The following is a 103,754-nucleotide window of genomic DNA, read 5'->3' as shown; positions in this document are numbered from 1 at the left end:
CCCCCCATGCCCCCCCCGCCAGCGGTACGGCGGAACCGCGCCAGAACAGCGCGCAGGATGGCGCCGCCCATTGGCAAGAGTGGCAAGCGTGGCAGGCCACCTGTCTGGCGCTCACGGACGCCGCCAGGCAAGCGCTGGCGGCTGCGCAGGCCGGCCACTGGGACGATTTCATCGCCCAGGGCCAGCGGTACGCCAATCTCGGCGCAAGGCTACGGCCCAGCGCCGCACTGGCCACCCTGCCTGCCGCCCTCCAGGCAGAATGCCAGCGGCAGCTGCAGGAAGCCCTGGCACTGGAACAGGCAGCCCGCCAGCTGTCGCAACAAGAACTGAATCAGCGGCAAACCGCCATCCACCACACGCGCCAATCGCAACGCCTGCATCGCAGCTACGGCGCCCTGCAAGCGGAATTCAAATGAACGGTCCGGCAGCACCCAATGCGCTGCTGCTGCAACGGCTGGATGCCGTGCTGGGCGTGCCGCTCTCGAAGTACGCCCGCCCGGCCGCGGCGCCCTTCCCTTTGCCTGAACGGCCTGGCCAGGAAACGGCCGCCCACCCTGGCGCGCCGGGCCGCACGGCGGAAGACGCCACCCAGGCCGCCCGGCACGCCTCACGGCGGACCGGGCCTGCCGACCCCTCGGCCAGCCAATCCGGCCCTGGCACCGTGGCTGGCAACCGGCACTACCCCTCATCTCCCACCACGCTCGGGCAAGCTGCCCGCACCATTCTCGCCCTGCTGCAGCAACTACCGCAGTCGCCGCCCGCCCTGACCCTGCGCCAGCCGCTCCTGCCGGCGGCGGACAGGCTCCTGCCCCAAGGCCTGCCGCATGCCACCCCCACCGGCCATCCGCCAGCCCCAACCCTGGCCGCCGGACAAAACGCAGGCATGCCTGCGGCGCCACTTTTGGCTGCACAGTCAGCCACACAATCGACGGCAAAATCGACGGCAAAATCGGCGGCAAAATCGGCGGCAAAATCGGCTGCGCTTCCGAATGGCCTGTCCGCCAGTTCGCCATTGGTGGCGCTGCTGGCGCAGCACCTGATGCGCCTCGTCAACCAAAGTGGCATGTTCTATGAAGCGCAACTGGGCCGCGTCGCCTTCGACGGCCAGCCGGCCGACACGCTGCGGCAGCAGCCTCAGGCAGAGGCCCATGCCAGCCATCCCTCCCACCCGGCATCATCCGGCCCAGCCGCCAGCGCCACGCAAGGCCTGGCGCCCAACAGCCCGGCCGCGCTGACACCGGAACACGCCATGCTGGTGCGCCAGCAGCTGGAAGTCCTGGCCAGCCAGACCTGGCAAGCCAAGGGGGAAGCCTGGCCTGGCGCCCCGATGCAATGGGACATCCAGCGTGCCGCCATCGCCAACTTGCCAGCAGCGCAGCCAGCCACGGAAGAAGACAGCCCGGCACCTGAAAACGAGGCACACGGCCAACAGGAAGAGACCACCACTGGCACCTGGAAAACCCGATTACGCCTGCAATTGCCCAGGCTGGGCGCGGTGGACGTCACCATCAGCCTGCATGGACAGCAATGCGCGCTGCATCTGGAAAGCGCGCTGCATGGCGACACCCTGCGCCAAGGCAGCCATGCCCTGCAACAGCAACTATCGGCCGCCGGCCTGGCGCTGCAAGCCATGCAAATCACCACGGCGGCAACGCCCGACCAGGATGACGCATGAGCACCCGCCACACGCCGCCCCCCGCCACACGCCGCGCCCGAGCGACTGTATTGCGCTACGACCAGCGGGACAACGCGCCGCGTGTAGTCGCCAAGGGCTATGGCGCCATGGCAGATACGCTCATCCGCACTGCCAGGGAACATGGCGTGCCGGTGCATGAATCCCCGGAACTGGTGGAACTTCTGATGCGCGTGGACATGGACGCAGAAATTCCGCCGGCCCTTTACCTGGCTGTCGCGGAGCTGCTGGCCTGGCTGTACCAGCTGGACGCAAACGCGGCGCTAGCAGAGCCGCAAGGCACGGAGGTACAGACCAAAGAGGTGCAGGCCAAAAATATCCGGGCCCAAGATGTGCGGACCACAGACGCACCGACAACAGATGTGCAGATAAATTTCCCACACGCACTAAATCCTGGCGGACAGCAGCCGTAAACCCGGATGTACAGGAAACACAGGGCCCGCCCGGCACCCGCTGGTGAAGGGCCGGGATTCCACCCCGGACGGGGTTTTCCTGGTCAACCGGCAGCAGGACATTGCTGCCTTATCCCTCACAGGAGTCATCTATGTCCGTCATTAATACCAACTACTTGGCTTTGGTGTCCCAGAACAACCTGAGCAAGTCGCAAAATGCCCTGGGCACGGCCATCGAACGCCTGTCGTCCGGCCTGCGCATCAACAGCGCCAAGGATGACGCGGCAGGCCAGGCCATTGCCAACCGCTTCACCGCCAACATCAAGGGCTTGAGCCAGGCGTCGCGCAATGCCAACGACGGCATCTCCATCGCCCAGACGACGGAAGGCGCCCTGAACGAAATCAATAACAACCTGCAACGCGTACGCGAACTGACGGTGCAGGCTTCGACGGGTTCGAATTCAGCCTCAGATCTAAAGTCGATCCAGGATGAAATCGGCCTGCGCCTGGAAGAAATCAATCGTGTCTCAGAACAAACCCAATTTAATGGCGTCAATGTTCTCGCGAAAGATAATGCGCTCACCGTACAAGTCGGCGCTCACGACGCTCAAACGATCACGATTAATCTGAAACAAATCAATAGCACCACATTGAACCTTGACGGCTTCAATGTCAGTGGCCTCTCCGGCCCGCTGAAAAATGTTACTGCCGTTGCTGCAGATGGATCCGTCGCACAGAGTGCATCTATAAACATCGCCATAACTAGTGACGGTGGCACTGGAATCACTGCAACGGCACCCGGCGAAGCATCCAATGCAACGGTTCACGGTTACGGAGCCTACAACTCAACAACCGGTTTGTACGCAAATTACGCAGTCAAAGATAAAGACGGCAACATGTACAAACTTGCTGACGCCCCCAATGCGACGACTGGTACAGTGACAATAAACTTCGCTGACGCTGAAGCAGCGGCAACTGCCAAAGCAGCCTATGAGGCCGATGCTAAAGCTGGTTTAACTTCTACAGCAAAACCATTGAAGGCATTGGATGATGCACTAGCAAAAGTTGATAGTCTGCGAGGCGAGCTTGGTGCAGTACAAAACCGCTTCCAGTCCACCATCGCCAACCTGAACAACACGCTAAACAATCTGTCGGCCGCCCGTTCGCGTATTGAAGACGCCGACTACGCCGTCGAGGTCTCCAACATGACGCGTGCGCAGATCCTGCAGCAAGCGGGTACTTCGGTGCTGGCACAAGCCAATCAGGTTCCGCAAACCGTGCTGTCGCTGCTGCGTTAATCCCTCAGCCGCGTTTCACCTGCCGCCAAGCGCCACGCGCACAGTGTTGCCCGTGGCGGCCCTGGCTGCCGCGCCTGTGCCTTCCCCTGGGTACAGGTGCGGCGCAAAACAGAAGGCCAGCCCTGTTGCCAGGGCTGGCCTTCTGTCATGGAACGGCAGCATGAGAACCGCCGCTGCGCACTCAACCGGCCACGGGGCGATGCGGCCGCATTCAGCGCTTGCGATCCAGCCGCGTTAATACCACCAACAGCCCTATCGCCAGACCTGCGGGCAGCAAAGTCACCAGAATGATCTCCCTGGCCGACCAGCCTAACGCCAGCAAGACACCACCTACACTGGGCCCGACGATGGAACCGATGCGGCCCATGGCTGCCGACCAACCCACCCCCGCCGTCCGCAAGTGTGCCGGATACAGCGATACTGCCAGCGCCGCCTGGCCGATGCAGCCCGTCACCAGCCCCGCCCCCAACCCAGCCACCAGAGGCAGGACATAGGCCATGGGGACAGTGGCGCGGCTGGCAATGGTGATGCAGATCATCGCGAACACGGTGCTGCACATCAACATGCGCTTGATGCCCAGTTTGGCGACGCAGATGATCATGACCAGATTACCCAGCAGCCCACCTACGCCGAAGGCGGCAATGCCCAGCGCTGTCCGCTCCGGCTCAAAGCCGAATTCCAGCAACAAGGTCGGCACCCAGAAGGTCAAGGCATAGTTGGCCACGAAGATCAGGAAAGCAAAGCCCCACAGCAGGCCCGTCCTGGCGCCCAGCCCTGCGCCGAACAGCTGCAGCACCGGGCTGGCTGACGCTGCCCGGGGCGCAACATCCTGCCTGGGCGGCGCAGCCACCCGGCCGGCCGACGCCGGTTTGAGCAAACATGCGAACCATGGCAGGAACAGCAAGGGCACGACACCGCCCAGAATGAAGATGGATTGCCAGCCATAGGCGCGCATCAAATGCCCGCNCAGGAGCCCGCCCATCACCGCCCCGGCCGACAGGCCGCCCGCCACCACCATGGTGCTGGCCTCACGGAAGCGCGCCGGCACCGCTTCGGTCGCTGCGGCCACGGCAATCGGCAAGGCACCGCCCAGCCCGATGGCGGAGATAAAGCGCAGCAGGCTCAGGGAGCCCAGGTCCCAGGCAGCAGCAGTCGCCAGCGTCCCCAGGCCGAACAACAGGACGCTGGCCACCCCGGCTGTTCGCTGGCCCAGGCGCTGTGCGACTGAACCGCACGCCATATAGCCCACCACCGCGCCCAGACTGGTTGCGACAAAAGCGGACGTAAAGGCGGGAATGGGAACGCCCCATTCCCGCGCCAGCCAGGGCACGACGAAGGAAATGGAGGTGGTATCCAGGCCGTCGAGCAAGACAATGATGAAACACACGACCAATGTCACCACCCCGCGACGGGTAGCGCCCGCTGTGGCAGCAGGCTTACCTGTGGATGCAGCAGTTGCAGCAGTTGCAGCAGTTGCAGCAGTTGCGGCACCAGCCGCCAGCGTCGTTTTCTTCATGCTGATACCTCCCCTGCTGCGGCGGGCACGCACGGCATCGCGACGGCCTCTATCCTGTGATCAAGCAACAACGTGATGTGCTGTTGCCCATACAGCGGCCAGTCTGCCAAGCCATCGGCCTTAGGCTGCCCGTGCCGTGCAAAGGCGGCAATGGCCGTTTGCACGGCACGACTCAGCGCACGCATCGCTTCCCTGCTGGCGCCAGCCAGCATGGGGGCCTGCGCCCATTGGGCCAGGTTGCCAAAGACAAACGGCAGTTCCAGGCAATGACATGCCCCGAAACCGGACTGCGGCGCCTGCCAGTCGAAACGATAGACATAGGCCCGTCCGCCATGCGCGCAGTGGCCTTCAGCCAGCACCTGCCCCAGGTGCGTAAAGGTCAGATCGCTCTGCAGCGCCGACAATAAATGCAGCGCATCGCCTGGCACCCGCTGCGCCCTCAGGTTCGCCTGAAGACGCGCCAGCGACGTCCCTGCCGGCTGGGCTGGCTGCTGCGCCAGCAAACGCTCCAGCAGCACCCCGGCTTGCGACTCGATCCGTTCGTTTCCAACGTAGAAGGCCAGCATTTCATCACGTGTGCTGCCGATCAGCAGATCAGTGTCACGCGCCGCGCCCCCCGCCAGCGCCTGTGCGGGCGAACCCGCAATGGTGTCGCCATCGGCCACTGGCATGAATATCGGCATGAGATCTGCGGACTGCGGCACGGTTTCCTGCATCATCTGCGCCTGGGCCCGCAGAATATCCGCCACGGGCAAGGCGCAAGCCGCTGCCCGATCGCCCTGCGCCACCCCCAGCAAAGACAGAAAGCGCTCGGCTTGCCTGGCCATGTCGGCACTGCTGCGCAGGCGATCACCAAAAGGCGCACTCAGCATGGCGGCGCGCCGGAACAGGCCGCGCGTGGCCGGATTGGCCAGCAAGGCGGCAATCGAATAAGCGCCTGCCGATTGCCCCAGCACCGTGATATTGGTCGGATCACCGCCGAAACTGGCCGCGATCAGGCCTATGCAGCGCAACGCCTGGGCCTGATCCCGCAAGCCCAGATTGGCCGGCGCAATACCGGGCAAAGGCAAGAAACCCAGCGCGCCCAGCCGATAGGTCACGTTGATCACCAGCAGACCTTGCTGTTCGGCCAGCCGCCTGCCGTCGTAGCAAGGTGTCGCGCCACCGCCAGACATGAAGCCACCGCCATGCAGGAACACCAGCACCGGTTTGCCAGGGATGCCATCCTCACGCGACCAGATATCCAGGTGCAGGCAATCCTCGTCCTGCGGCATCGGATAGTCGCCCATCACCTGCCGCAGACGCGAAGGCAGCTGGGGCGGAATCACCCCCGTCTGCGTGCAATCTTTCGTACCGTCCCAGGGCGATACGGCTTGCGGTGCGGCAAAGCGCCGCTCGCCCAGCGGCGGCTCGGCATAGGGTACCCGGTGAAAACTCGCCACCGCACCGCAACGGCTTCCCTGTATGGCGCCCAGTGGGGTATGCACCACCACGGGCTGAAATGTCTCCAGCGTATTCATGTCTCTTCCCTGGCCTCCTGAGCCTTGTTTTGTTCTATATTTTTTCCACTCTAACGCAAGGCAGCCGCGCTCAATCGTCCCAATTTCGGGACATAAATGTCCCACTATCAATATGAGAAATCACGACGAGCTTTATATTTTCAAAATGGTGGTGGATTGCGGCGGCATTTCCGCCGCCAGCCGGCGCATGAATCTACCCAAATCGACCTTGGCGCGACGGCTGCAAAGCCTGGAGCAAAGACTGGGCGTGGCATTGTTTCATCGCGGCCCGCGTGCCCTGTTGCTGACCAATATCGGGCGGGATTGTTATGAACAATGCGTCAAGGCCATCAACGAAACAGAGAAGTTTTTTGAAATGGCGGAAACGGCTGGCGGCTCCCCTTCCGGCCCGCTGCATGTCATTTGCCCGCCCTTTCTTGGCACCTGGGTCATAGAAAAACTGGCAGCAGAATTTTCCATGCAGGCCCCTGATGTGCGGCTGCATCTGGAAGCCGCCACCTCCATCATCGACCCGCGGCTGGTGGCAGCCGATCTGATCATCTACGGCTCCTTCCTGCCCTTGCCCAACCTGGATGTAGTCGCCCGGGCCATGTTCGATGTCCCGTATGTGCTGGCGGCTCACCCCAGGCTGGTGGAGCAATTGCCTGCCAAGATCGAACCCGGCATGCTCGCCAGTTTTGATTGCCTGGGTTTCGGCCCGAAAACCAGCCGCTGGATGTGGTCACTGCAGCGTGGCAAGGAGCGCTGCCAGGTCAAATTCACGCCCCGGTTTTCCACCAATCAGATATCCGCCGTGCTGGCCGCCTTGCGGGCAGGCCTGGGCATTGCCGCCGTCCCCACGGCCACCTGCGCGGCAGAAATCGCACGCGGCGACCTGGTCACTATCTGCCCGGACTGGCAAATGGACCCTGCCACCATTTATGCCATCTACCCCAACCGCCGCTCCCTGAGCGCCGCTGCCAGCCACTTCCTGGACATGATGGTCACCAAACTCCCTTCCATGACCAGCCATTACCATGATGCCTTTCATACCCCGGCCCGCGACTGACCGGATAGCCGCAGCCGTGCCTCCTGGCAAGAAAAAACCAGACAGCGCGTTGCACTTTTGGCAACGCGCTATCGTATTCCCCGATTGCTCTCGCGGCCCCCCCAGGCTATTCCTCCGGCATGCCCAAATGCGCCCGCAAGGTCATGCCTTCATAGCGCGTCCGGAACAATCCAGCCCGGGCCAGACCCGGCACCACTTCCTGCAGAAAAAGATCCAGGCTTTGCCAGGCACCGCCCGGCAAGGCGATGAAGCCATCGGCGGCCCCGGCCTGAAACCGTTCGCCAATGGCCGCTATCGCTCCCTGCGGGGTCCCGATGAATTGCCAGTGGGCCGAGCCTGACACTTCCGGCCGGCTCAGGAAATCCTGCACACTGGGCGTTTCCCGTTCGATCAGGCGCCGCATCAGCCGTGCATGCGTCTGGCCCTGGCCCGGCGCGTCATACCCGGCAGGCAGCATATCCAGCTGCAAGGCTTGGGCCGGGTCCAACTGGCTCAGGTCTATGCCCAACAGTTGCTGCACTCGCGCATATTTCCTGTGCATGTCCTGCGCCACATGGGTGTCTTCATACAACTCCCTGGCCTGACGCTCCGTGGGTGCCAGGAACAGGCTGAGCCCCGGCAGCACGCGGATGGCATCCGCCGGGCGGCCATACGCTGCGGCGCGCTCGCGCAGATCCTGGCGCAGTTCCTGGCCGGATGCGATATCAGGCGTGGCCGCAAATACCGCATCCGCAATACAGGCTGCGAAATCCCGTCCCCAGGGCGATGCGCCCGCCTGGAACAAAGGCATGCCGCCGCCGCCAGGATCCGGCACATTTAATGGCCCTTGTACCGAGAAGAACTCACCCTCGAAGTCCAGCGGGCGCACACAGGAAGCATCGGCATAGACCCCGCCCGCACGCTCACAGCGCAAGGCCGACTGCGGATAGCTGCGCCATAACCCACGTACCACCTGCACGAACTCCCGAGCCTTGCGATAGCGCTCGGCAGAAGATGGCATCGCCGCCGCGCCGAAGTTCCGGTTGCCATCCAGGGCCGTGACGACATTCCAGCCCACTCGTCCTCGCGTGACCCAATTCAACGATTGCAGCTGGCGCGCCACGACATAAGGCGGATTGAAGGTCGTGGCGGCCGTTGTCACCAGACCGATACGCTGCGTTGCACCAGCCAGCGCCGCCACCAGTACCGTCGGGTCCAGGCTGCTGAAACCCGGCGATTGCGCCAGGGCCTGCCCGTCCAGGAACAAGGCATCCGGACGGAACAGGAAGTCCAGGCCGGCGACTTCCGCCCGGCGTGCCAGCCCCGTATAGAAACCGATGTCATAAATATCTTCGACCCGGCTATCGGGACGGCGCCAGCCATTGCCCATGAGCCAGGTCACGGCCAGCGACAGGCCGATGCACAGCTGTTTTCTTTGTTCCACCTTGACACTCCCCGATGCCGGCCACCATCTGCAATCCGCGCAAGCGGTGGCAGACGCAGCCGGCCTCTTCATCCATTTATGCGCCCCGCTTACCAGCTATAACGCAGGTTGGCGATCACCGTGCGGCCTGTGCCGTAGTAGCACGACGTGGCCGCCGTGCAAGTCGCTACATAGCGCTTGTCCGCCAGGTTGCTGGCATTGAGGGACAGCCTCAGGTCGCCATTGCCGATATGGCCAATGTCATAGCGCAAGGCTGCATCAAACAGGGTGTACGACGGGATGTGCAGGATATTGGCCAGGTCGCCATAGGTATCGTCGATATAACGCAGGCCGCCACCCAGGCCCAGCCCCTTGAGCGCGCCGCGTTGCACGGTGTAATCCAGCCACAATGAGCCCATCCAATCCGGCACGCGGATCATCTCGTTGCCGACATTGCCGTCGTTGCTGCGCACCACCTTGGAATCCATGCGCGTCACTGCGCCGATCACGCTGAATCCGTCGAAAGGCGTGATGCGGCCTTCCAGTTCGATGCCGCGCACCCGTACCTTGCCTGTCTGAACCTGGAAAGAAGCGCCGGTCGTGACGTTGGTCGGATCGGCCGTGAGCACGTTTTCCTGCGTCAGCTCATAGGCCGACAACATCAGCATGCCGTCTATGTTCTTGGGTTCGTACTTGATCCCGGCCTCCCATTGCTTGCCCTTGAGCGGCTTGAAGGTATCGCCATTGCGCTGCACGCCACCGACCGGCTGGAACGACTGGGAAAAGCTCAGGTAAGGCGCCACGCCGTTATCCGCCAGATAGCTCACCCCCGCCCGCCCGGTGAAGGCGCGGTCGGAAGTCACCGTGCGCACGGCATTCATCTGATTGAGGGTGTCGATGCGGCTCCAGTCCTGGCGTCCGCCCAACGTGACGCGCCACTTGCCCCAAGCCAGCTGATCCTGCAAGTACAGCCCCATCTGGCGGTTCTTCTCGTCCGTGTCCATCTGCACAACGGTCAACGAGGGTTCGAAGTCGTAGTAGGTATAGACCGGATCATAGATATCAATGGCGATGGCGTCCGGCGAGGCATTGGACATCTTGCGCAGGAAATCCCACTTGTTTTCCCGCCAGTCAAAGCCGGCCAATACCGTATGCTCCAGGGCGCCGGTGGCAAACTTGCCCTCTACCCGGGTATCCACGGTTTTCGCATTTGAATCCCCCTCGCCCTGCACGGCCCGGCGCTTGAGGGTACGGCCGTTGGTCAGCGTGTTGAGATCCGTGACGGCAGCGCCACGCACACCGAAGCCTACGGTTGCGCGATAGAGCGAATCGACATGGGTATAGCGGGCGTTCTGGCTCAGCTTCCAGCTGTCGTTGAACTTGTGTTCAAACTGCCAGCCTGCATACCACTCTTTGCGGTCATAGACGTTCCAGTCCGGCTCGCCCAGGAAGGTCTTGTTCTTGATGAAACCTTCAGCCCCCGGCACGACCGTGCCCTGATAAGGCAGGAACTGGAAGGTGCTGCCACCGCTATCTTTCTGGTACATCCCCAGCAAGGTCAGCTTGGTATTGTCATCGTTGAATTTGAACGTCACGCTGGGCGCGACGAACCATTGCTTGTGGCGCACGTGATCCAGCTGCGTTTTACCGCTGCCATGCAGGCCAACCATCCGCCACAGCACGTTTTCATTGTCGTTGGCGCCGCCCAGGTCGAAGGCTTCGGTCGGCCGGCCATTGCTGTCTATCTGGGCCCAGACTGTCTGCAATTGTCCGGCCCGGGGAACCTTGGTGACCTGGTTCACCATGCCGCCAGGCGCCAACTGCCCATACAGCACGCTGGACGGCCCCTTGAGCACTTCTACCCGTTCCAGGTTCCAGGTGTTGAACGAGGCCCGGTTCCAGCTCAAGGTGCCGTCAGACGGCGCCCGCATGCCGTCGAGCATCAGGTTCGCCCCCCAGCTGCCGGCATCGAAACCACGGATATACATATCATCCACGCGGTTATCCATGCCCTGGCTTTCCGGCAGCACCCCTGCCGTGTAGCGCGTGGCTTCGTTCAGATTCTGCACGCCGCGCGCATCCATCTCGTCACGCTCGATCACGGTGACGGATTGCGGCGTTTCGATCAAGGGCGTTTCCGTCTTGGTGGCCGCCCCTATGGTTTCCGCCTGGCGGTAGGCGTTGACCGTGATGCTCTCAAGCAGGGCCGGGGCCTGCGATGCAGCTTCATCGTTTTGCGCGGGCCTTGCATCCTGGGCCGAGGCCTGCCCCCAGGCCGCCATCAAGAGCGCTGTCAGGACAGCGCAGGGAAATGCGGGACGAGCCGCAGCGCTGCGCTGGCCGGTCTGTAGGCCAGCATGCCGTTGCGGCAAGCGCACGGGAGAGGACATCTGCACGGAATTCTCCTTGGTGATAATAAGATTCCTTACCATTTGTGAAATGGTCGCATGTCCGCTCATGCCCGGCCTTCGCCGGACAGGCAAAAATCTTCGATAAAAATGCAATCGGCAAAACTGGCTGGTCAGCGTGCCCGCACCTGGCTGGGAGACAAGCCGAAGCAACGCCGGAACGCCGTGGCAAAGCCGGTCGCATTGGCGTACCCGGCCAGGGCCGCCGCCTGCTCCACACTAATGCCCTCATGCATCAGCGCCAGCCGGGCCTGCCCCAATCTTTCCTTTTGCAGGAAATCGAACACGGTGGTGCCGTAGGCCAGCCTGAAATGGCGCTGCAGCGTGCTGGGCGTGGTGTGCATTTGCCGGGCAATCTGCTCCAGGTTGAGCGGTTCGGCGGCATGCGCCTGCAGCCAGGCCTTGAGTTCGGCCATGCGCCGCAGCGCCAGGCCGGACAAACTTCCGCTTTGTGGCGGCAGGCTGCTCCGGCTGCCTGCCTGAAGGCCGCCATGCACATGGCCCAGCGCTTCGGCAATCAATTCGATGGTGCGGCTTTCCTGGTACAGGCCAAGCAGATAGGGTTGCAATCGCGGCGGATTGAGCAGCTGTTCCGCCAGGGCGCAGGTACGCGGCGATATCGCCCATTGCACGGTGTCCAGGTGGCGGGCCAGGCCGCCCGGTACCGGCTGGCCGCCCGCTTCGCCTTGCGCCTCCTGCAACCAGGTACGTGCCACGCCGATGCTGATGCGGCGGGAGGCATCGCCCCGGCGCACCACCCGGCGCAGATGCACAGGCTCCTGCATGGTAACGACCGCAGCGCTTCCTGTCCTGCCGCCGGCGCTGCTGCGCCCTGCCACCGCCTGCAGTTGCAGCTGGCGCGAGTCATAACGCAAATCCAGTGCGCCTTCGAGCACCAGCACGATCCGGATATGATCATCAATGATGGCTTCGCCCTCGCACGCCTCGGCGTGGGTATCCACGCCGCATTGCAAGGTCAGGCCGGGCCGCAGCTCGCGCCATCCGTGATGCGGCTGTTGCAACGCGAATGCGCTGCCGCCAATGCCGATGCTGCGCCTGTCCGTCATATCCACAGACCACCCTGGCTGTGCCGTGATGCCAATTAATGAGAACGATTATATTTAATCCTGGCGCAGCAGGGAACACGACATGCTGGCCGGCGCCATCGGCCCGGCGCGAGGCTTGCCGGCACCGGTTGGCGGCTGATACCGCGCCAGGCCGGGCAATACCGCAGCCTGCCGCGTCCGCTATCGCCTCCTAGCCCCCTCGCGCCCCCTCGCGCACGCCATGTCCAGGCACGGCAGGCAACCCATTGCCACCTGTGCGCCAACGCCCCTCAATCCCCCAGTACCAGGCCTTCCCGGCGCGGGTCTGTGCCGCCACTCAAACCGCGTTCATCCATGACAATGCCGTTGAGCCCGCTGGGAAACGGCAACAGATTGATTTCATGCCCCATCAGGCGCAAGGGTTCAGCGAGGTTTTCCAGCGCCGTACCGGCCTCCAGTTCGGTCTGGCGGTTCCGGCTGCCCATATTGGGCAATGAAATCGCCTGCTGGATGTCCAGCTTCCAATCCAGCACGCCCACCAATACCTTGGCCACATAGTTGATGATGGCGCTGCCGCCCGGCGACCCCAGCACCATGTATGGCTGATCATTGCGATAGACCACCATCGGCGACATGCTGCTGCGCGGCCGCTTGCCTGCTTCCAGCCGGTTGGCCACCGGCCGGCCATAGGCATCATCGGGCTGCAAAGAGAAATCCGTCAGCTGATTATTGAGCAAAAAACCGCGCACGAAAATCTTGCTGCCAAAGGCCTGCTCAATGCTGCTCGTCATGGAAAGCGCATTGCCTTGCGCATCCACCACCACGATATGGCTGGTAGATGGCAAGTCCGGCGCCTGATCCTGCCCCGGTTCGCGCCTCAGGCCGGGCGGCCGCCCCGGCTCTGCCATACCCATGGAATATTCCGGGTCTATCAAGGCGCTACGGTCATCCAGATACCCCGGATCCAGCAACCCGGCCAGCGGCACCTCGGCAAATGCCGGGTCAGCAACATAGAAGTCGCGGTCGGCATAGGCCAGCCGACCCGCTTCGGAAAAGAGATGCACGGCTTCCAGGCTCATCGGCGCCAGTTGCCTCATGCCATAGGGTTCCAGCACCTTGATCATTTGCAGGATGGCCAGTGTGCCGGAACTGGGCGGCGGCATTCCGCACAGCCGATAAATCCGGTACATGCCGCACAGCGGTTCACGCTCCACCACCTGATAGCTGGCCAGGTCATCAAACGCCAGATCACCCGGTATGGGGTGCTCCTGCACGGCGGCCACGATATCGCGCGCGATGCTGCCATGGTAGAAGGCATCGGCACCCTGGCTGGCCAGCAGGCGCAGCACCTGCGCCAGCCTTGGGTTCTTAAGAATATGCCCGACCGGCCAGGGCGTACCTTCGGGATCGAGGAAATAAGCGGCCGCCTCGGGCTGCGCCCGCAATGCCTGGTTTTCCGCAATCAAGGCATGCAAGCGGGGAGAAACGGCAAAGCCCTGCTCGGCCAGTTCAATTGCGGGCTCGAACAATTCCGCCCAGGGCAATTCACCATGCGCCTGGTGCATGGTTTCCAGCAAACGCACCAAGCCCGGCGTGCCGACTGACAGGCCGCTATTGACCGCCTGCGACATGGGCAAAGCTCGCTCGCCCGCCATGAAGCGCTCCGGCCGCGCTGCTGCTGGCGCCGTTTCCCGGCCATCATAGGCATGGAGCCGGCCTTGCCCGGCATCGTGATACATCAGGAACGCGCCGCCCCCCAGCCCGGACGACTGCGGTTCCACCAGCGTCAGCACCAATTGCGCGGCAATGGCGGCATCCGCAGCGCTACCGCCGCGCGCCAGAATGCGATAGGCCGCCTGCGTCGCCAAAGGATTGGCCGTGGCCGCCATGAAATGATCGGCCTGCACCAGCGTCTTGCTGACCTGTCCGGTCGCCGCTTCGGGATTCAGGTCGGGGGCTTCCAGCTTGGCAGCAGCCGGCCAGGCAAGCAATGCGCCGGCCAGCAGGCACCAACCCGGCAACAGACGCAAACGGAGGGTAGGAAATGTGAAACGCATGGCAGGGGTGAAACGCATGGCAGGGCCGCGCCGCGGACGGGCAGCAGTCGTGAGTCCAGAGCCTGCCACGATATCACGCATCCCCCAGACCGCGTTCTGCGAAAAAACACCAAAATGATGCATTAAGCTAAATTACGCAGCGAAAAATACAGATAAATAGGCCATTTCACCTGAGACCACCTGCTGCCACCGGCCCCCACCCGCGCCCTGAAGCCTGTCAGGCATCATCCGCATGGCCGTCAAATCCCTGTCATGCCACTGCGCCAGACTGTCGGCTCCGAACTTCCAAGGAACAGGGTGCCTTCGATGAATTTTCCTTTGCGCGCATCGGCATTGGCCATGATGCTGGCGGGCCTGCTCAGCGCCTGCGGCAGCGACAACAACGACTCCGATACGCAGGAACCGTCTGCGCCGCTGGCACTGACCATCCTGCATATCAATGACCATCACTCCCACCTGGACAGCGAAAGCCGTACCGTCAAACTGAAAAATCCTGACGGGACAGTGGTGGATGTCACTGTGCCTTCCGCCGGCTTCCCGCGAGTGACCACGGCCTTCCAGCAGCTCGCTGCCGGGCACGATAATGTCCTCAAGCTGCATGCTGGCGATGCCCTGACCGGCACCCTGTATTTCAACCGTGCCGGCAGCCTGGGCGCTGCCGACGCCGCGCTGATGAACACCGTGTGTTTCGATGCCATGGCCATCGGCAACCATGAATTCGACAAGGGCGATGCCGGCCTGGAAACCTTTATCGACGAACTGCACAGCGGCAGCTGCAAAACTCCGGTACTGTCCGCCAACGTCCAGTTCGGCAATAGCTCCCCGCTCAAGGGCAGCAACAAAGTCTCGCCGTCCACGGTCATCCAGCGCGACGGCCAGAGCATCGGCCTGGTCGGCCTGACGATCGCCAGCAAGACCAAGCAATCCTCTAGCCCGAACGCCGACACTGAATTCGAAGATGAAGTCGTCGCGGCCCAACGTGAAATCGACCGCCTGCAATCCCAGGGCGTGAACAAAATCGTCATGTTGAGCCACATCGGCTACACCTACGATCTGGAAGTCGCCAGCAAGCTCAAAGGCGTGGATGTCATCGTCGGCGGCGACTCGCACACGCTGCTGGGACCCAAGGACAAGCTGTCCCGCTATCTCGACGCCGATATCAGCCAGGGCTATGACTACCCGACCCGCGTCAAGGACAAGGATGGCAACACGGTTTGCGTGGTGCACGCCTGGGAATACTCGCAGGTCGTTGGCGAATTGACCGTGAACTTCGATGCCAACGGCAAGGTCGAGAACTGTGAGGGAACGCCGCGCGTGCTGATCGGCGACAGCTTCCAGGTGAAGGATGGCAGCAGCCAGCGCGCCGCCACCACGGCCGAAGCCAGTGCCTTCCAGGCCGACATCAAGGAAAGCGGCATCCTGTATGTCGCCGCCGAAGACCAGAAAGCCGTCTCTACCCTGGCGCCGTTCAAGGCCGAAGTGGACAAATTCAAGGCCAAGCAAGTCGCCATCGTTCCGCAGGAACTGTGCTCGCGCCGGGTACCCGGCGGCCCCGGCTCCATCGACTACTCGCGCTCAGCCTCCTGCGCCAACGGCCAGACCGCCGTCAGCGCCCGCGGCGGCGATATCCAGCAACTGGTGGCGCAAGCCTATTACGACATTGCCAACAGCAACTATGGCGGCGCTGATATCGCGCTGCAAAATGGCGGCGGCGTGCGTGTGCCGCTGAAGGGCAACGTCACAGCAGCGAACGTCATCGAAGTGCTGCCCTTTGCCAACATGCTATGGAAAATGACCGTCAGCGGCCAGGAGGTCAAGGACACGCTGGAAGACGCCATGGACATGGTGTTCAACGATAAGCCGTCCTCCGGCCCCTACCCGTATGCCGGCGGCCTGCGCTGGCATGTGGATGCCAAGCAGCCCAAGGGACAGCGGGTCAGCAAGCTGGAAGTGTTCAATCGCAGTACCCAGCAATGGCAGGCCCTGGATCTGCAACGCCAGGATTACACGCTGTTCCTGCTGAGCTTCGTCGCCCAAGGCGGCGACGGCTACGCCACCCTGGGCAATCTGCCGGATTCACGCCGCCTGGATGTTGGCGTACTGGATGCCGACGCCTTCCAGGAATGGATAGATACCCGCACCGAGAAAGACGGCGCGACCGGACTGCCCATCCTGCGCCCGGTAAACGACGCTTTCTACAGCACGCAAGGTTTCACCTCCCCGTAAACCCACTGTAAAACCGCTACATCAAGCAAGCTGAAAACAGCGCGCCATCAGCAAAGATGGCGCGCTGTTTCTTTTACGCTTTACAAACTTTATGGCCTGGCGGCCTCAGGGCAACAAGCCACGCGTGCGTGCCTCGTTCACGGCACGTACCCGGGAGGACACCGCCAGCTTGTGATAGATATTCTTGACGTGGCAATCAACGGTATAGCGGGAGATGCAGAGCATGTCTGCGATTTCCCGGTTCGTCAGGCCATCGGCCACCCGCGACAGGATTTCATGTTCGCGGGCGCTGAGCGCATCCATCGCCGCCACACCGGCCGCCTGCCCGGCCGCCGCCGGTGCAGGCTTGCCCCCCAGCTGATCAATCACGCGGCGGGCAATGAAAGGATCAATCGGCGCGCCGCCCCGCAGTACGCTGCGTATCGACAGCATGACTTCCAGGTCATCCCGCTCTTTCAGGACATAGCCTGTCGCCCCCGCGCGCAAGGCGGCCAAAATCGCATCTTCCGTGCTCCAGGCGGAAATCACGAGAATCCCCATGTCCGCGTCCCTGGTGCGCAACTCACCGATCAGGTCGATGCCATTGCCATCCGGCAGGCCCAGATCCACCAGCGCCAGCGCATAAGCGTACTGCTGCAACAAGCGACGGGCATCCGTCAGGGTAGCAGCGCCATGCACCGCCGCAGCGTCATAGCCCAGCTGCGCCAGGATGGAAGCCAGGCGGGTACGGATAAAAGGCTCGTCTTCAACGATCAGAACCGGTACAGGCAAAAGAGTATCGTGCATGAATTGAACGTTTGCGCCTATCGAACGATAAATGTTTGCAGAGGCCTGCAAAATCATGCCGTGACTGCCAGGCAAGGCCAGGGCAGCAGCCCCCTGTGAATCATCGGCCGCCTGACGGCAACACCAGGCAACACCAGGCAGTCTTCAAGCAGTACCAGGCATCACTGCCGCGAACGATCTGCAGCGTGTCACACTTATAGTACGCAAGCTCAAGCCTGGTCCGCATCGCCTGAACCGGTTAGTTCGCAGCCGGCTGCCCCACGCCTTCCACCGCTCCGGCGGCCTGCAAATGCAAACGCGCCTCCAGCAGCGTATGGCCACGCCTTGAATTGACCACCAGATTGCCCCCGATCCGCTCCATCCGGGCACACATCGAACGCATGCCCACGCTGAGCCCGGCACTTTGCACCGCCTCCACATCGAACCCCACCCCGTCGTCCTCAATGCGCAGGACCAACACATCCGGCTCAGGCAACTCCAGTGTAATCACCGCGCGGCGGGCACGGCTATGTTTGATCACATTGGCCAAGGCCTCTTCAAGCAGCCGGGTCAGCGCCAGGCACACCCGGGCGCTGGGTACTGTCCGCCATTCCGTCGGGATACGCCACTCCGACTCGATCCCCAGCTCTTCAAACAGGTTCACGAATCGGTGGCGCAGAGGGGCCATCAGGGCTTGCGGTGAGGCCACGCCCGCTGATTCAACATGCGCGCTGTTATCTATCACCTGCCTCAGATCATTGCGCAGCAACTTCAACATCGACAGGAAACGGGTATTGTCCACCGGGGCCCGGGCCTGTTCTACGACCGCGATCGAGCGCACCAGCGAGCCGCCCAGGCTATCGTGCAGATCGCGCGCAATCTGCAGGCGCTCCTGCAGCACCGAATTATCCAGCGCCAGCGCATGCTCACGCGCCAGCGTCGCGCTCAAATCGTCGCAAGCCTGGGTGACGGTACGGCCCAACTCCTCGTTAAACTGCGCAATGCGGCGCATATTGTCGGCAATCCGGCGCGCCAGCAAGGTTGCAATCGTCACCATCACCAGCAGGCTGGTATAGGCCAACAGAGACTGCGACTGGATACGCTCCGCCATCAACAGGAAATCATGGATACTGATCCCGATACATAGCAAGGTGCTGCCGGCCAGGATCACCGGTTCAATATCGCGCTTGAGCACGCCATGGACCAACAGAAACAAGGTGTTGAAACAGAAAATCATGGCCGCTGTCAGGAACGCCCAGGCTATCGCCGTTCCCAGCCAGGCGCTGGGCACCAGCAACATGGAAAAGGCCATCAGGGCCTGCCCTGCCATCAGCACCCAGCCCGTCCGCCGCATGTGCAGCCGGCAGAAACTCCAGCTGAACATGCAATAGCATGCCAGATACAGTATGCAGGCCATGACATTGATGCGCAGGGTCAATACTGTCCCCACGAACGGCCAAGGCTCGGTGAGCAGCATGTTGCTGGCGAACAGGATCCAGAAGAACGTTGTCAGCACGTACCAGCCGCTGGCATGCTGGGAGCGATCATGCAGCCATATGCAGAAGAACAGGCAGCCCAGCACGGCGGAAATGGTCAGGTTGATGACAAACATGGTGCGCTGGTGCCAGACCTTCGCTTGCTGCCAGCTTTCCCAGGTTTCAGGCTCGCCCAGATGGACCCGGCCCAACCCGCCGCCCTGTGAGGCCAGCCCGTGCGCGCCTATCCACAGCGTGTTGACGCCATCACGCAGACTGGATTCCGGCAGACGCCAGAAGCGCGGCATGTTCCAGCTGCGCGAATAAGGCTCGGAAAGGCTGCGGTCACGCCACAACAAGTCATCATTGATATACACGATGCCCGCCAGGCCGACCCAGTCCAGTGCCAACCCGACCGGCGCCGGTGGCACCACCTTGCCCTCACATCCGCGCACCCAGTCAATCCGGTACCAGACCGAACCCACATACTCCGGCCAGCGCTTGGCCCAGCGATCCGGCAAGACGGTTTCCTGCCAGCCGGTTTCGGGACGGCTGCCATCGGGAGATAGCGCCACCTGGACACCGACTATTTCCGGAGCGCAAACGTCCACAGGGGTATCTGCCCATGCCGGGACGCAGGCAAATACAGCGGCCAGCCAGAACCATGACAGCCAGGCCGCCAGCCTGCCCAGCTGGCTCCGGCATAGCCGCAGCCAGCTGGCAACCAGGCGGCACGGGAAGCACCCCGTCAGCATGCTACCCGCCAGCGGCGAGGGTCACAAACGTGTCTTGCGCGGCCAAGGCGGCAGATGCCGCAGGCGCCAGCACAGGGACACGCACCAAAAACAGGACAGAACATCAAGAAAAAACCGGAATGTCAGGAAATTGCGACCAATCATACCGGTCAATCGGCAATTTACGCATTGTTATGCCGTTCCCCCACGGGCCCGCAGCCTGCGCCCTTTTCCTGATGCCAGAGGCTCCACCAGGGAAACTGCTGAATTTATGCACAATTTACACAGCGGGTCTGCCAGGAAAACTACACTGGAGGCATCACATTTCTTATCAGAGATGGTCCAACCATCATGGACTCATTTGAATTTCCCCTGCTCCTGATCCTGGCCATGGCCTTCATGTACTCGCTCATCATGGCGGTTATCTGGATGGCTTCCCGCGCCTCGGGCGGTGCGGCCAGCACCCGCCTGCCTGACTCCTGTCACAGCGACAAGCGCCGCACGGCGCGCAGCGTCACATAAGGCATGCTCACCAAGGCCTGGGTCACACCAGGCCTTTGTCCCTGGACAGAAAACGCAGACCCACCCCCGGCTCGGTCACGATATAGCGCGGCGCAGAGGCGTCATCCCCCAGCTTGTGGCGCAGCTTTCCCACCAGAATCCGCAAATAGTGCGCATCTTCTTCGTGGGTCGGTCCCCACACTTCACGCAGCAACTGGGTTTGCGTGACCAGCCTGCCCGGCTGGCGCAACAACAACGATAGCAGGGTGAACTCCTTGCGCGTCAATGCGACCGGCTCGCCGGCCAGCGTGACTTCGCGCAAGGCCAGATCCACCCGCAACTGTCCGTCATCAAAGACCGGACTGGCTTCGCTGCGGCCGCCTGCCATGCGCAGCAGCACGCGAATACGCGCCATCAGCTCGTCCACGCCAAACGGCTTGGTCACATAATCGTTGGCGCCCAGATCCAGCAGATCGACTTTTTCCTGCTCCCCGGAACGTACGGTCAGCACGATGACCGGCACCTGCGACCATTGCCGCAAGTCTGCCAGCACCTCGCTGCCATCCATGTCCGGCAGGCCCAGATCCAGGATGATGATGTCCGCCCCCTGGCCAGCCAGCAGGCTCAGGCCCTGCTGGCCGGTTTCTGCCAGCAGGGTGGCATAGCCCTGGGAGCGCAGGCTGATATCTATGAACTTGCGGATCTGCGGCTCATCATCAATGATCAGCACCCTGGCCGCCTGCGTGGCGGCAGTCGTATCGGTTTGGCTTATCACGGCTGTCACTTATCCTCTTCGTCATTCTCCAGGACGGGCGCATCCCCCCAGGGCAGGGTCATGCGCACGCAGGTTCCCTTGCCATCCTCGCCCGGCAAGGCCACAACACTGCCCATGTGCGCACCCACGATGCCCTGGACGATAGTCAGGCCCAGACCGGTACCATGGCGGCCCCGGTCTCCCCGTTCCACACTGTAGAACATATCGAAAATCCGCCGCCGTTCCTCTTCGGGTATCCCGGGGCCGCGGTCGGAAACATCAATCTGCAACTGGCCGTCTTGGGCCGGACGCACCTTGACCAGAATCGGCTCGCCGGGCGGGGAAAATTTTGCCGCGTTTTCCATGACATTGAACAAGGCCTGCTCCACCAGCGCCGGATGCACGTGAATCGGCGCCAGATCCGCAGGAATGTCATGCGCCACCCGCACCTGCGGTTCATAGCGCTGCAACCGGCGCGATGCCGAGCCGACCAGTTCGTCTATGCCTATCCAGTCCCGCGTCAGCTTCAGGCCTTGCTGCCCCAGCCGCGTCATGTCCAGCAGATTCTGGATATAACGGTCCAGCCGTTCGCCTTCCACATGAATGGTCTCCAGCAAGCTGCGCTGGTCTTCTTCGCTCATATCCTTGCCATAGCGCGCCAGGCTGTCAGCCGAACCGATCATGGACGACAGCGGCGAGCGCAAATCATGGGAAACGGATGACAACAAGGCGGAACGCAGGCGCTCCGTCTCGCCCGTGACCCGCGCCGCCTCCAGTTCCGCCACCAGCCGGGTGCGCAGCGCCGCCTCGGCGATATCGTCCACCATGCTTTCCGCCAGCCGCCGCTGCTCAAAGGACAAGCGCCCCGTATCTGCCGGAAAGCGCAGACCGACCACGCCCAGCGTATCCTGATCCGACCGCACCGGCAGAAACCACCAGGAGGACCCCGACAAGGTATCCGTGAAACGGCCGCTGGCCTGGCCGTGCTGCTGCGTCCAATCGGCAGCCGCCAGCTCGCGACTGTTCACGCCGGCCGATGGCGGCAGCGGCGAGGCCGTCTCGCCCCCGATGCGCATCCAGGTTTCGGCACGCAGGGCCGCATGCAGGGCTGCCGCGCCGGCGCTCATCACCTGGCCCAGATCCGCCGCCTTGGACAATCGCCGCCCGAGATCCTGCATGGCCGCCGCATGGGTATTGGCCGCCCGCAAGGCGATGACCTGCATGCGCAGCCGGGACGCCAGGCGGCCCGCGATCAGCGCGGCAGCCAGAAACAGCAATACCGTCGCCACCCCGCGCGGCGCGCTGATCATGGGCGTAAAGCGCGGCTCGATAAAAAAGAAGTCGTAGGACAAAAAGCACAAGGCTGCCGTCATCACAGCGGCGACCATGCGTGTGCGCGATGCCACCAGCATGACCGCCACCAGATACACCATGGACAGATCCTGCAGGCCCAGCAGCATGTCGGCCAGTGCGGCCATGACGGTCGCCACCAGGCTCGCCTGCAGGACAAACATGGGTTCACCGCGCGCCAGCCACTCGCCCCCGACATCCGGCCAGCGTGGCAAACGCTTGCGCACCTCCGGCGTACTCACAATCGTCAGTTCATAATGCGCGCCGCGCCGCAGCAGCTGTTGCGTCAGGGTACGGTTGAACATGCGCGCAATCGGCCGCTCACGCGTGCGGCCGATCACAATGGATTTGGCTCCCCTGGCCGCACCGGCATCCAGCAGCGCCTGGGTGATGTCCGTGTTGTGCAGCACTTCCGTCTCACCGCCCAGCGCCCGCGCCAGCGCAAAAGCCCGGTCCAGCTCCATCTGCCGCCGCTGCTCCAGCCTGGCGGCGCGATCGGGCCGGAAACTGCGCAGACCGCTCCGGCGGGCCGGCCGGGTGGCCTCGGCCGAACTGCCGGTATCTACCGTCACCACCGACCACGGCGCGCCGCGCCGCTCGGCGATACGCGCACCGGCACGCACCAGGTACTCGGATTCACCCAGGCCATCAATGGCAATCATCACGTGGCGCTGGATCGGAATCCCCTGCAAGCCGCGCGCGGCACGGGCTTCGCGCAGGTCCGCATCCACATGCTCGGCGACGGTCTGCATCGCCAGCTCACGCAAGGCCGTCAGGTTAGAGGGCGAAAAAAAGGCGCGCAGCGTCTGACTGGCCTGCTCGGGCAGATACACCTTGCCTTGCTTCAAGCGCTCTATCAGTTCCCGTGCGGGCAAATCCACCAGGCGGATATCACGCAAGCGCTCGAACAGCGCATCGGGCACGGTTTCCGTGACGCGCACGCCCGTGATCTGGAACACCAGGTCATTGACGCTTTCCAGATGCTGGATATTCATGGTGGTATAGACATCTATCCCCGCATCCAGCAGCTCTTCGACATCCTGCCAGCGCCGCTCGTGCCGGCTGCCGGCCGCATTCCGGTGCGCCAGCTCATCGACCAGCACGATCGCAGGCTTGCGCGCCAGAATGCCATCCAGATCCATTTCTTCCGGCGCCGCACCGGGAAACTGCGGTTGGCGGCGCGGCATGCGCGGCACACCGACGGCCAAGGCCTGGGTTTCCTGCCGGCCGTGGGTCTGTACCACACCGATCACGACATCGACCCCCTGGCGCAGCAGCTCCTGCGCACGCGTCAACATGGCGTAGGTCTTACCGACGCCCGGCGCAGCCCCCAGGAAAACTGTCAAACGCCCCGCCTTCTGCTGCCGGACGTCGCCCAGAATGGCATCCGCCTGGCTAGACTGTCCGGCTCCCATCATGTCCTCATCCTCAAATGGCTTTGGCCTGCCTGGCCATCTCGCATTCCTGCCCATGCATTCCTGCCAACCGTCACCGTGCAGTATCCCTCATCTGCCTGCGGGCTTCATAAACTCTGCATAAATTCAGCATCTGCGCGTCTCCGCCAGACCGCATCCTGCCTGACGCGGCTGCCTCGCTGCACCAGAAGCCCCCCCTAAAGTGATCGTTTCAAGTTTTATATCTTGTTGATTTTCAATGATTTTTTCCATTACAGCTGCTTTCTAAGATTTGACAAAACGGCTGATTTCGTGCAAAAATTTGGCAGAAATTTGCCAAAGACCACTAATCTGCCCGGGAATTTCCTACCAACGGGAATTAGAGACGCTGGCCAGGGTTGTTAAATCATTGCTCAGGTTACCCACGAACTGCCGTGGGGTCAGGTAATTCAGGCTGGAATGGGGCCGAACCTCATTGTAGTGGCAGCGCCAGTCCTCGATGATTACCCTAGCTTCCAGCCGGTTTCTGAACCATTCCATGGACAAGCATTCGTCCCGGAACTTACCGTTGAAGCTTTCATTGGTGCCGTTCTGCCATGGCTTGCCAGGCTCGATCAGCACCGTTTCCAGATTCTCGTCCACAGCCCATTGCAGCAATTGCGTACTGACGAACTCAGGGCCATTATCACTGCGCAGGTAGCGTGGCGCACCACGCAGACTGACCAGACAGCTCAGTACCTCGATAACGCGCTGGGCCCGGATGCTGCCAGCGACGTCTATCGCCAGGCATTCTCGTGTGTACTCATCGACCACCGTCAGGCATTTCAGTGTCTGCCCATTGGCGCAAGCATCGAACACGAAGTCGTAGCACCAGACGCTGTTTCTGCTCGTCGGCAGGCACGGCCTGGGCTGTGAACTGGCCACTGCCTTGCGCCGTTTGCGCTTGGCAGGCACTTGCAGCCCTGCCTCACACCACAAACGAGCGCAGCGCTCCTTGCCTACCTGGATGCCTTCCCGACCCAGAAACACGCGAATACGCCGCGCCCCGAAACGCGGGTATTGTCCTGACAGCCGTTGCATGGCCTGAACCACTGGTTCATCCTTCGTCGGCATCCTCAGCGTGTAATACAAACCGGAACGGGAAACATCCATCAGCGCACAAGCCCGGCGCTGGCATACGCCACGGAAAATAGCGTACCGCGCTTGAGCTAATCGGGCCTGTGCGCCTACCATTTTTTTGCGTTGATCTCCTTCATGACCTCAATCTCAAGATCACGATCGACCAACAGCTTGCGCAGGCGCGCATTCTCAGCCTCCAGTCCCTTCAGGCGTTTGACCTCGTCGGTCTCCATGCTGCCGTATTTCTTGCGCCAGATGTAGATCGTCGCCTCACTCACGCCGTGGCGCTTGGCTACCTCGGCCACCGTGTCCTTGCCTGTTTCCCGCAGGATCCGGACGATCTGCTCATCGCTATATCGCGTCTTCTTCATATGCCTCTCGCTATCGTGGAGGCCATTGTCTCAAGTTACCTTGGATCGAAAAAGCCGGGACAGGTCAGTATGAATAACCTGCCGCCAGTAGCTTTGAAAGAATCTCCCAAGTCCAAGGGCTTAGACATTTGTGCTATTGGGCTCATTCGTTTGGCTGTTGTGGTAGCTTCTCACCTACTACCGTTCGGACTTACCTTATGCCGCATCGCTGTAATTTGCCAAACGACTCACTTTAATGAGCCATGCTATTTTCGTCACACAAATGACTGACTGAAGACTTTCAGGCGGTGGAGATTGCTTGTTGTGTGGGCCACATGGTTCTTCATGGTTGCTATTAATGCCCTAATCACTCAATTTCTGCATTTGTTCGTCGCTGTATGGTGCAACCATGAACAAGCATTCTTCTACCTTCCTGACTTCTTCCTAGATTGACCGATACTGAGGCACGGGGCTTTTTAGTCGCTTGATTACTCTTGCTACCCGTTGACATATAACACTTCAACCTATTTTTCCGGGGCATAAAAAATGCCCTTGTTCCACCAACAAGAGCAATCAATTGAATTCGGATTCTTGACAATTTCAAAAGATCAAATATGATTATTTTTGTAAATGGCAGTATACCTATATGAAAATCCGAAAGAATATCAAGAGGTATGCTGTTAGACACCGGGTGGTGCCGAATCTAACGAAAAGAAAAAAGGCTAGTCTCAATGACTAGCCTGCTTCTTTTTTACGAGATATAAAGACCTCGATTTATATCTGATTGTGCTGTTTTCTCTAGCTCGTCCACCATGCTCTTGCCTGTTTGGGCGTGGTAGTCACTTTCAATTTCTTTGCTGACTGAGTATGTGGGGCTGACTTGCTTGTCACCTTGATAGACCCTTACACAATGGTCATCACCGATGACCCCCTGCCTGATTTCAAATTCTTTGCCTTGATAAGTGAATTTCTTGCCCATTTTTTTCTCCTATGAGGTTCATTCGCAGTTCTCTATGTGAGGGTGCCTGCCAGTCTTTCAATGGCTACTCTGGACCGCTTCGTCGTGTCCTTCCAACCATGTGAGGCTAGCAGGGTCGGCAACAGCCAAGGGTGAAGCGGCAGGTCACAGGTTTGACAAAAATCTTCCAGAAAATTTTCTGCTAAAACATATGCAATTGATTTTTAAGGAAGTTTTTCAAATTCGTGATTCGAGGCACCAAACACCGCCACGCCAGGGTGGCGACAGAAAAACAGGCATGCGGGCAAGGCCGATACCCCGCTGCTCACCACCAGACAGGCACCCACAGCGACTGATGTAATGACCCAGTAAAAACCTGCTCAGGTCATAATCGAGGAAAGAAGACATGAGCAAGACGATGGAAGAAGACATCAAACGCTGGACGGCCAAGCGTAAAAGCGCGTTGGTATTGGACATCATCCAAGGAAAAACGACGGTTTCAGAAGCGAGCCGACAGTACGATCTGTCGCCGTCTGAGGTCGAACAGTGGGTCGATGATGCCAAGCGGGGGATGGAGAACGCCTTGCGTGCCAACCCGTTGGACATCAAGGAACAGTACGAGCGCCAGCTGAAAGATCTGCAGGAGGCGTACGGCGAAGCGATGTTGGAGTTGCGTGCCCGAAAAAAGCTGCAAGCCCTGTTGGACGAGGAAGGGAAATGATCCTTCGCGTGCAGCAGGGCCTGGCTGCTGAGGGTTTCGAGGTGTCGGTGTCAAAGCTCTGCCGCTGGTTTGGTGTGCCGCGTCGAACGGTGTATTACCGACCGGTGAAGTCGGCACCGAAGGTCGATCCCAAGTATGTCGAACCGATCAAAGCAATGATTGAGGAGTCGCCGTCGTTTGGGTACCGGACGGTGGCCTGGCTGCTGGGGTTCAACAAGAACACCGTCCAGCGCATCTTTCAGATCAAGGGCTGGCGGGTGCGCAAGCGTCCGATTGGCTTCAGGCCACGGATCCAGGCATTGCCTTCAGCGGCCACAACGCCGAACGAACGTTGGTCTACAGACCTGTGCCGTATCTGGGCAGGCCGGGACGGCTGGGCCACGTTGGCGCTGGTCATCGACTGCCATACCCGCGAGTTGCTGGGCTGGCATCTGTCGCGCAGCGGCAAGGCCTGCACGGCGGGCAGTGCCCTGGAACACGCCTTGCTCGCCCGGTTCGGTACGCTGGGACGAGTGCCGGTGCCGTTCCTGCTTCGGTCAGACAACGGGCTCGTTTTTACGTCTCGTGACTACACCGCGTTGGTGCGCAGCTATGGCCTGCGTCAGGAGTTCATCACGCCACACTGTCCACAGCAGAATGGCATGGTCGAACGCGTGATCCGTACGCTGAAAGAGCAATGTGCACATCGCCACCGCTTCGAAACCCTGCAGCATGCCAGCCGCGTGATTGGTGACTGGATACGCTTTTATAACCATCAACGGCCTCACCAGGCGCTGAAGATGAAAACCCCGGCTCAAGCCTACGCTTTAGCCGCATAAGTTGAGCAGGTTCTGCTGGGTCATTACACTGAAGCAGAGAGCAAGCATAGGGGAAAACCCCTATCAACCCTAGTCACAGCACAGGAATTTACGCCGAATTTACGACCCGGCCGAGAGGGAAAGGCTATCGTATGCCCGCCAGAAGCCCGTGGATTTCAGTCATGCCTCAAATACTTCAGGACATTACCTTTATTCTTATTGTTGCAGTGCTGTTCACTGCCCCTCTGTACTGGATCAATCGCCCTAAAAAGAAACGGGACGATGAGGCCAGCCGTCAGTCCCTGACTGACCTTGCAGGCCTGTCCGGCAGCAAGACACCCCGCGCGGACTAAGGATAAGAGCGGGACGCAGCTGGCGTCCCCACGCTCTGTCCTTGTGCCGCCCCCGCTCAGCTGTCCTTTTCCACGTACAGCGTTTGCGTCGGGAAGGCGAAGTCGGCACCATGCTGCTGCACGATATCAATGATCTTTAGATAGACGTCCTGCTGCGCGTCCAGCCAGGCGGCCCACTTCGTCGTCTTGGTAAAACAATAGACCATGATGTTCAGGGACGAATCGGCAAACGCATTGAAATAGACCAGCATGGTCTGGGTCTGGTCGATATTGGCATCCTGCATCAGCATTTTGCGGATGTCTTCCACGATCACACGTATTTTTCCCGCATCCTCATAGCGCAACCCGATTTCCACATTGATGCGCCGGTTCGTCATGCGCCCAGGGTTTTCCACGCTGATCGACGAGAACAAGGAATTGGGCACATACAGCGGCCGATTATCGAAGGTCATGATCTTGGTCAGGCGCCAGCCGATCTCGACCACCGTACCTTCGATACTCCTGTCCGGGGAGCTGATCCAGTCACCGATGTTGAATTGGCGGTCAAAGTACAGCATCGTGCCGGAAAAGACGTTGCTCAGGATATCCTTGCCGGCCATGCCGATGGCAATGCCGCCGATACCGCCAAACGCCAGCAAACCGGACATGCTCAACCCGAAGTGCTCGCCAAAGAACAGCAGGATCGCGAGAAACACAACGAATTTCATGACCCGGGCAATCATGCGTGCCGAGGTTGGATCACTGCCTTTGTTGACCTGGTTTCTCTCCAGCCGGTTGATCAGCAGCGACAACTGGCGCATCAGCACCCAGGCCACCACCAGCACGCATGCCAAATCCACCATGCGTGGCGTCAGCCAGGTGATCCGATAATCATCAATGGCCATGTAAGCGTACTGGCGTGCCACCGCCACTGCCGAGAACAGCACGATCACCTGTACCACATGCACAATGATGCTGTGTGACCAGTTCCGCTTCCGGCGTTCAACCATTGCAATAATGATGGCCGCCAGCAGACAGGCCGCCAGCACCCCTGCGCCGATCAGATACTTGATCAATAAATCGTGATCGTCCACACCTTCTCCTTGTTGCGCGGCCGCAATTGCATGCGGCCAGCCTTAAGCAGCAAAGATTATAAGAGTAGGCGGTATGGCGCAGGCGCGGTCTGTCGCAGACGTTCCGCCATCACTGGCGACACGCCCGGCCCGGGCCGGGCGGCCCGAGAGATTGAGGGGCGCAGGGGGCCTGGTCGGCATCCTGGCGCCCGGCGCGGGCAGCCAGGCCAGCCCCTCGGGCACTCAGCGGGTCTCGCCGCCGCTCAACCAGCGCAGGTACGCCGAGCGAGTCACGGGAGACACGGAATCCAGCACTTTCTGACGGTTCACCTGATGGCGCACCTGCAAACGCGCATCGGCGACCAGACGGGACTTGCAGAACCAATGACAACTATGCTGAAACAGATACAGTTCGGCTGACATATGGTAGGCGCGCTGCTTAGGCTCCCAGCCGGCGCTGTTTTCCACGACATAGCGGAACCCTGCCGCATGAATTTCCAGCAATGCGCGGAAATCCCGTGTCGCGCCAGGCAACAGGCGCTCCAGGTAAGGAACGCATACCGCGAAGGTGCCCATGGCTGTCGCCAGGCGGCTTTCCTGCTTCATGGACTGCGCCAGTGTCTGCGCCTGCGCGGCCACCGCACGTTCCGTTTGGGCGAACGTCTCGAGAATCTGCTGCTGACGGACTTCGGAAGCCTCGTGAATTGCGCGGGCATACCCTTGCGTCAGGGTTTCCATGTGCCGTTCCAGCTGCAAATTGGCCAGATGGCTGCCCAGCAACACAATATGCGCGCGCTGATAGCGCGCACGCAGCAGCTGCCCCACCAGGGCAACCACCAACAGGATCAATATGATGTCCATCGCGTCCTTTCACGATTGGGCCGGCACCTCGGCAAACAGGCCAGCGGCCGCCCCGGCAACCGTGGCTTCATGCTGCCTGGGTGACGACACACAAGCAAAAAGGCCCAAACCGAAGTTTGGGCCTTTTTATAATCTGGAGCGGGAGACGAGTCTCGAACTCGCGACCTCAACCTTGGCAAGGTTGCGCTCTACCAACTGAGCTACTCCCGCATTTCGTCTTGCTTGCGCTGCGACGAGAAATAAATAATAACCTGCCTTTTCGGATGTTGGCAAGCCTTTCTGAAATTTTCTGCTTAGCAGCACTATTTTCGTCACCGACCCCAGGCAAACCGTCACATAAAAACAACAAACCGTCATTGAGGGCCATAACCAGACCCCAGCTAAAACCCAACCTCAAGCTCAGGCGCGCCCCTCTGGCAGCACGGGGATGCCGCCCGGTGTTGCCGGCTGGGCGGCACAGCCACTGTATTACCCGCCGCTGTGCTGCCAGCCCCCCGCGCAAGCAATGCGCGGGGGCCCGCCCTGCCCGGCCTACTGGCAGAACAGATTGGCTTCGTTCACCCGGGAGACGCGCAACATATCCACCTGCCCGCTGAAGTGCTCGCTGGCCGGCACCGTCGGGCGCGCGCCCAGCATCAATTCGCTGGCTGCTCGTGCAAGCATCGGTGCGCCTGCCGTCTTGCCAAAGCCGGGGCCATTCTCGCAATTAAGCTGCAGGCTGACGTTCTGCCCGTCCGAAGCAACATACAACTCGTTCCAACGCTCCGGGCCGTCCAGCGGCAACAACAGGCGCTTGCCCTGCGCCGGGAACTGCACCACCACACTGGCACTGCCCGTTTCCACGTTGAACACGCCCGTTCCCAAGGACATGAGGGTTTGCAGGGCCTCGCCCGCCGCCGGCTTGAAGCGCAGGTGGATAGCGAAGACTTCGCCGATGGGGGTCGCGGCGAACAGCGAATCCTCGGGCGTGCGCAACTGCGCAGGCACGGCCTCGCCGTCGGCATTGATCTGGATGATCTTGCCGCCAATATCGCTGTTGCCGCGTTCCATATAGCGTTCGGCTACCGGCTGCAGGCTGGCGTCCTGCAACACCAGGTCATTGCTGTAGGGCGAGTTGTCGTTGATGCAGATGGCGGCGGCGCCATCCGTGCAGGTTTCCGTCTGCATGATCCAGAAACCCAGGGTATCGCCATTCACCGGCATGGTTTCAACCGAAACTTCCCGGTCCTCGACCACGGTATCCGTGCCGCCGCAGGCCGCCAGCGGCAGTGCTGCCGCAACGATCAGGCGCTTGATCCATTGATTGTTCATCATCTTCATTCCTTCAACGCGCCACCGTGGCGCGGGGTTGCAGGATGACGTCATCGACCACCTGCCCCGCCAGCGTCTTGGTCAGCACATGCATGCGGTCGCCACGGATGGACAGCGTGGTGTAGGTATTGACGTTGTCATCGAACAGCACGTCCGCCACGCGGGCAATGCCGTTGCCATCGTTGTCGTAGTACTTGGCCGAATCCGACCCTGCGATCAGATAGGTAGCCCCGCCCAGGCGCGGCACGCCGCCCGCGAGCGGCACCGAGCGCGAATACATGTGGTCATGGCCGCTGATCACCAGGTCTATCCCGGCCGCATCGACCACCGGCGGGATGTACCGGGCCGAGCGGCCATTACCCGATGCCGGGTTGCCGTTGTACGGCGGACGATGCAGCATCAGTATCTTCCAGGTCTTGGCGCTGGCCTTCATGTCGGCTTCCAGCCACTGCGTCATCTTGAGCCAATCCGCTTCGTCCAGCATTTCCGTACTGACCACGGCAATATGCGCATTGCCATAGTCAAAGCTGTAATTGGCGCTGTCGAAAGGTGCGGCACTGCTGCCTGCCGCCATCGGCAGCCGGAACATGGATGCGAACTTGCTTGCCCCTTCGTTGATGACTTCGTGGTTGCCCTGCGTTGGCACGAACACCTTGGACGCCAGCGCCCCTTCCCCTTCCAGCGCATCGAAGAACAGGCGAACCAGGCGATAGTCACTCAGGTCGTCGGTGAAATCACCGACATGCAGGATCAATTCGCTGCCGGGCAACTGGGCCATCATCTTCTTGTACAGGTCGCGCACCAGGCCATTGCCATCGAAAATATTTTCATTGGCCGCCGTTTGCGTATCGCCAAACAGCACGATGTCCACCTGGTCGTCGCCGTTATCCGTCAGCACGGTATAGACGGGGCTCATGCTGCCCACGCCGTCACCCACGCTGTAGTGATACGTCTTGCCCGGCTTGAGACCGGTCAGCTTCGCATGGTGCACGCGCACGGCGCCCGATTCCGTGCCGTAGAAGAACGGCAGGATCTCGGAGCTTCCGGTAGCGCTCTGCGACAGCGCTTCGGTATCGCCATAACGCACGACCGACGCCTGGCTGCCCAGCGCGGTGTACCAGGTCACGTTCAGTTCGGACGGGTTCGCGGCAGGCGTCAGATAGACATGGCGCGGCGTGGCATCCAGGCGTTCCACCAACGCCTGCACCTTGGTCATCAGCGAAGAACCCACACTGTCATAGACCCGGAAAATCAGGTCTTGCGATTTCGTGCCTGCTGGCAGTTGCACCCGCAGCATGCCATGCTCATCGGTAACACCGAGGACGCGTACTTCCGTGACCGTATCATTGGCGCTGTTGTAAACCAGCGATTCGATCGTCACGCCACGCGCCGGCTTGCCGTCGGCGCCCACCACCAGCAGTTCGGTCGCCTGCCCGCCCACGCCCCAATGGGTCATCAGCGTATAGCGCCCGCCCACCGGCTTGCGGATGACCGGGTGATACCAGGTCTTGCCATCGACTTCCGCGGCAGCCGTCACCGAAATATCCGTATTCTGGATATAGTCCTTGACCTTCAGGCGCAAGGTAGCGATGGTTTGCGTGTTTTCCTTGAAGCCATTGAACGTGGCGTTCAAGGTGCCGCTACCGGTGCTGACCTGGCTGGGCGCAAGGTCGGCAGGCAACAGCTCCAGGCTGGTTTTGGTGGCGTCGTAGCTCAGGTGCAGCACCATTTCGCTGAAATTCTTCCCGCCGACCACGCGGATAGGCAGGTCGAAGGTGCCGCCCGGATAGAACTCCACGTTGCTGCTTTCGATATGGATACGCGGCGCACCGGTCACGACATTGAACATCAGGTCGCCAGCGGACACGTTGCCATTGATGTCATGGACACGGTAGTCCAGGCGATGCCAGCCGTCGGACAGGCCGGAGGCCTGGTATTCCAGGCGGTCCGTGCCGTTGCTGCTGGTCTTGGCGCTGATGTCCTGACCGTCGAGCTTCAGTTCGAAGTTGTTGAAATCCACACCCGAAGCATCCGCCAGTTGCAGGCTGATCCTGGGCGAATGGCTGTCCACCGTTGCGCCGCTGGCCGGTGTGACCACCACGCCAGGGCCCTGCAGGTCGGTGTTATCGCTATAGACGGCGGTGAAATTATCCAGCAGCACATGGGAATCTATGCGCTCGGCCGTTTTCAGCACCAGGAAACGGAAAGGCTGGGAAAAACGCAGCGGTTCGCGGTAGCCCTCGGGAATTTCCGCCATCATGAAATTCCAGCCACGGTCGGGCAGCCCTTCGCCATCATTGTTGTAGTTGATGGTGATCTGCTTGTTGTCAGCGTCCACCAACAGGCCGCGCACCCACCAGACCTTGCCGGCCAGTTCATCCGGAATATAGACATTCACGCCCAGGTACTTGGGGTAGCCCGGCAGCGTCTTGACCTTGCCCGGATCGGTCACGTAGGCGCCAAAGGTGCCCGGCGACTTGGGATCGGTTTCCCAAGACAGGCGCATGGAATACTCGCCAGCGAACACCGGGTCGCTGACTCGCGCCAGTTTCACGGACTTGTGGCGCGCACCACTGCCGGCATACATGCTCACATCGCCTTCGAAGTCATCCACGATGACTGGCGGTACGCCGATATCGACCTTGACCGTGGTGGACTGATCGCCATAGCTGACCGTGACCTGGCAGCTGCGGCCCTGCACTGCGCCTGCCGTCAGGACGCCCGTCGAGGCATTGATGGCACAGTCCGCCGCATTGTCCACCGTGTATTTCAGCACTCCGCTTTCATAGCTGACGGCACGGCCGCCACTGGTCAGTACGGGCTTGAGCGCCAGCGTGGCGCCGCTATCCAGCGTATAGACGCTGCGCGGGAAAGCAATGCTGTCGATGCTGGACACCACATTGACGCGGGCGACGCCCTTCTTGTCGCCCGCACGCGCCACGACATAGCCTTCCGCCTGCTGGCCGCCGGCCTTGAATGCGCCAGTCACTTTGTCGATCAGGCCCAGATCCGCGTCGCTGATGCCGTACTCCACCTGAATCCCGTCGCGCTCCCATTGCCTGGCGTCGAAACCGACACCACGGAAACGCCGGAAGGTCGAGCCTGCCAGCAAGGTCAGCTCGCGCGGATGCAGCATCACGCTGTCCTCATAGCGAGCCTTGTCAGGGTCCAGCACCAGCGCCCATTTGGTCGCGACCGAACGTTCCGAGCCATCCGAAGGCTGATTCAGCAAGTGCGTGTAGCGGTCGCCGGGAAAGCGGCCCACCAGCGTGGAAGAGCCGCCGCCATCGAAATTGATGGCCTTGACCGCACCATAGGCACGCATCAGCTGTGCCAGCTTGGTACGGGTAATGCCGTCGCCGGTGGAACCCACCGGCTTGTCGGCCACCAGGAAAAAGGCGCTGCCGTCAGCCCGTATGCCAAACCCGGTACGGCTGCTGATCTCGCCTTCATCGGCATCGCCGGCCAGTTCACCGTTATCCACCAGCAAACCGCGGCCAAAGCCGGCACCGACGGCATAGCGCACCTTCGCCCAATCGGCATTATCGGTTTCGTAGCGAACTTCGACCGTGCTGCTGGCCGGAATCTCGGCCCCGACGATCAGCGCGTGGCCGGCGGGGATCACATAGGCCACTTCATCCTGCACGATGCTCACGGCCTGGCCTGAAAAGGGCACGAACTGGACGCTGCTGCTGCCGTCCGGCTGCGCCAGCACCGTCACGCCATTGGCCTGTGGGCGCACCAGCACGCCGGTTTTACCCTGAAGGTTGACCGGGCCCCGGTAGTTTTCCGCCACATACACCGCCACTTCCGAACTGCCGCGCACATAGGCGGCGTTCTTCTGTTGCGAGGCATCGTAGCGGTACACGCTGCCGACTTCACTGGCGAGCTTGCCGCCAACGTACAGGCGCAGCTTGAAATCCGGCACCTGGTTTGCCGCCAGGATATCGACACGGCCATCTTCATCGACCACCACGACTTCTTCGACACGGTCGCTGAAACCGGTATAGGTCACGCCGTCTATCTTGGTCAGGCCCATGTTCCAGCCATTGACCATATCGTAGGGGTCGGCATTGACCGCCAGAATGATATTGCGACCCCGGTCGATGGCCCTGTCGGCCGACTGGGTCGTGCGTTCCATCGAAAACTGGCCCCGCGACCGCTCCAGCGGCTCCAGCGACAGGCCGTCGCCCAGCTTGAAGTCGGCGACGATCAGCGCTTCGTTGTAGGTGTGATTCAGCTTGCCTTCGATGATACGCAGCGAATCATTGACTTTGTACTGCTGCAAATCGCTGATGACGGTAGGCACCTGCTCCTTGCTGGTAGTGCCTTCAACGAGGGGAGCCTCGGGCGCCTGGAACTGGCTGGCGGCATCGGCCGGCGGCTCGATGATATTGCTGGCGAACTGCTCGCCTGTCGAGCCATCGACGACATGTTCAACCGTCTTATCGTTATAGACGGTCTCCTTGTCGTTACCACAGCCGGCCAGCAATGCGCCAAGCAGCAGGGAGCCACAAGACATTCTTGTGACCGCTAGGGAACACCACGACATAGATCTGATCCTTGAAGGGGCAGGAAATGGAATGGGCAAGGCTGCCGGCCAGCGCACCGGCTTGGCCGATGCAAACGGCACAAGATGCACAACCGGCGCCATGGCCAGCCGCAAACGGCATGGCAACGAATGCCCAGGCAGGAAAAATGTGCAAAGGCTACCGACGCAAGATTGCAATTTTGTTGAGGAAGAATGACCGTTCTGGCCCGGTTGCCACGGGCCTGTCGCAACACCTCGGCAGCGGGCTTTCCCTTTCCGTTCTATTTCTTGTGATCGTGGGGTTCGTGCGCCATGACGCAGCTGGGTTTGCGGGCCGCCACCGCGCGGCGGCAGCCTGGCGTCAAGCCTGACGCCGCCTGAATCTCCAAGGACTCATGATAAAAAACGCACATCTAATAGGAAAATTAACTAGTTTCAGTGTTGGATTCGTCATATTTGGGATGCTACTTTAGTCAGTTCATCCGTGACGGCACACAGCACTTCAATGCTTGCGGCCCGCCTGACACGGCTTCATCCCTGTTATTTCCTCTTTCTATGGAGCTGTCGCAAATGAGCGTGGAAACAGAGCTGACCCGCCCAGGCCCCTGGCTGGAATCGCTGACGAAACTGCAACCGGCTCCATGGCATTGGGGTCGTTCCATTCGTGCCGCGCTGAGTGTCGGCCTGCCCTTTCTCATCGGTCTGCTGAGCAATGACCTCATGACCGGCATGTGGATCGCAATGGGCGCCCTGATGCAGACCACCGGGGAGCGGGACGGCACCTATGACTCGGTCTTCCGGAACATGCTGATTGCCGCCCCGATCGGCGCCCTGGGTTATCTGGCTGGCTATCTGGGCCTGCTGCCCTGGCCGCTCACAGTGGTCGCGATGGCCGTGCTGGCCTTCGTCGCCGGTATTGTCAGCAGCTATGGTGCCGCCCTCTCCGTGGGTTGCCTGCAGGCCTTGCTGGTCGCCGCCATCGCGATCGGTGTGCCCGGCATCACGCCATTCTGGCAACCGGCACTGCTCTATCTGGTCGGCACCCTGCTTTACGCAGCGCTCCTGGGAATCGAAGCCCTCTTTTTCCACCAGCGGCCACGCCGCAACATGCTGGCGGGCCTGTTCAATGCCCTGGCTTCATTGGCCATCAACCGCGCAGAGCAGCGTCCTATCGACGAACCGCGCCGCCTGGTCACGGCGCGCCTGGCGGCAGCCCATGCCGCCCTGTTGCATCAGCATCGGCGCATGGCCGGCCGCAGCCTGGAGCAGGAACGCAATGCCGCCATTCTGCAGCGCAGCGACGCCATCTTTACCGCCTTGCTGGCCAGTGACGATATCACTACGCTGCGCAACTCCGCCCAACGGCTGCACCAGATTTCCGGTGCGCTGGCGGCAACGTCGCGTTTTCCTGCCACCGCACTGGGCACGCCGGATTCCGATCTCGACCGCCACCTCCGCGCGCTCACGGCTCTGCTGAATGCGCAGGCTACTTTCGACCTGCCTTTGCAGACAGCAACGGAACCCGCGCTGTCTCCGTCGGCGCATCAGGTAAAGATAGATCTGTCGGATCGCCTGCTGCCCAGCCGCGACACCTTGCTGGCCGCCTCGGCCCTGGCGCTGTGCATTGCCATCGCCTATGCCATTCACTGGCTGGACAGCGATGCGCACTGGTTCTGGATTCCCCTGACCGTCGGGCTCATCATGAAACCCGATTTCGGTTCCGTTGTCGCCCGTTCGCTGTTGCGCAGCCTGGGGACGCTGATCGGCGTCGTGATCGGCGCCGCCATTCTCCTGTTCGTGTCCAAAAGCATCGCCTTTGTCCTGATCATGGCAGCCCTGGCCGCCTGCCTGCCGTGGGCCATGCAGCGCTCCTACGCCCTGCAGGCTGTCGTCCTGACCCCCTTGATCCTCATGCTGGTGGACATCATTCTGCCCGGCAGCCACGACACCGCTTTCGCCCTGCAGCGCCTGCTCGATACCGTGATTGGCGCAGTCATCGTCATCGTGTTCGGCTATCTGGTGTGGCCCAAGGGCCATCGCCCGGAAATTGCCACGCGCTTTCTGGCTGTCCGGCAGGCGCTGGCCGATTATCTGCAGGCCTGCCTGCCCGACCCGGCCGCCGCCTCCCCGGCAGCCCGACAGTCGCAGATTCGTCAATACCGCCGCAATGCCTACCGTCAATTGACAGGTTTACGTGCCCAGTTGCAACGGTTCATGTGCGACCCGCCCCCGGCAGGCAACACGACGGCAGCGTGGTTTCCATTGCTCGACAGCGCCGAGCGGATCTGCGACGACATTACGATTTATTCCGTGCAAGCAAGCCAGGCACCTGCAGATGAGATGCGCCAGGCTTTGCAACTGCAGGTGGAACACCTGGGCGGCAAGCAACTTGGCAGCGGCACCACGCAACACTGGCCAGGCCCGCGCCCCGGCACCCCGGAAGCCCGCCTGATTGAACGTATCGACAGCGAACTGCAGCATATGCAGACGCTGCGCACCCAGGCCTGAGCCATCCCCGCCCCCGGCCTGCCGCCGGGGCCTACACGGCAAGCGCAAACCTACATTCTGTCGAAGGCGGACCCGACATGGGGCAGGAACAGCCGATCGTAGGTTTTCAATAGGAAGGCGTCGGTCATGCCAGCCATGTGATCGCATATCACCCGCAAACGCTCGCCTTCCGGGGCAGCCTGCCAGCGCTGGTAAACATCCCTGGGCAGGAAGGCCCGGGGTTCGGAAGCCAAGGCCTCGAACACGGCAATGACCAGCCGCTGCCCCTTGAACTCCATCTGCTGCACGCCTGCACTCAGAATCACGGTTTCTTTCACCGCCGTCTTCAGGGTATCCAGGAACGCCATGGCGTCACGCGGCAGACTGGCGCGATAGCGCAGCAACGGCTCCTCAAAATCCGGGTCGGTATGCACACGGCAATGGCTGATGAAGTAATGCACCAGCCGACCGATGAAACGCTTGCGGCGCCCGCCGTCGCCAAACAGGCGATCGACCAGCCAATCATGAATTTCCGGCAGCGTCTTGCCGGCCATTTCTGCGGCATAGCGCTCGCGCAGGGATTCCAGGAAGCACACGCACTTTTCCCAAGGCGCATGCCGGCGGAAATCTTCCGGCTCGATCAGGTCCATGGCCAGGGCATCTTCCAGGTCATGTACGCCGAAGGCAATGTCATCGGCGATATCCATGATGCTGCAATCGAAGGATTTATGCCTGGCACGGCCATGTTGATCCGCAATGGGCGGGTCGAACGCCGTAAAGCGTTCCCGGTCTGCCGTGTTCAGCGGCGCCAGAATCCAGTCCACCACCTCCTGTTCGCTGTCCAGATAGCATTTGGGGGGCCGGGACACCTTGCGGTCGATGATGCGGATCGTGCTGGGCCCAGTCTCCAGCCGCGGGGCCAGATCCGGATTGAACACTTGCGAGTAAGGTACCGGGTACTTGAGCAGACTCAACATGGCACGCCGGGTCAGGTTCGCGCCCGCGTGCTCGGAAAATTTCTCCAGCCGCGACACGATCCTCAACGTCTGGCCATTGCCCTCAAAGCCCCCGGCCGCGCGCATGCAGTAGTTCAGCGCCACCTCTCCCCCGTGGCCAAACGGCGGATGGCCCAGGTCATGCGTCGCGCCAGCCACCTGAATCATGCTCAGGCTGGGCAGGTGCGGATGGATTTCCTGGTATGCCGGATTGCATTCGAACTGCCGCACGATACCAGCAGCAATTTGCGCAACCTCCAGGCTATGCGTCAGCCGGGTGCGGTAGAAATCGTTGTCCCCCGGACTCAGAATCTGTGTCTTGCCCTGCAAACGCCGGAATGAAGCACAATGAATAATGCGCGCGTAATCGACATCATACGGGGTGCGTACATCGGTGCCGACGGGCTCCCAGGGTTCGCGGCGCTGCTGCCAAAGCATGACTTACCTCCTTATCGGGCTAAATGCGGTACTACGGCCCGGCTGCGGCAATCCGGCTTCGACGCGGCAGGGGCCAGGCACGCGAAATCCCTGCCTGCGGTACGGTAACATGCACGAGAACAGGCCACACTCGCTCTACTTCCGCCACGGCCCCAGGAACAGACATGGCACAGGGTATGTCCCGCTACCATTCCTCCCCAGACCCTCTGCCATCCGACGCGATGGGCAGCATCGGTTTCATCGGTGCAGGCAGGCTTGCCCGAACCCTGGCCGGGCATTGCCATGCGCGCGGCCTGAACATCAAGGCAATTGCCAGCCGCACGCCCGCCAGTGCGCAACAACTAGCCGCCAGCCTCCCGGGCTGCACCGCCCTGGATCATGCCCAGGAAGTCGCCGACTGCTGCCACCTCGTTTTCATCACCACGCCCGATGCCGCCATCGCAGCTGCTGCGGCCGCTGTGCGCTGGCGTGCAGGCGCGCGAGTCGTGCATTGCAGCGGCGCCACCGATGTCTCGGCCCTGGACGCCGCAAAAGCTGCGGGTGCGCTGACTGGCGGGTTCCATCCCCTGCAAACCTTCGCCGACCCGGCTGCGGCCATCGAACACCTGCCAGGCTGCACAGTCACCATCGAGGCCGCGGCGCCGCTGGATGCCGAACTGGCCGCACTGGCCGCGCGCCTGGGCTGCAGAATCAATCACCTGCCCCCTGGCACCCGGCCGCTGTATCATGCCGCTGCGGGCTATGCCTCGCAATTCATCAATGCCTTGCTGCATGACGCGGTACGCATGTGGCAATCCTGGGGGGCCAGCGAAGAAGACGCCCTCCATGCCTTGCTGCCCCTGCTCCAGGGAACCCTGGCCTCGATTGCCGGCAGCGGGATTGCCGCCGGCATGCCCGGACCGGTTTCCCGTGGCGATGCGCCATCGGTCGCCGGCCATGTCGCAGCATTGCAATCCTTCGACCCGGCCAGCCTCCCACTTTATGTCGAACTTTGCCAGCGCACCGTCGATATCGCGTTGCAACAAGGCCGCATCGACTCTGCCTGTGCCAGCCATCTGCGCCATATCCTGACCGCAACGCAACATTGAGCGACGCGGCCGCCAACCGCTGTCGGCACTCCCCTGAAGACGCCCGGCAACCCTACAAGGAAATCAAGCGATATGCCGACCCAACGCGAGAACAACCTGCGCCAAGCCCATCAAGTCCTGGATTGGAATCGAAAATACCTGAACCACGGCTCCACGCTGACACCCGAACGAATCGGCGAGTGCTTCGCCCCGGCTTTCATCGTTGAAGCCAATGGCCGGCGCTACCAGGCCAACCACCAGAACTACCAGGCGTTTCTGGAAGACATAAAACGCTCGCTGTCCGGCATCGAATACACGATAGACCACACCGTTGCCGACGAACACTCGGCCGTTTTTGCCATGCGCGTGAGCATCTGCAAGCAAGACGGCAGCACCGAGCACTTCCATGCCGTCCTGCTGACCCAGTTCGATGTCCATGGCAAAGTCACGCTTTGGCACGAGGTGTACGTCCCCCGACCAGAACAAGCCTGACACACGGATAGACACACACCGGAAGTCATGATTCAGTCACAATGACTTGAGATACTGGGGTGCGGCGGAGAAAGCCCGGCAACGGCGCGGCTCCGCCATCGTTCGAACACGCCCCTGGCTCCCGAAAAGAATCGCTGGCCCTCACCGGAACTCTCTGCATGTCTTCGTCCCGTCCGACTTCCTGCCTTCCCGTCCTGACCCGTCACCTGCTGCCCGCCACGTTTGTGCTGGCCATACTGGCCGGGTGCGGCAGCAGCCATGACAAGAACGACACTGAACCGACACCGGAACCCACGCCGACGCCGACGCCCACCCCCAGTTCGCCCTATGTGGATGCCCGTGCCGGAGACGTCCTGAAGGTTCAGATCAAGGAGTTGCATCCGACCCAGCCGTCGGTTGGCTACGACCAGATCTATTACCACCTGGGTCGCAAACAGCCGGATCTGAACCGTTACCAGCCCACGGAAGCCGGCTACCTGGGCGACAGCGACGACGATAACTACTCACGCTATATCTATCGCACCGAGCGCAAGCGCATTGACGATTACTGTGCCGACAACGGACAAGGCGGTGTCGCCAGCTTCACACAGACCGGCACCCGCCTGATAGACAGCACGAGCTATACCTGCTCCCTGCCTGCGCCCACGCCCGACGCTGCCGCCGATATCCTGGCACAACTGAAAACCGTCGTGGTTGGCCCCGGCGGGACGCTGTACCTGACGGACGGCCACCATACCTTTACCACCCTCAAGGAACTGGCAGACGGCGGCGACGAATTGCCGGTATGGGTGCGTGTCGCGGCGAACTACAGCGGCGCGGAAACCCAGGCCAGCTTCTGGCAGCAAATGCAGGAAGCACGCTATGTCTGGCTGGAAGACCCGGATGGCAAGGCCATCACCCCTGAACAGTTGCCAAACCGCCTGGGCCTGGATACCTTGAGCGATGACAAATACCGCTCGCTGGTTTACCTGACGCGCGGCATGGGCTATGACAATAGCGACATGCCTGAATTCGCGGAGTTCTACTGGGGCAGCTGGCTGCGTGAAAACGGCCCGGATCTCTCGGCGTACAAGCTGAACGACCTGGCCCGTGCCCGCATCGAAGTCAAGAACGGTGTCGTCAGCGCCCGCAGCGGCGACAGCACCGACAGCTATGTGGCCGCCGTGCGCGATGCAGCGCTGGGCATGGTCGCGCTGGACGACAGCGCGCCGGTTTCTGGCGGTCGCCTGGCAGGTGATCTGGGCCGCATGAACCCGCCTGCTGCCGCCAAGGACTGGAACGATTTCATGGAAGAGGAAATCTGGCGCACGGACACCAACAACAGCGGCCGTTACCGTACGGCCGGCAAAGCCTGGTATGCCCTCAAGTACCGTGAATGCGGCGGCGCCGCCAACACCCAGCCGGAATGCTGGCTGAAACCCTGACACAGCGCCGCACCGCACGCACCTGGCCGAAGGACCGGGGCCGCAAGGCCCCACAGGGACCCCAAAAGCCCCCACAAGGGGCCCCAAGCCCGCAAGACCAGCAAGGCCTCGGGTTCAGGCCAGGTCGCCCAGCTGGCGGTGCAGATCCTCAATCTCCAGCAACCGCCCGCGCACCTCGGCAGGATAGACCGCTGCCATTTCCACCGCCAGAAAATGGATCAAGGCAAACGCTGCCAGGTGTGAATCGAACACGTGCAGCCTGGCGTTCGGGCAGCACAGTGTGATGGCCGCGCGGGGCACCAGATCTGACATGGCCGTATCGGTGATCAGCAACTGGCTGACTCGGCGCTTGGCCGCCGCCTCCATCAAGGGCAGCAATTGACTGGCACGCCGTCGGAAATCCACCACGACCAGCAGGTCTCCCGCCCGCAACTGGCTGAGTAACTCGCTGGGCCTGCCCGCGGCGTCGCCCAGCACAAACACATCCTGGCGCAGCTGCAGCCACAAGGCCTGCGCATAGCAGGCCAGCACATGACTGGCGCGCAAACCCAGCACAAACACCCTGGGCGCGCAAAAGAGCTGCTCAACCGCCTGAGCCAGCTGCCCAGGCAGCAGGCTATGCCGGAAGCTACCCAGCTGCTCCTGCTCCACCTCGATATAGCGATCCCAGGCGCGTTCGCGATACGAGTCCGGCCCCGCCTCCTGTGCACGTGCCGCTGCGGCGGCAGTACGGTCAAGCGGCGAATTGCCATCCTGGTCACGCGCCTGACGCCGGGCCTGCTGGAAGCCCTCATACCCAAGCTTCTGAAAAAAACGCGCTGCGCAAGCGCGTGACACTTGGGCCATTGCCGCCAGTTCCGCCGCCTGGAAACCCGCCATGGAAAAACCGGGTTGCATCAATACCCCCGCCAACCTGCGCTCGGACACCGACAGGCTGCGCCATTGATCCAGGATACGTCTGCGCAAGGATCCGGGCGCCCCGCCAGCTCCCCCATCCTGACCTGGCTGCCCACCTGTGCCCAGCCCTGTGTGATCCGTTATCTGCCCCATGCTTCTCTCCATTCCTGAAACGTGTTCATCATCCGAAAGCGCACCATGACAGTGCTTCGTCCCTATCAAGGCGGTGCGCAATGCACCGCCTTGGACCGCAACCCGGCAACCCCGCCCATGCTTTTTCTCCCTGTCTGGCAGGAAGGCGGCGCCTGCTGCTCTTGGAATTACCGTTTCACTCAATAGAGAAAATGGAAATTCCATTCCATTCATAAGCACGATGGATGCCAACTTTTTTCAGAAACTGGCACGATATTTGCTTTGGTACTGTCATCAGCGCTTCCTCCACACCGCTAACCGCAAGGAAATCTGCCATGACAGCCCGCCTCAAATCCCGGACCGCCGCCTTTCTCGCCACCTTGGCCGCCAGCTGCGCCATGCTCATGCCCTTGGGCAATGCCCATGCCGACGACTCCTTGAGCCGCGTGCTCGATAAGAAAAGCCTGGCCGTCGGCATCGCCGGGGACTTTCCTCCCTATGGCTTCATCGGCCCGGATTTCCAGCCTCAAGGCCTGGAAATCGACCTGGCCCGGTATATCGCCGACAAAATGGGGGTCCAAGCCGATCTGGTGACCGTGACCAACCCGAACCGGATCCCCTACCTGCAAACACGGAAAATCGACGTCATCATTTCCTCGCTGGGCAAAAATCCCGAGCGCGCCCAGGTGATAGATTTCGGTTCCTCCTATGCGCCCTTCTTCCAGGCGGTCTATGGCCCGGCCAACCTGAAGATCGAGACGATCGAGGATCTCGCCGACAAAAGCGCAGCCGTCACCCGCGGCACCATTCAGGACGATCTGATTACCCAGCTCGCGCCCAAGAGCCTGAAGATCCAGCGTTTCGAGGATGATGCCTCGACGGTGCAAGCGTTCGTTTCGGGCCAGAACCAATTGCTGGTCACTGGCGCCTCCATGGCCGATGTGGTGCTGAAGAAGAATCCGCAGCTCAATGCCGAATACAAGCTGCTGCTGAAAGATTCGCCATGTTTCATCGCCGTCCGCAAGGGTGAAGATGCCTTGCGCGAACAGCTCAATGCCATTCTGCTGGCGGCCAAGGAAGACGGCACGCTGGAAGCCCTGTCGCAAAAATGGCTGGGCCGCAGTACCGGCGAACTCCCGCTCTGATTCCCTCCTGCATGGCCGCTTTGCCACAGCGCCAGTCATGCCACCGGTCCCGGGCTGCCTGCAACGCAGGCAGCCCACTGCAAGGAAACCCGCACCATGCTTTCAGATTTCGTGCCCGTCCTCGCCCAATGGCCGCTACTGCTGAAGGGCCTGCTTCTCACCCTGATGCTGACCGCCATTGCCACGCCGCTGGGCGTGGCGACCGGCATCGCCTGCGGCTGGCTGCGCATCCATGGCAACGCACCGATACGGTTCTGTGTCGGCGCTTATCTGGAGTTGATGCGCAATACCCCTTTCATCATCCAGCTCTTCTTCATCTTTTTCGGCCTGCCGGCGCTGGGCCTGAAACTCGATACGACAACGGCATGTGTCCTGGCCATGAGCCTGAATCTTGGCGCCTACTGTACGGAAATCGTGCGTGCCGGCATTCAGGCCACCCCCAGAGGGCACATAGAGGCCGCAGAAAGCCTGGCGCTGAACCGCTGGCAGGTATTCATGCATGTCGTGCTGCCGCCGGCACTCAAACGGGTATGGCCCGCCCTGATCGGGCAGATCATCCTGGTCATGCTCGGCTCCGCTGTCTGCAGCCAGATTTCCATGGAAGAACTGACCTACAGCGCCAACCTGATCTCCAGCCGGACATTCCGCAACTTTGAAGCCTATATCCTGATCGCCGCGATCTACCTGCTGCTTGCCGTGCTGATGCGCCGCTTCCTGAACTGGCTGGGGCCGCGCTGGATCTTCGGCCGTTGACAAACAGAACTTCACAGGTGCCGCCATAATGATTGACTTCCCTTTCTCCGCCATTGCCTGGCAACTCCTGCTGGCATTGCGCTGGACGGTGCTGCTGTCGCTGCTTGCCTTTGTCGGCGGCGGTACGCTCGGCCTGCTGCTGCTTATCCTGCGGATCAGCGAACGTCCCTGGGCACGGCGCTGCATCCAGTTCTATGTGCAGATTTTCCAGGGCACCCCGCTACTGATGCAGCTGTTCCTGGTCTATTTCGGACTGCCGATGCTGGGGCTGGAGATGCCCGCCCTGCTGGCGGCAGGCATTTGCCTGACGCTCTACAGCAGCGCGTTCCTGTGTGAAATCTGGCGCGGTTGCGTGGAATCCATTCCGCGCGGCCAATGGGAGGCCTCCAGCAGCCTGGCCCTGAACCGTGGGGAACAGCTCCGCCACATCATCCTGCCGCAAGCCGCCCGCACCGCCATGGCACCCACTGCCGGCTTTCTGGTACAGGTCATCAAAGGCACCGCCCTGGCCTCTGTCATCGGGTTCGTTGAAATCACCAAGGCCGGGCAGATGATGGCCAATGTCACCCATCAACCCTTTCTGATCTACGGCTGCGTCGCCCTGCTCTACTTTGCCTTGTGCTACCCGATTTCGCTTTGGTCGCGCCACCTGGAAAACAGTATGCGCCGCCCTGCCACCCACCGCTGAAGCCCAGACCACAGGAGATGCTCATGCTTTCCACCGCCACGCCCCGTCCCGCCCCGGCTGCCATCGGTTCCTCCATCCCCCTGATCGCCATTAAAGACCTGCGCAAGCGTTATGGTGACAATGAGGTGCTGAAAGGCATAGATCTGGACATACACCGCCGCGAAGTGGTCACCATCATTGGCAAGAGCGGTTCGGGAAAAAGCACGCTGCTGCGCTGTATTAACGGCCTGGAGACCTTCCAGTCCGGCAGCCTGACCGTACACGGCCAGGCCTTGCGGCCACACGACGCCGCAGCCATGCGTGACATGCGCAAGAATGTGGGCATGATTTTCCAGAACTTCAACCTGTTCCCGCATCTGAGCATAGGCCGGAACATCATGCTGGCCCCCACCCTGGTGATGAACATGACACGCCAGGAAGCGCGCAGGCGCGCCGAAATCCTGCTGGAACGCGTCGGCCTGGCCGAGAAATTCGACCACATGCCCGAACAGCTCTCGGGTGGCCAGCAGCAGCGCGTGGCCATCGCTCGCGCGCTGGCAATGGAGCCGGAGGTGCTGCTCTGTGACGAAATCACATCGGCGCTGGACCCGGAGCTGGTGGGAGAAGTGCTGCGCGTCATTGAAAACCTGGCCGAGCAGGGCATGACCATCATCATGGTGACGCATGAAATGAACTTCGCCCGCAAGGTCAGCGACCGCATCATCTTCATGCATCAGGGGCGGGTTCACGAGGCTGGCGCACCGGAGCAGCTCTTCAACACCCCGCAGACGCCGGAACTGCACCAATTCCTCTTTGCCATGGCTTGACGCCTGGCCCCCGTCCCGCGCGCCAGGCACAGCTGGCATGCGGGACGGACTAACTACAGGAAGGCGCCAGCCTGATCCGCGCCATGGCGATCAGCTCTTCGATCACCGGCTCGGCCAGACGCTTGTCGATTGGCTTGCCGAGAATCACGAACTGCGTCGTCAGGAAACTGAGTACTGCATCAAACAATATGCCTGCCACCACCGCCTTGGGGGCGCCGGCGCGGATCTGTCCACGGCTTTCGTGAATATCGAACAGGCGCATGAACACGTCGAACCAGACCATCGGCCCGTGCTCATACCAGGTACGCCCGGCTTCGGGGAAACGCGTGGATCCGGCAATCACCAACCGGTAGAAAGCCACGTGGCGCGCATTGGCCACCACATTGACCAACTCCTGCAGGATCGTCCGCAAGCCATCTTCGAGGCTCACGCCCGACACATCAATGGCGCGCAGTTGGGCCAGGAATTCCGTACAGAGCTGTTCGATCACCGCGGAAAACAAGGCCTGCTTGCCGCCGAAATGATGATAGACCGAAGCCTTGGAACCGCCAGCCTGCTGCACGATGGCATCCAGGCTGGCGGCTGCATAGCCATGCTTGAGAAAATGTTCGCAGGCAGCCTGCAGCAATTGCTGCTGCCGTTGCCTGCCTCGCTCTGTCGCCGGCACTTTCTTATATTGGGAGGAGGCGGCGACAGAGGATTTCGGCATGGCTGGGTCAGATTCGCTTATGGCTTCTTGGGAAGCGCATAAGCTATCACGTAATCGCCGCGATCAGGCGATTGCCGCGCGCCGCCTGCTGCCACGACCACGAACTGGCGGCCGCTTTGGGGCGCAACGTAGCTGAGCGGCGTGGCCTGCCCACCTACCGGCATGCGGCCCTTCCACAGTTCCTCGCCGGTTGCGATATCCAGCGCACGCAGGTAGTAATCCTGGGTGCCGGCATAGAACACGAGCCCGGAAGCCGTGCTGACGCCGCCCCCCAGGGTCGGCATGCCCAGGGGCACGGGCAGACCGGCCTTGACGCCATTGACCACCACATCCTCGACCGTACCGGCCGGCGTCTGCCAGACCAGTTGACGGGTATTCAGATCCACGGCGGCAAATACGCCCCAAGGCGGCGCGTTGCAAGGAATGCCCAGCGGCGAGTTGAAGGCGGCATGGTCGATGACGAACGGCGTGCCGTGCATGGGATAGGTGCTGCCCACGCCATGGCCGGCCACCAGTTTGCTCTCATCAATCTCCGCATGCGGAATCAGCGTCACCACCTGGGGGATGCGGATGTCATTGAGGAACAGATAGCCACGGTCTTCGTCGATCGCTGCGCTGCCCCAGTTGAAGCCGCCGTAGTAACCGGGATACAGCAAGGTCGGCTTGGTCGAAGGTGCAGTGAACTCTCCTTCGTAGTTCAGCTCGCGGAAGGCAATACGGCATGCCAACTGGTCGAAGAAGGTTGCGCCCCACATATCGGCTTCGGTCAGCGGCTCGGTCCCTAGGGCCGGCATACCGACAGAATAGGGCTGGGTTGCAGCCACCCAGTCACCCGCCGCGACGGTCTGCGGCACCGGACGCTCTTCCACTTCTGCCAGCGGCGTGCCATCCCGGCGATCCAGCAGGAAAATCTGGCCGCGCTTGGTCAGCTGCACCAAGGCCGGCGTGACGCCCCCCTTGCCATCCGGAATGTCATACAAGGCCGGCTGCGCCGCAACGTCATAGTCCCAGATATCGTGATGCACCGTCTGGTATGTCCAGCGCTCGCGGCCAGTCAGGATATCCAGGGCCACCACGGCGGACGAGTGCTTCTCGGACGTTTCCGGGCGGTCGCCGCCCCAGAAATCCGGTTGCTGGTTGCCAGTCGGCAGATAGACCAGCCCCAAGGCTTCGTCAAAGGCTGGCGTGGACCAGACATTCGGCGTGGAGCGCGAATAGCTGCCGCCCTCCGGAGGCAGCTTGGTAATCTCGGGCTGCCCCATGTCCCAGGCCCACAGCAGTTCGCCGGAGTCCGCGCTGAAAGCACGGATCACGCCGGACGGCTCGTCCACGGAACGGCCGTCAAACGTCCAGCCGCCGATAATGATCATGTTGCGCACGATGGTCGGCGCGGAGGTCAGGTAGTACCAGAGCACATTGTCATAATCGACCTTGCCCATGCCAACCGTGAGATCCACCGCACCGTTCTGGCCGAAGTCTTCGCACAATTCGCCGGTCTCGGCGTCCATCTGCAGCAGGCGGGCATCTATCGTGGTCATCACGATGCGGCTGGCGCAGCTGCGCTTGCCGTCAGCCGGCTGGCTGCCGTCGGCCACAGCGGGGTGTGCCGCTTTCCAGGCGATATCCTCGGCGAAGGCATAAGGCTGCTCAACCTTGGCAGGCTCGTAGTAACCCAGGCCCCGGCAACGATTCCAGGTTTTGCGGTCTTCCACCTTGGGATCGAACTTCCAGCGCTCCTGACCGGTTTCCGCATCCAGGGCGATGACCTTGTTGAGCGGCGTGCAGACGTACACCGTATCATCTACCTGCAGCGGCGTATTCTGGAATTCCGAAGCGCCCTCGGCGATTTCGCCCGTCCGGTAGGTCCAGGCCACTTCCAACTGATCAACATTCTCCGGATTGATCTGGTCGAAAGGCGCAAAACGCGTTCCCGCCGGGGTCCGGCCATAATGCTGCCAATCACCACCGGCCTGCGCCGTGGCGGAATTGCGCAGCACCTTGGGCGCCGCAGCCGCCTGGATCACGCCATGCGGCTGGAAGACCGCCACGCCGCCGGCGACCAGGCCCAGGCCCAAGACACCCGCCAGGATGTGCGGCCCTCGGCGCGAACGCACCCCAGGCAATTGCGGCAGCAACAAGGCCAGCACAAACGCCAGCACCAGGAACGGCGCCAGGCGCGGCACCAGCATCCAGAAATTCAAACCGACTTCGGCCAGTGCCCACACCACCGTGGCCACGGCAACCAGTCCGAACAACCAGGCTCCCACGACCCGGCGCGCTGCTAGCAAACCACCGGCCAGCAACAGGCCCACGCCTGCCAAGATGTAATACCAGGAACCGCCCAAGGCGGCGAGCCGGATACCCCCCGCCGCCAGCACCAGGCCGATGACGGCCAGGACGGCACCGAACAGGACCAGCGGCCAGCGCCGCTGTTTAGGGCCGGTATCCGGATCAGCTTTAGCTGTTGTCATATTCAAGATCACCATTGAAAAGGGAAACGTCGCAAGGACTCAAGGGCACCATGCCCTTCCCCCATAAGCACTGCAAAAATATCGTCTGCCAAGGCCGGGCTACGGCAAGCCACCAGGCACCCGGACTCATCCATCGCCATACAAGCATCGTGGGATAAGCAGTGCCTTTACGCCGTTTGCCAGCCCGTCATCCGCCCTGGCATTCCTTGAGCAATGGCCAGCATTACCAGGCCATTGCACGAGAGAAATGGCTTGCTGACCCTGCAGAAAGTCCTGTACTGTACCGTACAGTACTATTAATTGTCATTCAGAACCCATGATGCGGTGCGACATGTTCCGGCCTCCTGCCACACGGAGGGCCTTGGCCTCGACCCTGCCTTGCGGCATGCTAGCGAGAACCCGCCCGTCCACCCGGTCCATCCCATTTTGATCAGGAGCCTCACCATGGATTCACAGCCTCAGATTGTTCTGAATGATCAGCGCAGCATTCCGCAACTCGGCCTGGGCGTCTGGCAGACGCCGGATGAACAAGCCGGACCTGCCGTCGAAGCAGCCCTGGCCGCCGGCTACCGCCATATCGACACGGCAGCCGTCTATGAAAACGAAACCGGCGTTGGTGCCGGTATTCGCGCCGCCGGGCTGCCGCGCCGGCAACTGTTCATCACCACCAAACTCTGGAACACCGAGCAGGGCTACGACACCACGCTCAAGGCCTTCGACGCCAGCCTGGCGCGCCTGGGGCTGGACGATATCGACCTCTACCTGATCCACTGGCCCTCGCCCGCTCGCGGCCTGTATCTGGAAAGCTGGCGCGCCTTGCGCCGCCTGCATGAAGAAGGCCGGGCACGCTCGATCGGCGTTTCCAATTTCACCGCCGAACATCTGGAACGGCTTATCCAGGACAGTGGCGTCGTTCCCGTCCTGAACCAGGTGGAACTCCATCCCCGCTTCCAGCAACGTGAGCTGCGCGCTTTCCATGCCCGGCACGGTATCGCCACGCAATCCTGGAGTCCGCTGGGCCAAGGCACGCTGCTCACGCACCCGGTTGTCACGGCAGTCGCGCAAAAGCATCGCCGGACACCGGCCCAGGTCATCATTCGCTGGCACCTGGATCAAGGCCTGATCACCATCCCGAAATCCGTCACGCCCAGCCGCATCGCAGAAAACTTCAATGTGTTCTCGTTCCGCCTGGACGCCAGCGACCTCGCTGCCTTCGATGCGCTGGATGCGGCTGATGGCCGTATCGGCCCGGACCCCCTCACGGCGGCGTTCTGACATGAGCGCCTCCTCCCCCATGGATTACCTGCCCGAAACCTTGAGCGCCCTGGAAGCCGGGCAACTGCCCGGCGCCGTCGTTCTGGATTTCGGTACCAACTGGTGCGGCTATTGCCAGGCTGCCCGCCCTGCCACGGACGCCGCCCTGGCTGCCTTCGCCTCCATCCGGCATATCCGCATCGAGGACGGCAAGGGCCGACCGCTGGGCCGTGCTTTCGGCATCAAGCTCTGGCCCACGCTGGTGTTGCTGCGCAATGGCCAGGAGGTCGCCCGGCTGGTGCGCCCGGACAGCCAGGCACGCATAGAGCAGGCCTTGCAAATCCTGCGGCCCTGAACCTGTTTTTCCACCCCTGTTGTTGATCCCGATGTCCAGGCATATTTACGCTGTATTGACGTTCCTCCCTCTGCTCGCTGTCCCGGCCCTGCAAACCGCCCAGGCGGCGCCGGCAGCGCCATCGTCCGGCGCCGATGGCCCGTCAGAGGTATCCGTGCTGCCTGCCATCGAAGTGATCAGCACCCTCGGGCCGCGCGCCCTGATCGACGTGCCGGCCTCCATCAGCCAGGTGGACGAAGCCGGCCTGTTCGCCGGCCGGCCGGCGCTCAAGCTGACTGAAGGACTGGCCAGCGTCCCCGGCATCCAGGTGCAGGACCGCAACAATTCCGCCCAGGATCTGCAAATATCCATACGCGGCTTCGGTGCGCGTTCTACCTTCGGTGTGCGCGGGATACGCATTTATGTCGATGGCATCCCCGCCACCATGCCGGACGGCCAGGCCCAGCTATCCAATATCGACCTGAGTTCAGCCAGCACGATAGAAGTCCTGCGCGGACCCTACTCCGCGCTCCATGGCAATTCCTCGGGCGGCGTATTAATGGTGGAAACTGCCAGGGGCAGCGGCCCGCTGCGCCCTGCCCTCAGCCTGACCACCGGCAGCAACGGACTGCGCCGCTACGGCCTGCAGGCCGGCGGCGCCACGGGCGCAGCGACCGGCCTGAGCCACTACACGCTGAGCGCCAGCCGCCAGACCCTCGATGGCTGGCGCGATCACAGCGCCATGAGCAAGAATCAGGGCAATGCCCGCCTGGATTTCTCGCTGGCTGACGACAGCAGCCTGAGCCTGCTTGCCAACTACGCCCTGATCCACGCGGACGACCCACTCGGGCTGAGCGCCGAAGACATGGCCAACAACCCGCGTGGCGTCACAGCCAATGCCCGCACCTTCAATACCCGCAAAAGTACGCGGCAGTCCCAGATCGGCCTGCGCTACGAGAAATCCTTGAGCCCGGATACGCAGCTGCAGGCCACGGTCTATACCGGCGAACGGCAGACCATCCAGTATCAGGCGATTCCTCCCGCAGCGCAAAAACCGGCCTCCCATGCCGGCGGCGTCATCGACCTGAAACGGAATTTCTCGGGTATCGACCTGCGCGCCACCCACACCACCCGATTGCTTGGGCAAGCCCTGACCGTCACGGCAGGAGGCGCCTACGATCACATGCGCGAAGACCGGCGCGGCTACGAGAACTTCCAGGGCAGCGCCGCCGCCCCTGTCGATTTCGGTACCCGGGGCGCGCTGCGCCGCAAGGAACGCAATACCTTGCGCGATAACGATCTCTACCTGCAGGCCGGCTGGGACATCAGTGAACACTGGTTGCTGGAAGGCGGCCTGCGCCGCAGTGAAGTCCGCTTCCGTTCCCGCGACCAATACCTGAACAATGGCGATGACAGTGGCAAAACCTCTTTCAGCGCCTGGCTGCCGGTCTTTGCCGCCCGCTATGCGCTGGGGAACGACAGCAGCCTGTATGCCTCTTTCGGACGCGGTTTCGAAACCCCGACCTTCAATGAGCTGTCCTATCGTCCGGACGGCACCGGCGGCCTGAACCTGGCACTGCAGCCCTCCACCAGCCGCAACTATGAAATCGGCGCCAAAACCGGCAGCCTTGGCGGCCTGCTGACTGCCGCCCTGTTCCGCATCGACACGCGCGACGAAATCGTCAGCGCCGGCAGCAGCGGCGGCCGGGCCACCTTCCGCAATGCCGGCAAAACCCGGCGCAATGGCGTGGAACTCTCCTGGCAGGCCGAGCTGATGCAGGATCTGCAATTCACCCTGAGCTATACCTATCTGGATGCGGAATTCCGCCAGGCCACGCCTGGCAGCGAAGGCAAACGCATCCCTGGCGTGGCGCGCCACAATGGCTATGCCGGCTTGCGCTGGATGCCCGAGCATGGCTGGCAAGCCGGCGCGGAATGGCGCGCCATGGGCAATATCCAGGCCAACACGGCCAACAGCGCCCAGGCGCCAGGCTATGCCGTCACCGCACTCTATACCGGCTATCGCATGAACTACGCTGCCTGGGATCTGGACTTGCTGGCGCGCGTCGATAATCTGTTCGACAAGCGTTATGTCGGCTCGGTGATCGTCAACGAAAGCAACAGCCGCTACTACGAACCGGCCGCCGGCCGAAACTGGACGTTCATGTTCAACGCAGGCTATCGCTTCAATTGAACAGGCAGGGCGCCCTGGCGCCCTGCTTGTCCTGCCGCTGATAAATGGATAGCGGGAGACACCAGCGATGTGGCGTCACCACGGGCCATCAGTCTTTCAGCGCTTCGTCCAACAAGGTATTGACCAATTCATTGATGGGTACGCCATCCGCCTCGGCCTTGGCCCGCAATGCGTCGATCAGCGGCTGGCGCAGCTTGACCGGAAACGGCACCAGCCCGGCAGCCTGATCCAGGCGCCGCTGTTCGCGGCGATCCGGCACGGCAGCGCCGGCATAGCGTCCAGGCGGCAACGCCGCCTGCATTTTGCCCATGAGTTTCAGGGCCTTATTTTTCTCTAGATCGGTTTTTTTCATCGAAGATCCGCAAAAGTGGCGCCTTCGCCACCGGCGCAATGTAGCGCAAGGCCGAACCCGCGCCAAGCAAATAAAAACATCCTGCCGCACTGGCCGGGGCCAGCCGGCGCACGCGCTTGCTCCCGGTGGCAGGAATGAGACAATCCAGGCCTTGTCTTCTGGAAGCCCGCTCTCGCCATGATCACCCTGCACCCCGCCGACGCAACCATGTTGCCTGAGTTGCAAGCCATCGAACGGTCTGCCGCGCAGGCCTTCCTGCAAGTACCGGATTTAGGCTGGCTGGCCGAGAGCGACCCGATGCCTGCCGAACGCCATCTCGAATTCATACGTTTGGGTACGGAGTGGGTCGCCCAGGACGGCAGCGGGCAGACAAGCGGGTTTCTGTGCGCCGAACCGGTCGGTCAGGCCCTGCATATCTGGGAGCTCTCGGTCGGCCTCGGGCATCAGGGCCAGGGGCTGGGGCGCGCGCTCCTGCAACACGCAATTCAGTATGCCCGTGCGCATGGTTTGAGGGAAGTGACCCTGACAACGTTCCGCGATGTGCCCTGGAATGCCCCGTTCTATGCCCGGCTGGGCTTCCAGGTGCTGCCCGCCAAGCCGCAGGATGATCGCCTCGCCGGCATTCTGCAGGACGAAATCGCGCATGGCCTGCCGGCCGGACGGCGCTGCGCCATGCAGCTGGCGCTACGCTGAAGCCCTGTCAGCCACGGCCCGGCGGCTGACAGCACCGTTACTACAGGGACTCAGGCGGCCGTTCTGGCGGTATCCTGCCGGTTGCCCGTACTGGCAATCGGCACAACCATGGGCGTATGCGTCACCGGGTCATCAATGACCACGGCGCTCAGGCCGAAAACCTCCTCGACCACGGCAGGCGTCACGACCTCGCGCGGATGTCCCACCGCGACAATCCGCCCGGCCTTCATGGCAATGATGTGATCGGCGTAGCGCGCCGCCTGGTTCAAATCGTGCAGCACCATGACCAGCGTCCGGCCTTCTTCACGATTGAGGCGCTGGCACAGATCCAGCACCTCGATCTGATGCGCGATATCCAGATAGGTCGTCGGCTCATCGAGCAGCATGATGGGCGTATCCTGCGCCAGCACCATCGCCAGCCAGACCCGCTGCCGCTGGCCGCCGGACAATTCATCAACGGCACGCTCCGCCAGCATTTCCACATGTGCGGCGGCCATGGCCTTGCCGACGGCGGCTTCGTCTTCCTGCGACCACTGCTGCAACATGGTCTGATGCGGAAAGCGGCCACGCGCCACCAGATCCGCCACGCAGATGCCCGAGGGCGCCACGGCGCTTTGTGGCAACAGGCCGAGCAGGCGCGCCACGGCCTTGGGCGCGTAGCTGCGTATATCCTTGCCATGCAGCAATACCTGGCCGCTGACCGGCACCAGCAGGCGCGACAAGGCGCGCAGCAGCGTGGACTTGCCGCAGGCATTCGGGCCGACGATCACCGTGACTTTGCTGGCCGGAATCTCGACCGTCAGGTTTTCCGCGATCAGGCGGGACTCATAGCGCAGGGTCAGGTTTTCTCCCCGCAGCGGCGATGCGGTCGATATACCGGCGCCTGGATGTGTGCTCATAGTGTCATATCCTGCCGGACCAGACGCCGCGCAGCCGGTCCATCATAATGAAAAACATTACAATTATAGATACTGCAAGCGCCTGCCGTCCGGCAGGCTGACCGACACCCTGTCCGGAGTATCAATGCGCACGACGAGATCCCTTGCCGCGTACGGCCTCATGCTGATGGCCTTGCTCATGCTGCTGGCCCGGCCCGCCCTGGCGGAAACCCCGGCGGCCAGCGCGGCACAAGGCTGGCCCCGCGAATTCAAGAACGCCGACGGCAGTATCACGCATATTCCGGCTCCCCCCAAGCGCATTCTTTCGACCTCGCCCACCATCACCGGCACACTGCTGGCCATAGATGCCCCGGTCGTAGCCAGCGCGACCGCAGCGAATGGAAAGTTCTTTGAACAATGGGCCAAGGTCGCCGAATCCCGCAAACTCGAACAGGCCTGGCCGGCCGGGCGCGTGGATCTGGAGGCTGCCTATGCCTATGCGCCCGACCTGATTGTCGTCGCAACCAGCGGCGCCGATTCGGCGCTGGAACATATCGCCAGCCTGCGCCAGATCGCCCCCACCATCGTGCTCGACTACGGCCGCCGTTCCTGGCAGGAACTGGCCCGTCAGCTGGCGGAAGCCACCGGCCTGGAAACCGAGGCCGAAGCCAGGATCGCCGACTTCGATGCCCTGGTGGCCCAGGCACGCGACAAAATCCAACTGCCGGCCGGGCAGGCCAATATCATCAGCTACAACGGCGCCGTCATGGAAAACCCGCTCGGAACCCGCACTGGCGCCCACGGCAGGCTGCTGCAAGCGCTGGGCTTCGACATCGAAGCCCCCGACCCCGCCTGGCAAAGCAATGCCGACGTCAACCATGATTTCATCTGGGCGCCCTACGAAAAACTGCCCCAGCTCAAGGCGGAAACCACCTTCCTGCTGCGCGTCGGCGATGAGCGCCGCGATGCCTTCCTGAAAGACCCGGTGCTGGCCAATCTCCCCTCGGTCAAGTCCGGCCAGGTGTACGGGCTGGGTGCGAACTCCTTCCGCATCGACTATTACAGCGCCACGGAAATCGTCAACGACATGGTGAAACGGTTTGCCAAGTAACAGGCACTTTCTGCGCCAGCGCCAAAGGCGCAACGGGCTGCTGCTGGGCGGCGTCGTGCTGCTGCTGTGCTGCGTCGCGAGCCTGTCCGTCGGCACGCAGATGCTCTCGCCCGGCCTGGCCTGGGATGCCGTCTTCCATCTGGACCCCAGCCAGAACGATCAGCTCATCATGCTGCATCTGCGCATTCCGCGTACCTTGCTGGCCATTCTGACCGGCTGCGCGCTGGGTGTGGCCGGCGTCATCATGCAGGCGCTCACCCGCAACCCGCTGGCCGACCCTGGCATCCTCGGCGTGAACTCAGGCGCCGCCGCCGCCATTGCGCTGTGCATCGCCGTGCTGGGCATCGAAGATATCTCCGTCTATATGTGGTTCGGCCTGCTGGGCGCTGCCCTGGCTGGCGCCGCCGTCTATTTGCTGGGCGGTGTGCGCCACGGCGTCAACCCGGTGCGCCTGGTGCTCGCCGGCGCGGCCCTGACCTTCGTGCTGATGGCCATCACCCAGATCATCACCGTCAACAGCACGGATGAAGCCTTCAACCAGTTCCGCCACTGGGCCGCCGGCTCCCTGCAAGGCCGGGGCTACGGCATTCTGGCGCCCACGGCGCTGCTGATCATCCTGGGCCTGGGCATTGCCATGACCCTGGGCAAATCGCTGGACATTGCCGCCCTGGGCCATGACCTCAGCCATGCCCTGGGCGCAGCCACCGGACGCATCTGGATTCTGTCTTCGGCTGCCGTCATCGTTCTGGCCGGCGCGGCGACGGCCGCTGTCGGCCCCATCAGCTTCATCGGCCTGACTGCTCCCCATCTGGCGCGCTTTGTCATCGGGCCCGATCACCGCTGGCTGCTGCCCTACGCCATGTTGTTTTCCGCCATCCTGATACTGGCAGCCGATATCCTGGGGCGTCTGATCGCGCCGCCTGGCGAAGTCAGCGTCGGCATCATGATCGCATTGATCGGTGGCCCCTTCTTTGTGGCGCTGGTGCGCCGGCGCAAGATCGCTCAGCTATGAATGCTCACGCCTCCTCCGCTGCTGCGCCGTCCCGCAGCACCCTCAGCACCCCGGTCTGGCGGCCTGGCCGCGCTTCTTTCATTCTGCAGCCCAGGCTCATTGCCATCACCTGCCTGTTGCTGCTGCTGACCCTCGCCTGCGCCGCCTTTGCCATCAGCAGCGGCCGCATCTCCCTGTCGCTGGGGCAGGTCGTGAATATTCTACTGGGCCATGGCGACGGCGGCATCGGTGAACGCATCGTCCTGAACATCCGTCTGCCACGTGTCCTGACCGCCATTTTCGCCGGTGCAGCGCTCGGCATTTCCGGCGCCGTCTTCCAGTCGGTGTCCCGCAACGCCCTGGGTTCACCGGATGTGATCGGTTTCACTACCGGCGCGGCCACAGGCGCGCTGATGCAGATCATCGTCTTTGACCAGGGCAGCCTGGCTGTCGCCCTGTCCGCCGTGATAGGCGGCATGGTCACGGCAGTCATCGTCTATCTGCTGTCGGTCCGCAATGGCGCCGTCGGCGGCTACCGGCTGGTGCTGGTAGGCATCGGCGTGGGTGCCATTTTCAATGCGCTCAATGGCCTGATGCTGGTCAAGGGCAAGCTCGATAACGCCATCATGGCCAACCTCTGGCTCGCAGGCTCGCTCGATGCCCGCACCTGGCAGCATGTGCTGCCCGTCATGATAGGCACGCTGGTCCTGATCCCGCCCATTCTCTGGTCGGCCCGCACCCTGCACATGACGGAAATGGGTGACGACCTGGCCTGCCAGCTGGGCATACGGGTCGAACGCACGCGCCTGTTCATGATTGCCTATGCCGTCATTCTGGCCGCGCTGGCCACCGGTGCGGCCGGCCCGATCGCATTTGTCGCCCTGGCCGCGCCCCAGCTCGCGCAACGGCTGACACGCGCCCGCCACCTGCCCGTCATCAGCGCCGCCGCCATGGGCGCGCTGCTGCTGGTCATCGCCGACCTGCTGATCCAGCATGTCCCCCTGGCCATGACCATTCCTATCGGACGGATGACAGGCATCGTCGGCGGTATTTATCTGCTCTGGCTGCTGACGCGCTCGCGACAGGTCTGAGCCCCTGCCGGCCAGCCCCCCGCCGCGTCCAAGGCAGCAGGCGGGTTCAGCCAAACAGACAGGGCCTGCCCCGGCAAGGGCAGGCCCTGATCATCAAGGCAATCGGAACACCGAACGCCTATTTCGCTGCCTGACGCGCCGCTTCGTCGTAATCGGCCATGACCTGATTCATGAATTCGGCACGGGTCACTTTGCCATCACGATTGACATCCATCACAGCAAACTGCTCGTCCGTCACGCTGGCAGGCAATTCGGCGCGTTCCAGCACGCCATTCTTATTGGCATCCAGTCGCGTGAAAGATGCCTCCATGAACTCCTGATACTCCTGCCGGCTGACATCCCCGCTTTTGTCCTTATCGAGCTGCTGCATCTGTTCCGGCGACAACTTCAGGCCTGGCGTCGCGGGCTGCGCCTGGGCCGACATACCGGCCAGCAACAACACGCCTGCCAGGGAACTCAAGACGATACGCTTCATAGGATAGTCCTCCTCATTGAACATGCCTGCCAACGCTGCCGGACCTGCCCGGCACGTTTCCGATCATAGATCGGGTACCTGGACACATTAGCACAGCCACGCCATGCAACGGTTTCATTGTTTTACCGAACCCCAAGGGCAGCGGGCGGGTGGTGTCCGCCCCGCCGACAGGCCGTAAACCAGCTATAGTCCGGATAACAACTTCCTGCCGGCGCCAGCGGCCCTGCCGCCACGTACCCGGCTCCCTTACCGGCTGTCCCAAGGAGCCCGCCATGAAAACCGTTACGCCACGCATGACCAACCTGTTTCTACAACTGGGCCTGGATGCCAGCGAACCGGCCATTGCCGACTTCATCGGCAAACATCAACTGCCCTCCAGCAAGCATCTGGTCGATGCCCCCTTCTGGAACGAAGGCCAGCGCCAGTTCCTGTCGGAACAATACAAGTCGGATGGCGACTGGGCCATCATCATCGACCAGCTGAACGAATCGCTGCACGAAGACTCCATCAAGCGCCAGACCGGGCTGTAATTCCCGTCGGCCAGGCAATCCTGAGCCCATCAACGCCAAGGGGCGGGCCGTACAAACGGCCCGCCCCTTGGCGTTCAAAACACCTGCGCTGTCGGCTTCAAGCCAGCATGCGGGTACGCAGACGATCCTGCGTGGCGTCATCCAACCCGATACCGCGCCCCAGATAGCCGGCCACCGTACCGAAATCCTGTCGCAGCTGATCCAGCCCGGCCTGCAGGAAACTCTCGCGCACGCTCAAGGCGGGCAAGATGGCTTCCGCTGCGGCCTTACCGTACTGCTCGGCCACTGCTGCATAATTCTGCTCGATGAATGCCGTCATGCGCTGATTGGTCAGCAGGTAATCATGCATCACATCCTCCTGCGCGACCCCGGCCTGCAATTGCAGCAAGGCCGTCACCCAGCCCGTCCTGTCCTTGCCACCGGTACAGTGATACAGCTGCGCATCCTCGCCCTCGGCCAGGGCGGTGAACAATTCGCCCAACCGCTTGCGCATGCCGGCCTGCGTCACCATCTGCCGTTGCAAATTCTCCATGGCTGCCACGGTCTCTGCGGCGGAGGACAAGGTACCGAACGTTACCTGATCCTCATCGAGGATATTGATCTGCACGTAAGCAGCGCCTGCCGGCAGCTGGTCAGGCTGACGCGCCACTTCCGCGGGCGTACGCAAATCATAGACTGCGCGCAGGCCCAGGCCATTGAGCTGGTCGATCTTGCCATCCGCCGGCGCCAGCACATTGGAACGATAGAACACGCCACGGCGCAAGCGATGCCCGCCCGCAGCCACATAGGTACTGGCAGCATCCACGCCAGCGACATCACGAAGATTATCCACAAAGCCACCCAGAGAAAAAGAAGAAGGTAACACAGTCGCCCGGCTCTTGAGGATACTGGCGCATCCCTGGGAATTGCGGACGGATTCCGCTTTCCCGCAATAGAAAAAATGGCCCTGGCTCATTCGGCGGCCAGCCGCCATACCAGTACTTCCAATTCAGCCTCTGCAAAAATGAACAAAATATTCACCAGGTAAACCATTCACTCGCCAGTGAACGTCTGTACACATAAATTTATTGCAAGCCCCCTGGATCAATCTGGCAATCAATCAATTGCTTCACCTGTCACATCCAATTAAAATGAAAAGAAATATAAATATAAAATTTTGGAGACAGCGGTTTGAAAAAAACCGGCACCCCCTCTACCTATAAACTCAATGAGAGTCTGCGACGCGGGCTCGCTCTATTGCGCGCCATTAATTTTTCTGAAAATGGCTGGTCCACTATTACGGAATTAAGCCGTGCCACCAGCCTGCATCGAACGACTGTCAAACGCATGTTGGAAACGCTTCAACATGAAGGATATATACGCCGCAGCCCTTCTGATGAAAGCTACCGCCTGAATCAGAAAGTCCGTCAACTGAGCGACGGCTTTACCGATGATGAATGGGTTTCGGAAATCGCCAATCCTGTTCTGGGGAAACTGCTGCACCGCGCTGTCTGGCCGTCAGATCTCAGCACACTGGATGGTGACAGCATGATTGTCCGCGAAACCACGCACCGTTTCAGTCCGCTATCCTTTCATCGTTCCATGCTGCGCCAACGCATGCCGATTCTTTTCACTGCGGCAGGTCGTGCCTATATCAGTGCGTGTCCGGAAGAAGAACGCGAAGAAATTTTGCAATTATTGATTCATTGCAATGATGAACAAGCGCCTTTAGCCCGCGACCGAAAACTGGTAGCGCAGCTATTAAACAAGACCCGAGAGCAAGGTTTTGGCTCCAATGATGGAGATTGGAATGACCAGGCCCGCATGAGTGCCATCGCATTGCCCATACAACACGCAGGGCGGGTGCTGGGTTGTCTCAACATTATTTATACGAAAAAGGCCATGACAACCCACGAAGCGGTACAACGGCTATTGCCCGCATTGCAGGAAGCTGTCACCGATATCGAAAGCCAGTTGACCGCTCGCGGACAAGACGCACTGCGCTGAAACCTGCAAACATCAGCGCCTTGGACCGACGCTAACTGGCCAGCATTTCCTGATGCCTGCTGGCCAGACCGAGATAACTTTCGATAATGCGCGCATCATGACGCAGCGCTTCCGCCGGGCCTTCCAGCCCGATTCTGCCGTTTTCCAGCACATAGGCATAATCTGCAACCTGCAAGGCGGCCCGGGCATTCTGCTCCACCAGCAGCACGGACACGCCTCGTTCACGCAGTTGCGCAATGATCCGGAATATCTCGCGGACAATCAGAGGTGCCAATCCCAGACTGGGCTCGTCAAGCATCAGCAAGCGCGGCCTGGCCATGAGCGCCCGCCCCAAGGCCAGCATCTGACGTTCACCTCCGGAAAGCGTCCCTGCCATCTGCTGACGGCGCTGCGCCAATCGCGGAAACAGCGCATACACTTCGCTCATGGTTTGCGCATGATCGCGATGGCCTGTGCGCTGACGCTGATACGAACCCAGCAGTAGGTTATCCTCGATACTCATGCTGCCAAACAGCTCCCGCGTCTCGGGTACCAGCCCCATACCCTGAGCCACCCTGTTTTCGACCTGTGCACCGGAATCCTCATTGCCATCGAAGCGAACGTAGCCGCTGCTCGGCAGCAAGCCCATGATGGCCGATAGGCTCGTCGTCTTGCCTGCACCATTCGGCCCGATCAGAGTCACGATACTGCGTTCGGGTATGCGCAGGCACAAATCCGTGACGGCACGCACCTTGCCATAGTCCACGCACAAGTTATCGACTGCAAGAATATCGGCCATGTCATACCCCTCCGAGATAGGCTTCCAGCACAGCGGGATCGGTCTGGACTTCAGCCGGCAGACCTTCCGCGATTTTTTCGCCGAACTCCATCACCACGACGCGATCGACCAGGTTCATCACGAAATCCATATCATGTTCGACGATCAAGATAGCCATGCCCTCCGCCTTGAGTCGCCGCAATAGCGCCGCCAAGGCCTGCTTTTCCTGAAGACGCAAGCCGGCCGCCGGCTCATCGAGCAACAACAAGCAAGGATCCGTGCAAAGGGCTCGTGCAATTTCCAATATGCGCTGCTGCCCCAACGACAGGCTGCCAGCATCAGCATGCATGTCCTCGCCCAACCCGACACGTTCCAGTTGCACCGCCGCCTCACGCAGCAAACGCGACTCCTCGGTGCGCTCAAGATGCCAGGCTGCGGGTAATACGCCACCACGACCCCGCCTGTGCGTACCGATCGCGACGTTTTCCAGCACAGTCATGCCAGGCAACAGACGCACATGCTGGAATGTCCGGCTCATGCCCAACGCCGCGATTTCACGTGCACTGCATCCCGTGACTGACTTGCCCATGAAATGTACTTCGCCAGAGGTCGGCGTATCCACGCCCGACAACTGATTGAACATGGTGCTCTTGCCCGCCCCGTTCGGCCCGATCAGTGCCAGGATTTCCCCCGCATGCACATGCAGGCTCATATTGTTGTTTGCTATCAGGCCGCCAAATCTGCGCGTAACATTGCGCGCCTCCAGAATCCGCTCGCCTGCGGGCGGCTGACGACGACGGGGCAAAGGCAAAGCACCGGCATCTATCCGCCGCGGTTTGCGACGGACCGGCACCAGACGTTCCAGGATCGGCCATAGCCCCTGGCGTGCACGATGCAGCAGCACAATCATCAGCACACCAAACACGATAATTTCATAATTGCCGGCCGAGCCGAACAAACGCGGAAGAATGTCCTGCAGCCATTGCTTGAGCAGCGTAATGACTCCCGCACCCACCAACGCTCCCCATACCTGCGACGCGCCCCCGATAACAGCCATAAACAGGTACTCGATCCCGACATTCACATTGAACGGCGTCGGATTCACAAAGCGCTGCAAATGGGCATACAGCCAGCCCGCCGTGCTCGCATGCAAAGCGGCGATGACAAAAATCACCATGCGAGCCCTGGCGGTATCCACCCCCATGGATTCCGCCATGACGATGCCTCCCTTGAGTGCCCGGATCGCCCGCCCTTCGCGGGAGTCCAGCAGATTACGGGTGGTAAAAATCGCCACCAGCAATACCAGCCAGACCAAGTAGTAGTACTCCCGGTTGTCCGACAGCGCATGGCCGAATATTTCTATCGCCGGAAGATTGGAAATGCCGGAATGCCCGCCAAGAAACTCCATGTTGCCAAACAGGAAGTACAGGCTGATGCCCCAGGCCAAGGTCCCCAGCGGCAAATAATGCCCAGACAACCGCAAAGTGACCGAACCCAGCAAGATGGCAATCAATGCCGTCAGCAGCCAACCGATCAACAAGGCAAGCCAGGGCGACCCGCCAGCAAACGCCAGCCAGTGTGGCAAGGCCTGACTGGTCGTGAGATAGGCCGTCGTATAAGCGCCCAGACCGACAAAAGCCGCCTGTCCGAAGGAGGTCAGTCCGCCCACTCCTGTCAGCAGTACCAACCCCAATGCCACCAATGCGGCCAAGCCGACATAGTTGAGCAAGGTGACGGAGAACTCCGACAAGATCAGGGGCGCCAACAGAACGCACAGCAAGAAAACACCCAGCACCACACAGCCGGACAATCCGCGCGCAGGTTCCGGTGTCCCCACAACAGTTACCGCGTTTTCAGTCGAGGCACTCATTCATCCTCCTCCATGTGATGAGCATTGATAGAACGCCACAGCAGCACTGGAATAATGAGTGTGAACACAATGACATCCTTGAAAGCGCTGGCCCAAAAGGAAGCGAAAGACTCCAGCAACCCCACCAGCAATGCGCCGATGGCAGCCAGGGGATAGCTGGAAAGCCCTCCGATAATGGCCGCCACGAATCCCTTCAGGCCGATCAGGAAACCGCTGTCGTAGTAAATCGTCGTCAACGGACCAATCAAGGTGCCCGACAGGGTGCCGATCAACGCCGCCAGAAAAAACGTCTGGCGACCGGCGCGAACAGGGGAAATTCCCATCAGACGCGCACCATTGCGACTGATGGCCGTGGCCCGCAACGCCTTGCCCCCCAACGTGCGTCCAAAATAGAGGTACAGCGCTGCCATCAGCAATGCCGTCACCGCCAGTACCACCAGCGTGTGTCCGCTGACCAGCATCAGCCCCCATTCAAAATTCCTGTCGCTGAAGGGCGCAGTACGCGATCCCTCCGGCCCGAATATCAACAGCCCCAGGCCGACCATGGCCAAATGCAGGGCAACGGCAATAATCAGCAATACCAGCACGGGCGCCTGCGCTACAGGCTGAAAGGCAATGCGATACAACATCGGCCCCATGGGCACGACAATCGCCAGCGTCAAACACAACTTGAGCGCCAAGGGCAAAGCCTGTCGCGGCAACAGCCATAGCAGCAGCGCCAAGACCAGCGGATAGACGAGATTCAACAGAACCGAACGCAAACGCTGGGCGCGATTGAGTTGACTCATCACCATCAGATCCGCCCCCAGCGCCAGCCCTCCTGCGCCAAACAAAAGCCAGACAGTACCGGGGTACTGCCCCATTTCCAGCGCCGCCATCGTCAGAGCGCCCCACACAAGGAACTCTCCTTGTGGAATAAAAATCACGCGCGTCACTGCATACACCAGCACCATGGCCAGTGCCAGCAGCGCATAGATGGCGCCGCTGGTCAGGCCATCCTGTGCCAGCAACGCAAATATCTGTGCATCCATCAAACCGAACTCCCCTGCCAGGCAAGGCCATCATTTCGTGCCCAGCGCCTGAGCGATTGCCATTTCACGATTCCGCAAGAAACAGCCAGCCCCGGCCCATCGCCCTTGCGTTTCCAGCACTGCCGGCCGTCCCCGACGACACATCCCGGCCACCGCCACCGGTGGCCGGAGCCCTGCCTATGGCACGAGTTTCCAGCGATTGTCTTCAACCGTAATCAACACCACGGCTTCAGGGTCATAGCCCGCATGATCGGCGGCACTCATCCGGTACACCCCGTTCGTGCCCACCAGGCCATCGGTTTGTTCCAGGTTGTCACGCAAAGCATTGCGAAATTCAGGCGTACCAGGACGGATCTGCTGTCGCTGCGCAGCCAGAATGGCATCCTGCAACAACAACCAGGCATCCCACGAGGCGCCTGCGAAGGTAGAACGGCTATCCGGGCCATGCCGCCCTTCCAATGCCTGCACAAAGGCTGTCGCAACGGTCTTGTTCGGATGCCCATCAGGCAATTGCTCTGCCACCAGCACCGGTCCTACCGGTATCAGCGCCCCTTCCACGGCTTTACCGCCGACACGCAGGAAATCCTTGCTGGTCACGCCATGCGACTGATAGATCGGCCCTTTGTAGCCACGTTGCCGCAGCGTAATCTGCGGCATCACCGCTGGTGTGCCCGAGGCCCCTACGAACACAACATCCGGTTTGGCCGCCAACAACTTGAGCACCTGTGCTTGCACACTGGCATCAGCGCGTCCAAAACGCTCGGACGCCACAATGTCCAACTTTCCTTCTGTCTGGGTTTGCAGCGCATTCCAAAGCAGATCGCCCCAGGAATCGGCGAAGCCGATAAAACCCACAGTTTTGGCGCCACGCGCCTGCATATCGCGCACGATACGTTGCACCATGATGTCGGCGGAGGGCTCGCTACGGAACACATATCGGCGTCCGTCACCCTCGACATTCAACGGTGCCACGGACACCATCGGTGTCTGCGCCGTGTTGGCAATGTCCGCGATCGCAATGGCATTGCTGATCAAGTTTGGCCCCAGCAAGGCATCTATACGATCCTCACTGATCAGCTTGCGTGCATTCTTCACGGCGTTGGTCGGATCGGTCGCGTCATCCAGCAGGATGAAGTTCACCTTCTCATCCCCGATACGTTCGGGAAACAGCGCCAGGGCACGGCGGGTATCAGCCCCCAGCGCAGCGGCCGGCCCCGTCAACGATGCAATCACCCCGATATTGATATCTGCCATTACCGGCGCCGGCAGGATCGCGACAAGCGTGCCGGCAACCATCAGTTTGCGAAAAATCATGGTTGGTCTCCTCGTGTTTTTCTTGAAATGAAACGACCCAAATGACAGCCTGGAGCGGTCGCAACTCCTGAAAACCGGTTTACGTCCTGCAAGCGCCTAGTCGTCGGCCAACCGGCGAAACCGTCCACCCATGTACAGCAAGGCATCCCCAGCGCTGTCCTCACGCGTCGCCAGGACTTCGCAGAGAAAGGCATAGTGAGTGCTCTCATCGAACACCTTGACCACCCTGCAATCAAAGCTGGCCTTGGCGCCAGCCAATACCGGCGCTCCGCTAAGCCCGCCATCCCACTGGCCGTAACGAAAGCGCGCCTCCCCCTGCACGCCGGGCAACATACCGGCGAACGCCCGCGCAAGCTCTTCCTGGTGCGCCGCCAGCACATTCACGCATAAGGCGCCCTGCGTCAGGATGGTCGTGCTGGCATAGACATTCTTGTTTGCGAAAACCACCAGGCGAGGTGGTTCAGCCGTGACCGAACAAACCGCCGTCGCAGTGAAGCCGGCACGCGTGTCGCCAACTCCTGCCGTAATCACGGTCACTGCCGCTGCAACATGCCGCATGCCGCCACGATGCGCATCGGCATTCACCAGCGGCAAAGCTGCCAGGGTGTCGCGGGGTGTCCATTCCTGCAAGGAACTGAGCGCTGGCAGAACTGCATCGTGCTTGCCCATAAGACTCTCTCTGGCCAAAGACATGGATTCACGCAGCCTGCACGGATGCAGGTGCTGGCTTGTAGCCAAAGGGATTGACGGGAGGTAGCGGTACCCCAAGCATGACGCCCCCGAGCAGTTCACCAATGTTGTCCTGATTCTGCGTAATGTGATTGGCGCCCACCAGGATGTCACGCATCTGGCGCTGCATAGGACTGCTCAGCCACACGCCACGCGTTGCCGTTTTCTTGAAAATCATGTGGGCAGCATCAAAACATTCTCCGCCGGTGAACTGGTTGGTAGAGAAATGGCGTACACGGACGTCCAGCGGCACCAGTTCGCCCCGGCTGGCATAGCGCCAGGCTTCACTGGTGTTATGCAGCACACGCGCCTCTGCGCCCAATATCTTCGCTGCAGCTTCGCCTAGCCTGCCCTTGATGAAGGGATCCTTGACGGCAGACCCCACTGCCTGATTGATGTTCTGGCGCGGCACCATGTGCTCGATATACATATCCGCCATCCCTTTGGCCATGCCGATGATGACGGACGAGACTGCCGCGTAGAACACGTAGAAAAACGGCATTTTGTAGAGATTTTCGACATGACCATGTGTCGCCTCGCCATAGGCACCGATGACATGGCTGCGATAATCCGGAACGAAAACCTCACGTACCACCAATTTTTTGCTGCCTGTCCCCGCCAGACCCACGACATGCCAATCGTCCACAATCGTGAAGTCGCTGCGCTGCACCCAGAAAGACCGGAATACGGTCTCCCCGTTTTCCTCGACCCGACCGCCAAGAAATGCCCCGCCTGCAGCGTGATCACAACCGCTGGACGTCAACCAATCACCATTGAGAACATAGCCACCCGCCACGGCCTTCACCGTGCCAAAGGGTGCGTAGGACGAAGACACCAGACGGGTATTGTCCTGGCCCCACAGTTCATCACCACAACGTGAGTCCAGCAGGCCGACCTCGAAAGGATGCACCCCCAGCACCATGACGTTCCAGGCACTGGACGGGCATCCACGCGCCAGCTCCATCAGCACCCGGTTCAACACGTTGGGCTGCATTTCATAACCGCCCCAACGTCGCGGCTGCAATATCCGGAAGAAACCCGCCTCCTGAAAGGCTGCAATGGTGTCATCGGGCACCATGCGCGCCTTTTCCACCGCATCTGCCTTTGCACGCAGCATGGGAATCAGCGCTTGGGCACGCGCGACAATTTCATCTTCTGTTGGATTCGCCTGGGCGGCGATATTCGGGATACTCATAGCATGTCATCCTTGTGGCAACGCATGGGGTCGCCGCCTCTCATCAAAAACAGGAGAACCGGCAAGCAGGCCCACGCCAGGCGCGCAGCATCCGGCCGGCTGCGTCGATAGCGGCGCAGCAGGTACTGGAAACTTCGGGGGGGGTTTGTCGGGTAATGCGCTGCTGCGGCAGCGCACCAGCACGGTAGCTATCCGTGCGAAATGAATGGGGCCATCATGTCTGTCTCCCTGTCCGGTTCTATGTATCGGACATCCTGTAGAGATGCCTGATTTATGTGAATGAATTGTAGGAACCGGCCAGATAGGCCTGAAACTTAATTGCACCTACGTGCACTCAGTGCACTCCATCCTTGTACGCGAACAGACAAGACTCACTCCACCGGCAGCCCCCATCACCAGCATGACCGTTGCCGGATAGGCGCGATGAGCAGAGACATGCGTTATGCTCCCGCTTTCGTTCCCGGATATTTGAAAAAGGAAGACACATGACCCAAGCCAGCGCCCGCCACATCCTCGTGGACTCGGAAGCCAAGTGCAATGAGCTGAAGGCCGCCATCGAAAACGGCGCCGATTTCGCCCAGGTGGCCCGCGAGCACTCCAGCTGCCCGTCCAGCCGCGATGGCGGCAACCTGGGTACTTTCGGCCCGGGCCAAATGGTGCCGGAATTCGATCGCGTGGTGTTCAGCGCCCCGGTCAATGTGGTGCAAGGCCCTGTGCGTACGCAGTTCGGCTACCACCTGGTGGAAGTGACCAGCCGCCAGTAAGCCGGTCCCTGCGCCCTGCGCCGCAAGGATAAAAGCGTCTCGGGCCATTTGGCTCGAGACGCTTTTTCATGCAGCCCCCGCACCGATCAGTGCCGGGTGCCGCGCGGGCGGAAAATCAAATGCCCAGGAAACGGAAAGGTTTGCTTTCCTTGAAGTTCGCATTGGCTTCGCCGAAGAAAATATTCTTCTGATCCGGCCCCAGATCAAGCTTGAGAACCTTGCCGCTCTTTTCCGAGAAATCCAGCGCTTTCAAATCCACCCAGAAGGTATTAGGCGTCAGCGCGGATTCAAAGTAGTACTGCAGGCGTTTCTGGTCGGCCACCGTGCGCCAGCGCGTGGACGAGATATTGGGCTGGTCCGGGGTGGTCAAGCCATAGGGCACCGATACATTTCGGATCACGCTGAAGACACTGGCGATGGTTTCACGCTGATCGCTGGTCTTGGGAACGGCATTGATGTAGAACGAGGCACGGGCGAAACGATCCGAGGCACGGTTGGTGCCGGGCAGCATGCTGGTGCCACCGATCTGCTGCCAGTATTCGTTCATCGCCAATTGTTTTTCAAAGGTCGGCGAATTGGTCATGACCTGATAGGCACGGCTATGGTGAATGACCTGTTGGCCGTCAATGTATTCGACAATGGCGCTGTCACCGCTGGCATCGGACATCGACAGATGCAGGGTCGCCAGGCGGTCTTCACCCGGCACGTTGTCCGTCACCAGGGTAAAGGGCTCGGATTCCAATACCTTGACGGCCTCTTCGACCGTCGCGAAGTTATCCAGCACGTATTGCGCCCAGGCTGCGATCGTCAGCCCCGGCTTGTCGCCCCCGAGTGTCGGGTATTCAGATTCCACCAGCCACAGGACGCTGGCCGACAGGCCCGCTTCATTCAGGCCGTCCGTCGTGGAAATGTCATAGCCGGAAGCGATCACGCTGCCGTACTTGGATGTCCATTTCAGCGAATTCGGCCCGGCTTCGCCAGTCCGTTCCATGCCCCGGGGGAAGACCCACAGGTTCGTCGCAACGTCGGTTTTCCAGTCCATGGAACGGGCCGTCACGATCTGCCCGTCGATACCGTGATAAACCACACGCGTGCAAGCGTCGGCGTCCGGCGCCGCTGCCACGCCCACCGCCAGGAAAGCCGCTGCCAAAGTGGCAGCCAGGCCTTGCTTGGAGAATTTCATGAGTGTTCCTCCTGTGACATGAATCCCATACCGGCCATGCGTGCCGGCATCTTTTCACCATTATGCCCGCAGCATGCAGGAACCAGTCGAAACATTCCGTTGCAGCCGCCCGGCTCTCCCGCGCCAGACACCTTCACAACTCTGACATCTGCTTAAGCAGGAAGCCCGCTAGAATGCCGGGCCAGGTCAACGCATCTTGCTCATGCCGCGCTGGCTGACGCCATTTACATGAACCCGCCCTTTCTTTCCGTGCCAGTTCCATGCGCCACATGCCTCTGACCCCACAACGATTCCCTGCCCGGGCGTCCGGTAGTCTTTCGCCTCGCGCGCCGCTGGCCGCGCTGAGCCTGGCTATCGCCATGGCCGTTTTACCCCTGACCAGCCTGGCCGCCCCCGACAGCACGGCGCCCGTCGCCATTGAGCAGATCCCCGTCAGCCAACATGCACTGGGGAGTTTCCCGTTTCTGAATGCGCCCACGGGTTATTCCTACCATTTCCACGAAGGCATCCCCCCGCAGGCCATCAGTGATTTCGGCCGCGAGTACTTTGCCGTTAACGGCAAGCTGTACCGCCAGGAAGGCAAAACCTTCAAGACCACGCTGGAAAAGGCCCGCCATTCGCCGGGGCGCTTCAATCAGGCCCAGCTCGAAGCCAGCTACGAACGAGCCATTACCGCACTGGGCGGCGTGAAGGTACACGACGGCAAGGTCGCCAGCGAAGAGCGCGAACGGGTCGGCAAGGCCGAACTGCTGGACAAGCAATATGGCTATTCACTGCTCGTCCCTGACCATGTGCAAACCTATGTGATTCGCCGCCCCGGCTCGGAAGTCTGGATTCAGTTTTCCTCGCTGGACGAAGAGAGCGGCGTCATGACGATTCTGGAAACCGCTGCGCTGGAGCCGCTGGCCGTATCAGCAGTCGATGCCGCGCAGCTGGGGCAGGCGCTGGCCCGGCAAGGCCGGGCTACGCTGGATATTCTGTTCGATACCGATCAGGCTTCGCTGACCCCGGCAGGCGCCTTGCTGGCCCTGGAAATCGGCAAACTGCTGCGCGAACAGCCCGGCCTGACATTGACGATCGAAGGCCATACGGACGATACAGGCAGCGCAGCGCATAATCAGGCGCTCTCGCAACGGCGCGCTGAAACGGTCGTTGCCCTGCTGGGTACCCTGGGCATTGCACCGGCGCGGCTTCAGGCCGTCGGGCGCGGCGCCACCCAGCCCCGGGTCGCCAATGACAGCGCGGCCAACCGCGCGCTGAACCGGCGCGTAGTGCTGATACAAGGCAACGCACAGCAATAAAGCCGTGGCGGCCGGGCAAACCGAGCATCACGCTCCAGAAAACGCCGCCTGTATGGATGTCGCAGTCAACGGCTACCGCGGCTTGTCTGGCAAGCAAGCCGCAAGGCCATTCCCGTTTCCGATGAGGCACAGGCTTTCGCCCTGCTCGGTGCAGAAGGCAAACAGGCCTCACGGGATCATGACAATGCGGCCCAGCGGTTTCGCTGTTTCCGCATAGGCATGGGCCGCGGCCGCCTCCGACAGCGGGAATGTGCGGTCGATGATGGCCCGGATGCGTCCGTCGGCGACGGCCTGCAACAGTGCATCCACGCTGGACCGGACAGCAGGTCTCTCGAAAAGCGGCCCCATAAATACCCCCGAAAGTGTCTGGTTGGCCTGCATGGCTGGCCATAGATCGACGGTCAGGTTGCCGCCACCCGCATTGCCGACGAACACCAGACGGCCCTCGGGCGCCAACGCAGCCAGGGAATCCTGAAGCGTTGTGCCCACCGGATCGACGACAAGCTTGGCGCCAAGGCCATGCGTCATCTGCCGGACGGCACCCACGACATCATGGGCCGTGCGATCCACCACATGATTGGCACCGAGTTCAAGCAGCCGGCAGCTTCGCTGCGTTCCACTGGTCACGGCAATGACCGTGGCACCTGCCTGTGCGGCAAGCTGGACGGCGGCCAGACCCACGCCGCCGGCAGCAGCCTGGATAAGAACGCTTTCTCCAGACACGAGCGCACCGCGCGCGAAAAGGCAGTGATGCGCGGTTCCGAACGAGATCGGCAGTACCGCTGCTGACGCCGCATCCACCCCATCGGGTATGCGCCATGTTCGCCCCACCGGCACGGCCCAGCGCTCCGCATACGAGCCTTTCAGGTCAAACGCCGCGACCCGGTCTCCAGCCCTGCGGCTCGTGACATTCGAGCCGATCGCCACGACCGTGCCCGCTGCCGCGTAGCCGACGACCCAGGAAGGCTGAGGCGGCGTTATCAAACGACGGTTGATGAGATCGCCCCCTTCAATCGAGATCGCCTCCACCGCAATCAGGACATCGTCAGGCCCGATGGCCGGATCAGGAATGTCGGCATATCGCAAAACCTGGGGGGCGCCTGCTGCGTCGTAAACGGCTGCTTTCATCATGGCTCCTTGCTCTCGGCGAGGCGTGACATGGTGCGATATTCCATCCAGGCACCTCTTCCCATCTTCCTGTGCAAGCCACCCATGCCTACTGCTTGCACAGCACTTCCTCAAGTTTCTCGCGCCCGGCGCCCATCAACCATGAACGCAAAGAGATCAGTTCAGGATTGAGCTCTCGCATCAGATTGAAATCGACACGCTCGGCAAGAGGCCCGTCTTGCAGGCTGGCAGCCATGTGAGCCAGGTCCGCCTGGGCAGCCAGCACATCATCAGGGAACCGGGCATAGGTGATGGGTCTGCTGGCGGCTTCCGAGAACACAGCCTCCAGTTCCCGACCCGTCACGCGATCACTGGCGATTTTCAAGGTTTTCCCGGCAAACCGCGCCTTGTCAGCGAACAGGGCGGCAACGATTTTCCCGATGTCTTGCACGGCAGTGAGCTGGATCGAGTGATCACGGTGGATCAGAGAAACCAGCCGTCCTTCATCCAGCCCCAAGCCAGGTCGCACGAGCATCTCCATGAAGATCATGGGGCGGATGATGGTTGCCGTGAGCGGCAGTTCGCGGATGTATGCCTCGATACGAGGCTTGGCGTCGAAGCGCGGGACGCCTGTCAATGTGTCGCCAGCACTCGCGCCCGAGGAATAGATGAAATGCTCGATGCGGTGTTTTCCTGCCAGATCGGCAACATGCGTGCCATAACGGACTTCCTCTTCTGCCGACAGGTTGGCGGGCATGACGCTGAACACGCCATGCACATCCTCCATGGCCGACGCGATGACCTCTGTCTCTTGCAATGCCCCTTGCACGAGTTCGGCGCCCGCGTCACGCAACACGATTGCCGCAGGTTCGGTGGGATCCTGCACAAAAGCGCGAACGGGCCAATGAGCCTTCAACAACGCTTTTGCCACTGATCCGCCTTGGCGGCCAGTGGCGCCGAACACCAGGATGGGGCGAGGTATTTCAGTCATGATTCCTCTCGAAAAATTGAGAATGCCGTATTCTTTCCCCTATCCCTGGATTGTGGGAGACGGCACTTTTTTGAACCTGAGCAACCTGGAGCGAGGTGGCCTGGTGGCGGGCCACTATCTTCCCGAGGTGCCTCCGCGCGCGGAGTATGAAATCACGGCACTGGACAAAAGCCTGCTGCACGCGCTGGAGAATATCAACCGGTGGATCAAAGATAATCTTCCGCATGTGGAAGCATCGCGCCAAACATACGACACCCACCCGCGCTGATACCTGGCTGCCCCGCAGGACTGACGGAGACAGACACCAGGAGCACCGCCAAACGAAATGGCCGTGCTGCCACTGCCCCCCTTCCACGACGCCCCGATGCTTAGGGCAGCTTGGCAATGACCTTGATCTCAAACTGGAATCCGTACAGCCATGTCACCCCGATCCCGGTCAAGGTGGGGTAAGGCGCTTCCCCCCAATATTCCGGCAAGACGCTCAGGATGGCTTCGAGGTTCGACTCGGGATCGACGACAAAGAGAGTGACGTCAAGCACATCGCCGAAGGTACAGCCCGCAGCGGTGAGAACGGCATTAAGGTTTTCGAATGCCAGCCTGACCTGCATTTTCAGATCGGGTTCAGGCGAACCATCCTCGCGGCTACCCACTTGCCCGGAAACAAATAGGAAGCCATTGGATTTGATGGCCGGCGAATAACGATTGCGCTCATAGAGCGCCTGTCGGCCCAGGGGGAAAACCGCTGCACGTGTTGTCATGTTTGCACCTTTGCAATGGGGGGGAATCTCCCCATCAACACGGAAACTTTACAGGTGCGGGATCGAGTGGATAAAGAAGCAACTTTGCTCATCATTGTTTGTAGAATCCAAACAATCTGAGAAAAAAGAGGTCAGGAAATGGATCGCTTCGATGCGATGCGGGCCTTTGTTCGTGTGGTGGAGGCAGGCAGCTTTACCAAGGCAGCCCAGACACTTCACATGAGCAGAACAACGGTCACGCAGCTCATTCAGCAGTTGGAGGCGCGCCTGCGTGTCAGGTTGCTCCATCGCACCACTCGCAAGCTCGGTGTCACAGCCGATGGTGCAGCCTACTACGAACGTGTCACCCGTCTTTTGGCAGACATGGACGATGCGGAAACCAGCCTGTCCAATGCCGCGATTACACCCAGGGGACGGCTACGGGTGGATGTCCCCAGTCCGCTGGCGCGCCTCGTCCTGGTGCCGGCGCTACCGGCTTTCCATGCACGCTACCCTGACATTCAATTCGAAATGGGCGTGAGCGACCGGGTGGTGGATCTGATCAGCGACAACGTGGATTGCGTCTTGCGCGGTGGCGAAATCAGCGATCATTCCCTGATCGCACGCCATGTCGCCGATTTGCAGATCGGCGCCTATGTCGCACCGAGTTATGTGGCACGCCTGGGCACCCCTGCGCATCCACGGGAGCTGGAAAACACCGACCATCGCATCGTGGGATTCCTGTCCTCACGCACCGGCAGGGTTCATCCCCTGACACTGCACGGTGAGCATGAAACCATTGAAATCAAGAGCCGCTATGTCCTGGCAGTGGATGATGGCAATGCCTACCTCGAAGCGGGTTTAGCGGGCTTGGGCGTGATTGCGCTGCCAAGCTATATGGCAGCAGCGCATCAGGCTTGTGGCGCCCTGATTCCGTTATTTGAACAATGGCGTTTTCATCCCATGCCGCTTTACGTGGCATTTCCACCGAATCGCCATGTCAGCGCCAAGCTGCGCGTTTTTATTGATTGGATCATTGAATTGATGCAGCCGCACGCCCCGCATTCCCACCAGGATCAGCGCTAACCCCGGCCTCCTGCGTCCCCTGCGCGGTGTCAGTCACCCTGCCGCCGACCGCGCAGAACGAAACGCTGCGCGGTCGTCCGATGCCCACGACACCCGTGATGCGGATATCACGGCGGAGAATGAGGCAGGTGATGTAGCAACGGCAGGGGCGATGCCCGCATCCATGGCCTGCCCTGCCGGCGATTGCGATCAAGCGCCCCGCTTTTGCTTCAGCCGCTCGATCAGCAAGGGGTCATACGCTGGCGATCGTACTCGCCGGCGTCCGGTTTCGGGTTCGGCCAGCGGCTCGGCCAGTTGCACCATGCTGTCCGGCGCTTCCAGGGCCAGGCGCTGATAGATCAGCGTACCCTCACGCTTCCAGGCGATTTCCTGTTCGCTCAGTGCCCGCACCACCCGTGCCGGCGACCCCATGACCAGGTGGCCTTCCGGGATTTCCATGCCGGCCTTGACGAAGGCCATGGCCCCCACGATGGCATTGGCCCCCACCACGGCACGGTCCATCACCACGGCATTCATGCCCACCATGGCGTTACGGCCTACCGTGCAACCGTGCAGGATAGCGCCATGGCCAATATGCCCTTCTTCCGCCACGATGACATCGGCATCCGGGAAACTGTGCGCGACACAGTTATCCTGAATGTTGGAGCCCGCCTCGAGCACAATGCGGCCGAAATCGCCACGCAACACCGCTCCCGGACCAACATAGCAGGCGGGGCCGATGATGACGTCACCGATGAGCGTGGCCGACGGATGCAGCCACGCGCTCGGGTGCGCCACCGGCACGACACCATCAAAAGAAAAGATCTGTGCCATGGCTGCGTTCCGCCTTATTGCCAGGTCTTGGCGACCATGGTCAGGACGTCATACTGGGCAACCAGCTTGCCATCCTGATTGGTCACGATGCAATCCCAGCGGACTTCACCGTGTTCGGCGCTGCTGCGAGGATTGATTTCCTTGCAGGTCAGGCGTACGCCCAGCGTATCGCCGGCATACACCGGCGTCAGGAAACGCAGGTTGTCCACGCCATAGTTTGCCAGGACGGGGCCCGGCGCCGGGTCCACGAACAAGCCGGCAGCGAAGGACACGATGAGATAGCCATGGGCGACGCGGCCATCGAAGAAGGGATTGGCCTTGGCCGCCGCTTCATCCATGTGCGCGTAGAAGGTGTCGCCGGTGAAATTGGCAAAGTGCTCGATGTCATCCAGCGTGACTGTGCGCTTGGCCGTCACCAGTTGATCGCCGATCTGCAGTTCCGCCAGCGACTTGCGGAACGGATGACGACCGTCATTCTGGGCCGGGGCGCCATCAAGCCAACGTCCGGTCACGGCAGCCAGCAAGGCCGGCGCACCCTGCACGCCGGTGCGCTGCATGTAATGCATGACGCTGCGCAGGCCGCCCAGCTCCTCGCCGCCGCCCGCGCGGCCCGGTCCGCCGTGCACCACGCCAGGCACGGGCGAACCGTGGCCGGTGGAGCTGCGCGCGCTGGCGCGGTTGCCGATCATGACCCGGCCATGGTACGGGGCAATGCCCAGCACCACGGTCTCGGCCACGGCGGCATCGTTGGTAAAGAGCGAGGCCACCAGGCTGCCCTGGCCACGGCGCACCAGTTCGATGGCTTCTTCCAGCGTGTCATACGGCATGATGGTGCTGACGGGCCCGAACGCCTCGACTTCATGCACCTTGCGGGCGGCCAGCGGTTGTTCGCACAGCAGCACCACCGGCGCATAGAAAGCGCTGCCCGCCGTATCGGCCTGTACGGCGTCACCCACGACGACGCGAGCCTCAGCCAGCAGTTCCTGCACGCGTTCCTGTACCTCGACGCGCTGATCGGGGCTGGCCAACGGGCCCATGGTAACGCCTTCGGTCGTCGGGTTGCCCACCACAACCTTGGCCAGCGCGGCACGCAAGGCCTCGACCACGGCTTCGGTATGGGCGCGCGGCACGATCACGCGGCGGATGGCCGTGCACTTCTGCCCGGCCTTGGTCGTCATTTCGTTGACGACTTCGCGCACGAACAGCTTGAACTCTTCCGAATCCGGGCCGGCATCGGTCCCCAGCACGGAGGCATTCAGGCTGTCGGCCTCCATGTTGAAGCGCACCGAATTGGCCACGATGGCGCGGCCGGTCTTGAGCTTGTGCCCGGTGGCCGCCGAACCGGTGAACGTCACGACGTCCTGGCCGGCAACATGGTCCAGCAGATCGCCGGTGCTGCCGCAAATCAGTTGCAATGCGCCTTCGGGCAGCAGACCCGTATCCAGGATGCGGCGTACCATCAACTCGGTCAGATAGGCCGTCTGGCTGGCCGGCTTGACGATGGCCGGCATACCTGCCAGCCAGGTCGGGGCCAGTTTTTCCAGCATGCCCCAGCACGGGAAGTTGAACGCGTTGATATGCACCGCCACACCTTGCAGCGGCGAGAGAATATGTTGCGCGCTGAAGCTGCCGTCCTTGGACAAACGCTCTACCGTGCCATCGACCAGTACGCGAGTGTTGGGCAATTCCCGACGGCCCTTGGAGGCATAGGACAGCAAGGTGCCAATACCGCCTTCGATATCGACCCAACTGTCCACGCGCGTCGCGCCGGTACGCGAGGAAAGCGCATAGAGTTCTTCCTTCACTTCCAGCAGCGCCAGGCCGATGGCCTTGATCATGCTGGCGCGCTCGTGGAAGGTCATGGCGCGCAGTGCCGCGCCGCCCGCCTCGCGGCCATGCGTCAGGATGGCCTGGTAGTCCAGGCCGGTAGCGTCGATCACGGCGACCGCTTCGCCGGTCGAGGCATCCCGCAGGGTCTGGCCTGCGCCCGTGCCGGCCGTCCACTTGCCGCAAACATAGCTTTCCAGCCGACGCGGAGAGTGAGTAGATGTGCTCATGAAGCTTTCCTTCTTAATCCTGTTACAGGAAAAGCATAGGCAGCCTGCGGCTGCCCATGCCTAATCAGTGTCTATTGTCATGACGCCGCCAGGGGGCGAAGATCCTGTTCGATCCCGGCCCCCGGCGGCGCAGGCCGGCGCCCGGCTTACAGCTCAAGCGCCGCCAGACAGTCTTCCAGCCGCTGCTCCCAACGCGTGAGCAGCACTTCGTTCGGCTCGTGGCGCAGACCGAAACGCGCCAGCGTGTCATAGCGCGCCGACCCGGCATGGCCGAATGTGGCCGCGACACGGGGACGCCAGTAGGCGATGGATGCCAGTGCATCTGCCCGGCCTTCTGGGCTGGCAACGATACGCTCCAGACCTTCCAGGCCCAGCTCCGCATGGCGCCGCTCACGCGGTTCGATTTCACGGAATATCTCGGCCAGCGGGCCATAGGACACACGCGTGAATTCCTCGAACTGCACGCCTGCCGCCAAGCCTTGCAGCACGTTCATGACGACCGCATCGGTCCAGCCGGTGAAGGGATAATGGAACACCGACAGGCGCATGTCCGCACCATGCCGTGCTGTACCCAGGTCGGCATCACGCGCCACGCGGGCCGCCCAGTCGTGCTGACGCTGATAGCGTTCGACGTCAGTGCCGAAGGTCTGCATGATGTTCAGCACGCGTTCGGCGTGATCGGCCTTTTCCAGCGTAATACGGCTGGCGGCGATGCGTTCACGGATGCCGGGGGCATAGTTGATCGAAGCGGCAAACCCCGCTGACGCGGCCAGTTCGCTGTCCACAAAAGAGGACATGAGCCGCATCAGCTCGCCACGGTAGCGTGCCGGCGCATTGCCAGGCGAGGTCAGGATGCCGCCCTGCGCCAGATACTCTTCGATATTCATCGTTTCGGACATGGATGTCTCCTCCCGCCGCTCAGTTATTCATCGTAGCTGACGACCACGCGGTCGCTCAGCGGGAAGCCCTGGCAACTCAGCACATAGCCCTGTTCGACTTCGTAGTCTTCCAGCGCATGGTTGATGGCCATTTCGACTTCGCCTTCCAGCACCTTGCACTTGCAGGTGGAGCAGACCCCTGCCTTGCAGGCGTAGGGCGCGTCCATGCTGTTTTCCAGCGCGGCATCCAGAATGCTCTGCCCCTGTTTGGGAAAAGCAAAACTGCGCACCACGCCATCCAGCGTGACCGTGGCTTCACATACGCCCACATTGGTCGTGGTGGAAGTTGCGTTTTCCTTGCGGCGCGCCTTGCCCGGCTGCGCCGAGGCGAACAGTTCGAACTTGATGCGTTCCTTGGGCATGCCATTGCCCGCCAGCGCATCGGCAATGGCCAGCATCATGGGCTCGGGGCCACAGATGAACGCGGTATGCACCGATTTCAGGTCGATCCAGCGGTGGAACAGCTCATCGCACTTCTGGCGATCGAGGTGCCCGGTGAACAGGTCGATTTCCTGGCCTTCACTGTTGAACACATGGATGACGGAGAACCGGCCCAGGTATTCGTTTTTCAGGTCTTCGAGTTCCTCACGGAACATCACCGTGCTGATCTGGCGGTTGGCATAGACCAGCGTGAAGCTGGACTTGGGCTCGCGCGCCAGCGTGCTCTTGATGATGGAGAGCACCGGCGTGATGCCGCTGCCCCCCGCAAAGCCCAGGTAATGACGGGCACTCTCGGGCTCCAGCGGGATATGGAAGCTGCCCATTGGCGGCATGGCTTCCAGGATTTCGCCCGGCTTGAGCTCGGTATTGGCCCAGCTGGAAAACGCCCCGCCGTCCACGCGCTTGATGCCGACGCGCAAGGCGCCTTCATCCAGCCCGGAACAGATCGAATAGGAACGGCGCAGTTCATCGCCGTCAAACGCGCGGCGGAACGTCAGGTACTGGCCGGGAATGAAGTTGAACAGCTCACCGTCTTCCGTGCGCGGCTTGAGCGTTACCACGACGGCATCACGGGTTTCGCGACGCACATCAACAACTTGCAAGGGGTGAAAGCGTGCCATGGTCTCCTCGCTGGCTAGGCTTCTCTATGCACTTGATTCAAATGCACTTGAAATAATCGAATGGTTCCAGGCAATCCAGGCAGCGATAGCTGGCCTTGCATGGCGTGGAACCGAACTGGCTGACCCTGGCGGTATGCGTGGAACCACAGTGCGGACAGGAAACGGCCGGGCCGTTTTCCTGCCGCAGCCAGATTCGCTTGCCCTGCCCGGCCGGCGCGACATCGCCGGCCTCTTCCACAGGCGGTGCAATCCCGTAGCCGCGCAGGCTTGCGCGCGCCTTGTCACTCATCCAGTCGGATGTCCAGGGCGGCGAAAGCTGGCGTTCCAGACGCAGGTCAGTGACGCCATGGGCGCGCAACGCCGCCTCGATATCCTCATTGATGACAGTCGTGGCCGGGCAACCCGAATACGTCGGGGTCACCACGACAACCAGGGTCTCCCCTTCGTAACGGACTTCGCGGATGATGCCGAGATCCACCAGTGAAATCACGGGAATCTCGGGATCAGGCACGCCTTCCAGCCACTGCCATACCTGCTCGATTTCGGGGCGCGAGAGCGTATCCATGGCGCGCTCCGCTACCAGGTGCAGCCAGGATAGGCGCGTTGCAGGAATTGCATTTCCGCCAGGATGAAACCCAGGTGCTCGGTATGGCGCCCCTGTTTGCCGCCACGATGCGCATACGTGCTTTCCGGCAGTTTCAGCGTGGCCTGTTCCAGAACAGCACGCACCGTCTGCATCCAGGCATCGCGCAACGAGGCAGGTGCCGGCGCGATACCGGCCTGTGCCACTTCTTCGTCACAGGCATCGCCCAGGAACATTTCCCCGGTGTACGACCAGAGGTTGTCCAGCGCAGTCTGCATGCGTTTGTGGCTTTCTGCCGTGCCGTCGCCCAGGCGGATCACCATTTCGCTGGAGCGATCCAGGTGGTAGCTGACTTCCTTGATGGCCTTGCCGGCGATTTCGGCGACGCGGGCATCGCTGGAGTCCATCAGGGCTTCCAGCTGCAGGATGTGCCAGGCATCGAACAGGAACTGGCGAACCAGGGTGTGCGCGTAGTCCTCGTTGGGCTGTTCAACCAGCAGCAGATTGCGGAATGCCACGGCATCACGCAAATAGGCGAGGTCATCGGCCGTCTTGCCTTCGTCTTCGACTTCGGCAGCCAGGCCCAGCCAGAACTGCGTCTGGCCGATCAAGTCCAGCGCCACGTTGGCCATGGCAATGTCTTCTTCCAGAATGGGCGAGTGACCACACCATTCCGAAATGCGATGCCCGAGAATCAGCGTGCTATCGCCCATGCGCAGCAGGAATTCGCGCAGCGCCTGGGTCGAGGCTTGTTGGACGATGGTAGTCATTACATGTGCCCCACTTCTTCAGGAATTTTGAAAAAGGTCGGGTGGCGATAGACCTTGGAGTTGGACGGTTCGAACAGCGGGCCCTTCTTGGAAGGAACGCTGGCGACGATGTCGTCCGATTTCACTGCCCAGATGCTGACGCCTTCGTTGCGACGGGTATAGACGTCGCGGGCATTGTTGATCGCCATTTCAGCGTCAGGCGCGTGCAGGCTGCCGACGTGACGATGGTTCTGGCCATGTTGACCACGGATGAAGATTTCCCACAGGGGCCATTCTTGCGACATGATGATTTGCTCCAGATAGTGTTTTCGATGTGTCAGGGGCCGGCGCGTCAGGCGGCCAGCTTGCGCAGGCGCTGCTTGTCGGCGTGTGCGGCCAGGCCCTCGCGGAACCAGGCGCCGTCGTCCCATGCCTTGACGCGCGCGCTCAGGCGTTCGCGGTTGCACGGGCCGTTGCCGGCGATCACTTCGAAAAACTCATTCCAGTCAGGTTCGGAGAAGTCATGCGCGCCGCGCTCTTCATTCCAGACCAGGTTTTCATCAGGAATGGTCAAGCCCAGGTACTTGGCCTGCGGCACGGTCTGATCAACGAACTTCTGGCGCAGTTCGTCATTGGTATTGATCTTGATCTTCCAGGCCATGGATTGCGCCGAGTGGATCGAGTCCTTGTCGGACGGGCCGAACATCATCAATGCCGGGTACCAGAAGCGGTTGAGCGCGTCCTGTGCCATGGCTTTCTGTTCCGGGCTGCCAGCGCACATCTTCATCATGATGTCGTAGCCCTGGCGCTGGTGGAAGCTTTCTTCCTTGCAGATGCGGATCATGGCGCGGCTGTACGGTCCGTAGGACGTCCGCTGCAGCGGCACCTGGTTCATGATGGCAGCGCCATCCACCAGCCAGCCCACTGCGCCGATGTCGGCCCAGTTCAGCGTGGGGTAGTTGAAAATGGAGGAATACTTCATCTTCCCGGCGTGCAGCAGTTCGACCAGTTCGTCGCGGCTGACGCCCAGGGTTTCGGCCGCACAGTAGAGGTACAGGCCATGACCGGCCTCATCCTGAACCTTGGCCAACAGGATGGCCTTGCGTTCCAGCGTGGGCGCGCGCGTGATCCAGTTGCCTTCCGGCAGCTGGCCCACCACTTCCGAGTGGGCGTGCTGGCCGATCTGGCGGATCAGCGTCTTGCGATAGGCTTCGGGCATCCATTCCTTGGGCTCGATCTTTTCGCCGCGCTCGATGCGCTCCATGAATTCCCGTTCCTGCGCCGACATTTCTTCGAGGCTGCGTACGCGCTCGCTGTCGGTTTTAATCATTTGTGCATACATGGTCTGGCCTCCGTACCTTGATAGGCTTTAATTAAGGGGCTTTCAAACACGCTCGATAATCATTGCGATACCCTGCCCCACGCCAATGCACATGGTGCACAGCGCGTAGCGGCCGCCCTGGCGGCGCAGCTGGTAGGCAGCGGTGGTCGCCAGGCGAGCGCCGCTCATGCCGAGCGGATGGCCGATGGCAATCGCGCCGCCGTTCGGGTTGACGTGTGCTGCATCGTCGGGCAGGCCCAGCTGGCGCAGCACGGCCAGTGCCTGGGAGGCAAAGGCTTCGTTCAATTCGATGAGGTCCATGTCATTGATGGACAGGCCGGCACGCTGCAGTACGCGGCGGCTGGCTTCTACCGGGCCGATGCCCATGACGCGCGGCTCGACGCCGGCAGCCGCCATGGCGACCACGCGCGCCAGCGGGCGCATGCCCTGCTGTTGCGCTGCCGCTTCGGAGGCGATGACCAATGCACAGGCGCCGTCATTCACGCCCGAGGCGTTGCCCGCGGTGACAGTCAGGCCGGCACCGTTGACGCCTTTGAGGCGTGCCAGCTGTTCCAGGCTGGTGCCGGGACGCGGATGTTCATCCCGTTCGACGATGATGGCATCGCCTTTTTTCTGGGGGATGGTGACCGGGACGATTTCTTCAGCAAAGATGCCGGCTTCGTTGGCAGCCGCCCAGCGGGCCTGGCTGCGTACGGCAAAGGCGTCCTGGTCGTCACGGCTGATGCCGAAGTCTGCCGCGACGTTATCCGCCGTTTGCGGCATGGTATCGACGCCGAACTCGGCCTTCATTTTCGGGTTGACGAAGCGCCAGCCGATGGTGGTGTCATAGACAGCATTGGCACGGGAAAAGGCGCTTTCGGCTTTGGGCATGACGAAGGGTGCGCGGCTCATGCTTTCGACGCCGCCCGCGACCACGAAGTCGCAATCGCCGGCACGGATGGAGCGCGCGGCCAGGCCGACCGCATCCAGGCCGGAGCCGCACAGGCGGTTCACGGTGGTGGCCGGAACGCCGATGGGCATGCCCGAGAGCAGGACCGCCATGCGCGCGACGTTACGGTTGTCTTCACCTGCCTGATTGGCACAGCCGAAGATGAGGTCGTCAACTTTGGACCAATCGGCGTTCGGGTGGCGTTGCATGAGCGCAGCCAGCGGTACGGCAGCGAGGTCGTCGGCGCGGACCGAGGACAGGGCGCCGCCATAGCGCCCGACGGGCGTGCGTACGGCATCACAGATAAAAGCTTCCGTCATGGATTCCTTCTCCCTGGGTGGCCGGAGCAGCCATTCGCTGACCGACCGGACGGTTATAGTATTCTCTATGTGCTATTAAGCACCGAAAAGCATCACAATTCAATAGGGGTTTCCGATTAATTTGTAATGTTTCAGTGTGATGAAGCTGTTGGGGATGTGGTGTTTCGCGGGAGAGGCGCTGGTTGGCTGGTGCAGATGACCGAGGCAAGGCGTAGCGGGTCAGTGGAGGACAGGCGGCAGGCGCTGTCTCTCAAGCGCACATGGGCCATGCCATACCAGGACTGATATAGGTACAAGTGCCCAGCCTGGATGTGAGTCTTTCAGCCCGCTAGACCTGGGACGCGGGTTCAGACTGGTGCCTGTCCCGTTTCTGCATACAGGCGCCACGCTCATGATGACTCCACGCAAGAATGCCGGCCCTACGGCCAGCCATCCATCAGCACCACCACCGCCACCCTCACCGTCGGCTGCCGTCCGCCGGGCGCTGGCACTCAGCAATGATCTTGTGTTCAAGACGCTCTTCTCGCGCCAGCCACATCTGCTGACCGACCTGATCAACGCCGTGCGCTATCGCTATCCTCCCATCCAGGTCGTGCAGATACGCAACCCGAATATTCTTCCCGCTGACGTTTCCAGCAAACAGATTATTCTGGATATCCTGGCCAAGGATGCCTGCGGCAGCTTCTTCAATGTCGAAATGCAGCTGCGCCATTACCCCCAATGGCCGCAGCGCAATCTGTTCTACCTCGCCCGCATGCTCTCCGACCAGCTCGACACCGGGCAGGAATATCAAGCACTTAAACCCGCCGTCAGCATCAGCCTGCTGGGCCATGACCTCTACCCCGACTACCCCGCACAGGCCGACTGGCACTTCACGCTACGCGACTCGCAACGTCCGGCCGTGCAGTTGCAGCCCGGTTTGGGACAGGCCATGCAGGTCCATATAATCGAACTCACCAAGGCAGAAACACTGCACGCCTTTCCTCCCGCACTCTCTGCCTGGATCGCCTGCCTGCGGCACAACCTGGAAGAGGACCGTATGAACCAGATCGAACACCCGCCCGTCCGCGAAGCCATCCAGCATCTCGAAGACATGTACTCTGAACGCGACCTGCGCCTGATCGCCGTACGCAGGGAAATGGCCGTTGCCGACTACTGGCTTGGCCTGGAAGATGCCAGGCAAACCGGGCAGCGGGAAGGCTTGCGCACAATGTTGGAGCGCCAGTTAATGCGCAAATTCGGCAGCGTGACGCCCGCAAGCCAGCAACAGCTGGCCCAGGCCAGCGTGGCGCAGATGGAGCAGTGGAGCGAACAATTGCTTGATGCCAATACTCAGGAAGCGGTATTCCGCTGATCGCCGGCCCGCAGGCTGGCGGTGCACGGCAAAACAGGCAAACGCGCAAAGCGTGGTTGGGCCTGGTTCAGCCAGACGCCATGGCAGGCCCATAGAGACATGGATCGGGTCTGCGCCAGCGATGTCCTCAGCCTTTAGCCAGGCAACGCTGATATCCCTATCACGCGCTTCCTGGCTGCCGGGCCGGTTACTGCATCTGCCGCAGTTGCAAACTACGCTGTTTGACGGTCTGGCCCGCCTCCGGCAAGGCGCCGTCGCCATCAATAAAATGATTGGCGATATAGCGTTCCGCTGGCCGCGATAAGGCCAGATAGAGGGTAGCAAACAATCGCCGGGCTTCGTGGCCGGCCCAGTCTGACGGCAAGGCTTGCGCAGGCAGGCGCGGCGCGCGCAGGGCAATGCCCCGGTATTGATGCACCAGCAGCAGGCGCAAGGTCAGCGCCATCGCGGGTTCGACGCTGGCGGCAATTTCCTGCACTGGCGAAAAACGTTCAATGAAAGCGCTGAATGCATCGGCATAGCTCTGGAAATCCCAATATTCCGTTGCAAACTGGCGCATGGCTGCCCCACCCTGCACGACACTGGCATCCCATACCAAGGCATCGTCTGTCAGTTCCGGCGCACCGTCCGGCCCGATCGCCAGGCGAGGATTGAGCGCGGCATAACCCAGCCGCTTGAGCCTGCGCATGGCCGCATCCGGGTCGTTCCCCCCCAGATAAATCAGCCGCCATTGGCTGGCATCGTGGGGTTCATAGAGAATGCTGGCAGCATAGGCAAATTCCGCCCGGGCTTCTGCCGTCAGGCGATAGAAGCTGCGCCGCCCCACCCGTTCCCCTTCCAGCTGCCCCGCCGCGACCAGGCGCGAGACCGCCGTGCGCACCAGGCTTTCGCTGATGCCCACGGCGGCGCAGGCTTCGATCAGGTTGCCCATCCAAAGCACGCCGCCACGCGGCTCCACGACGTCGCCATAGATGGTGACGATGAACCCCGCTCCCTTGGGAGGACTGGCGGCCAGCAGACGTTGCGCCAGGGTTTCGGGCAGGGAACGGGCGGCAGCCTGCAAGGCAGGCTGGCCAGTTTCAGAGTGGGGATTCGCGTTGCTCACGGGCCTGGTATAACGAGTGCTGGAAAATGTCCGACACTCAGAATGTACCAGTTTCCGCCGCTTGCTCCAGCTTGCGGCACGGTGCAGGTGCCAGGCCGGCCGCCGCCAGCTCGCGCAGGCGTGCCACCACTTCCTTCAATCCCCGCGCCTCGGCGTCATGCAGCAGGCCGCCGCGCCAGCGCGGGAAGCCATAGCCATGGACTTCGACCAGATCGACATCCACGGCACGCTGGGCGATGCCTTCTTCCAGAATCAGCGCCGCTTCGTTCACCATGGGCAGAACGATGCTGTCGATGATTTCCGCTTCACGCCATTCGCGTTGCGGCACACCGGCAGCCGCCTCGGCGATCACCCTGGCTACCGTGTCGGACGGCAAGGGGCGACGCTCGCCCGGCGCGTAGTCATACCATCCCGCCTGGGTCTTCTGACCAAGACGCCCTTGTTCGCACAGCCTGTCCGCCACCGGCGCAAAGACGTCCTCGCCGCGTTCACGCGCTGCCTTGCGCTGGAATGCGGCAATATCCAGCCCGCCCAGATCCTGCGCCTCGAACGGCCCCATGGGCATGCCATAGGCACGCATGGCAGCATCCACGGCCTGCGGCGTGGCGCCAGCCAGCAACAGGCGTTCCGCTTGCGCACGCAGGGTGCGCAGGATCCGGTTGCCGATGAAACCATCGCAGATTCCAGCACGCACCGGAATCTTGCCCAAGCGGCGTGCCAGCGTAAAGCCGGCCGACAGGACATCGGGCGCCGTTTGCGGAATCGGTACGATTTCCAGCAATTTCATGATCTGCGCCGGGCTGAAGAAGTGCAGGCCGATGAAACGTTCCGGCGCAGCCAGGCCCTCAGCAATGAGAGCGGGATCCAGATAGGAGGTGTTGGTCGCCAGAATGGCGTCCGGGCGGCACACCTGCGACAGTCGCGCAAATACGTCGCGCTTGACCTGCAGGTCTTCAAATACCGCTTCGATCACCAGATCAACCTCGGCCAGCTCGGCATCTACCGTCGTGCCACGCACACCGCCAACACGCTCAGCGGCAGTGCTCTCGCTGATGCGGCCACGTTTGACACTGCTCTGGTAGATATCGGACACCCGTTGCAAGCCACGCTGCAACGCCGTGTCATCCCGCTCCAGCAAGATCACGGGAATACCGGCATCACGCAAGGCCACCACAATGCCTGCGCCCATGGTGCCGCCACCGACCACGGCTGCGCTGTTCACTGCGCGCGCTTCCACTCCGTTGAGCTCGGGCGGACGGGTAGCGCCACGTTCCGCAAAGAAGATGTGGCGCAAGGCTCGCGCCTGATCCGAGGCGCGACGCTCCAGGAAGCTCGCCCGCTCGAACGCCAGCGCCTCCTGCACACTGCCTTCGCAGGCACGGCGTACGCATTCCAGTGCCATCCCTGGCGCGACTTCGCGGCCGGCACGCTTGCGCAGTTCGGCTTGCGCCTGTTCCCAGAAACCTGCGTCCACCGGCGCCACGGTGCGCTGCAGCAAAGCCTGGGGCAAGGGGCGCTGCAAGGCAGCACGCAGATAGGCCAAAGCCTCGCGCCGCAGATCCCCCTCTACCACTGCATCAAACAGGCCGGCAGCCTGCGCCTTGGCGCTTGCCAGCGGCGCACCGCGCGTCACAAGCTCCACCGCTAGCGCCGCTCCCACCAGACGCGGCAAGCGTACGCACCCTCCCGCGCCAGGCACCAGTCCCAGCTTGACCTCCGGCAGCCCGGCCTGCGCACCGGCCAGGGCCACGCGGAACCGGCAGGCCAGCGCAATTTCCAGCCCGCCTCCCAAGGCGCTGCCATGAATGGCCGCCAGCCAAGGCTTGGCGGCATTTTCGATACGAGCGACGACATCCGGCAAATGCGGTTCCTGCGGCGGTTTGCCGAACTCACTGACGTCCGCGCCGGCAATAAAGGTGCGCCCCGCGCAGATCAGGACGACGCCCTGAACATCGGGGTCCGCATCCAGCGCCTCTGCCGCGGCGATCAGGCCGCTGCGCAAAGCCTGCGACAACGCATTGACAGGCGGAAAATCAACAGTGACGACAGCCAGGCCGTCTTCGCGTTCTATCGTAATGCTCATTTCTACATTCCCAGGTAAGCCGAACGGATGCGCGGGTCTTCGATCAGTTGCTGTGCCGGTCCGGACAGCGTGATCTTGCCAGTTTCCATGACATAGCCGCGATCCGCAATGGATAAGGCGCCAAAGGCATTCTGCTCGACCAGCAGGACGGTAACGTCCAGGCTCTTCAGGCTTTTGACGACGTCAAATATCTGCGCAACCAGGATAGGCGCCAGGCCCATGCTGGGCTCGTCGAGCAACAGGCAGGACGGACGGCTCAGCAGCGCGCGCGCCATGGCCAGCATCTGCTGCTGCCCGCCGGACAGGCCTCCGGCGGCAAGGTTGCGCTTCTCACGCAGCACCGGAAACAGCTGGAAGGCATCTTCCATGTCCCGGTCCACTTTATCATCGGAATACAAATAGGCGCCCAGGCGCAGATTTTCTTCCACCGTCAGGCTGGTGAAAATCTGCCGGCCTTCGGGAACCTGCGCCAGGCCTTGCTTGACACGCTTATAGGCCGGCACATCGTTGAAACGCTGCCCCCGAAAGACGATATTGCCATCCTGTACCGGCTGAATGCCCGACAGGCAGCGCAAGAGCGTGGTTTTGCCTGCGCCGTTGGCGCCGACCACCACGACGATTTCGCCAGCGCTGACTTCCAGGTCCACGCCGTGCAGGACTTCGATGCGCCCGTAGCGCGACCGCAATTGGTTAACGCTCAGCATGTTTCGCCGCCTCCTCCTTCGCTGCCGCGCCCAGATAGGCTTCGATCACCCGCGGATGGCTGGCAACCTCAGCCGGCAGGCCCTCGGCAATTTTTTCCCCATGGTCCAGCACCACGATGTGGTTGGAAATCCGCATGACCATCTTCATGTCGTGTTCGACCAGCAGAATGGAAATGCCGCTGGCAGCCACCTCGGCCACCAGATGCTCGATTTCCTCGGTTTCGACCGCATTGCAACCGGCGGCGGGTTCGTCAAGCAACAACAGGCGTGGCTTGAGCGCCAATGCGCGGGCGATTTCCAGACGCTTGAGCGAACCATACGATAGCGAGGCCGCCTCAAAATCTGCCGCCCGGCCCAGGCCCACACGCTCCAGCAGTTCCCGCGCCTGCTCTTCCGAACGACGGGTGCGGCGGCGCGCCGAGGGCAAGCCCAGCAGATCCGCCAGCAAAGAGCCGTTTTCCTGCAGGTGAAAACCCGTCGCCACGTTCTCCAGCGCCGTCATGGCCGGGAAGATTTGCAGGTTCTGGAAAGTACGCGACATACCGCGCCGCGCCAACAGATGCGGCGCCATGCCGGTCACGGGCTCGCCATCCAGGCGCACTTCCCCCGAACCCGGCTGATAGACCCCGGACAACATATTGAACAAGGTGGTCTTGCCTGCCCCATTGGGGCCAATGACCGACACGATCTCGCCGGCACGTACCTTGAAACTGACGTCGTGCACGGCGCGCAGGCCGCCGAAAGAAATGCCGACACCGGCAACATCCAGGAGACTCATCTCAGCCCCTCCCGCGAATGATGCGCGCAAGGCTGGGCAGAACACCGCCGCGCAGGAAAATCATGACCAGCATCATGATCAGGCCGAGCACGATTTGTTCGTACTCGTGGAAGAAGGTCAGCACCTGGGGCAAGGCCGTCAGGACGGCTGCGCCGAAGATGGCGCCCAGAACGGAACCGGCGCCGCCCAGCACGGCCATCGTCACGATCTCGACGGAGTGCATGAAGCTTGCCGCATCCGGCGTGATGAACCGGTTCTGCATGGCCAGCAGGGAACCCGCCAGCGACGCATAGACCGCGGAGATCACAAAGCCGCGCAGCTTGAAGCGTGCGACATCGACCCCAACCGTGCGCGCCGCCACTTCTGAACCATGCAAGGCCCGCAATGCACGTCCGGTGGCGCTGTACTGCAGGTTAAGCGCCACCCAGGCCCCCAGCACCAGCATGATGCCATTGAACCCATACCAGAACTCGGCATTGCTCAGGTTCCAGCCCATGTCCTTGAGCGCAGCACGCATGCCCGGATCCTGAACGGCAATCCCGTCAGGGCCGCCGGTGAGCCAGGCTTCATTGGTCAAGACCATCGCAACCAGTACGCCAAAGCCCAGTGTGGCCACGGACAGGTAATAGCCCCGCAGCCGCAGAATGGGCCGCCCGACCAACCAGGCCAGCAAGCCTGAGATGACCGCGCCCAACAGCGCAGCCAGCAGGACCGGCATGCCCAGGTACTTGGGCGCCAGGGCGCAGGCATAGGCGCCTATGCCGAGAAAACCGGCGTGGCCCAGGCTGATCTGACCGACGAAGCCCGTCAAGATCACGATGCCGACCACGGCCAAGCCGTTGACGAAAATCAGCGAGCCGACGCGCAGGTAATAGGACGAGGGGAAAAACAGCGGCGCGACGGCGATCAGGATCGCCAGCACCAGCAAAGTGGCATGTTTCGGAGACAGTTTCTTCATGATTTACACCCGCTCCGCCGCACGGCGCCCAAAGAGACCCTGGGGCATGAAGAACAACACGCCGAGAATCACGACAAACGCTGCCGCATCCTTGTACTGCGAACTGATGTAGCCCGCCGTGAAAGCCTCCAGCAAGCCCAGCAACAGGCCGCCCGCCAAGGCGCCCTTCGGGTTGCCCATGCCGCCCAGCATGGCGGCAGCAAAGCCCTTGAGCGCCATGGTCATGCCGATGTCATAGCTCACCAGCGTAATGGGCGTGACCAGCACCCCGGCCAGCGCGCCAATGGCGGCAGACAGGGCAAAGGACAGGGTCATGATGTATTTGGTGTTGATCCCCACCAGCAGCGCCGCGATGCGGTTGTTCGCCGTCGCCAGCACCGCACGCCCCGTCAGGGTGCGGGTAAAGAACAGCCACAGCCCGACAAAGATCACCAGCGCGCCAACAATCACCCACAGGCTCTGCGGCAGAATGGTCGCGCCCAGGACACGAATGGGGTCGTCACCGGAAAATGCCGGAAAACGATGCAGTTGCTTGTCGAACACGACCTGCGCCACCCCTCGGATAAAGATGGAAGCGCCGATGGTGATGATGATCAGGCTCGCGACAGGCGCGCCGCGTGCCGGCTCGATCGCCAGTTTATTGAGTGCCACCCCGATGGCAGCCGTTGCCACAATGGCCAGCAAGGCGGCCAGCGGCAGCGGCGCACCCGCCATATAGGCAAAAGCGGTAATCATGCCGCCGAGCATCACGAACTCGCCCTGTGCGAAGTTCGCCACATCGGAGGCGTTATAGATAATGGTAAAGCCCAGGGCCACGAGCGCATAGACTGCGCCAACGGTCAGCCCTGACAGCAGGAACTGCATGAATTCAGGCATAGGTGTCTCCGGATTTGAAGAAACCTCGCCCGGGTCCTGTTTCAGGAGCCAGGCAAGGGTATCTTCGGCGCTACGATGAGCCGCTGCGCTGCCTGGCAGCTGCCATCCGGCAGCGGGCAAGCAAACGGCTCAGCTCGTCTTGCAGCGTGGCACAGCCCCGCGCCGTACCTTGCTGCAAGCGCCGGAATGTCGTTCAGTTACTCGACGATTTTCCAGCCGCCATCACGGATTTCCAGCATGCGGAAAGCGCTCAGGTCCAGGCCCAGGTGATCCTGCGGCGTCATGGTGAAGCTGCCGGTCGTGCCCATATAGCCCGTCGTCGATTCCAGCGCATCACGGATCGCTTCCGGCTCGGCCTTGCCGGCGCGGTTGATGGCATCGACAATCAGGTACAGCGCATCATGGGCATAGCCGCCGAACGTCGAGACCGGCTTGCCGGTTTCGCCCTCATAGCGCTTCTTGTAGTTCTGCACCACTTCGCGCTGGGGATCGTTCTCGGCCAGTTGCTCGGCCACCAGCAGCGACGTACCGGGCAGGCGCACGCCTTCCGCCGCCTTGGCGCCAGCCAGGTCGATGAAGGCATCGGACGCAACGCCATGCGATTGGTACAGCGGCAGATCCACCGCCAACTGCGCATAGTTGCGCGTCACGATGGCAGGCCCGGAGCCCATGCCCAGATTCAGGATGGCCTGAATGCCGTTCTTGTTGCGCAGATTGGTCAGCTGCGGCGTCATGTCGGCATCAGTCGGGCCGAAGGTTTCGTCACCGACAATAGCGATGCCGTAGTCGCCCACGATATCCAGGCATTGCTTGCGCATGGAAGCGCCGAAGCTGTCGGAACCCGACAACAGACCGATTTTCGTCAGCCCGCGCCCTTTCATGTCCTCGAAGATCTTGGCGCACGCCATGCGATCGGTGTGCGGTGTCTTGAAAGTATGCTTGCGCACCGGCTGGATGATTTCAATCGCGCCAGCCAGCGAAATGAAAGGCACCCCGGCTTCTTCGACCACGGGAATGATGGACATCGTCGTGCCGGTCGTGGTGCCGCCAATCACGGCCACGACTTCGTCGTCTTCGATCAGACGCGTGGCGAAGGTGCGGGCCTTGTTCGGATCGCCGCCGTCGTCATAGGCAATCAGCTTGATCTTCTCGCCCTGGACGCCGCCCTTGGCGTTGATATCATCCACCAGCATCTTCAGGGTGCGCGCCTCGGGCTCGCCCAGGAAGGAGGCAGGGCCCGTGGCCGATACTGTCGAACCGATCAGGATATCGGCGCTGGCCGTACCGGTTGCACACCAGGCCAACGCCACGGCGCCAGCCAGCTTGAACACATTCTTTTTAGTGAATTGCTTCATGTTGTCTCCCTCCAGTTTATGAAATGAACTGCTTAGTGGCAGCTGAACCTCGGGTCGCAGAAACCCGCCAAGGCCCGGACTGCCGGACACAGAAACCCCTGTGAACCAAAGTGGCACGGTGAACCGGCCGGATCCGGCGCCTCTTGGAGGGCGCCTGGATAAAAAGCTAGGAAAAATCGTCTCTCCGATCAGACGCTGGCAGGCGCCGGACGACGCCACATCACTACGCGGAAGCGATTGGCCACAAAGGCGCTGTCGGCAAAGCAGGCATTGCCCGCCGGATTGGCACCGGTCACATGGAAATCGCTGAATGCCGCGCTCTGGTTGACATAGATGCCGCCCAGCAGATTGACCGACAGATTGACGCCGGCCTCTGCAAACGCATCGGCAGCATCCAGAATGCCGGCTTCGCTAGTGTCATAAAGTGCTGCCGTGATGGCGCCTTTGCGTCGTGCCAGGTCTGCTGCGCGACGTACGCCATCTGCGGCGTCATCCACGGCAACAAGCAGCGCAATCGGGCCAAAGCGCTCGGCTTCGTAGGCTTCTACATCGCTGGCATCAACCGCCACGATCAGCGGCGTCGCAGTACGCGCGGCACCCGCAGCATCCAGCGGTGCGGAATCCCGCACAATGCGCCCCAGGGCACGGGCTTGAGCCACTCGCGCCAAGGTATCGGCATTGGCGATGGCACCCGCTACCGCTGCCGCGCGCGCCGGATCGGCCAGCAGGCCATCCACCGCCGCTGCGATGCCAGCGGCCACGTCATCAAAGGACTTGCGCTCGCCACCGGCCATGATGCCGTCACGCGGCACGAACAGATTCTGCGGCGCCGTGCACATCTGACCGCTGTACAGCGACAGCGAAAAGGCAATGTTCTGGCACATGGCGTCGAAGTTGTCGGTGCCAGCAATCACAATGCTGTTGACGCCGGCTTCCTCGGTATAGACCAGCGGCGTCGCGGCATGTTGACGCAACCACTGGCCGAAATGGCTGGAACCGGTGTAGTCGATCTGGGCAACCCCTGCGTGCTCGGCAAATGCCTTGGCCTGGCCCTCGCCCGGCTCTTCGGCGGCCAGCAGCACCACATCCGGCGGCAGGCCTTGTTCCGCCAGCACTTCACGGGCCACCAGCACGGTCAGCGCCATGGGCAAAATGGCGGCAGGATGCGGCTTGGCAATCACGGTATTACCCGTGGCAAGATTGGCAAACAGACCGGAATAGCTGTTCCAGGTCGGGAAGGTCTGGCAGCCGATCAACAGGGAAACGCCACGCGGCACGATACGCCAGTGCTTGTCCATGATGATATCGCCAGCCTTGCCTTGCGGCTTGACCCAGCGCGCGCTGGCAGGAATGCGCTGCATTTCATCCCAGGCATAGGCCAGTGCTTCCAGACCACGGTCCTGGGCATGCGGGCCACCCGCCTGAAAGGCCATGGGAAAGGCCTGACCGGACGTATGCATGACGGCGTTGGCCATCTCGAAGCTACGACGATTCAGGCGCGCCAGGATTTCCAGGCATATACCGACGCGGGTTTCGACGCTGGCATTGGCCCAGGCCGCGGCAGCCGCCTGCGAGTGCTCCACCAGCAGATCCACATCTGCCGCCGGATAGCGGATTCCCAGCGCACCGTCGCCGGACGCCGCCATCAATGGCGACACCTCAGCGCCCACCCGGCGCTGCTCGGGATGGCCGGGCAACTCGAAATCGCCATTCAGGTGCGCTTCATAGCTGGCCAAGCCTTCCTGCTTGGCGGTTTCGCCATAGATCTTGCCACTGGGAACCTCCGGATAGGCGGTCCAGAACCCCCGTTCGCGTATTGCTGCAAGGGCCGAATCGAGCGTGGCGCGGTGCTGTTCAAACAGGCTGGACATACTGGTTTTTCCCATGTTGAAGAGTGCGAGGGAATTATTGACCGACCGGACGGTTTATGCAATAGTAGGAACCCGAATACCCAAGCGCCACCAAGCTGTAAAAATGGCGCCCCAGGATCTCCGGAAAAAATTTCCGGCGAAAAAAGAATACGGCCCCGGGCCTCCGTTCCGTCTGCTACCGTCACTGGTAGCCCGATGCCGGAACAGGTGGACCGGCGGTAAAAAACGAAGGAGACAACGTGGAGCAATCCTCTCACGACACCGTGCTCGTCAGCCTGGAGCAAGGCGTACTGCGCCTGACGCTGAACCGCCCTGACAAGCTCAATTCATTCAATGAAGCCATGCACCTGGCGCTGCGCGCCGGCCTGGATCGCGCCGAACAGGACAGCGCCGTACGCGCCGTGCTGCTGACTGGCGCTGGCCGTGGTTTCTGCGCCGGACAGGATCTGGGCGACCGCGATCCCCGCAAGAGCGGCGGCAGCGCCCCCGATCTCGGCGCCACGATCGAACAGTTCTACAACCCCCTGGTACGCCAGATCCGCCGCCTGGAAAAACCCGTGATCTGCGCCGTCAACGGCGTGGCGGCCGGTGCTGGCGCCAATCTGGCGCTGGTCTGCGATATCGTCCTGGCCGCCCGTTCGGCACGTTTCATCCAGGCCTTCTCCAAGATCGGCCTGATTCCCGACTCCGGTGGTACCTGGAGCCTGCCGCGCCTGCTGGGCGAAGCCCGCGCCAAGGCCCTGGCCCTGACGGCTGCGCCGCTGAATGCAGAAACCGCTGCCGACTGGGGCCTGATCTGGCGCGCCGTCGATGACGAAGCACTGCAGGAAGAAGCCCTGAAGCTGGCACAGCAACTGGCGCAAGGCCCCACGCGCGGCCTGGGACTGACCAAGCGCGCCATCCAGGCAGCCTCCACCAACAGCCTGGACCAGCAGCTTGAGCTCGAACGTGACCTGCAGCGCGAAGCCGGCCGCAGCCACGATTACGCCGAAGGCGTCGCCGCCTTCCTCGACAAGCGTCCGGCCGTCTTCAAGGGGAACTGAAATGGACATCAGCACCCTGAGCCCGCAAGCCCTGGCCCGCGCCTGCGCGCAAGCCATGTGGCAGGATGACCGCGCCACCCAGCATCTGGACATGAAGCTGGACCTGGAACAAGTCGGCCCCGGTACGGCCACCATCCAGATGCGTATCGACGCCAGCATGCTCAATGGCCACCGCACCTGTCACGGCGGCTATATGTTCACGTTGGCCGACTCGGCTTTCGCCTTCGCGTGCAACACCTATAACCAGCGCACCGTCGCGCAGCACTGTTCCGTCAGTTTCCTCGCCCCCGCGTTCGAAAATGATGTGCTGACAGCCACGGCGCGCGAAATCAGCCGCAGCGGCCGCAGCGGCATTTATGACGTGGTCATCCGCAACCAGGATGGCGCCCATATTGCCGAATTCCGTGGTCATGCGCGCACGATCAAAGGCACGCTGTTGCCGGAATCGGCCCCCTGAATACCCGCTGCCGGCATCAGACCGGCACGAGAGAACCCGATTGCGGCACGAGTTCGTGCCGCCAACTATCGCAAGAATCAGAAGCCATAGCAGGAGACAAGCATGGAAAACCTGGCGCCTCGCAAAGAGGATCTCGATCCGATTGAAATCGCTTCGCGCGATGAACTGGCCGCGCTCCAGCTGGAGCGCATGAAATGGTCGCTGACCCACGCTTACGAGAACTCGCCGTTCTACCGCAAGCGTTTCGATGACGCCGGCGTCCATCCTTCCGACCTGAAAACGCTGTCTGATCTTTCCAAGTTCCCGTTCACGTACAAAACCGACCTGCGCGACACCTACCCGTTCGGCATGTTCGCCGTGCCGCGTGAACAGCTGGTACGCATCCACGCCTCGTCGGGCACGACCGGCAAGCCCACCGTGGTTGGCTACACCCGCAACGACATCGACACCTGGGCCACCGTCATGGCGCGCTGTATCCGCGCAGCCGGCGGCCGCCCGGGCGACGTCATGCACAATGCCTACGGCTATGGCCTGTTCACGGGCGGCCTGGGCGCCCACTATGGCGCGGAAAAGCTGGGCTGCACGGTGGTGCCCATCTCCGGTGGCATGACCGAGCGCCAGGTGTCGCTCATCAACGACTTCCAGGCGCGCATCATCATGGTGACGCCGTCCTACATGCTGTCCATCCTGGATGAATTCAAGCGTCAGGGCATGGATCCGCGCGAATGTTCTCTGGCGGTGGGCATTTTCGGCGCCGAGCCTTGGACCAACGCCATGCGCCTGGAAATCGAACAGGCCTTCGACATGCATGCCGTGGACATCTATGGCCTATCGGAAGTCATGGGGCCGGGCGTGGCCAACGAGTGCGTCGAAACCAAAGACGGCCTGCACATCTGGGAAGACCACTTCTACCCCGAAATCATCGACCCCGTTACCGGTGAAGTGCTGCCTGACGGCGAACAGGGCGAACTGGTCTTCACCACGCTGACCAAGGAAGGCCTGCCCATCATTCGCTACCGTACCCGTGACCTGACGCGCCTGCTGCCTGGCACGGCACGCACCATGCGCCGCATGGAAAAGATCACCGGCCGCAGCGACGACATGATCATCCTGCGTGGCGTGAACGTGTTCCCGACCCAGATCGAAGAACAGATCCTCAAGTGCAAGGGCCTGGCCCCGCACTTCCAGATCGAGCTGAGCCGCAATGGCCGCATGGACAACATGACGATCCATGTGGAATGCCAGCCCAACGCCACGGATGAACAGGCCCGCGCTCGTTCGGCCAAGGAACTGGCCCACCACATCAAGAGCATCGTCGGCATCAGCACGCTGGTGGATGTGACCTTGCCTGGCGCGGTCGTCCGCTCCGAAGGCAAGGCCAAGCGCGTCGTCGATAACCGGCCCAAGCGCTAAGCCGCCAGGCACCGCCGGCATGCGGCAGGCACTCGCGCAGCTTTCCACCAAAAGCGCGAGGCCACCCGCATGCCGCGCCTGGCGCTACCCAGGCGCCGGCCCTACCGTTCCAGGCAATAAAAACATGACGGTCCGGCAGGGCCGAGACCTGGACGAAGGCCGTCTGCAGCAGCGGAATGCGGTAACATCGGCCACAGCGTGGCGCCGTTTTGTTTGCGGCGTTTGAGTGGCCGGACACCGCCCATGCCTTAGGTGCCGACCCCGCACCGCCTGCCAGACAACGCTGGCCGGCCCTGCGGGGTGCCCTTCCGTTGCCTCGCCGGCACGCAGCCAGGTTGCGCCATCCACCGGCAATGCCTGCTCCGGACCGGCCAGCCCGCGCCGTTTGTGGCGCAGCGGGTGCCGTTATCCCGGCCACTCAGAATAATTACTATTAATAGGACGATATATCAGCATGGCACGCACGCGCGCGGCAGATTTCGAAGAAAAACAGCGCAGCATCCTGACCAGCGCCGCCGCAGTCTTTGCGGAACTGGGCATGGAAAAGGCATCCATGGCACAGATCGCCTCACGCAGCAAAGTCTCGAAGGCACTGCTCTACCACTACTACCCCAGCAAAGACGCCCTGATCTTTGACATTATCCGCAGCCACCTCGAAGAGCTGGATCACGCACTGGAAATTACCGCAGAGGAAAGCAAGGGCGACGATGCCGAAACCCGCCTGCGTAAACTGGTACGGCAAATCCTCGAGTGCTACCGCGATGCGGACGACATGCACAAGGTTCAGCTCAACCGTTCTGGCTCACTGACCGAAGAACAGGCACAGGAACTCAACCTGCTGGAACGCCGTATCGTGCGCAGGATTTCTGCGGTCATCTACGAGATCAACCCGCAACTGGACGAAAACCGTCCCTTGCTCAAGCCTGTGACCATGTCCCTGTTCGGCATGCTGAACTGGGTCTATATGTGGTTCCGCCCCGATGGCCCTGTCAGCCGCGAGGAATATGCGGATATCGCCACCACGCTGGTGCTGGAAGGGCTGAAGGCCATTCGCTGACATCCGCTGCGCCCCATGTGAGGGTGCCGGTAAAAACAGGGCAGCCATGCCGGGCACATAAGACCCTGGCATCGCTGCCCTGTTGCATCGCTGCCCTGCGGTATTGCCGCCTGCGACGGCAATCACCGGATTCAGGCGCGGGCGTCACTCGCCAAAACCTGCCGCGCGGCGACCTCCACCTTGGCTCGCGCACGCCAGGCCAGCACGCAGGCGCACAGCACGCCGCAAGCCAGGCAGGCCAGCATTCCCGTCTGCCCGAGGTGATCCAGCAGCCAGCCGGCTGCGACAGGCACAGCCAGGCGGGTCACGGTAAACAAGCTGGATTGCAAGCCATAATCCGAGGCATTGCGCTGGCGCCGCGTGAAGAACAAGGTCAAGCCGAACATCAGTGCTGACACCGCTCCCATGGCCGCAGCCAGCAGCAAGGCGCTGCCGATCAGCCAAGCGCCCCCCAGGCGCAAACCTATGATGGCGGTCAACAGCAGCAGCGCCACCAGGGCTGCCAGCAAATAGCAGAATACTGCCCTGCCCGCGCCCAGCCACATCGCCAGCCGTCCCCCCAGGAGACTGAACACGGCCCCCGTCAGCCCCCCGACGATACCGATGATGAACGCTACCTGCTCCAGCGGCATCCCCTGATCCAGCATCAGCGGCTTGAGGTATAGCCAGGCCGCCCCCAGGAATGGGAAACCCATCAGCAAAAGCCAGGTCCACTGCCGTGCCCCGGCCTGGCTGAAAAAGCCGATCCAGTCGGCCACGAACCCTTCCAGCGGCGCGTCGTCCTGCCTGGCGGATGCTGCCGAAGGTAGCGGCAAGCCAGCCTGCCCGCGCAGCCATAGAAAAGGCAGGCATCCCAGCGCCAGGGCAGCCCCCATCAGCCAGAACGGCATCTGCCAGCCATGACGGGCCTGCACCAGAATCATGATACCGCCCCCGATGATGGCTCCCAGGAACAAAGCCGCCGAACGGATGCTCCCGGCGCGCAATTGCTCGCCACGCGGCAGGCACTGGACTGCCAGCGCATTGAGCGGAATGTCAGCCCAGGTGGTAGCGATACTGATGGCGAAAGTCAGGCCGAATAGCCACAACGGCTGGCTGATCAGGTTCTGCCTGCCAATCTGCCAGTACAGCACAAGCACCACCAGGCACAGCCCCAGCAGCCAGTTCACAAAATGTCCGTGGCCCAGCCGCACCCGCTGCACCGGCACGGCAAACAGGAACTTGAAGATCGCTGGAAGCGCCGCCAGCTGGAACAGGCCGATTTCCGTCCCGCTCCAGCCATGCTGGCGCATGACCAGCGGCATGCCGAACATCAAATAGATGCTGGGCACGGTCAGTGCCAGGTTCAGCCAGCCAAACAACAGCTGCAAACCGAATATCCGGGTCTTGTTCACATTACCTGCCTTGCCTTGCGGGCCACCAGCGCCGTTACCGGGGCCACAGGGAAACAAATATCACCGGCCAGCTCCACGCTGGCAAAGCCCGCCTGCCGCAATTGCCCGGCCGTTTCTCGCGCTGGCAAGACATGGCGCCCCATCATGCGCATATTGAGGTAATAGGCCAGCACCCGGTGGTCGGGCAGCTCCGCGCTATCACTATCGACCTGCGCATGACAGCAGACCAGTACCCCGCCTGGTTTCAGGGCGCGGAACAAGCGCGCGAGCAAAGCGGGCACGTCGGGCACGAAATGCAGCACCGAGGAGCACCAGATCAAGTCATAGCCCTGCCCGACCTCATCGCGGGCAATATCGCCCCCCTGCGCGCGCAAGCGGCTGGCCAGGCCTGCGGCGTCGATATTTTCCTGGGCCACGGCAGCCACTTCCGGATACTCAAACACCACACCTTCCAGCATGGGCAGGCGCTGTGCCAGCGCCACTGCCACCAGCCCCGGCCCGCCGCCCAGATCCAGCAAATGCCGGCTCTCCGGATACTCCGGCAGGCGCTCCAACACAGACAGCGCGCCCTGGATCGACGCCGCACGCTGCTCCTGCGCAATCTGCAAACGCGCCGCTGCCGCCCAGGCCCGGCCTGCAGCCCCCGGGGCAGCCGGCGTTTGCGCCGCAACCGAACCGCCCTCATCCGGTAGCAACAGCGCATCAAGCTGCGCGCCAGACTGCCGCAATACCTTGTGCCGGTACAGCAGCGCATCTCCGCAGTACAAAGGCGAAGTCACGGACAGATAGGGCGCCAGGGCAGGCGCCAGACGATAAACAGGCTCGGCACTGGCAGTCCTGCCTGCGGCGTCAACTGACGCCTCGACACGTTCCACCACGCCCATGGCCCACAGCAGTTCGATCAGCTTTTCCAGGCGTCCGGCATCCACTGCCAGCGCACGCGCCAGCTCGGCTATCCCGCGGCAACGCGCCAGCTGCTCCGGAAGCTGCAATTGCAATGCCACGCGCAGGGCGTCCGCTTCCAGCCCTGCCAGCTGCCTGTCCCAGTACGCCTGCAGCGGATGTTCCTGCACCACAGCGGTTCCAGCGCTCATGATCGGCCTCCTCCCATCGTTTCCGAACGGCACGGGAACGCACCGAACAAAATAATCAACTCATTGATAATCATGGATTTTTAAGAAAAAAAGATAAGGTATTAAGCACATCTCGATAACCAAACAATGATATATTTAATGAGAATTATTAATTTTTGTTCTATGCAAAAAGCATGAAAAAGTATGCGTGGCACTGCAGCGCACCGATACGCATGCTTCCTTCCGGAGAATCACAGGGATGAATACTCGCGCAAGCGTCTGCCGCCTCGCCGCCGACGAGCCCCGGGCATGTCAATCTCTGGGGCACGGCAGAACCCGCATCCAGTTGCCCGAAGACCTGGGGCGCTGCTTTCACGACTTTCTCGAACTGGAACCTGGCCTGGGCTTGGGCCGCCTGCACTACCATCCGCTGCAATCGCTGGTCGAGGAAACCAATGGCCCGCACCGGGGCCGCGTCATGGTGGTCACCATCGGCCTGCAAGGCCGTTCCAGCTATCTGGGCCAGGATGCCACCCGCCTGGAATTCCAGGCCGGCCACACCACCATCACCGCCTTCCAGGCCATTCCCGGCGAGCGACGCTATGAAGCCGGCGATACCGTCGCGCAACTCCGTATCGTGGCTGACGAGCAACTCATCCGGAAATACCTGGGCGACACCCGCACCATCCAGCTATTCGGCAACAGCCGCCTCAATCGCCTGGCATTCCGCGCCGGATCTCCCATGACCCTGTCGCATGCAGCGGCACTGCTGCGCCATCTGCAAGCCGACCAGGAAGCGCCATCACGGCTGGATCTGCACATCCATGCGCTCAGCCTGCTGAATGAGCAGTTCAATTTGCTCGCACCGCGCCAGGATGCAGCGTCCTACGCCATGGCGCCACGCGATCTGGAACGGATAGAGCGCGCCCGCGACATGCTGGCTGAACACCTCGATAAGCCCCTCACGCTGGACTACCTTGCCACCACCACTGGCCTGAACAAAAACAAGCTCAAGGAAGGCTTTCTGCATCTCTACGGTTCGACGCCGGCAGAACTGCTGCTGGAACTGCGCATGCGCAAGGCCCATGCCCTGCTGGAAGCGGGTCAGCAAGTCTCGCAGGCGGCTTGGCAGGTGGGCTACAAATACGCCAACAACTTCACAGTTGCCTTCACCCGCTACTACGGCCAATCACCCAAGGCGATTTTCGGCAAACGCGTGGAAGACCGCTGACCCCTTGCACCGTGCCTGAGCGACACCGCTCAGAGCATGCTGCCTGCCTGAGCCTGCCGTAGCCGCCAGTGCCCATCCCCGGCGGCCTCCGCCGCGTCTTCGCCCCATACCCTCCCAGCTC

At 61.7% G+C, this 103,754-nt stretch carries 91 protein-coding genes, 1 tRNA gene and 2 pseudogenes; 38 read left to right on the top strand and 56 right to left on the bottom strand.

Annotated elements, in window-relative coordinates; genetic code table 11:
* The 4 genes and pseudogenes from ACNA1V_RS10415 to ACNA1V_RS10400 all read left to right on the top strand — a co-directional run.
* A partial coding sequence (locus ACNA1V_RS10415; protein WP_415833548.1) for a flagellar protein FliT occupies positions 1-416 on the top strand: 416 nt, incomplete at its 5' end.
* Positions 413-1,675, top strand: a complete 1,263-nt coding sequence (fliK, locus tag ACNA1V_RS10410) for a flagellar hook-length control protein FliK (RefSeq protein ID WP_415833547.1) — start codon at positions 413-415, stop codon at positions 1,673-1,675. The genes ACNA1V_RS10415 and fliK, both read left to right, overlap by 4 nt.
* Positions 1,672-1,947: pseudogene (locus ACNA1V_RS10405) on the top strand (EscU/YscU/HrcU family type III secretion system export apparatus switch protein); the annotation flags it as partial. The gene fliK and the pseudogene ACNA1V_RS10405, both read left to right, overlap by 4 nt.
* A gap of 290 nt (positions 1,948-2,237) precedes the next feature.
* Positions 2,238-3,383, top strand: coding sequence for a FliC/FljB family flagellin (locus ACNA1V_RS10400; protein WP_415833546.1), 1,146 nt, complete (start codon positions 2,238-2,240; stop codon positions 3,381-3,383).
* A 211-nt stretch (positions 3,384-3,594) separates the two neighbouring features.
* Here the strand turns inward: ACNA1V_RS10400 and ACNA1V_RS10395 are convergent.
* The 3 genes and pseudogenes from ACNA1V_RS10395 to ACNA1V_RS10385 form a co-directional block, all read right to left on the bottom strand.
* A pseudogene (locus tag ACNA1V_RS10395) lies at positions 3,595-4,349 on the bottom strand (MFS transporter); the annotation flags it as partial.
* Between the two features lies 1 nt (position 4,350).
* Positions 4,351-4,899 (bottom strand): MFS transporter (locus tag ACNA1V_RS10390; protein WP_415833545.1); only part of this gene is annotated, 549 nt, incomplete at its 3' end.
* Positions 4,896-6,419: a carboxylesterase/lipase family protein gene (locus ACNA1V_RS10385; protein ID WP_415833544.1), complete on the bottom strand. Its 1,524-nt coding sequence runs from the start codon at positions 6,417-6,419 to the stop codon at positions 4,896-4,898. The genes ACNA1V_RS10385 and ACNA1V_RS10390, both read right to left, overlap by 4 nt.
* Positions 6,420-6,531: 112 nt before the next feature.
* Here ACNA1V_RS10385 and ACNA1V_RS10380 point away from each other — a divergent pair, with 112 nt between their 5' ends.
* Entirely contained in the window at positions 6,532-7,467 is a 936-nt protein-coding gene (locus tag ACNA1V_RS10380) for a LysR family transcriptional regulator (protein ID WP_415833543.1), read from the top strand.
* Positions 7,468-7,573: 106 nt separating this feature from the next.
* On the opposite strand, the gene ACNA1V_RS10375 is transcribed toward ACNA1V_RS10380, so the two are convergent.
* The 4 genes from ACNA1V_RS10375 to ggt all read right to left on the bottom strand — a co-directional run bounded on the left by ACNA1V_RS10375 (position 7,574) and on the right by ggt (position 14,380).
* Positions 7,574-8,890, bottom strand: a complete 1,317-nt coding sequence (locus ACNA1V_RS10375) for an NtaA/DmoA family FMN-dependent monooxygenase (RefSeq protein ID WP_415833542.1) — start codon at positions 8,888-8,890, stop codon at positions 7,574-7,576.
* A gap of 89 nt (positions 8,891-8,979) precedes the next feature.
* A complete protein-coding gene (locus ACNA1V_RS10370) occupies positions 8,980-11,259 on the bottom strand; it encodes a TonB-dependent siderophore receptor (RefSeq protein ID WP_415833554.1) in 2,280 nt (759 codons plus the stop codon).
* Positions 11,260-11,390: 131 nt separating this feature from the next.
* Entirely contained in the window at positions 11,391-12,344 is a 954-nt protein-coding gene (locus tag ACNA1V_RS10365; RefSeq protein ID WP_415833541.1) for a helix-turn-helix domain-containing protein, read from the bottom strand.
* Between the two features lie 269 nt (positions 12,345-12,613).
* A complete protein-coding gene (gene ggt, locus ACNA1V_RS10360; RefSeq protein WP_415833553.1) occupies positions 12,614-14,380 on the bottom strand; it encodes a gamma-glutamyltransferase in 1,767 nt (588 codons plus the stop codon).
* 306 nt (positions 14,381-14,686) lie between these two features.
* On the opposite strand from ggt, the gene ACNA1V_RS10355 reads away from it, so the two are divergent.
* Positions 14,687-16,606, top strand: coding sequence for a bifunctional metallophosphatase/5'-nucleotidase (locus tag ACNA1V_RS10355; protein WP_415833540.1), 1,920 nt, complete (start codon positions 14,687-14,689; stop codon positions 16,604-16,606).
* A gap of 105 nt (positions 16,607-16,711) precedes the next feature.
* Here the strand turns inward: ACNA1V_RS10355 and ACNA1V_RS10350 are convergent, their stop codons facing one another.
* Positions 16,712-17,392 (bottom strand): response regulator, encoded by a 681-nt coding sequence (locus ACNA1V_RS10350; RefSeq protein ID WP_415833539.1) that lies wholly within the window; start codon positions 17,390-17,392, stop codon positions 16,712-16,714.
* Between the two features lie 238 nt (positions 17,393-17,630).
* Positions 17,631-19,421 carry a sensor histidine kinase gene (locus ACNA1V_RS10345; RefSeq protein ID WP_415833538.1) on the bottom strand — a complete coding sequence of 597 codons (1,791 nt, stop codon included), beginning with the start codon at positions 19,419-19,421 and terminating at the stop codon, positions 17,631-17,633.
* A gap of 510 nt (positions 19,422-19,931) precedes the next feature.
* Here ACNA1V_RS10345 and ACNA1V_RS10340 point away from each other — a divergent pair.
* Positions 19,932-20,102: a hypothetical protein gene (locus ACNA1V_RS10340; RefSeq protein WP_415833537.1), complete on the top strand. Its 171-nt coding sequence runs from the start codon at positions 19,932-19,934 to the stop codon at positions 20,100-20,102.
* Between the two features lie 22 nt (positions 20,103-20,124).
* Here ACNA1V_RS10340 and ACNA1V_RS10335 read toward each other — a convergent pair whose 3' ends face one another.
* The 4 genes from ACNA1V_RS10335 to ACNA1V_RS10320 all read right to left on the bottom strand — a co-directional run bounded on the left by ACNA1V_RS10335 (position 20,125) and on the right by ACNA1V_RS10320 (position 26,027).
* Positions 20,125-20,856, bottom strand: coding sequence for a response regulator (locus tag ACNA1V_RS10335; protein ID WP_462937404.1), 732 nt, complete (start codon positions 20,854-20,856; stop codon positions 20,125-20,127).
* A gap of 5 nt (positions 20,857-20,861) precedes the next feature.
* Entirely contained in the window at positions 20,862-23,603 is a 2,742-nt protein-coding gene (locus ACNA1V_RS10330; protein ID WP_462937403.1) for an ATP-binding protein, read from the bottom strand.
* A 342-nt stretch (positions 23,604-23,945) separates the two neighbouring features.
* A protein-coding gene (locus ACNA1V_RS10325; RefSeq protein WP_415833536.1) for an IS3 family transposase occupies positions 23,946-25,069 on the bottom strand; the annotation gives its coding sequence in 2 pieces (ribosomal slippage) (positions 23,946-24,811 and positions 24,811-25,069; 1,125 coding nt in all).
* Between the two features lie 730 nt (positions 25,070-25,799).
* A complete protein-coding gene (locus ACNA1V_RS10320) occupies positions 25,800-26,027 on the bottom strand; it encodes a hypothetical protein (protein WP_415833535.1) in 228 nt (75 codons plus the stop codon).
* Between the two features lie 385 nt (positions 26,028-26,412).
* Here ACNA1V_RS10320 and ACNA1V_RS10315 point away from each other — a divergent pair, with 385 nt between their 5' ends.
* The 3 genes from ACNA1V_RS10315 (at position 26,413) to ACNA1V_RS10305 (ending at position 27,877) form a co-directional block, all read left to right on the top strand.
* Positions 26,413-26,727 carry a DUF1153 domain-containing protein gene (locus tag ACNA1V_RS10315; protein WP_127774636.1) on the top strand — a complete coding sequence of 105 codons (315 nt, stop codon included), beginning with the start codon at positions 26,413-26,415 and terminating at the stop codon, positions 26,725-26,727.
* Positions 26,724-27,545 (top strand): IS3 family transposase, encoded by an 822-nt coding sequence (locus ACNA1V_RS10310; protein WP_415833534.1) that lies wholly within the window; start codon positions 26,724-26,726, stop codon positions 27,543-27,545. The genes ACNA1V_RS10315 and ACNA1V_RS10310 overlap by 4 nt, the downstream gene beginning before the upstream one ends.
* A 161-nt stretch (positions 27,546-27,706) precedes the next feature.
* Positions 27,707-27,877 (top strand): hypothetical protein, encoded by a 171-nt coding sequence (locus ACNA1V_RS10305; RefSeq protein ID WP_415833533.1) that lies wholly within the window; start codon positions 27,707-27,709, stop codon positions 27,875-27,877.
* A 56-nt stretch (positions 27,878-27,933) separates the two neighbouring features.
* On the opposite strand, the gene ACNA1V_RS10300 is transcribed toward ACNA1V_RS10305, so the two are convergent.
* The 5 genes from ACNA1V_RS10300 to ACNA1V_RS10280 form a co-directional block, all read right to left on the bottom strand.
* Entirely contained in the window at positions 27,934-28,950 is a 1,017-nt protein-coding gene (locus ACNA1V_RS10300) for a mechanosensitive ion channel family protein (RefSeq protein WP_415833532.1), read from the bottom strand.
* Between the two features lie 222 nt (positions 28,951-29,172).
* On the bottom strand, positions 29,173-29,790 hold the full coding sequence (locus tag ACNA1V_RS10295) for a hypothetical protein (RefSeq protein WP_415833531.1): 618 nt from the start codon (positions 29,788-29,790) through the stop codon (positions 29,173-29,175).
* Between the two features lie 134 nt (positions 29,791-29,924).
* A tRNA-Gly gene (locus ACNA1V_RS10290) sits at positions 29,925-30,000 on the bottom strand.
* Positions 30,001-30,321: 321 nt separating this feature from the next.
* A complete protein-coding gene (locus tag ACNA1V_RS10285) occupies positions 30,322-31,104 on the bottom strand; it encodes a hypothetical protein (protein WP_415833530.1) in 783 nt (260 codons plus the stop codon).
* 10 nt (positions 31,105-31,114) lie between these two features.
* Positions 31,115-35,623 carry a phosphodiester glycosidase family protein gene (locus tag ACNA1V_RS10280; protein WP_415833529.1) on the bottom strand — a complete coding sequence of 1,503 codons (4,509 nt, stop codon included), beginning with the start codon at positions 35,621-35,623 and terminating at the stop codon, positions 31,115-31,117.
* A gap of 149 nt (positions 35,624-35,772) precedes the next feature.
* On the opposite strand from ACNA1V_RS10280, the gene ACNA1V_RS10275 reads away from it, so the two are divergent.
* Positions 35,773-36,003 carry a hypothetical protein gene (locus ACNA1V_RS10275; RefSeq protein WP_415833528.1) on the top strand — a complete coding sequence of 77 codons (231 nt, stop codon included), beginning with the start codon at positions 35,773-35,775 and terminating at the stop codon, positions 36,001-36,003.
* A 199-nt stretch (positions 36,004-36,202) separates the two neighbouring features.
* Complete coding sequence (locus tag ACNA1V_RS10270) at positions 36,203-38,140, top strand: FUSC family protein (protein ID WP_415833527.1); 1,938 nt, start codon at positions 36,203-36,205, stop codon at positions 38,138-38,140.
* A gap of 50 nt (positions 38,141-38,190) precedes the next feature.
* Here ACNA1V_RS10270 and ACNA1V_RS10265 read toward each other — a convergent pair whose 3' ends face one another.
* Entirely contained in the window at positions 38,191-39,552 is a 1,362-nt protein-coding gene (locus tag ACNA1V_RS10265; protein ID WP_415833526.1) for an anti-phage deoxyguanosine triphosphatase, read from the bottom strand.
* 164 nt (positions 39,553-39,716) lie between these two features.
* Between ACNA1V_RS10265 and ACNA1V_RS10260 the strand changes: the two genes are divergently transcribed.
* The 3 genes from ACNA1V_RS10260 (at position 39,717) to ACNA1V_RS10250 (ending at position 42,535) form a co-directional block, all read left to right on the top strand.
* A complete protein-coding gene (locus tag ACNA1V_RS10260) occupies positions 39,717-40,640 on the top strand; it encodes a Rossmann-like and DUF2520 domain-containing protein (protein WP_415833525.1) in 924 nt (307 codons plus the stop codon).
* Between the two features lie 72 nt (positions 40,641-40,712).
* A complete protein-coding gene (locus ACNA1V_RS10255) occupies positions 40,713-41,111 on the top strand; it encodes a nuclear transport factor 2 family protein (RefSeq protein WP_415833524.1) in 399 nt (132 codons plus the stop codon).
* Between the two features lie 158 nt (positions 41,112-41,269).
* Positions 41,270-42,535, top strand: coding sequence for a ParB/Srx family N-terminal domain-containing protein (locus ACNA1V_RS10250; protein ID WP_415833523.1), 1,266 nt, complete (start codon positions 41,270-41,272; stop codon positions 42,533-42,535).
* Positions 42,536-42,649: 114 nt separating this feature from the next.
* Here the strand turns inward: ACNA1V_RS10250 and ACNA1V_RS10245 are convergent, their stop codons facing one another.
* Positions 42,650-43,501 carry a MurR/RpiR family transcriptional regulator gene (locus ACNA1V_RS10245; RefSeq protein WP_415833522.1) on the bottom strand — a complete coding sequence of 284 codons (852 nt, stop codon included), beginning with the start codon at positions 43,499-43,501 and terminating at the stop codon, positions 42,650-42,652.
* Positions 43,502-43,760: 259 nt separating this feature from the next.
* The gene (locus tag ACNA1V_RS10240) at positions 43,761-43,901 is read right to left on the bottom strand and encodes a hypothetical protein (protein WP_415833521.1); all 141 of its coding nucleotides are present in this window, start codon (positions 43,899-43,901) and stop codon (positions 43,761-43,763) included.
* Between ACNA1V_RS10240 and ACNA1V_RS10235 the strand changes: the two genes are divergently transcribed.
* From ACNA1V_RS10235 to ACNA1V_RS10220, 4 genes are all read left to right on the top strand, one after another.
* Positions 43,900-44,709 carry a transporter substrate-binding domain-containing protein gene (locus tag ACNA1V_RS10235; protein ID WP_415833520.1) on the top strand — a complete coding sequence of 270 codons (810 nt, stop codon included), beginning with the start codon at positions 43,900-43,902 and terminating at the stop codon, positions 44,707-44,709. The genes ACNA1V_RS10240 and ACNA1V_RS10235 overlap by 2 nt on opposite strands.
* Positions 44,710-44,805: 96 nt before the next feature.
* Positions 44,806-45,462: an amino acid ABC transporter permease gene (locus tag ACNA1V_RS10230; protein ID WP_415833519.1), complete on the top strand. Its 657-nt coding sequence runs from the start codon at positions 44,806-44,808 to the stop codon at positions 45,460-45,462.
* 28 nt (positions 45,463-45,490) lie between these two features.
* Positions 45,491-46,150 (top strand): amino acid ABC transporter permease, encoded by a 660-nt coding sequence (locus ACNA1V_RS10225; RefSeq protein ID WP_415833518.1) that lies wholly within the window; start codon positions 45,491-45,493, stop codon positions 46,148-46,150.
* 23 nt (positions 46,151-46,173) lie between these two features.
* Positions 46,174-46,956, top strand: coding sequence for an amino acid ABC transporter ATP-binding protein (locus tag ACNA1V_RS10220; RefSeq protein WP_415833517.1), 783 nt, complete (start codon positions 46,174-46,176; stop codon positions 46,954-46,956).
* Positions 46,957-47,005: 49 nt separating this feature from the next.
* On the opposite strand, the gene ACNA1V_RS10215 is transcribed toward ACNA1V_RS10220, so the two are convergent.
* Positions 47,006-47,665 (bottom strand): TetR/AcrR family transcriptional regulator, encoded by a 660-nt coding sequence (locus tag ACNA1V_RS10215; protein ID WP_415833516.1) that lies wholly within the window; start codon positions 47,663-47,665, stop codon positions 47,006-47,008.
* Positions 47,666-47,682: 17 nt separating this feature from the next.
* Positions 47,683-50,136 (bottom strand): membrane-bound PQQ-dependent dehydrogenase, glucose/quinate/shikimate family, encoded by a 2,454-nt coding sequence (locus ACNA1V_RS10210; RefSeq protein WP_415833515.1) that lies wholly within the window; start codon positions 50,134-50,136, stop codon positions 47,683-47,685.
* Positions 50,137-50,580: 444 nt separating this feature from the next.
* Between ACNA1V_RS10210 and ACNA1V_RS10205 the strand changes: the two genes are divergently transcribed.
* The 3 genes from ACNA1V_RS10205 to ACNA1V_RS10195 all read left to right on the top strand — a co-directional run bounded on the left by ACNA1V_RS10205 (position 50,581) and on the right by ACNA1V_RS10195 (position 53,918).
* Positions 50,581-51,411, top strand: coding sequence for an aldo/keto reductase (locus ACNA1V_RS10205; protein WP_415833514.1), 831 nt, complete (start codon positions 50,581-50,583; stop codon positions 51,409-51,411).
* A gap of 1 nt (position 51,412) precedes the next feature.
* On the top strand, positions 51,413-51,745 hold the full coding sequence (locus ACNA1V_RS10200) for a thioredoxin family protein (protein ID WP_415833513.1): 333 nt from the start codon (positions 51,413-51,415) through the stop codon (positions 51,743-51,745).
* 88 nt (positions 51,746-51,833) lie between these two features.
* The gene (locus ACNA1V_RS10195; protein ID WP_462937405.1) at positions 51,834-53,918 is read left to right on the top strand and encodes a TonB-dependent receptor family protein; all 2,085 of its coding nucleotides are present in this window, start codon (positions 51,834-51,836) and stop codon (positions 53,916-53,918) included.
* 88 nt (positions 53,919-54,006) lie between these two features.
* On the opposite strand, the gene ACNA1V_RS10190 is transcribed toward ACNA1V_RS10195, so the two are convergent.
* A complete protein-coding gene (locus tag ACNA1V_RS10190; RefSeq protein ID WP_415833512.1) occupies positions 54,007-54,270 on the bottom strand; it encodes a hypothetical protein in 264 nt (87 codons plus the stop codon).
* Positions 54,271-54,447: 177 nt separating this feature from the next.
* On the opposite strand from ACNA1V_RS10190, the gene ACNA1V_RS10185 reads away from it, so the two are divergent.
* A complete protein-coding gene (locus ACNA1V_RS10185; protein WP_415833511.1) occupies positions 54,448-54,963 on the top strand; it encodes a GNAT family N-acetyltransferase in 516 nt (171 codons plus the stop codon).
* Positions 54,964-55,013: 50 nt separating this feature from the next.
* On the opposite strand, the gene ACNA1V_RS10180 is transcribed toward ACNA1V_RS10185, so the two are convergent.
* Positions 55,014-55,862, bottom strand: coding sequence for an ABC transporter ATP-binding protein (locus tag ACNA1V_RS10180; RefSeq protein ID WP_415833510.1), 849 nt, complete (start codon positions 55,860-55,862; stop codon positions 55,014-55,016).
* A gap of 124 nt (positions 55,863-55,986) precedes the next feature.
* On the opposite strand from ACNA1V_RS10180, the gene fepB reads away from it, so the two are divergent.
* From fepB to ACNA1V_RS10165, 3 genes are read left to right on the top strand one after another with little or no spacing between them, the layout of a single operon-like run.
* Positions 55,987-56,952 (top strand): Fe2+-enterobactin ABC transporter substrate-binding protein, encoded by a 966-nt coding sequence (gene fepB / locus ACNA1V_RS10175; protein ID WP_415833509.1) that lies wholly within the window; start codon positions 55,987-55,989, stop codon positions 56,950-56,952.
* Complete coding sequence (locus tag ACNA1V_RS10170) at positions 56,942-57,964, top strand: FecCD family ABC transporter permease (protein ID WP_415833508.1); 1,023 nt, start codon at positions 56,942-56,944, stop codon at positions 57,962-57,964. The genes fepB and ACNA1V_RS10170 overlap by 11 nt, the downstream gene beginning before the upstream one ends.
* Entirely contained in the window at positions 57,961-59,034 is a 1,074-nt protein-coding gene (locus tag ACNA1V_RS10165; protein WP_415833507.1) for a FecCD family ABC transporter permease, read from the top strand. Before ACNA1V_RS10170 ends, ACNA1V_RS10165 begins: the two co-directional genes overlap by 4 nt.
* Positions 59,035-59,152: 118 nt before the next feature.
* Here ACNA1V_RS10165 and ACNA1V_RS10160 read toward each other — a convergent pair whose 3' ends face one another.
* A complete protein-coding gene (locus ACNA1V_RS10160) occupies positions 59,153-59,509 on the bottom strand; it encodes an EF-hand domain-containing protein (RefSeq protein WP_415833506.1) in 357 nt (118 codons plus the stop codon).
* A gap of 272 nt (positions 59,510-59,781) precedes the next feature.
* Between ACNA1V_RS10160 and ACNA1V_RS10155 the strand changes: the two genes are divergently transcribed.
* Positions 59,782-60,039 carry a DUF2789 domain-containing protein gene (locus tag ACNA1V_RS10155; protein WP_415833505.1) on the top strand — a complete coding sequence of 86 codons (258 nt, stop codon included), beginning with the start codon at positions 59,782-59,784 and terminating at the stop codon, positions 60,037-60,039.
* Between the two features lie 97 nt (positions 60,040-60,136).
* Here ACNA1V_RS10155 and ACNA1V_RS10150 read toward each other — a convergent pair whose 3' ends face one another.
* Positions 60,137-60,871 (bottom strand): tyrosine-protein phosphatase, encoded by a 735-nt coding sequence (locus ACNA1V_RS10150; protein ID WP_415833504.1) that lies wholly within the window; start codon positions 60,869-60,871, stop codon positions 60,137-60,139.
* Between the two features lie 338 nt (positions 60,872-61,209).
* Here ACNA1V_RS10150 and ACNA1V_RS10145 point away from each other — a divergent pair, with 338 nt between their 5' ends.
* Positions 61,210-62,025 carry a DNA-binding transcriptional regulator gene (locus tag ACNA1V_RS10145; protein WP_415833503.1) on the top strand — a complete coding sequence of 272 codons (816 nt, stop codon included), beginning with the start codon at positions 61,210-61,212 and terminating at the stop codon, positions 62,023-62,025.
* 31 nt (positions 62,026-62,056) lie between these two features.
* Here the strand turns inward: ACNA1V_RS10145 and ACNA1V_RS10140 are convergent, their stop codons facing one another.
* The 6 genes from ACNA1V_RS10140 to ACNA1V_RS10115 form a co-directional block, all read right to left on the bottom strand.
* The gene (locus tag ACNA1V_RS10140; protein WP_415833502.1) at positions 62,057-62,803 is read right to left on the bottom strand and encodes an ABC transporter ATP-binding protein; all 747 of its coding nucleotides are present in this window, start codon (positions 62,801-62,803) and stop codon (positions 62,057-62,059) included.
* 1 nt (position 62,804) lies between these two features.
* The gene (locus ACNA1V_RS10135; RefSeq protein ID WP_415833501.1) at positions 62,805-64,652 is read right to left on the bottom strand and encodes a branched-chain amino acid ABC transporter ATP-binding protein/permease; all 1,848 of its coding nucleotides are present in this window, start codon (positions 64,650-64,652) and stop codon (positions 62,805-62,807) included.
* Positions 64,649-65,683: a branched-chain amino acid ABC transporter permease gene (locus tag ACNA1V_RS10130; protein WP_415833500.1), complete on the bottom strand. Its 1,035-nt coding sequence runs from the start codon at positions 65,681-65,683 to the stop codon at positions 64,649-64,651. The genes ACNA1V_RS10135 and ACNA1V_RS10130 overlap by 4 nt, the downstream gene beginning before the upstream one ends.
* Before the next feature lie 177 nt (positions 65,684-65,860).
* Positions 65,861-66,997 carry an ABC transporter substrate-binding protein gene (locus ACNA1V_RS10125; RefSeq protein ID WP_415833499.1) on the bottom strand — a complete coding sequence of 379 codons (1,137 nt, stop codon included), beginning with the start codon at positions 66,995-66,997 and terminating at the stop codon, positions 65,861-65,863.
* Positions 66,998-67,093: 96 nt separating this feature from the next.
* Positions 67,094-67,666, bottom strand: coding sequence for a flavin reductase (locus tag ACNA1V_RS10120; protein WP_415833498.1), 573 nt, complete (start codon positions 67,664-67,666; stop codon positions 67,094-67,096).
* A gap of 28 nt (positions 67,667-67,694) precedes the next feature.
* Positions 67,695-68,921: an acyl-CoA dehydrogenase family protein gene (locus ACNA1V_RS10115; RefSeq protein ID WP_415833497.1), complete on the bottom strand. Its 1,227-nt coding sequence runs from the start codon at positions 68,919-68,921 to the stop codon at positions 67,695-67,697.
* A 464-nt stretch (positions 68,922-69,385) separates the two neighbouring features.
* Between ACNA1V_RS10115 and ACNA1V_RS10110 the strand changes: the two genes are divergently transcribed.
* The gene (locus tag ACNA1V_RS10110; RefSeq protein ID WP_415833549.1) at positions 69,386-69,685 is read left to right on the top strand and encodes a peptidylprolyl isomerase; all 300 of its coding nucleotides are present in this window, start codon (positions 69,386-69,388) and stop codon (positions 69,683-69,685) included.
* A 115-nt stretch (positions 69,686-69,800) separates the two neighbouring features.
* On the opposite strand, the gene ACNA1V_RS10105 is transcribed toward ACNA1V_RS10110, so the two are convergent.
* Positions 69,801-70,868 carry a linear amide C-N hydrolase gene (locus ACNA1V_RS10105; RefSeq protein WP_415833496.1) on the bottom strand — a complete coding sequence of 356 codons (1,068 nt, stop codon included), beginning with the start codon at positions 70,866-70,868 and terminating at the stop codon, positions 69,801-69,803.
* Positions 70,869-71,227: 359 nt separating this feature from the next.
* Here ACNA1V_RS10105 and ACNA1V_RS10100 point away from each other — a divergent pair, with 359 nt between their 5' ends.
* A complete protein-coding gene (locus ACNA1V_RS10100) occupies positions 71,228-72,169 on the top strand; it encodes an OmpA family protein (protein WP_415833495.1) in 942 nt (313 codons plus the stop codon).
* 168 nt (positions 72,170-72,337) lie between these two features.
* On the opposite strand, the gene ACNA1V_RS10095 is transcribed toward ACNA1V_RS10100, so the two are convergent.
* Together ACNA1V_RS10095 and ACNA1V_RS10090 are read right to left on the bottom strand one after the other, a co-directional pair.
* Positions 72,338-73,300, bottom strand: a complete 963-nt coding sequence (locus ACNA1V_RS10095) for a quinone oxidoreductase family protein (protein WP_415833494.1) — start codon at positions 73,298-73,300, stop codon at positions 72,338-72,340.
* 85 nt (positions 73,301-73,385) lie between these two features.
* Positions 73,386-74,267 (bottom strand): NmrA/HSCARG family protein, encoded by an 882-nt coding sequence (locus ACNA1V_RS10090; protein WP_415833493.1) that lies wholly within the window; start codon positions 74,265-74,267, stop codon positions 73,386-73,388.
* On the opposite strand from ACNA1V_RS10090, the gene ACNA1V_RS10085 reads away from it, so the two are divergent.
* Positions 74,266-74,535 (top strand): winged helix-turn-helix transcriptional regulator, encoded by a 270-nt coding sequence (locus ACNA1V_RS10085; protein ID WP_415833492.1) that lies wholly within the window; start codon positions 74,266-74,268, stop codon positions 74,533-74,535. The two genes, ACNA1V_RS10090 and ACNA1V_RS10085, sit on opposite strands and share 2 nt — an antisense overlap.
* 100 nt (positions 74,536-74,635) lie before the next feature.
* Here the strand turns inward: ACNA1V_RS10085 and ACNA1V_RS10080 are convergent, their stop codons facing one another.
* Positions 74,636-75,025: a RidA family protein gene (locus ACNA1V_RS10080; protein WP_415833491.1), complete on the bottom strand. Its 390-nt coding sequence runs from the start codon at positions 75,023-75,025 to the stop codon at positions 74,636-74,638.
* 138 nt (positions 75,026-75,163) lie between these two features.
* Here ACNA1V_RS10080 and ACNA1V_RS10075 point away from each other — a divergent pair, with 138 nt between their 5' ends.
* The gene (locus ACNA1V_RS10075) at positions 75,164-76,090 is read left to right on the top strand and encodes a LysR family transcriptional regulator (RefSeq protein WP_415833490.1); all 927 of its coding nucleotides are present in this window, start codon (positions 75,164-75,166) and stop codon (positions 76,088-76,090) included.
* Between the two features lie 189 nt (positions 76,091-76,279).
* Here ACNA1V_RS10075 and ACNA1V_RS10070 read toward each other — a convergent pair whose 3' ends face one another.
* The 9 genes from ACNA1V_RS10070 to pcaF all read right to left on the bottom strand — a co-directional run bounded on the left by ACNA1V_RS10070 (position 76,280) and on the right by pcaF (position 84,881).
* The gene (locus ACNA1V_RS10070) at positions 76,280-76,903 is read right to left on the bottom strand and encodes an acyltransferase (RefSeq protein WP_415833489.1); all 624 of its coding nucleotides are present in this window, start codon (positions 76,901-76,903) and stop codon (positions 76,280-76,282) included.
* Positions 76,904-76,917: 14 nt separating this feature from the next.
* Complete coding sequence (paaZ, locus tag ACNA1V_RS10065) at positions 76,918-78,960, bottom strand: phenylacetic acid degradation bifunctional protein PaaZ (protein WP_415833488.1); 2,043 nt, start codon at positions 78,958-78,960, stop codon at positions 76,918-76,920.
* 146 nt (positions 78,961-79,106) lie between these two features.
* Entirely contained in the window at positions 79,107-79,859 is a 753-nt protein-coding gene (locus tag ACNA1V_RS10060) for a Phenylacetic acid catabolic protein (protein WP_415833487.1), read from the bottom strand.
* Between the two features lie 23 nt (positions 79,860-79,882).
* A complete protein-coding gene (gene paaE, locus ACNA1V_RS10055) occupies positions 79,883-80,959 on the bottom strand; it encodes a 1,2-phenylacetyl-CoA epoxidase subunit PaaE (protein WP_415833486.1) in 1,077 nt (358 codons plus the stop codon).
* 37 nt (positions 80,960-80,996) lie between these two features.
* Positions 80,997-81,524 (bottom strand): 1,2-phenylacetyl-CoA epoxidase subunit PaaD, encoded by a 528-nt coding sequence (gene paaD / locus ACNA1V_RS10050; protein ID WP_415833485.1) that lies wholly within the window; start codon positions 81,522-81,524, stop codon positions 80,997-80,999.
* Positions 81,525-81,535: 11 nt separating this feature from the next.
* Positions 81,536-82,312: a 1,2-phenylacetyl-CoA epoxidase subunit PaaC gene (gene paaC / locus ACNA1V_RS10045; RefSeq protein ID WP_415833484.1), complete on the bottom strand. Its 777-nt coding sequence runs from the start codon at positions 82,310-82,312 to the stop codon at positions 81,536-81,538.
* On the bottom strand, positions 82,312-82,596 hold the full coding sequence (gene paaB, locus ACNA1V_RS10040; RefSeq protein ID WP_415833483.1) for a 1,2-phenylacetyl-CoA epoxidase subunit PaaB: 285 nt from the start codon (positions 82,594-82,596) through the stop codon (positions 82,312-82,314). Before paaB ends, paaC begins: the two co-directional genes overlap by 1 nt.
* 47 nt (positions 82,597-82,643) lie before the next feature.
* On the bottom strand, positions 82,644-83,633 hold the full coding sequence (gene paaA, locus ACNA1V_RS10035; RefSeq protein WP_415833482.1) for a 1,2-phenylacetyl-CoA epoxidase subunit PaaA: 990 nt from the start codon (positions 83,631-83,633) through the stop codon (positions 82,644-82,646).
* Between the two features lie 42 nt (positions 83,634-83,675).
* Positions 83,676-84,881 carry a 3-oxoadipyl-CoA thiolase gene (pcaF, locus tag ACNA1V_RS10030; RefSeq protein ID WP_415833481.1) on the bottom strand — a complete coding sequence of 402 codons (1,206 nt, stop codon included), beginning with the start codon at positions 84,879-84,881 and terminating at the stop codon, positions 83,676-83,678.
* A 391-nt stretch (positions 84,882-85,272) separates the two neighbouring features.
* On the opposite strand from pcaF, the gene ACNA1V_RS10025 reads away from it, so the two are divergent.
* Entirely contained in the window at positions 85,273-86,235 is a 963-nt protein-coding gene (locus ACNA1V_RS10025) for an Rpn family recombination-promoting nuclease/putative transposase (RefSeq protein ID WP_415833480.1), read from the top strand.
* 187 nt (positions 86,236-86,422) lie between these two features.
* On the opposite strand, the gene ACNA1V_RS10020 is transcribed toward ACNA1V_RS10025, so the two are convergent.
* The 8 genes from ACNA1V_RS10020 to paaN all read right to left on the bottom strand — a co-directional run bounded on the left by ACNA1V_RS10020 (position 86,423) and on the right by paaN (position 95,965).
* Complete coding sequence (locus tag ACNA1V_RS10020; RefSeq protein WP_415833479.1) at positions 86,423-87,340, bottom strand: PaaX family transcriptional regulator C-terminal domain-containing protein; 918 nt, start codon at positions 87,338-87,340, stop codon at positions 86,423-86,425.
* A 37-nt stretch (positions 87,341-87,377) separates the two neighbouring features.
* On the bottom strand, positions 87,378-89,423 hold the full coding sequence (locus tag ACNA1V_RS10015) for a 3-hydroxyacyl-CoA dehydrogenase NAD-binding domain-containing protein (protein ID WP_415833478.1): 2,046 nt from the start codon (positions 89,421-89,423) through the stop codon (positions 87,378-87,380).
* A 2-nt stretch (positions 89,424-89,425) separates the two neighbouring features.
* On the bottom strand, positions 89,426-90,127 hold the full coding sequence (locus tag ACNA1V_RS10010; protein ID WP_415833477.1) for an ABC transporter ATP-binding protein: 702 nt from the start codon (positions 90,125-90,127) through the stop codon (positions 89,426-89,428).
* A complete protein-coding gene (locus ACNA1V_RS10005) occupies positions 90,114-90,905 on the bottom strand; it encodes an ABC transporter ATP-binding protein (protein ID WP_415833476.1) in 792 nt (263 codons plus the stop codon). Before ACNA1V_RS10005 ends, ACNA1V_RS10010 begins: the two co-directional genes overlap by 14 nt.
* A gap of 1 nt (position 90,906) precedes the next feature.
* Positions 90,907-91,863 carry a branched-chain amino acid ABC transporter permease gene (locus ACNA1V_RS10000; RefSeq protein ID WP_415833475.1) on the bottom strand — a complete coding sequence of 319 codons (957 nt, stop codon included), beginning with the start codon at positions 91,861-91,863 and terminating at the stop codon, positions 90,907-90,909.
* 3 nt (positions 91,864-91,866) lie between these two features.
* On the bottom strand, positions 91,867-92,739 hold the full coding sequence (locus ACNA1V_RS09995) for a branched-chain amino acid ABC transporter permease (protein ID WP_415833474.1): 873 nt from the start codon (positions 92,737-92,739) through the stop codon (positions 91,867-91,869).
* A gap of 197 nt (positions 92,740-92,936) precedes the next feature.
* Positions 92,937-94,094 carry an ABC transporter substrate-binding protein gene (locus ACNA1V_RS09990; RefSeq protein ID WP_415833473.1) on the bottom strand — a complete coding sequence of 386 codons (1,158 nt, stop codon included), beginning with the start codon at positions 94,092-94,094 and terminating at the stop codon, positions 92,937-92,939.
* A 188-nt stretch (positions 94,095-94,282) separates the two neighbouring features.
* A complete protein-coding gene (gene paaN, locus ACNA1V_RS09985) occupies positions 94,283-95,965 on the bottom strand; it encodes a phenylacetic acid degradation protein PaaN (protein ID WP_415833472.1) in 1,683 nt (560 codons plus the stop codon).
* Between the two features lie 239 nt (positions 95,966-96,204).
* Between paaN and paaG the strand changes: the two genes are divergently transcribed.
* The 4 genes from paaG to ACNA1V_RS09965 all read left to right on the top strand — a co-directional run bounded on the left by paaG (position 96,205) and on the right by ACNA1V_RS09965 (position 99,935).
* On the top strand, positions 96,205-97,008 hold the full coding sequence (gene paaG / locus ACNA1V_RS09980) for a 2-(1,2-epoxy-1,2-dihydrophenyl)acetyl-CoA isomerase PaaG (RefSeq protein ID WP_415833471.1): 804 nt from the start codon (positions 96,205-96,207) through the stop codon (positions 97,006-97,008).
* A gap of 1 nt (position 97,009) precedes the next feature.
* Positions 97,010-97,465 carry a hydroxyphenylacetyl-CoA thioesterase PaaI gene (paaI, locus tag ACNA1V_RS09975; RefSeq protein WP_415833470.1) on the top strand — a complete coding sequence of 152 codons (456 nt, stop codon included), beginning with the start codon at positions 97,010-97,012 and terminating at the stop codon, positions 97,463-97,465.
* 102 nt (positions 97,466-97,567) lie between these two features.
* Positions 97,568-98,878 (top strand): phenylacetate--CoA ligase PaaK, encoded by a 1,311-nt coding sequence (paaK, locus tag ACNA1V_RS09970; protein ID WP_415833469.1) that lies wholly within the window; start codon positions 97,568-97,570, stop codon positions 98,876-98,878.
* Between the two features lie 454 nt (positions 98,879-99,332).
* Positions 99,333-99,935 (top strand): TetR/AcrR family transcriptional regulator, encoded by a 603-nt coding sequence (locus ACNA1V_RS09965; protein ID WP_130487276.1) that lies wholly within the window; start codon positions 99,333-99,335, stop codon positions 99,933-99,935.
* A 131-nt stretch (positions 99,936-100,066) separates the two neighbouring features.
* On the opposite strand, the gene ACNA1V_RS09960 is transcribed toward ACNA1V_RS09965, so the two are convergent.
* Positions 100,067-101,329, bottom strand: coding sequence for an MFS transporter (locus ACNA1V_RS09960; protein ID WP_415833468.1), 1,263 nt, complete (start codon positions 101,327-101,329; stop codon positions 100,067-100,069).
* Complete coding sequence (locus ACNA1V_RS09955; protein ID WP_415833467.1) at positions 101,326-102,423, bottom strand: class I SAM-dependent methyltransferase; 1,098 nt, start codon at positions 102,421-102,423, stop codon at positions 101,326-101,328. Before ACNA1V_RS09955 ends, ACNA1V_RS09960 begins: the two co-directional genes overlap by 4 nt.
* 238 nt (positions 102,424-102,661) lie before the next feature.
* Here ACNA1V_RS09955 and ACNA1V_RS09950 point away from each other — a divergent pair, with 238 nt between their 5' ends.
* The gene (locus ACNA1V_RS09950; protein WP_415833466.1) at positions 102,662-103,633 is read left to right on the top strand and encodes a helix-turn-helix transcriptional regulator; all 972 of its coding nucleotides are present in this window, start codon (positions 102,662-102,664) and stop codon (positions 103,631-103,633) included.
* Positions 103,634-103,754 lie beyond the last annotated feature (121 nt).

It is taken from the genome of Kerstersia similis (assembly GCF_965139615.1).
In the GTDB taxonomy this organism is placed as follows: domain Bacteria; phylum Pseudomonadota; class Gammaproteobacteria; order Burkholderiales; family Burkholderiaceae_B; genus Kerstersia; species Kerstersia similis.
Note: the sequence above shows the minus strand (reverse complement) of the source record. Positions and strands in the feature narration are given on the sequence as shown.

Coding starts and splice junctions, on each gene's coding strand:
- fliK (WP_415833547.1), top strand. CDS start 413: ATGAACGGTCCGGCAGCACCCAATGCGCTGCTGCTGCAACGGCTGGAT.
- ACNA1V_RS10400 (WP_415833546.1), top strand. CDS start 2,238: ATGTCCGTCATTAATACCAACTACTTGGCTTTGGTGTCCCAGAACAAC.
- ACNA1V_RS10385 (WP_415833544.1), bottom strand. CDS start 6,419: ATGAATACGCTGGAGACATTTCAGCCCGTGGTGGTGCATACCCCACTG.
- ACNA1V_RS10380 (WP_415833543.1), top strand. CDS start 6,532: ATGAGAAATCACGACGAGCTTTATATTTTCAAAATGGTGGTGGATTGC.
- ACNA1V_RS10370 (WP_415833554.1), bottom strand. CDS start 11,259: ATGTCCTCTCCCGTGCGCTTGCCGCAACGGCATGCTGGCCTACAGACC.
- ACNA1V_RS10365 (WP_415833541.1), bottom strand. CDS start 12,344: ATGACGGACAGGCGCAGCATCGGCATTGGCGGCAGCGCATTCGCGTTG.
- ggt (WP_415833553.1), bottom strand. CDS start 14,380: ATGCGTTTCACATTTCCTACCCTCCGTTTGCGTCTGTTGCCGGGTTGG.
- ACNA1V_RS10355 (WP_415833540.1), top strand. CDS start 14,687: ATGAATTTTCCTTTGCGCGCATCGGCATTGGCCATGATGCTGGCGGGC.
- ACNA1V_RS10350 (WP_415833539.1), bottom strand. CDS start 17,392: ATGCACGATACTCTTTTGCCTGTACCGGTTCTGATCGTTGAAGACGAG.
- ACNA1V_RS10340 (WP_415833537.1), top strand. CDS start 19,932: ATGGACTCATTTGAATTTCCCCTGCTCCTGATCCTGGCCATGGCCTTC.
- ACNA1V_RS10330 (WP_462937403.1), bottom strand. CDS start 23,603: ATGATGGGAGCCGGACAGTCTAGCCAGGCGGATGCCATTCTGGGCGAC.
- ACNA1V_RS10320 (WP_415833535.1), bottom strand. CDS start 26,027: ATGGGCAAGAAATTCACTTATCAAGGCAAAGAATTTGAAATCAGGCAG.
- ACNA1V_RS10315 (WP_127774636.1), top strand. CDS start 26,413: ATGAGCAAGACGATGGAAGAAGACATCAAACGCTGGACGGCCAAGCGT.
- ACNA1V_RS10310 (WP_415833534.1), top strand. CDS start 26,724: ATGATCCTTCGCGTGCAGCAGGGCCTGGCTGCTGAGGGTTTCGAGGTG.
- ACNA1V_RS10305 (WP_415833533.1), top strand. CDS start 27,707: ATGCCTCAAATACTTCAGGACATTACCTTTATTCTTATTGTTGCAGTG.
- ACNA1V_RS10295 (WP_415833531.1), bottom strand. CDS start 29,790: ATGGACATCATATTGATCCTGTTGGTGGTTGCCCTGGTGGGGCAGCTG.
- ACNA1V_RS10285 (WP_415833530.1), bottom strand. CDS start 31,104: ATGATGAACAATCAATGGATCAAGCGCCTGATCGTTGCGGCAGCACTG.
- ACNA1V_RS10280 (WP_415833529.1), bottom strand. CDS start 35,623: ATGTCTTGTGGCTCCCTGCTGCTTGGCGCATTGCTGGCCGGCTGTGGT.
- ACNA1V_RS10275 (WP_415833528.1), top strand. CDS start 35,773: ATGGCAACGAATGCCCAGGCAGGAAAAATGTGCAAAGGCTACCGACGC.
- ACNA1V_RS10270 (WP_415833527.1), top strand. CDS start 36,203: ATGAGCGTGGAAACAGAGCTGACCCGCCCAGGCCCCTGGCTGGAATCG.
- ACNA1V_RS10265 (WP_415833526.1), bottom strand. CDS start 39,552: ATGCTTTGGCAGCAGCGCCGCGAACCCTGGGAGCCCGTCGGCACCGAT.
- ACNA1V_RS10260 (WP_415833525.1), top strand. CDS start 39,717: ATGGCACAGGGTATGTCCCGCTACCATTCCTCCCCAGACCCTCTGCCA.
- ACNA1V_RS10255 (WP_415833524.1), top strand. CDS start 40,713: ATGCCGACCCAACGCGAGAACAACCTGCGCCAAGCCCATCAAGTCCTG.
- ACNA1V_RS10250 (WP_415833523.1), top strand. CDS start 41,270: ATGTCTTCGTCCCGTCCGACTTCCTGCCTTCCCGTCCTGACCCGTCAC.
- ACNA1V_RS10235 (WP_415833520.1), top strand. CDS start 43,900: ATGACAGCCCGCCTCAAATCCCGGACCGCCGCCTTTCTCGCCACCTTG.
- ACNA1V_RS10240 (WP_415833521.1), bottom strand. CDS start 43,901: ATGGCAGATTTCCTTGCGGTTAGCGGTGTGGAGGAAGCGCTGATGACA.
- ACNA1V_RS10230 (WP_415833519.1), top strand. CDS start 44,806: ATGCTTTCAGATTTCGTGCCCGTCCTCGCCCAATGGCCGCTACTGCTG.
- ACNA1V_RS10225 (WP_415833518.1), top strand. CDS start 45,491: ATGATTGACTTCCCTTTCTCCGCCATTGCCTGGCAACTCCTGCTGGCA.
- ACNA1V_RS10220 (WP_415833517.1), top strand. CDS start 46,174: ATGCTTTCCACCGCCACGCCCCGTCCCGCCCCGGCTGCCATCGGTTCC.
- ACNA1V_RS10215 (WP_415833516.1), bottom strand. CDS start 47,665: ATGCCGAAATCCTCTGTCGCCGCCTCCTCCCAATATAAGAAAGTGCCG.
- ACNA1V_RS10210 (WP_415833515.1), bottom strand. CDS start 50,136: ATGACAACAGCTAAAGCTGATCCGGATACCGGCCCTAAACAGCGGCGC.
- ACNA1V_RS10205 (WP_415833514.1), top strand. CDS start 50,581: ATGGATTCACAGCCTCAGATTGTTCTGAATGATCAGCGCAGCATTCCG.
- ACNA1V_RS10200 (WP_415833513.1), top strand. CDS start 51,413: ATGAGCGCCTCCTCCCCCATGGATTACCTGCCCGAAACCTTGAGCGCC.
- ACNA1V_RS10190 (WP_415833512.1), bottom strand. CDS start 54,270: ATGAAAAAAACCGATCTAGAGAAAAATAAGGCCCTGAAACTCATGGGC.
- ACNA1V_RS10185 (WP_415833511.1), top strand. CDS start 54,448: ATGATCACCCTGCACCCCGCCGACGCAACCATGTTGCCTGAGTTGCAA.
- ACNA1V_RS10180 (WP_415833510.1), bottom strand. CDS start 55,862: ATGAGCACACATCCAGGCGCCGGTATATCGACCGCATCGCCGCTGCGG.
- fepB (WP_415833509.1), top strand. CDS start 55,987: ATGCGCACGACGAGATCCCTTGCCGCGTACGGCCTCATGCTGATGGCC.
- ACNA1V_RS10165 (WP_415833507.1), top strand. CDS start 57,961: ATGAATGCTCACGCCTCCTCCGCTGCTGCGCCGTCCCGCAGCACCCTC.
- ACNA1V_RS10160 (WP_415833506.1), bottom strand. CDS start 59,509: ATGAAGCGTATCGTCTTGAGTTCCCTGGCAGGCGTGTTGTTGCTGGCC.
- ACNA1V_RS10155 (WP_415833505.1), top strand. CDS start 59,782: ATGAAAACCGTTACGCCACGCATGACCAACCTGTTTCTACAACTGGGC.
- ACNA1V_RS10140 (WP_415833502.1), bottom strand. CDS start 62,803: ATGGCCGATATTCTTGCAGTCGATAACTTGTGCGTGGACTATGGCAAG.
- ACNA1V_RS10135 (WP_415833501.1), bottom strand. CDS start 64,652: ATGAGTGCCTCGACTGAAAACGCGGTAACTGTTGTGGGGACACCGGAA.
- ACNA1V_RS10130 (WP_415833500.1), bottom strand. CDS start 65,683: ATGGATGCACAGATATTTGCGTTGCTGGCACAGGATGGCCTGACCAGC.
- ACNA1V_RS10125 (WP_415833499.1), bottom strand. CDS start 66,997: ATGATTTTTCGCAAACTGATGGTTGCCGGCACGCTTGTCGCGATCCTG.
- ACNA1V_RS10120 (WP_415833498.1), bottom strand. CDS start 67,666: ATGGGCAAGCACGATGCAGTTCTGCCAGCGCTCAGTTCCTTGCAGGAA.
- ACNA1V_RS10115 (WP_415833497.1), bottom strand. CDS start 68,921: ATGAGTATCCCGAATATCGCCGCCCAGGCGAATCCAACAGAAGATGAA.
- ACNA1V_RS10105 (WP_415833496.1), bottom strand. CDS start 70,868: ATGAAATTCTCCAAGCAAGGCCTGGCTGCCACTTTGGCAGCGGCTTTC.
- ACNA1V_RS10100 (WP_415833495.1), top strand. CDS start 71,228: ATGGCCGTTTTACCCCTGACCAGCCTGGCCGCCCCCGACAGCACGGCG.
- ACNA1V_RS10095 (WP_415833494.1), bottom strand. CDS start 73,300: ATGATGAAAGCAGCCGTTTACGACGCAGCAGGCGCCCCCCAGGTTTTG.
- ACNA1V_RS10085 (WP_415833492.1), top strand. CDS start 74,266: ATGATTCCTCTCGAAAAATTGAGAATGCCGTATTCTTTCCCCTATCCC.
- ACNA1V_RS10090 (WP_415833493.1), bottom strand. CDS start 74,267: ATGACTGAAATACCTCGCCCCATCCTGGTGTTCGGCGCCACTGGCCGC.
- ACNA1V_RS10080 (WP_415833491.1), bottom strand. CDS start 75,025: ATGACAACACGTGCAGCGGTTTTCCCCCTGGGCCGACAGGCGCTCTAT.
- ACNA1V_RS10075 (WP_415833490.1), top strand. CDS start 75,164: ATGGATCGCTTCGATGCGATGCGGGCCTTTGTTCGTGTGGTGGAGGCA.
- ACNA1V_RS10070 (WP_415833489.1), bottom strand. CDS start 76,903: ATGGCACAGATCTTTTCTTTTGATGGTGTCGTGCCGGTGGCGCACCCG.
- paaZ (WP_415833488.1), bottom strand. CDS start 78,960: ATGAGCACATCTACTCACTCTCCGCGTCGGCTGGAAAGCTATGTTTGC.
- ACNA1V_RS10060 (WP_415833487.1), bottom strand. CDS start 79,859: ATGTCCGAAACGATGAATATCGAAGAGTATCTGGCGCAGGGCGGCATC.
- paaE (WP_415833486.1), bottom strand. CDS start 80,959: ATGGCACGCTTTCACCCCTTGCAAGTTGTTGATGTGCGTCGCGAAACC.
- paaD (WP_415833485.1), bottom strand. CDS start 81,524: ATGGATACGCTCTCGCGCCCCGAAATCGAGCAGGTATGGCAGTGGCTG.
- paaC (WP_415833484.1), bottom strand. CDS start 82,312: ATGACTACCATCGTCCAACAAGCCTCGACCCAGGCGCTGCGCGAATTC.
- paaB (WP_415833483.1), bottom strand. CDS start 82,596: ATGTCGCAAGAATGGCCCCTGTGGGAAATCTTCATCCGTGGTCAACAT.
- paaA (WP_415833482.1), bottom strand. CDS start 83,633: ATGTATGCACAAATGATTAAAACCGACAGCGAGCGCGTACGCAGCCTC.
- pcaF (WP_415833481.1), bottom strand. CDS start 84,881: ATGACGGAAGCTTTTATCTGTGATGCCGTACGCACGCCCGTCGGGCGC.
- ACNA1V_RS10025 (WP_415833480.1), top strand. CDS start 85,273: ATGATGACTCCACGCAAGAATGCCGGCCCTACGGCCAGCCATCCATCA.
- ACNA1V_RS10015 (WP_415833478.1), bottom strand. CDS start 89,423: ATGAGCATTACGATAGAACGCGAAGACGGCCTGGCTGTCGTCACTGTT.
- ACNA1V_RS10010 (WP_415833477.1), bottom strand. CDS start 90,127: ATGCTGAGCGTTAACCAATTGCGGTCGCGCTACGGGCGCATCGAAGTC.
- ACNA1V_RS10005 (WP_415833476.1), bottom strand. CDS start 90,905: ATGAGTCTCCTGGATGTTGCCGGTGTCGGCATTTCTTTCGGCGGCCTG.
- ACNA1V_RS10000 (WP_415833475.1), bottom strand. CDS start 91,863: ATGAAGAAACTGTCTCCGAAACATGCCACTTTGCTGGTGCTGGCGATC.
- ACNA1V_RS09995 (WP_415833474.1), bottom strand. CDS start 92,739: ATGCCTGAATTCATGCAGTTCCTGCTGTCAGGGCTGACCGTTGGCGCA.
- ACNA1V_RS09990 (WP_415833473.1), bottom strand. CDS start 94,094: ATGAAGCAATTCACTAAAAAGAATGTGTTCAAGCTGGCTGGCGCCGTG.
- paaN (WP_415833472.1), bottom strand. CDS start 95,965: ATGTCCAGCCTGTTTGAACAGCACCGCGCCACGCTCGATTCGGCCCTT.
- paaI (WP_415833470.1), top strand. CDS start 97,010: ATGGACATCAGCACCCTGAGCCCGCAAGCCCTGGCCCGCGCCTGCGCG.
- paaK (WP_415833469.1), top strand. CDS start 97,568: ATGGAAAACCTGGCGCCTCGCAAAGAGGATCTCGATCCGATTGAAATC.
- ACNA1V_RS09965 (WP_130487276.1), top strand. CDS start 99,333: ATGGCACGCACGCGCGCGGCAGATTTCGAAGAAAAACAGCGCAGCATC.
- ACNA1V_RS09955 (WP_415833467.1), bottom strand. CDS start 102,423: ATGAGCGCTGGAACCGCTGTGGTGCAGGAACATCCGCTGCAGGCGTAC.
- ACNA1V_RS09950 (WP_415833466.1), top strand. CDS start 102,662: ATGAATACTCGCGCAAGCGTCTGCCGCCTCGCCGCCGACGAGCCCCGG.